The following is a 115,098-nucleotide window of genomic DNA, read 5'->3' on the forward strand; positions in this document are numbered from 1 at the left end:
GGCAACACTTCATCAACCCCGTTCCCAGGGCCCCAAGTGCGCCGATCTGTCGTGACTGCATCGGTCAGTCGTTGCGACCACCGCTGCGGTGAAACCCCTCTAGGCTCACCCTCACATGCGGTCAACACCTATTTTCACACCAATGTCTTTTTTGCGGGTCGCCAGTTCCGGTGGCCGATTATCGCAAGGCCGATCATCACCGCATACAGGCCTGCGGTCAGCGCCAATCCCTTGAACAGGAACATGCCGACATACACGACGTCCACCACGATCCAGAGCAGCCAGCTTTCACGATAACGGCGCGCCGTCCAGAATTGCGCGACCAGACTGAAGCTGCTGAGCGTTGCGTCCATCCAGGGTAATGCCGCGTTGGTGTGATGGCTGGTAAACCATCCGATCAGCAGAGCACCCGAGGCACCGACGGCCAAACCCGCAACAGCTCGCAGTGGGGAAAGCCGAATCACGGCTACGGCCCCTTCGTCGCGTTTTCCACGGCTCCAGACGATCCAGCCATATAGAATGCCAACGCCGAACACCGCCTGCAGCGCCATATCCGCATAAAGCCGAACGTCGAGGAAGAGCTTAAAGTACAAGGCGCAGGCGACGAGGTTGAGTGGCCAGCAGAACACATTCCGACGGGCGGTCAGCCAGATCGCCAGGAAGCTGATCGCCACGGCCGCGATCTCGAGCGCCGACATCAGTCGTTCCGGCCCTGGCTGATCTGATGCAGGAAATCCCGGCCCGCCAGCGACAAAAACCATTCGGCGTGACCCAGCAGATACCCCTCCCAAGCGAGTGATGCTCCATGGGTATCGCCGACCACAGCGGTGAAATAATCGATCTCGGATAGGGCGAACTCGATATGCACCAATGGTAGCAGCCTGATGGCCGCCATGATGACGTCGGCACTTCGAGGCGCTACCGCCTCATATCCCGCGATCAGCGATCGCGCCGCTGCCGGGTCCGCGATGTCGTCGCCTCCCCGAGTCCCCAATTCCAGCCAAGCAAAGCCCGTTCGTTCGATCGCGATTGCCAGATCATGGGCGGCACAGCTCCGATCAGCCAGTCCGAAGTCGAACATGCATTCCACCGCCCCATCCGCTGCCCATAGGAGATTCGACGGATGCCAGTCATTATGGGTCCATAAGCCCGCCTGACGTGAGACGATCTGCGCGAGCCCACCCGCGGACGCAGCAAACAGCCGCGAAAGCTCCGCCCGCCAAGGCCGCCTCGCAAAGAAAGCGGCCAATGCGGGATGGGACCGGATATAGGCATCGACAGCCGCGATCGGATCCGTGGCCGACAGAATTCCGAAGCTGGCGACCAAGGGCTGGCCCATCCGTGGCGGGGCACCATAGTCGCGCGATGCGTGATGCAGCCGGGCAAGGGCAGCCCCGGCTGCATAAGCGTGATCATAGGACAGGAACGGGGTCCAGGAGGGGCGGTCGCAATACAGATCTTCCCCCGGCGCCTGACGATGGAGTTCGTACGTCCACTCCCCCATCGCGACCGCGCTCGTCCCCTGCCCCGTACGCAATATTCCGGGCACCGGCATCCCGGCAGCCGCGAGATGGGCGATGAAAGCATGTTCCTCGGCCAGCCCCGCGATAGACCGCACGCGACGATCATGACGCTTGAGCAGAAGTGCGTCGCCCGTCGTATCGATCAGCGTCGCGGCGGAAAAGGGACGCGGCGAGTGCCAGCGCAAAGCTTCGATCCGACCCGCGTCCGGATAGCACGCCAGCACCGCCGCCGCTTCGTCCGGCGTGATCGCGGGCCAGACAGGGGCTTCCAGAGCGAGCCCCATGCCATGAACCTGGTGGCTGACATGCGCATCCCTGGAAACGGTCACCGTCAAAACCCGCGCGAGACGGTTGCCACGACAGCCGCGCCGCCGCCGATATAATAAGCGGGGGCACTGCCCGTGACGATCGTGCCACCGCGTCCGACGACGTCGCGGGCGTTGGTGCTGACCGACTGCACGCCTGAGAGGACATGCGGGTCGGTCACGTTGATCGCGTTGAGGCGCAGATCGGTACGCTTGCCGTCCAGCAAAGCCGCAAGGTGAACGCCGATCGCCAGATCGAGCGTCGCATAGCCCTTGATGCTCTCGTCATTCATGAAGGTCGCATATTGGCGGCCGACATATTTGCCCGCGATGCTGCCGAAGACCAGTCCATCGTCATAGGTGCCACCGCCGCCGAGTTGCAGCGTCGGGCTCGATACCGCGCGCTTGCCCCGCGTCGGCAGATAATCCGCGCCGACGGGCAGATCGTCATCAATCCGCGCCCGCAGATACTCGCCCGAGACATAGACACTGACGCCCTTGGCGGGACGATAGTCGATCTCGGCGTCGAGGCCGTAAGAGGTCTGCCCCCCCGGCGTTCAGCGTCGAATTGACCTGCGCACCGCCAATGTCGACGACCGTCGCGAGTTGCCGGTTGCGGAACTTATAGTGAAAGCCGGTCACCGAGGCCGACAGGCTGGGGCCGATATAGCGATAGCCCAATTCCTGAGAGACCGAATATTCGTTTTTCAGCGCGTCGCTCCCGCGCGTCGAGACCATGCCGCCATCATAAAGGTCATAAAGCGTGAATTCATTGGGCGTTCGGAAGTTCGTCGTGACGTTGGCAAACAACTGCTGCCGGTCGTCGATCGCATAATGGACGGCGGCGCGCGGCAAAGCGGCAAAGCTGTCGCTGCGAACGCGGGTCTGCGGCCCAGGCAGATAATTACGACCATTGCGAAGCAGATTGACGCCCTTGAAGCCCATGTCGAGCGTGAGACGCGGCGTAAGTGCGATGCTGTCGGCCAGGAAAAAGCTCTTCGTGACAGTGACGGTGCGCTGGTTTTCATAGGCGAGCAGCCGGCCGTCGGCGGTGCGGATCGCCTTGCTGCGATATCCCCATTGGTCGATGGGATGCCCGTCCGCGCCGACCGACGTATAGGTCTGGGTAACGCGGTCCGTTCCATAGTCGAACCACAGGCCCGCTGTGAGCCGGTGGATGCCGGCCTGCAATGTCAGCTTGCTGACATTGCCAATCCGCATCTGATCGCCGGTGTAATTGCCCAGGACCGTGGCGACGCCGTCCACCGCCCCCGGCAGTGAAATAGGTGCGCCAAGCTCTTCATCGCCAAGGAAGTTGCCGGTGGTCGAAAGCTGCGTGCCGTAAGGCGAATTGCCGTATCCGAATTGCAGATAGGTCGTGCTGTCGAGCGTCAGGCGATCGTTCAGCGTCACATGCACCGGTGCCGAGGCGTAAAGATTGCGGAACGGCGCCCGGTATAGTCGCCAGTAACCGGTGTTTCCCGGGCTGTAGCGCGCATCATAGTTGAACCCGCGCCCCTTTGCCTCCCACTCGGCCAAGGTCGGGCTGGGATAGGTCGAGGAATTGGCGTTATTATACGACAGGGCCAGACTGGCACGGTTGCCGTCACCCCATTCCCGAAGCAGCTTGGCATCCACATGCTGCCGCGTGTCAAACCCCGCACCCCGCCAATTGTCCGCGCGCGTGTTGGAATAGGACAAAAACGCCTTCCATCCGGTGCTGCCGATCGTCCCCGTATCAAGCCGGACGAACAGGCGGCGCAGCGCATAGGCACCGAGCGACAGATCGGCAAGCGCCTGGCGCGTGTCCTTGGGATCGTCGAGCGTCAGCGACAACAAGCCCCCCGCCCCGCCGACCGTCGGCGAGTCGATATCCACCGACCCTTGGGCCAGCGCGATCTTCCGCAGATTTTCCGGATCTGCGAATTGCGACGGATAGGCGTAGTAATAGCCGATGTCATTTTGCGGCGCGCCCTCCATCAGCACCCCGATCTCATCCTGGCCCAGCCCGCGAAGGGTCAGGCTGGAGCTGGTCGAAAGACCGTAAGGATCGCTGGAGGCGACGTTCGCACCGGGCAACAGCGTCACGAGCTGAAACGCGTTGAGGGTCGGGGCCTGCTTGACGATGAAGTCGCTGGAAATCGCGCTTACCGCCTTGGGCTCGGTCTGATCGGGGAGCAGCCCCTCGGGATCGCGGTGACCGATCACGCGAATGTCGCTTCGGGCCTCGGCCGCCTGCTGTGCCGAAGCGGTGCCGGGAAGCATCAGCCATGCCGAGCACAGCACAACCGTACTGCACCGAGACATCATTCGACCGCGCACATTCATAATCGGCATCGCCTCAGGTCCACTTCACATGAAGGGACGACGGAGGAGCCGTCACCCCTCCCTACGCCGGTATGATCCGGATCAGGTTCTACGGGTCACGGGCTGCTGCCCATCTCTCAACCGCGCATCAGCGGTCCCCCGGGGATGCCGCCGTCTAGGCCGTTCCGGCGTCCATGCAAACGGTTATTGCCGACCTATTTGAGAAGCGTGATAAGCCCATCCATCGAATAGGGCTTGCGCAGCAGTCGAAAGCCATGGTTCGCCTGTTCGACAAGAACATGGCTATAGCCGCTGGTCAGAACCGTTTCGAGATCGGGCCAGCGCGTCGCCACGGCCTTGGCCAGTTCCAGCCCGCTCATACCGGGCATCACGACATCACTGAAGACGAGGTCGAATTTCTCGGCCGATGTCTCCAACAACGCCAATGCCGCCTCACCGCTTTTCACCCAGGTCACCACCTGTCCGATTTCCTGCAGCAGATCGCGGGCGAACTGACCCACCACGTCATTGTCTTCGACCAACAGCACGCGGTGGGTCGTCAGCTTCGCCCGTCTTTTCTGCAGGGCCGAAGCTCTGGCAGAAATCTCTTCCGGCTTTGCGAGCGGCAGATAGAGCGTGAAGGCGGTGCCCATTCCGATCCGACTATCCACATCGACCTCGCCGTTCGACTGCTTGGCGAAACCATGCACCTGGCTGAGACCCAACCCGGTCCCCTTCTCAAGACCCTTTGTGGTGAAAAAGGGTTCGAAGATATGGCCGAGCGTCTCGGGCGCGATGCCGGCACCATTGTCCGCAACGCGCACCGCGACAAACCGCCCTGCCCCCGGCCCATGTCCACGGACGGCGGGCACTCCTTCGACGAGTGAGGCGGCAATGTCGAGCGTCCCGCCCGATGGCATCGCATCGCGCGCATTGATGACGAGGTTCAACAGCGCCGTCTCAAACTGGTTGGGGTCCGCGCTGACGATCGCATCCTCACTCACGCCGATCGTCACCGTGATGGCCGCCCCCACACTCGTTTCGATGATCGGTCGCATCGCCGCGATCCGCGCCGCGACATCGAAAATCTCAGGCTTGAGCGGTTGTCGCCGAGCAAATGCCAGCAACTGCGATGTCAGGGCCGCCGCACGGTCGGCCGTGTCGGAAATCGCATCGAGATAGCGTTGCCGCTTTTCCGGTGCCAGACTAGGCATTTTGAGCAGGTCGACCGAAGAGCGGATGACGGTCAGCAAATTGTTAAAATCGTGCGCGACGCCGCCGGTAAGCCGACCCACCGCCTCCATCTTCTGCGCCTGCGCCATCGCTTCGCGGGCGCGCTCGACCTCCTTTTGCGCCGCCCAGCGCTCGGTCAGGTCGCGGGTGATCTTGGCGAAGCCGATCAACCTGCCGCTCTCGTCGTGGATCGGATCAATCAACACGCCGGCACGAAAGCGGGTACCGTCCTTGCGGACCCGCCAGGCCTCGGTCTCGAACTTGCCAGCCTCGCGCGCGATACGGAGAGCACGTTCGGGTTCGCCCGCCTGCCGATCCTCCTCGGTATAGAAGCGCGAGAAATGTTCGCCGACAATCTCCACTGCGCCATAGCCCTTGATCGCGGCCGCGCCCGGATTCCAGTTCGTGACCCGCCCATCCGCATCGAGCATATAGACGGCATAGTCCTTCACCCCCTCGACGAGCAGGCGGAAACGCTGTTCGCTCTGTTCCAGCGCGCGCCGCGCCTCCAGCTTGTCGGTGATGTCGCGGGTGACCTTGGCGAAACCGATCAGGCCCCCTTCGTCATCGATGACGGGATCGATGACGACGCTGGTCCAGAAGCGTGTGCCGTCCTTGCGGACCCGCCAGCCCTCCGCCTCGAAGGTCCCGGTCGATGCGGCGGTGGCCAGGGCCCGCTCCGGCAGGTTAACCGCACGGTCCTCTTCGGTATAGAAACGCGAGAAATGCTGGCCGATAATTTCGTCGGCGGAATAGCCCTTGAACCGCTCCGCCCCGGCATTCCAGCTCGCGACATAGCCGTCGCGGTCAAGCAGATAGATTGCGTAATCCTTCACGGCGTTGACGAGCAATTCGGCACGGCGATGGGAATTCAGCCGGGTAAGGCCCTGGTGATCCAAGTCGTTCGTCTCAGCTTTCATCGTTTCGATCATGGCCCGGCGCGATCGTGTCGAACCTGCGCCGGGGCGATGGAAGCTAATCCTAAGTTACTGCAAAAGGTATGATTTTCTAATTGCTCTAGATTTAGATGCGGGGGCATGCCCCAGATGTCATTGGCGCGGGCCACGCTTTCGCCACGCCGTAACCGCAGCGATCGCAATCGGTACGACACCCATTGGACGCCCCCGACGAAGCAACGCAAAACCGATCGTTGCGATCGTCCCATTGCCTGCCAGAGCTATCAGCGTGCCGGGCAGTGCAGGGCGTGACGACGTCGGCCGCTGGGGGAGCGCCCCATGTTCGGGTTCGCCCAACGACGAAGGGCCATCGTCCGGCTCGGCCTTTGTATCGCCCCCCTCACCTTCGACCTGGCGTTCCAGTTCGGCATTCAACTCGGCGCCCATCAGAAAGACATAGGCGGTGAGCCATAGCCAAGTCAGCGTCACGATGACCGCGCTCAACGAGCCATAGGTCGCACCGTAATTGCCAAAATGCGATACGTAGAACCCAAAGCCCGCCGTGCCGGCCAGCCATAACAGGGTCGCCCCAACCGATCCCGGTGACAGCCATACCCAATGCGGCTGGCGATGATCGGGCCCGAAGCGGAACAGTACCGCCGCCGCCGTCACGACGAGCAACGCCAGGAGCAGATAGCCCCCGAGCCGAATGGCAACCAGTATGGCCGTCGGCGCATTCGGGATCAAACCGCTGAGGAAAGCCAACAACATGGTGGTGCCGATGGCGACGAAGATCAGCAGGACTCCGCCCGCGACGACCGCGAATTGTAGCAGGTTCAGTCGGACGAAGCCGCGCGTCTCGTTCGTGTCATAGGCAACGTTCAAGCCCGTGATGATGGCCGACGACCCCTTGGTGGCGCCATACCAGGCTAGGATCAGGGCCACGACCAGCCCGATACCCTGCTTGTCCTTAGAACTCTCCACCACGGTCAGAAGCTGGTCCGTGATGATCGACGCGGCGTCGTGCGGCAAGGAGGCGAAGACCCCTTCGACATTTCGCCGTACCGTCTCGGCATCGGCGAACAGGCCGTAGCTCAGGACGACGGCGCCCAGCGTGGGGACGATCGCGGCAAAGACATAGAAGGCAATGCCCGCCGCGATGATGCCGACATTGTCGTCCCCCATTTCCTTCCAGGTGCGCTGGAGGATGGCGAACCATCCCCTTGCCGGAACCTGCAAGGGCGATGGCGCGCCTTCGCCCGCGCGGTGATCGACGACGCTCATGCTGCCTGCTCCCGGTCTTCATCGGCATAGTCCAGGCAGGCCTCAACCGCCGCGCCCAGGCTGCCGACATACAGGTTCGCGCCCAGCGTCCGCTGTATCTCGCGATCCGTCAGCGCCGCCTCGCCCTCCGGCCACAGGCCGACCAGGATCGGGATATTGCCGACGCGCGACCGGATGCGGCGGACCAGATAGCGAAGATGCGATGGCGAGCCGCCGATCTCCAGATAGGAGATGCACACCATCCGCGCGCCAGTCGCATCCAGCCGGTCGATATTCGCCCGCGATCCCGCCTCGTGCGAGACGCGGTTCACGCCAAATCCCCGCTTCGACAGCAACTGCTCCAGCATGGCGGTCACGGCATCGTCCAGGACCCCGCGTCCGGCAAGGCACAACACGCTCCCAGCAGTTTGCCAGCCGGCCGGCGCAGACGGAAGCGTGACCGGAGCCGTTTCCTCGAACCCGACCCTATTGTCGGGAAGCGGCTTCAGCAGGCCTTCGCGCGCTTTCGCGGGGCTGGCCGTATCCTCCTGCAGCCTGAGTTCGTCGACCAGCACGAGCATCGAATGGACGACCCGCCCCGCGCGCTCCCGTGTGATCGCCCCCCGCTCGACATCTGCGGCGGCCAGTTTCAAGGCGGCCAACGCCACCTCGTCATAATAGGCGGTCAGCGACCGCGCGGCGAGTTGGCTCTCCGCCTGTTCCAGCGCCTCGTCGGGATCCTCCGCCAACATACGCTGGTAAAAGCTTTCCACCGGGGTCAGCGCCGGCCGATCACCGAGCAGCACGTCCAGAAACTCCAGGCTTGGGATATGCCGCCCCAGCACGACCAGCAGAAGCGTCAACGGCATCGACAGGACAAGGCCCACCGGCCCCCAGATCCATGTCCAGAAGACCGCCGCCAGCACGACCGACAGCGGCGAGAGCCCCGTCGAATGGCCGTACAGCAATGGCTCTATGACATAGCCGATCAACGGCTCCAGGATGAGGAACAGCGCCGCCACCATCCAGACCGTCGACCAGCCCGGATCGGCTCCGGCGGCTACCAGCAGGGGCAATGCCGCGCCCAGCAACGCACCGATATAGGGCACGAAGCGCAACACCCCCGCCAATATGCCCCATAATGCAGGGACTGGCAGCCCGATAAGCCACAGGCCCACTCCGACCGTCAGACCGAAACTGGCATTCACCGCGAGTTGCGACAGAAAGTAGCGGCTGAGCCGTGCCCCGGCATCGTCCATGGCCGCCGTCGTGCGATGAAGATCGGACGAACCAAACAGACGGATCAGGCGATCGCGCAAATCCTCCTTTTGGAGTAGAATGAAGATCGCGACGACCAGCACGATAACGAATGTCTCGAACGGAGCGACGACGGGGCCCAGATAGCCGCCGATCTCCTCAAGAACAGGGGTCTGCTTCTCGACGATCCGGACGTTCAAGGGGTGGGCTCGCGTGCCACGCTCGGCATTGGGGTCCGCAATTACGACCGGGGGGGGCGTGTCGGGGCCAAGGAACGGCAATCGCCTGGTCAGAAAACCGGTCGCGCCGTCGATCTTGGATTGGACGGCCGTGACATAGCCTGGCGCCCTATCCGACAAGGACGCGGCCTGGGTGCCGACCAGCGTGCCGATGCCGCCAAGCACGCCCAGCGCGCACAACACCGCCACGAAGATCGCAAAGCCCTTCGGCAACCGAAAACGCCGCAGCAACAGGACGATCGGCGACAGGACGAAGGACAGTAGAACCGCCAATGTAATGGGGATCAGCACATCCTTGGCGAGAAAGAGCCCGGCGATCACCACCACCGCCACAGCGAGTCCGAGCAAACCGTCTCGTCCCGGCACCTTGGCCGCCGCCACGCCCGTTGCCGACGCTGGCCGCCCCATCCCGTCACCCATTCGCTTTCCCTTCGAAAAGGGCAAACTCACGCTGACCGACTTCGGTCCACGATCATATCGGGGTTATGGACATGTGTTGGCATCATCGGATGGAGCGCGATGGGCGGGTCGATCCGCGCCCTGAACAAGCCGACCCTGGCGAGCAGTCAGGCCCGGTCTGCTCCCTCATTCAAATGGGTGGAGCGCGACCGTCATTTGGTCGAAAATTTCGAACCGAGAAGCACCAGTCGGTCACCCGTCACACCGAACCAGTGCGGCAGCAGGTTCGGCGGGATGGTTCCATGACCGTCCCGCCGCTCCGACCGTCCGTCCAGAGGGGCAGCGGATCAGCCGGGCAGGATACGCCCCGTCCGGGCGGCATGAGCAAAGGCCGGAAAACCGAAAGCCTCCGCCTGACACGCCGCGATCTCATAGTCATAGGGCACACCGTGCAGTTGGGCCGCCCATCCGGCGTTGCGACGCTCGACGATGGCATAGCGCGCCAGCGGGCTGCCCGCCTCCATGATATGCGGGGTCGCGCCCCGATCCCGGTAGCACGGCATCCCGACGCTGCCGGGATTGACGATCAGCACGCCATCGACCGCCACGATCCGCGGCGTATGCGTATGCCCGCACAGCACCAGACTGGCCGACCCGATGCCTTTCAGGCGCGGCCGGATGGCGGTGTCGGTATCCAGTGTCGCGCGGCCGGACGTCACGTTCTCGAGCAGATATTCCAGATCGCCGCCAGCCGGGCTGCCATGGCAGGCGAAGACGTCGCCATCGCAAAGGGTGAGCGTCGCGGGCAGACCCTCGATCCATGCCCAATGCTCCCGCGTGAGGAGAGGTCGTGCCAGAACGTCGAACGCCCCGTCGCTGCCGTCCTGCAACTGCCGCTCGTGATTGCCGGCGATGGTGAGATAGCCGGCACACATCTGAAGCTCGGCGCTTGCCCCAGGATCGAACGGGCCGGACACGAGGTCGCCCAGATTGACGACCAGGTCGGGCGCGGCGGCGGTCATCGCATCGTGGACAGCCTCCAATGCGGCCAGATTTCTATGGGCGTCGGCAATGACCCCGATCTTCAATGCTTCCCCCTTGGCCGAAACGCAGCGACATCCCTGATGAGCATGGCAGGTGCTTCCTCGAAATGCCATGCACGACCAGCGGTCATCAGCGATCGGCGCTATCCTGTACCCTCGGGGATCAGGACGATCTTGCCCGCGAAGTTGCGATCCTCGAGCAGGCGATGAGCGGCGGCACCCTCGCTCAGCGGGAGAGCAGTGATCGCGGGCGCGGTAATCGTGCCGGCCCGCAGGGCCGCAAAGAGCCGGTCGGCGCGGCTCTGTCGGCTTTCCGCGCGGTTCAGATAGGTCCAAAGATCGCCGCCGACGACACCCTTGGACTGCTCCATCAGCGACAGCGGATCGATCGCGGGCGGTGTACCACCCGCCTTGCCGAAGATCACCACGCGGCCACCGGGACGCAAGGCGGCGAGGCTGTCGTGGAGCGTGGTGCCGATCGAATCAAAGACCAGGTCGACGCCGTCTCCGGTTGCCCGCCGCACCTGTGCCACCCAATCGTCATAGCCATAGACCGTGCTCGCGCCATTTGACCGCGCCTGTTCTCGCTTGGGCGGAGTCGAGGCCAGTGCGTGGACCTCGGCGCCGAGCGCTACCGCCATTTGGGTGAGCAGCCGCCCGACGCCGCCCGATGCGGCCTGGACCAGCACCCGGTCGCCCGCAGATAGCCTGCCGCTATCCTCGACCAGATATTGCGCCGTCACGCCTTGCAGCAACAGCGCGGCGGCCGTGCGGTCGTCGACATCGTCCGGCAGCGCGACCAGACGATCGGCGGGCGCGTACACCCGTTCGGCATGGGCGCGCGGCACGTCGAGAAAGCCGACCCGATGTCCGACCCGCCAGCGATCGACGCCGGTCCCGACCGCGACGATGCGCCCGGCACCCTCATAGCCGCCGATCCATGGCGTTTGGCCGTCCAACACATAGACGCCCTGACGGCGATAGATGTCGGCGAAGTTCAAGCCGACCGCGCGGGTTTCCACCAGCACCGAGCCGGCGTCCAGCTCGTGATCCGGAAAAGCGCCATAGCGCAGGACCTCGGGGTCCCCGAATCGATCGAAGAACAACGCCTTCACCGCACTATCCTCGACACAGCCATTACAGATCATCCTTGTTCTGGTTGCTAATGTCCGGAGGATGCCCGCTGGACAGTAGCAGAAACAGCCGCATAGGATGCGACGACTTCGAACCAAGGGTTTGCAATGGACCGATTGACCAGCATGGCGATCTTCGTATCGGTCGTCGATCTGGGCAGCTTCACCGCCGCGGCCAAGGCGCACGACATCTCGGCAACGATGGTGGCCAAGCATGTCAACGCGTTGGAAGCGCGGCTCGACACCCGCCTGCTGCACCGGACGACCCGGCGGTTGTCGCCGACCGAGGCCGGTCGACGCTTCACCGAATCCTGCCGTCGCGTGCTGGCGGATGTCACGATCGCAGAGGCGGTAGGTGCCGAGGTGGCGCAGACGCCGGTCGGTCGGCTTCGCATCGCCGCGCCGGTCGCCTTCGGCACCGAACGGGTCGCGCCCCTGCTGGCCACCTATCTCGACCGCTTCCCTGAGATGCAGGCGGAACTGGTGCTGGGCGACCGCAAGGTCGATCTGATCGAGGAAGGCTTCGACCTGGCGTTTCGGATCGGCGCGCTGGAGGACGACTGGCTGGTCGCCCATCCGCTTGCTCCCTATCGAATGATGCTGGCCGCCGCGCCGGGCTATCTCGAACGCCATGGTCACCCAGAGACGCCTGACGACTTGCACGAACATCGACTGATCGGCTTCGCGCAATTCAGTGCGGACGACCGCTGGACACTGGTCGGTCCGGGCGGCGAGCATGTCGTACCGCTGCCCCCGCCGCGCCTGCGCATCAACCACGCGGCCGCCCTGCGGCAAGCGGCGGTCGCGGGCTATGGCATCATCTTGCAATCCCGCGTGACGCTGGACGGTGATCTGGCGTCAGGGCGCCTGATCCCGGTCTTGGAGGATTACGCGCCCGAACCCAAACCGCTGACGCTCGTCCGCCTGCCCGATCGTCGCATGACGGCAGGCCTCCGCGCCTTTATCGAGATGGCGGTTTCGGCATTTGGCGACGAAGCATAGGGTGATGCTGCGAGGTTCACTGCCGACCTTTGTAAGGTGAGTGCACCACCGGCCTATGTTGGCAAAGAACAGAGCGTTCTCTCACTCGGTCACCTATCACAGCGAGTCACAATTGCGGCTTACGCTATGGCAGCCGACGTCCTTGCAACGCGCAGCAGCGTGAACACCCTACAATCTAGCGACGAACTCCAGCCAGCAGTTTGTCACCATGCGCCTTAAAAAACTTTCCAGTGTTATGTCGCTGATGCGACCACCCGAGAACAAGATTAGCACGGGGCCTTCAATGCGGTCGGGATTTCGGCAACGGCTTGAAACGGGCTTGACGCCTTGTCCGGGTCTATTCAGTAAGTTCGAATTACCATGATTTCCACCCGTCACCGATCTATTCCGGTTTTAGATGACAGCAGCGGTTTTGAACTGCGCAAAAATGTCGGAAAATAGACATTCATGGTCAGGGAGACAGGATTCCTGACCTATTATTTCCGCGTACTAAGCCATTGATTTTGCGTCGCCGCACAACCCGTCTGTCAGCGCATTGCACAGTGAAGGGTACAAGAAGGGGTACAACGACGCAAGGAAATCGAGCGGCGTTTGCTAATTCGACTGCAGCGCATTTCATAGGGTGATGGGATGCCTATAAATATCGCCTTAGGTGCATCACACCGGGGATACGCGCGGCTGCACCATCACCTTCTCTAATCCCGATACGCGGAGGTTGCGTCTTTGAGCCGGGTCCGTCTGGGGATAGTCGCTTCGCCGATGCAAACCGCGCGTTTCCTTCCGCTGGTCGGCGGACCGATATATCCACCGAGCGGTCAGCGTCATGGCGGCAGCTTCTCGCGCCCGCATGGCGTCTCGCCCACTAGTGCCCCGGGCTAGGCACCTCGCTGCATCTGACCATAATGGATCAAGTGCCGCAAGCGACGCTGTAATAGCTTTTCCGGATCTATAAAGCGTCTTTTCCAAGGGCAGTATTTCGTCCCGAACCACCTGTTCCACCTGCGACGGCAGAAGCGCCTCGTGTCCGTTCCAGTTTTTCGTCGCACGGACTCCGACACCGCCAATGCCCTGTGCCGGACGCGCGGCGTGCGCCGATCCCAGTTCTCGCGCGAACCGAGCGGCGCCGGCACCGGCCCATTGTCCCGACGCGACGCACCATGCGATTGCAGCGCCTGCCCCGCTCATCTGCGCGCCGGTCAGTCGGGTCTTGTCCGCGACATCGCCGACCGCGAATAATCCGTGCACCCCCGTCGCCCCTTCATCGTCCACTTCCAGACCACCGGCAGCCCGCACCGTTCCTTCATACAACAGCCCCACCGGCCATCGCGCGTTGAGTGCTTCCACACCGTTGCGTTCGAAATAAGCAAAGAAATTGGGCATCATGCCACGGACCGAGGGCTCGCTGCCCGCCGGCACATCGATCTGCGCATAGACACGCTTTCCCGCCAGCATCGCCTGTCCCGCGGCGGGCACCGCCGCCCAACCGGGCTGCGGATCCAGCTTGACCCCGTCCTCATCGAAAATCTGACCGTAAAGATGGTACATGCCGCCTTTCGTGCAACTGCTACCCTCGGCAACGAAAGCATAATGGCCGGAAAATTCCATGCCGACCGCACTGGCGCCAGCCTCCGCGGCGAACAGATAACCATCGCCCGTTGACCCGCCCGTGCCCATCGCCCCTGACCGAAAGGCGTTACCGCCGGTCGCCAGGATGACCGCCGCAGCACGGACACGCCATGACACGCCCGTCTTGCGAGGCACGCCGGCCGCCCCGGCAATCGCTCCGGTCGCGTCGGCCAGCAGTTCCAGCGCCGGGCTGTGATCTAGGATGTGTACGCCTGCCTTGCGCAAAAGACGGCGGAGGAACAGCATCGAATCCGGTCCGCGAAAGCCGCCCATCCGGTCGAACCGAAAGCCCCAGTCTTCCAGCGCCCGGTAGCAGCGATAGCTCTGCTCATAGACCTTCTCGCAAAAGGCCAGATCGTCCAGCCCATCGGCCTGGTCGTGTCGGATGCGGATGGTACGGGCGCGCTGCTCAGGATCGTCGGGCAGAAGGAAATAGCCGCCGCCGGTCGCCGCCGCTACGATACCCGCGGTGCCGATCCACCCTTTGTCGACGATCACCACCTCGGCTCCCGCCTTGCGCGCGGTCAACGCGGCCCAGGCACCGGCAAGACTGCCGCCGATCACCAGTACATCGGCGTCTCGGTGCAGCGGTTCGCTCATGCGCCACCTCTGGCTTCGGCGCTGCGGTCGATGCCCCAGGCGGTCTGTTGAGGCGGGGGCGGCGGTGGGAAAGCGGGGGCGGGCTCGACCGGCATCGAACCCGGCTGCCGACGGTCCCAGCCCAGCGCACGGCGATAACTGCCCAAGATGCCGGACGCGACCAACGCGGCTTCGTCGACCGGTTCGGGGTGTGCATTCGGCGCGACGTACATTGCGTCGACAGGGCAAAATGCCTCACAGATGAAGCAGGTCACGCAATCCGCCTGCCTTGCGATCACCGGCTGCTTGCCGGGCTCCTTGTCGAACACGTCATTCGGACAGACGTTGGAGCATAGGTTGCAGGCGATGCAGCGATCCGCGACGATCAGCTCGATCATGCCGCCGCCCCCACCGCATGCGACGGTTCCACGGCAGGCGGAAGATTGGTCGGCTCCGTTTCCGGCAGCGGTGACCGCACCGCGTCATAAGGCGGCAGAGTGAACAACAAACCGACACTGACGGCAATCAGTCCGCCGAATACGAGTAGCCCTATGCCATAACCACCGGTTGCATCCCGCAACAGGCCCATGCTTGCGGGGCCGATCGCGGCAGACAGGCCAATGAACAGGAATTGCAGGCCAAAGACTTCACCGAAGGCGCGATTGCCGAAATATCGGGAATGGAGAAACTTCGCCAGGCTCATCTCGGCACCCACCGTCGCGCCCAGCAGGACACCACCTACAACCGCGAAGACGGGGGTCGCGGCAAGGTGCAGCAATACCATGCCAACCACCGAGAGCAGCAAGAACGGGACGACCTTTCGCGGCGACGTCGAACCGTCGAGTGCGCCGCCCATGGCAAGTTGCGCCGCGATCGACGCCAGCGCATAGAGCGATAGGGCGTTGGTCGCGGTGGCGCGGGTCAGCCCCTCCGCCACCAGCAACGGCGCCATATGGGCATAGATCGCCTGCACGCCGATGCTGCACAGAGTGATCGCGAGGATGATACGCCAGTAAATCGGGCTGCTCCGAACCGCGCCGGCCGTCATGCCCACCGCCAGCGGCGGCGGGGCCGCCTGCGCGCGCGACGCCCCCGAGGCGGGTTCGCGCAGCAGCAGCGCAAGTACCGGCAAGCCGATCGCCACCACGCCAAACCCCAATCCTAGATAGGCACCTCGCCAACCATAGGCATCGATCAGCCTCCGCGCGGCCTGCGGCACCGCCGATCCCAGGATCGCCGCTCCTACGCCATAAACCGACAGCATGAGGCCGCGACGCGCCGAGAATCAGGCGGACACCGCCTTGCTGTAAGGAAGCATCGTCACGAGCGACGAGGTCGCGCCCACCAGTAGAAACAATACATAGAGCTGGACCGGCGAGCGCCCGGCGAGCGACAGCGCCATGATACTGGCACCGTACAGGACAATCCCGGGCAGTACCACGCGCCGTACGCCGATCCGGTCGATGAACCGCCCGACGAGCGGCGACAGCGGCGCCTGCGCCAGCGCCGCCACGCTCAACAAGCTGGCGGCCCGGCCCATCCCCCAGCCGAATTCCTGGTTCATCGCGATCAGGAACAGGCCGAAGGTCGCGATGATCACCGTGCCGAAGGCGAGCGCAAGCCCGATTGCGGATGCCGCAACCGTGCCCAGTGCATGGCGGTTAAATTCGGACATGAGGGGTTCCTTCAATGGCCGTATGGACTGTCTCTGGGATTGTGCGGCCGTGGCGGGCCAGCAGGGTCCGCGCATTGTCGAAGCGGACGGCGCGTCGCGAGGCGATGTCAGGTGTTGCCTGCTCGACCCGTGCGAGTACCGCGCCGATGTCGTCCGCAGGGGCATAGTCCGACCCGAACACCACCCGATCGGTCCCCAAAAGGCCCAAGGTCGCGCGGATTGCGATCGGCCCTTGCCCGATCGCGCCGGTATCGAGCCACAGCCGATCGAGGCGTGCCGGATTAACGCTCCCGAACCGCGCGGGTGCGATCAGCGCTTGTTCGTAGAGCAACGCTCCGGCACCCGCACCGGCCAGCATCGCGATCTGGACGGTAAGATCGGGATAGTCGTCCAGCGCATCGCTGAGCGCGACCGTTGCGAAGGCACTGGCGAAATGATGCAGACCGGCCAGCGTCCAGGCGAGACCGGGGGCCTCGGGCCTGTCGACGGGTGTGGGTTGTCCCGGCACCGTCGCGGCGGCATAGCCGGTGTGGAGATAGACATGGCTGCCGAGCCGATTGGCTTCGCGCAGCAGCGGCGCGAGGTGGTGCACCCCCGCCGTGCTGCCAAAGGCATTGATCGGCAGCACGAACCCGATCAAACCCAATGACTCGTGCGCACGGCGCAGTTCGGTGATCGACCAGTCGAGGTCTGCGGTCGACAGCACCGCCAGCCCGCTGAACCGCGCCGGGTGCGCGGCTACGATCGCCCCGAAGCCGTCGTTGATCGACCGCCACAGCGGCAGCGCCTCGTCCAGCCCGATCACCGGCTCGAGATTGAGCGTCGTCGGCCAGGACAATAGCTGGTGGACCACATTGTGCCGATCCAGATGCGCAAGGCGGTACGCGATATCGAACCACTGCGGGTCCAGGGACAGGGCACCGATCGCGGTTTCGATCAGCGCTCTGCCCTCGCCACGCCGCGCGATCCGGGGAGGATCGGAGCGGCGGGCGAGATGCTCGACGACAGCCGGCGCAAGCCAATGACTGTGAAGGTCGATGACGGGATCGCGCGCGGTCACAATTTGTGGCTCAGCGTGGCATAAATAAACCGGCCGTTCGATCCGTCCGGATGGATGAAGCCGTACCGGTTGATGCCATTGACCTGATTGGCGCGGATATATTGTGCCGGATAGGTGTCGAACAGGTTCTGCGTCCCGATCGCAAACCGCGTTGCATCACTGATGCGGTATCCGGCCTCCAGATCCGTGACCCATTGCGGATCATATCGCTGATCGTTGGCCGCAATGGTGGGATGGGTATAGGTATAAGGGCCGTAAACCACCTGGTTGAGCGATAGGTCGAACCGCCCGCGCGTCCCGCGCGCGCCGCCGACGAGCTTCCAGCGTGGCACGCCCTTGTCGATATCGGCGAGCCGTGACCGGGAGAAATAGGTAAGTCCCGACCCGGCGGGTGCCTGCCTTATGTTGTAAAGGCGCGTCTTGCCTGTTGAGAAAGCAAGCGACAGGTCGATGTCGCTGTCCGACGCGAGATCGAAACGGTAGCGCGCAACGGCATCGATGCCGCGCGTGCGGGTGTCGAGTCCGTTGACAAAGAAACTGACGGTCTTGACCGAAGGCAGCCCCGCCGCAGCCGTGACGCTCTGGACGAAAGCGCCGGTCAGGCCGTTCGCATTCGCACCGTCGGTCAGCAGGATGAAGCCGTCGATCTCGATCTGATAGGCATCGATGGTAAGCGATGCGCCATCGAAGGGCCGCACCACGACCCCACCCGAAAAGTTGCGTGCCTTTTCAGGGCGCAGGGATCGCGCGCCGAGCGGGGCCACGGCCGGATCACCGGGCCGGAACTGGCGCGTCCGCGACGCCAGGCTTTCATCCAGCTTGCCCGAGAACGAGAAGATCGTCGTCGATGCCGTCACCTGCGTTCCCAGCGCGGCGATCGCCGGAGCGTGGAACCCCGTGCTCCAGCCGCCACGGATTGCGAACCAGTCGGTGACGTCCCATCGCGCATCGATCTTTCCCGTCGCGGTATCGCCAAAATCGGAATAACGTTCATATCGCAACGCGCCCCCGATCGTGATGCCCTTCACGGGGAACAAATCCGCCCCGACGAAGCCGCCCCAGACATGGCGGGAAATTGCGTAGAGGTCGCCTGGCGTCAGTCCCTGCACGTCCGCGCCGTATCGCGCCGCCTTTCCCGCATTGGATCCGTCCAGGATGGGAACGCCGCCATTGTTCCAGGACTGCTCGTCACCCGCCTCGGCCGCTCGCCAGCGTTCGGTGCGATAGGTCAGCCCCGCGCTCAGGCTGGCCGGCCGCGCCAATCCCAGTTCGATATCCCGCTGATAACCAAGGTTCGCCGCCACTTGGCTACCGGTATAGCGCCCGAGATAGAAACTGCGCTGGCTTGCCAGGCCATAGCTGGGGGAAGCGCTGTCCTTCAAATAGCTGCGGATCACGTTGCGCCCGGCGTTGACGCTGAGATCGAACTGCCCCGCCGCGCCACCATCGAAACGCACGCCGGCGACCGCAGACAAATCCTGGAGTTTGCCGCGTATTTCCGGCTGTGTCCCGTCGGGATTGAAGGCGCGAAGATTGCCGTCATTCTTGGGTTCGGTTGGATTGACCCGATTACGCGTGTCGGTGATCGCGTAATTACCCGTTCCGTAAAACCGAAGCGTGTCGGTCAGGCCGATCTCGAAATTGGCAAGCAACGCCAGATTGTCCGTGTCGGCATTCCCCCAGCGGCCGACGCTGTTGCGGTCGACGGACTGTTCGCGCGCATCGCCCGCGAAATAGCGCTGCCGCCAGTCGGGACCGCTTCGGTCGGTATGACGACGGGTCGACCCGTTGGCACTGACATCGAGAAAGCCGTCGCCAGGTAGGGCCGTGGCTATCGTAAAGCCCAGCGAGTTCATGAAGCCGTCGCCGCGGGTATATTCGCCGACCTGCGCGGTCGCATCATTTCCCTCGGTACGCTTCTTAAGAATCAGATTGACGACACCCGCGATCGCGTCGGACCCATATTGTGCGGAGGCGCCATCGCGTAGCACTTCGACCCGGTCGATAGCATTGACCGGGATGGCCGACAGATCGACGAACTGTCCGACGCGGTAAGGATCGACGGCGAACAGGCGGCTTGAGGGATTGCGGCGTTGCCCGTCAACGAGCACCAGAGTCAGATCCGGCGGCAGGCGCCGCAACGACGCCGAACGAGTGCCATATGTGCCCTTCACGGCGTTCTGCGTCTGGGGAAAGTTGAAGGAAGGCAGCAGACGCTGAAGCGACTGGTTGAGATTCACCGTTCCGGTACGCCCGAGCGTATCCTGAGAAATGACATCGACTGGCACCGGACTGTCGAGCGCAACGGTAGTTCGCTGGTTGCCGACCACGACGATTTCGCGGTCACCGCTTTGGTCTGCCGATAGCAGCCCGGCATTCACCGGCGCCCGGTCATCCGCCGTTCTCGCGGCCTCTGGTCCTCGCGCCATTGCTGGCCCGGCCAGCATCAGGACCGACGTTGCCCCGCACAGGAAAAGTCGCTTCCGCTTCACCCCAATCCCCCTAATCAATTCATATCAGATTAGTAGGCATTGCACCGATATGGAGCGAGATTTGATTGGCCCCAGCGAAGGCCGTCTATTCAGCAGGTCTCCGGCAAAGAACGTTCGCAATCGTCCAGACAGGGCTGGCCTCGGGCAGCGAAGCGGGTATTCGGGGCGCCAGAAGACTATCCCGAACACGCGATCGAGATGGCGTATTTTGGTCGACTTCTGGCGAAAGCGGGATCGACGTGTCTTGGGACATACCTGCCGACCGTACCCCAACGATTCAACGGCAGGTATTGCCGAAAGCCGAAGTTGACCATCGACGTTGGGAATGACCACGATGTTGGACGTTTCCGAAAGTCCGCTATTGGTGCCGATCAGGCAACAGCAGACGTTCGGATGCGGCAAGGCAATGATTGTCTTCGACCCACGTACGCCACGCAGAAAGGAGCTGCAGAACTACGCCGGTGCCGAAGCGACCTCGTCGGGCGTGATACCGTGGAAGAAAAACCGAAGAATGTAGCGGTCAAACGCCGTCAAGGTTTCGATCCCGAGAGCAGCTTCGAGACCGTTGCGGCGGAAAAGGTTCAACGCGTTCCGCAGATCAAGGTCCGCCTGTGAAAAATCTATATAGCGTGCCATGTGCAGCTTGCGCGAGATCATTCGCGGAAGGCCGTATTCTTCCAAGTTGTGCACTGCTGGTGGCAGAAATGCGTGACTAACCTTACCAATGAAACCGCCAATATCGACAGATGAGTTGACAATCATCTTATGAAGCTCATTAATGTCGCTCAGAAGTGCCGAGAGCTTGAACGTAATCGTCCTCTCCAACTGGAAAAAGTCCTCGATATCAATTCCGTTGCCAGAGAGCTGCCGCAACATCCTCGGTATGTCGGTCGTCCAGTTCGCCGCTAGCGCTTTAACCACCCCCACCACCCGGCTGTACGGGGCATCCCATCCGGAAGGCTTAAGAGTGATTACTTTGTAGAGCATTCGCTCCCAGTCAGAAGGATTGCTCGAGTTCAGATAGCCGAAACCCTTCCAATCTTCAGGATTGTCTTTCATATCGCCAGCAATCCGAAGCAAAAAATCCGCGTCGCTGTCTTGCAGTAGGTTATCTCTTTTGATTCGTGCGAAGTTTTCGACCCCAACAATATCCGACATTTGCCGCTTATACTCGATAATTCTCTCGATCTGGCGTTCATTCAAACTTTCACGATCTTGGGTTTCATCTAGACCGCCAAGGACAGTGTCAGGGAACTCGATCTGAAGCTGCGTATCTTCATCTTTTGGCGGTGAGTCCAAAAGATATATATGGCCTACAAAATGCTTGAACATGCGGCCACCTCGGCCGATTATGTTTTTGTATGTGAAATCCTTAAGGTTGTTCTGTCCTAACTTACTTTTCCATATGACGACGTTTTGCGCGGATGTGTTCACGCCCTCAATGATTGAAGACGTCGAAACGATGCTGTCGAAGCCTTTCTCATGCTCGAAAAGCACGACTTGAATCTGGCTGAGGCACCTGTGCATCCGCCCGTTGTGCACGCCAACGCCGCGCTCCACGAGGTCGGCTAGTACCCAGTTCTCTTGATAATTCTCGCGAAGCCACCTAGCGAAATGGTTTGTATGAACTCGGTCGACTTTGCTCATTCGAGCCACAACGAGATCAGCTATCCTCTTTATCTCGGCATATGTTCCGGCATAGACGAGAGATTTCTCGTTTCGCGGAGATATGATCGACAGAAGCGCTTCAGATTTCTTTTTCGCGTCTCCGCCAATTTCCTTGTAAACCTCATGTTTTTCGAGGAATACGGTGTTGAAATCGAGAAGTTCTAGAAACTCCATGTCGCGCGTGAAGACGTTATCAGCCAGTCTTTTGATGTTCGGAGCCAGATAGTAACGCTGCTCAGCCCGGCGAGATAGCTGGACAATTGCCTTGATGAGTGACGGAGCCCGCTCCTTATCGTGGGCAATACTTGCCTTGTAGAACTCATCAATGACCAAAAGATCGATTTTCTTAAGCTTCTTAATGTAACCGAACGCTCGCTCTTGCGGAAAGATCAAAATATTCCGAGTTTCTAGAGGTGCGTCAGGCGCAGTGATAATGCCGTAATCGCGCGAAAACTTCTTGTACAGGCGGCGGCGAGTTTCATCCATCAAGGCGATAGTGGGCACAATGATCACCACCGTGTCCGGTCGCTTCGAAGCGATAAACGCGTCTATGATGAAGCTCTTTCCGAAGCTCGTCGGTGCGCTCACGGCGATACTTTTGCCGCTGAGAAGCTTCGACAAAACGGTGGCCTGCTCTCGATGCAATGTGGCGGTTCGGTTACCGACATCCACAGCGAACGCCTCATGGACGAATTTCTGATCCCACGACGCATTCTCAAGCTGCAGATACGGGAAAAGCCCCGCTGCTCGAACCAACTGATTCAAGACCTGAGGATATGGCGTTTTGCTGCGGTCTAGATCACCCAACAGCCTTATCAGTATATTTCGCGCAGCTAGGTCGTTGCCGCCTTCGATGAGGTCATTGACCTCGGAGCATGCAGCAAACACCTCCATCACTTCGCCCCCTTGTAGAAAGAGACTGCTCCCAAGAAGGTGTCGACAATCGCCTTCTTATCCGGAACCGGGAAGAGGATCAGGTGGAATTGAATGTCGCCATATTTATGGACCTTGGACGATCCGGAAATCTGCTTCGAGAAATAGGCCTCGGCTCTTTCTTTGTGATGAGCAGAGATCGCCTTACGATATTCTTGGGAAAGCTCAGCACATTTCGCCGTCTCGGCGCACTGATGAATAATGAGGATCGGAACGTGAATCTTCGGCTTTAGATGATCGATTGAAACTTGGCTGCTCAAGGCTGCCTTGATTTTTGATCTTAGCGCCGGAGCCAGAACCAACTGGTCAAGGTCAGACACGTTGGTGATGATTGCGTTTTCTTTTTTCAGCTTGCCAGTGTCTAGACTTGCGTAAACCGAATTTACCACCGCGTCCAAGCGCGCATCGGCGATGGAATTATAAAATTTCGCTTCGCCGAACCACAGAGTGAAGTCTTCGCTATCTTTGCTGACCACGATATGAACGCTATCGGCACCCTTAGCATTATCCTGTACATTCTGTTTATAAAATATCTTGGGTACAACTGGCAGCGCCTTGTAGTGGTTTTTCATGATTCCATAGAGAAAAACTTCAGCGATTTCACTTCCCTGGCCGACCTCATCCTTGTCAGTAAGCCTGAGATTCCGAGCCGCAGCTACCAAGGCCGAATGGCTCTGATCAACCAGCGCCAATCGCTCCCGCTCAGAAAGGGCAGTTTGAGCGATATTGTCCCAAAGATAACTTTGGAATCGACTGCTGAGCCATTTCCCATCTTCGAAGTCATTCACTAAGCTCAAGACACGCTTGTTCAATAGCGCCTTCAACTGGGTGACATTCGTGATATTCGATAATGAATCGTCTATAAGCGTCTCGAAGGCGATATTGATCATACGACAGACCGCCTTCGCGGAAACCGAAAACAGACTACGGATCGTACTCTCAAAAGCTCGAGCGCTCTCTGCATCAAAAAAAATGCCCTCTCCCCACCACCTTCTCTTGGGCTCCCAAGAAAAGAGCAGGGTGTCAAGCATGTCGTGTACAGGGATCAGGATAGCTCTCGTCATAAGTTTCGCCCCGGGTTCGAGGATGCACTTCAAATGAGAACAAACATGGAACTTTATAGGGGTCAAGGCTTCATTGATGTACGGACGAGGATTTCAGGGCAAACGATAATGATTAAACGCTGGCCGGCTGCAACGAGGCGGCGCTTGCTGGCGATCACCGGCCTGATTCGCGGAAAAGAAACAGAAATGGAACAGGCTAGACTACGTCTGCGGTACTCTGGCAGAATACGCCGCTGACTTTGGAGATATGCTCTTGGCGAACGACATCATCAATCTTACGGTTCATGAACATCGCAGGATCGACGGCGGGTTCGAAGTCCGGCTTCGAGGGGCGCCGCTTCCGGTCAGTGGTCTTACGCAGAAGGTCGTCGACGATTTGCATGAACTTTATCGCCGACGCAGTTCTAAAGCTCATGGGCGCTTCGCCGCCGACGTCGTACAGTTTCCGACGCAGACCTTCATTCAAACATACATTGACGAGGGCACGACGGCGGAGGCGTTCGCCGCGCTAACCGGCGACATGATGACGACGCTGGACGTGCGGGCGAGGACCCGACCGAATGCCGGCGGGGGACATGTCCTGTTCGCTCACTTCGAGACCGAGGGTCGCCAGTTCCTGCTCGTCGCCATCGTCAACGAGAAGTGGGGCGCCCGTCTGACCCAGGATCTTGACATGCACGAAGCACCGCACATCGACATGGAAGGCTTCCGCTTCGCCGGTCGGATCGGCATCTCAGGATGGCAAGCAGGCGAGGCGCGCTATATCGGCTTCCTGAAGGGGCGCGGCAACGTGGCCGAGTATTTCAAGGAGGTGCTCGGCTGCGAGGAGACGGTTCTCGAAAAGGCCGACACGCAAGGCCTCGTCGATATCTTCCGTGATTTTGCCGACAGCCGGGGTCTAACCGGGGAGGGGCGCGAGGACTTTATGCGTCGGGCACGGTCGATCTGCGAACGGTCGGCTCGCACTCGAACCGAACTCGACTTCACGGCACTGGCCAACGAACTCGTGCCAGACGCTCCGGATGATTTGCTCGAGCGTCTCAACGATCCGGAGCGGAACCTGACCGACGGTTTCGTGCCGAACGTGTCCGTGTTGACTACGCTGGTGCGGTTCAAGGCGCGAACCGATGATTGGACGATTGAGTTTGACCGCAATGCCATCACCAGTGAGTCGATCACCTTCAACGAGGATGATGAGACGCTCGTGATCCGCAATCTGCCTGAGCAGCTTGTGGCCCGCCTGCACCAAGAGTTCGGTCTCGATGCCGAGGCTTAGCTTCGGCGATCTCATTCCGGTCTATCGCGCTACGGTATTCGATGGACCCGGACGGGACGGCCACGTCGTCGTGGGCGACGCTGTGATGGCGCAACTGCTTCTTAGGATTGACGGCGACCCCGAGGAAGGCGCGGAGACTGGCCTAGTGCTGCGATCGGAGCGGAACGAGGTTGCGCCCGGGGCCGACGTGCTTGTGCGCATTGATGCTCCGCGCGTCGGCCTCGGCCTGTTCGCTCGCACGACGGATGATCTACTAAAGGGACCCAGGGTCTGCATCGCAGAGCCGCAGGCCTACTACGTCAAAGATGTCGACTTCGCCCGAGGGGACGCACCCGTTCCGGATCTTATCGTGCGCTATCGGACGATGCTCAAGCTGGTGACCTTGTTTGGCGAGGCGGCATCCTACTTTGACGAGACGCGTGCCGAACTCGTGTTCGTCAAGGACGGCAAGTTCGTCGTGCCCGTGACGTACGGCGTGCACGAGTTGACGATGATGGCCATCGACAATGCTAACGCCCTGCTTGATCTCTTCGACCGAGACGAACACCGGGAACAAAAGCTCGAGATTCTTGGCGGGGCGCTCATGGACATAGCGCATGCGCATCCGCATAAGCTCCGCTTTTCCTATCTGGTCGCCAATCTCAACGCGGTCCTCAAGGCCGTGCAGGACGGCTATCGCCTGTTCGCCTCGAGCTTCTCCTACGCTAAGATCCGCAGTCAGCTGGAAGATGCTCGGATCGATTTTGCCACCAAGATCCATAAAACGATCGTGGACATACAGGCTCAATTGCTCGGCTTGCCCGTGGCGAGCGTGATCGTTGCGTCACAACTGAAGGTCGCCAAGGCCTGTAGCTTGGACCTCTGGACGGACGTTGCCGTGCTGGCCGGCGCTTGGATCTTCGTCGGACTACTCATGTTCGGGGTGATCAACCAATGGCTCACCCTAAGCGTGCTCTCGACAGAGATTTCGCGCCAGAAAGCCAAGCTGAAGAGCGATTATGCCGCTATTTCAGAACAGTTCGACGACGTCTTTAAATCGCTCGGTTGGCGGGTGTGCTGGCACCGCATCGTTCTCGCGATCATTGCATTGGTGGCTGTCATAGGTGCGCTGTTCGCGACGTTCGCTTTCTACAATGTGGTGCAGACGGATGTCGCGGCATGCCTCACGGGACGATCGGCTATCGGCAACGCCATGTAGCCGGCGGCGAGGTTCGCGGACGCCTGGCATGCGGCCAAGATAGGACGTCGATCGAGGAGGCCCCGCTCACAGCCGGCGCTCGCTATTGCGAAAGGCTGATCGGCTGTCTCAAGCGGCAGGTCAGTTATGACGGCCTTTAGTCCACAAGCTGTCGGTCAGGGCATCCGGCTTGAAGGACCGGAATATCCCAAAGCCGGTCGATTGCAATGCCGCGATAACCGGAGAAACGAATGGCGGATTTCAACGAGCAGCTTCGGGTTGGCAATGTCTCCTTTGTCAGCGGTTGCGACCGAGATAACCGGTCTCAAGCCAACGGCAAGTTTCGGCACAACCGGACGCTGAGCGTGTGGGGGCTGAACGACCGACTCTGGTCGACAACCGCCGAAGGCGGATTCCAGAAAACTTCGCGGGGTCTTGGGCTGGTACAGTCAACCAATACCGCTGATCATCGGTCATTAGGATGGCGCCAGTAAACCCTTTCCAGTTGATCACCGATGCTCCGCCAGACTGCGAAAGGTGATCGACCAGCGCGGGCGTTCCATCGGCGCGATGCTGTGTTCCCATTCGTGACGGGCAGGCCCGCTCATGTGATAGCCGCCCTGCGGATCGAGTGGCACTGACACTCGGTCGAAACCGTCGGCGCGCGGTCGCCGGAAGCGCATCATCGCCGGTGCGCCGAGAGAGATGCCGAGGACATGACCATAAATTGGCCGATCGCGATGCCAGCCGATCCCGGCACCCGGATCGTAGCGGATAAGCAGCGCTTGGATCAGCCCCTCGCGCGCGAGTCCGGCGAAATTGGCCGCCCGGTCGCGAATGGGGAGAAGCCAGTCCGGCATCGGCGGCGCGTCCTTCGGCCGCCCTACCTCAAAGTCGTAGCTCCACCCGAAGGACGTCGTCAGGCGTTTCCCCGTCCAGCCCTGGAAGCGGAACGGCTCGGGATTGGTCGCGTCGATCCGCTCGATCAGCATGTGCTCCTCGTCCGCCGTGATCAGGTCCGCACGGGTCGCGAGCCCCGACAGGAGCGGCGCGTCGAAGAGGTCAAGCATCACGCCGCCGCCTCTGCAAAGATCGGCAATTCGGCCGCCACCGCAGCCTCGGCTTCGACGAAGTTTGACACCGTTACGCCGACCAGTCGTATCCCCTTCTGGGTTGGCAGAACCGACCGGATCAGGTCGAGCGCCGCGCAGCGCAGGCCTTCGCGATTGGTGACCGCCACGGGCTGGCTGCGGCGTCGGGTGATCTGATGGAAGTCGGCGTATTTGACCTTCACCGTGACGGTACGGCCGAAGGCCTGCCGTCCCTCGCACCAATCCCAGACGTCGTCCGCCATCTTGAGCACGCCCGCCTCGATCTGTTCGGGTTCGGTCAGGTCGCGGTTGAACGTCGTTTCCGACCCCGATGACTTGCGCACGCGGTTCGGATTGACCGGACGGTCGTCTTCCCCGCGCGCGATGGCGTGATACCATTCGGCGGAACTGCCGAAATGCTGCTGCAGGAACGCCAGCGACTTGGCGCGCAGGTCGGCCCCGGTCTCGATCCCCAGCCGCTTCATCTTTTCCGCCGTCACCGGTCCGACGCCGTGGAAGCGGCTCACGGGCAGCGTCTCGACCCAGGCGGCGCCCATGTCCGGCGTGACTGCAAATTGGCCGTTGGGCTTGCGGTGATCCGAGGCGAGCTTGGCCAGGAACTTATTGTACGAGATGCCCGCTGATGCGGTCAGCCCGGTTTCCGCCAAAATGTCGGCGCGGATCGCCTTGGCGGTCAGCCATGCGGTTTCAAGGCCACGTTTGTTCGCGGTGACGTCGAGATAGGCTTCGTCGAGCGACAAGGGCTGGATCAGGTCGGTATAGCGCGCGAACACGTCATGGATCTGGCGTGAGGCGTCGCGGTACACTTCGAAGCGGGGCGGCACGAAGATCAGGTCGGGACAGCGGCGCAGCGCGGTGACTGAGGGCAAAGCGGAGCGAACGCCGAACGTGCGCGCCTCGTAGCTGGCCGCCGCCACCACGCCCCGTGCGGCGGCATGACCGACCGCAACCGGCTTGCCGCGAAGCGACGGATCGTCACGCTGCTCCACCGACGCAAAGAAGGCGTCCATGTCGACGTGAATGATCTTGCGCACCGCCATGCGCACCTTTTAACGCATGCAGAACAGGATGTGAACATATTGTGTAAAAACGGCGGAAACCCGTCGCTTATCCCACCTGCCCATCTCTTGGCGTAGATCCGAGCACGACGCCGTTCGAACGATGCCGCGAACGTCGCCGCCGCATCTGCCGGATGATCACCGCCGCGCGAAGAGGTCCATATTCGCATCGCCCCAAGCCTTTAGCGCCGCGATGATCGGCGACAGGGATCGGCCGCGATCGGACAGGCTATATTCTACCCGCGGCGGCACCTGAGCGAATACCTCCCGCTCGATCAGGCCATCGGCTTCCAACTCGCGCAGCTGGTTGGTCAGCATGCGCGGCGTCACGTCCCCGGCACGGCGGCGCAACTCGTTGAAGCGCGTGCGTCCGTCTTGCAAATGGTAGAGGATCACCGCCTTCCACTTGCCGTCGATCAGGCTCACCGCCGCCTCGACGGCGCAGCCCGGAGTACAATCGAGGCGGGAGTGACGGGCTTTCGCCATCGGTACGGTATCCTTTTCGACACTATGAGCGTTTTTTGTGCCTACGACAGAAGCTGACACCGTCCCTATCTCGCGTGCGACAGCAGAAGGAGCAAGACCCATGCGCGCCATAGCCTATCGCCAGCCCGGCCCAATCGATCGAGCCGATGCCCTGATCGACGTAGAACTGCCACGGCCCGTTCCGACCGGGCGCGATATCCTGGTCGCGGTCCGGGCTATCTCGGTGAACCCGGTCGACGCGAAGGTTCGCGCCGGCGCCGCGCCGTTCAACGGACGTGACGAACGCGTCCTTGGTTGGGATGCGGCGGGCGTCGTCGAGGCGGTCGGCCCGGAAGTCACCCGCTTCAAGGTGGGTGACGAGGTCTTCTATGCGGGCGCCCTGATGCGCGACGGCAGCAATGCGGAATATCAGCTGGTCGACGAGTGGATCGTCGGCCATCGCCCCCGCAGCATCGGCTTCGCCGAGGCGGCGGCGTTGCCGCTGACCGCGATCACGGCGTGGGAAACCCTGTTCGACCGGTTGAAGGTCGACGACCAGCCGGCAGGCGGCGCCCGTGCCATCCTGATTATCGGCGGCGCGGGTGGTGTCGGTTCCGCGGCGATCCAGATCGCGCGGACCCGCATCGACCTGACCGTGATCGCCACCGCCTCGCGCGCCGAGACGAAGGACTGGGTGCGAGACCTCGGTGCGCATCATGTCATCGATCATTCCCGGCCGATGGCACCGCAGATCGCCGCACTGGAGATCGGTGCGCCCGCCTTCGTCTTCTCGACCACCCACACCGATCGCCATCTAACCGACATCGCCGAACTGATCGCGCCGCAGGGGCGCTTCGCGCTGATCGACGATCCCGCCAGCCTCGACATCGTCGCCTTCAAGCGCAAGGCGGTGTCGGTCCATTGGGAATTGATGTTCACCCGGTCGCTCTTCGACACACCGGACGTCGGCGAGCAGGGTCGACTGTTGGACGCCGTGGCCGAACTGGTGGACGAAGGGCGCATTCGCACCACGGCGACCGACACGCTCTCGCCGATCAATGCCGCCAACCTTATCGAGGCGCACCGCCGGATCGAGAGTGCCACCACGCGGGGCAAGATCGTCCTGGAAGGCTGGGACAGCTGGCAGGCGTAAGCTCGACGCGGGTTCCTACGAAATGCGCGCGCGGGCGGGTCAGGCGAATGCCAACTCGCCCGCGACGATCGCCATGGCATGATCGACGAAGCGCGCCTTCTCGCCGACCGGCGCGACGTAACGAAGTGCCTCGCGCGCCAGTTCAGGCTCGCCTCCGCGCGCGATCATCCATGCGGCAAGATAGGGCGCCGCCAGACAACCGCCTGCCGTCGCGACATTGCCATGAGCGGCGAACGGTGCGTCGATAACCGTCACACCGGCCTCCACCACCCATGGCTTGGTGGTGAGGTCGGTGCACGCGGGCAAATCGCCGATCAGGCCGAGCTTGGCCAGCAGCAGCGTCCCTGAACATTGCGCCGCGATCAACTGCCGCGCCGGATCGAGGCGAAGCCGGGCGAGCATCGCCGGATCGGTGGCAATCCCCCGCGTGCGGACACCGCTGCCGACCAGCACCGCATCCGCGTCCTCGAGGAATGCGAGCGGCCGTTGGCGGTGGATCGTGACGCCGTTCAACGACGTCACCGTTTCGGTCGGTGCGGTGATGTGCGCGGCCCAGCCATGCGGGCGCAGCCGGTTGATGATCGCGGCGGCCACGAACGAGTCGAGTTCGTTGAAGCCGTCGAAGGTCAGGACCGCGACCTGCATCACCCTTGCGTCCGCCCGGAGAACAGCGTCCGCGTCGCTCCGGCGACCCAGACCTGGCCGGTCTCGTCCTGCGAGACATGGATACGCCCGCTCCGCCCGAGGCGCGTGCCCTGCGCGGCGAGATAGCTGCCACTGGCCCGACCGCTGGCGAACAGCCACTGGCCGACCGAGGCGTTGAGGCTGCCGGTCACCGGGTCCTCGATCAGCCCGCCATGCGCGTCGGTGAAGAGAGCGCGCAGTTCGAACGCGACCTCGCTACCGGGCGCATGCGGTCCGACGATGCCGATGTCGATATGCTCGGGGTGGTGCCGCGACGGCTCGACCGCCAGCACCGCCTCCGCCGACTCCAGCATGACCGCGATCCAGCCGGGGCCATTGTCTGCCCAGGCGGCATCGACGATTGCCGCGCGGTCGATCCGCAGCAACTCTGCGACCTGAGCGATCTCAGCCTCGGTCAGGGTGCCGCCGCGCAGCAGCGGTGGGGCGGCAAAGGCAAGCCGATCGCCATCCCGCCGGATCGTCACCAGTCCCACGCCGCATTCCTGCACGATCACGCCGTTCCGCTTCGGCTGTCCGCCCGCTTCGAGCCAGGCATGGGCGCTCCCCAAGGTCGGGTGCCCGGCGAAGGGCAGTTCATGTGCCATGGTGAAAATGCGCACGCGATAATCGGCGGACGGATCGGCCGGCGGCAGCAGGAAGGTCGTCTCCGAAAAATTCAGCCAGCTTGCGATCGCCTGCATCTCGTCCGTCGTCAGGCCATCGGCATCGGCGATGACGGCCAGCGGGTTGCCGGTCAGCGGATCGGTGCCGAATACGTCGACGAGGCGGAATGGGCGGCTCACGGGCATCTCCTGTTGATGATGGGTCGTTCTATCGAGCTACGACTGGCGCTGACAGATACACATCGGTACGATCATGCCGAACTGTATTGGTAAGAACGGCAGTACGATGGCGAGCGCCCCAGACGAAACCCGCACCGGCATGGTTGTCCGCGCAATCCGAGACCGGATCGACGCCCGCACGCTGACGCCGGGCGCCCGGCTGCCGTCGATCCGCGCCATGGCCGAGACGAGCGGCGTTGCGCGCTCGACGGTGGTCGAAGCCTATGATCGCCTCACGGCGGAAGGCGTCATTCGCTCGAGACCGGGATCGGGCTTTTATGTCGCGGCGCCCCTGGCCCCGCTGGCGCTGGATCGGCTGGTCAGTACGAAGGAGCGCGAGGTCGATCCGCTCTGGATGCTGCGCCAGTCGCTGGGCGAGAGGCGCCACGAATTGATGCCGGGATGCGGCTGGCTGCCCGATGATTGGCTAGCGGGCGATCCCCTCCGCAAAGCGATGCGCGGGGCGGCGCGATCCGACAAGAACAGCACGCTGGCGGGCTACGCTTCCCCCATGGGTTCGCTCCCGCTCAGGGCGTTGTTGGCGAGGCGGATGGCGGATCAGGGGATCGAAGCCGTCCCCGACCATATCCTGCTGACCGACAGCGGTACCCATTCGCTCGATCTGGTGTGCCGCTTCCTGCTTCAGCCGGGCGATACCGTGCTGGTCGACGACCCGTGCTACTTCAACTTCCTGGCGCTTCTGCGGGCGCACCGGGCAACGGTTGTCGGCGTGCCGATGACAGCGACGGGTCCAGAAGTCGCCGCCTTCGCTGAAGCCGCTGCAAAGCATCGACCACGCTTCTATCTGACGAATTCGGGCGTCCATAATCCAACCGGCGCATCGCTAGCCGCCGCCAGCGCACATCGATTGCTCAAGATCGCGGACGCGCATGACATGGTCGTCGTCGAGGACGATATCTTCGCCGACTTCGAGCACGCGCCGTCGCCGCGGCTGGCGGCGTTCGACGGGCTCGACCGGACGATCCGCATCGGCAGCTTCTCCAAATCGCTGTCGGCGGCGGTGCGCTGCGGCCATATCGCGGCCCGACCCGACTGGATCGAAGGGCTGGCCGACCTGCGCATCGCGACGTCGATGGCGGGCAGTCCACTCGCCACCAACCTGCTGCACGCGGTGCTGACCGATGGCAGCTATCGGCGTCACGTCGACGGCGTTCGAACCCGGCTGGCCCGAGCGACTGCCCGTGTGGCGAAACGCCTTAGGGCCATTGGTATCGAGCCATGGACTGATCCGGCGGCGGGCATCTTCCTGTGGGCGCGATTGCCCAATGGCGTCGACGCCGTGGAACTCGCACGCAGGGCGATCGATGCAGGGATCGTCCTGGCGCCGGGGCCGGTGTTCAGCACCAGCGGCGGGTGGCGCGATCACATGCGCTTCAACGTCGCGATGAGCGATGACGACCGGCTGTACGCTTTCCTGGAAAAGGCCGTGTCGCGCCCGCTATTCGCACCGGCTGGCTAGGCGTTCGACCAGGAAATCGACGAACACCCTCACCCGCGCGGGCGTGGTGGAGCCCCCGACGAAGACCGCGTGGATCAGCTCGACGTCGCCCGGATTATATTCCTCCAGCAATGGCACGAGCCGCCCGTCCGCGATCTCAGCCGCGACGCTGAAGCGGCCGACCCGGGTGACGCCAACCCCGGCAGCGGCGAGATGACCCAGCGTCTCGCCATTGTTGGCGACGATGCCGCCCTCGACGGACAGCGCGAAATCCCGGCCGTCGCGGCGGAACGGCCAGGTCGGCTCGGCGCGGCGGAAGTTGAAGTTGAGGCAGTTATGGGCGTGCAGGTCCTCCGGGACCCGGGGCGTACCTGCCCGGGCGAGATAGTCCGGTGAGGCGACAATCACCCGCCCGCCTTCGGACAATTTGCGCGCGGTAAGCCCGCTGTCCGCGAGCGGGCCGAACCGGACGGCGACATCGGCCTGCCCGCCGGCCACATCGACCAGCGTGTCGGTCAGCGCCACGTCGATCAGGATATGCGGATAGGCGCGCGCGAAGTCGCCGAGCAGCGGCACGACGCACAACCGGCCGTGCGCCAGCGCCGCACTGATCCGCAGCCGTCCACGCGGTGCGCCCTGGTCGGCGATCTGCTGCTCGGCGTCGTCGAGGTCGGCGAGGATGCGCCGGGCTGCGAGCAGATAGGCCTGCCCCTCGGCGGTGAGCGTCAGCGCACGAGTGGAGCGTAGTAGCAGCCGGACGCCGAGCCGCGCCTCGATCCGGTCGATCGCGCGCGCCACCGCCGAGGGCGTCAGCCCGAGCGTGCGACCGGCCGCCGAGAAGCTGCCTTCCTCCACCACGCTCGCGAACAGGGCGAGTGACCGGGCGCGATCGCCATTGCCGATTATCTTTGCGTCCAAGGCACAGATCCTTTGCACCGGCGGGCGGTTCCGCCACGCTCCTTCACCGTCCATCTATGCGCCTGACAATGACATTCGCAAAGGAGGTGTCATGGAATATCGGCAATTGGGATCGTCCGGCCTGCGCGTTCCGGCCCTGTCGTTCGGCGCGGGTACCTTCGGCGGCAAGGGACCGCTGTTCAGCGCCTGGGGCACAAGCGACGCCGCCGAGGCGCGGCGGCTGGTCGACATCTGCCTCGACGCCGGCGTGACGCTGTTCGACACCGCCGACGTCTATTCGGATGGAGCGTCCGAACAGGTCCTGGGCGAAGCGATCAAGGGGCGGCGTGATGCCGTCCTGATCTCGACCAAGACCGGGCTGCCGATGGGTGACGGTCCGCAGGACTGGGGCGCGTCACGGTCGCGGCTGATCGGCGCGGTGGAAGCGGCGTTGCGGCGGCTCGGCACCGACCGGATCGACCTGCTCCAGCTTCACGCCTTCGACGCCTCCACGCCTGCCGAGGAGGTGATGGGCACGCTCGACCGGCTGATCGCCGACGGCAAGGTCCGCTATGCGGGCGTCTCCAACTATCCCGGCTGGCAGATCATGAAGGCGCAAGGCTTGGCCGATCGTCATGGCTGGCCCCGCCTCGTCGCGCATCAGGTCTATTACTCGCTGATCGGCCGAGCGTACGAATGGGATCTGATGCCGCTGGCAGCGGATCAGGGTGTCGGTGCGCTGGTCTGGAGCCCGCTCGGCTGGGGGCGGTTGACTGGCAAGATCGGGCGGGGACGGCCTATCCCGGCAGGGAGCCGGTTGCACGAAACCGCGCAGTTCGCGCCGCCGGTCGAGGACGAGCATCTCTACCGCGTCGTCGATGCGCTGGAAGCGGTGGCGGCGGAGACGGGCAAGACCGTGCCTCAGGTCGCGATCAATTGGCTGCTGCGGCGACCGACCGTGTCGTCGGTCATCATCGGCGCGCGGGACGAGGCGCAGCTGCGCGACAATCTGGGTGCGGTCGGCTGGGCGCTGTCGCCCGAGCAGGTGGCGGCGCTCGACGCGGCAAGCGACGTGCTGCCGCCCTATCCGCACACCCCCTACCGGCAGCAGGAGGGTTTCGCCCGCCTCGCGCCGCCGATGGTTTGAGGGAGCCAGGATTATGAAGTTCAACCTCGGATTGCTCGCACTGGCGGTCGGCGCCTTCGGCATCGGTGTGACCGAGTTCGCGCCGATGGGCATGTTGCCGGTGATCGCGGCCGACCTGCACGTGTCGATCCCCGCCGCCGGGCTGCTGGTCAGCGCCTATGCGATGGGCGTGCTGATCGGCGCACCGCTGATGACGCTCACCACCGGGCGGATCGACCGGCGGACATTGCTGATCGCGTTGATGGGCATCTTCACGCTTGGCAACGCGCTGTCGGCGTTGGCGGATGGATATTGGATGCTAATGGCAGCGCGAATCGTCACCTCGTTCAACCATGGCGCCTTCTTCGGCGTCGGATCGGTGGTCGCCGCCAACCTCGTGCCGCCGGACAAGCGCGCGGGCGCGGTGGCGGCGATGTTCACCGGGCTGACCGTCGCCACAATCGGCGGCGTGCCGGCGGCGACCTGGGTCAGCGAGGCGATCGGCTGGCGCAACGCCTTTGCCGGGATCGCGGGTGTGGGGGCGATCGCGATGCTGTCGCTTCGTCTCGCGCTGCCGCCGCTGCCCGCTGCCGAAGGCGGCGACATGCGCGCCGAACTGCGGGTGCTGACGCGCAAGCCGGTGCTGGCGGCGCTGGCGCTGACGGTGGTCGGGGCGAGCGCCATGTTCACCGTCTTCACCTATATCGTCCCGATCCTGCGCGAGGAAACGCACGCATCGACCGGCTTCGTGACGGCGATGCTGATGCTCTACGGCATCGGTCTGACGATCGGGAACACGCTCGGCGGCCGGCTGGCCGATCGGTCGATCGAGCGGACGCTGATCGGCAGCTTCGCGGTGCTGGCCACGGTGCTCATCGTGTTTGCGGGCGTGATGCAATGGCCATGGCCCGCCGCCATCGCGATCCTGGTCTGGGGCATCGCCAGCTTCGCGATCGTCCCGCCCTTGCAGATGCGGGTGATGGATGCGGCCTCCGACGCGCCGAACCTCGCTTCCGCAATGAATATCGGTGCGTTTAATCTCGGCAACGCGATCGGCGCGGCGCTGGGCGGCGGCGTGATCGGTGTTGGCCTGGGACTGCCCATGGTGGCGCTGGCGGGCGCGGCGATGGCAGCGGCGGCGCTCGTGATGCTGCTGGCGCTCCGGCGTCAGCCCCGTGCGGCGGCCTGCCCGGCCTGAAGAGCGGCCACGACATGGGCCAGCTTGTCCGGATTGCGGACGATGTAGATCGCCGCGATCCGGCCGTCACGGATGTCGAGCGCGGTAGTCTGGAGCATGCCGCCGCCCCCACGACTGACATAGCCGGGCAGCCCGTCGATCGTGGCGAAGCGGATCACTTCGACGGGCGCGTCGGGGTATTTGCGACGTAGCCCCATGAACAAGCGTTGCGCCTTTGCCAGACCCCGGATGATGTTGTGGAATGCCCGGACGCGCCCACCGCCATCAGAATGGATCGCAACGTCCTCCGCCAGCAGGTCCGACAGGGCACGCGCGTCACCGTCCCGCGCCGCCGCGAAGAAAGCGCGGGTGATCCGGGCCGCTTTCCTGCGCATCGACCGGATAGCGCGGCCGCGCCTCCGCGACATGCCGCCGGGCGCGGGAGGCGAGTTGCCGCACGGTGGCCGGTGCGCGGTCCAGCGTTCTGGCCACCTCGAGCAACCCGACGTCGAACACATCGTGGAGCAGGAAGGCGGCCCGTTCCAACGGCGACAGCCGCTCCATGGCCAGCATGAGCGTGACGGTCAGATCGTCGGCAACCTCGTCCGGATCGGTTGTGCCGAGCAGCGGCTCGGGCAACCATGTGCCGACATAGGTCTCCCGCCGCACCCGCGCCGACTTCAGGTGATCGAGGCAGAGCCGCGTGACGACACGCGTCAGCCATGCGGCGGGTGCCTCGACCTCTTCCACCTGCGACCAGCGCAACCAGGCGTCCTGCACCAGATCCTCCGCCTCGACGAGCGAGCCGGTCATGCGATAGGCCAGCCGGACGAGCCGCGGCCGCTCCGCCTCGAACAACGCGGCGTCAGGCATCGTCCACCGGATGCGCGACGCGAAAAGCCACCTGCAGGCGGTTCCAGATATTGATCGCCCCGATCGCCATGGTCAGCCAGACCTGCTCCGCATCGGAAAATGCCGCCTTGAGCGCATCATAGTCCGCATCGGGCGCACCCGTCTTGGGCAACAGCGTCAACGCCTCCGCCCAGCCAAGTGCGGCCCGCTCGCGATCCGAATAGAGCGTCGATTCCCGCCATGCGCTTAGCATGTAAAGCCGCATCTCGCTTTCGCCATGATGACGCAGATCGGTCGCATGCATATGCAGGCAGAAGGCGCAGCCGTTGATCTGCGACACGCGGAATTTCACCAGTTCGAGCAGATTGTGGTTGAGGCCGCTTTTCGTGAAGCTCTGTTCCAGCGCCATCATGGCTGTGATCGCTTCGGGAACCAGAGCGTGTGGGTTCAGGATACGGGGTGTCATGGTCGGTCTCCTTGGGTTCCGACACCATGACGAGACAGCGGCGACTGATGTGACATGCCGGTCCAAAATCTTCGCCCGCTGCCCCGCTACGCCGGACCGCGCAGCCGCTTCCGCATCCGGGTCAGCGGTACGACGACTCCGTCGACATGGGTATCGGCGCGCTCAACCGGCTCGTAACCGCAGGCCGCGTAGAGCGGCACGCCGCCGGCCGTGCCCATCAGTTCAACGGCGGCGAACCCTTCCGCCCGTGCCGCCTGTTCGCAGTGGTCGAGGATCATCCGGCCGATCCCGCGCCGGACATGGTCCGGCTGGGTGTACATAGCGCGGATACGGGCGGCGTCCTTCGCCGGATCGAGCAGTGCCGGGTCGCGCAGGTCGGTGCTATGGTCGCCGCCATAGAGCGTCGCACGGCGGCTCCATCCGCCGCAGCCGACCGGCACGCCATGGTCCTCGACGACGAAGTACGTGCCGTCGCGCACCAATTGCGTGTCGAGTCCCATCACCGAGCGGCTGGCGACGATCTGCGCCGGGGTCAGCACCGCAGCCTGGCCGCGATCGATCGACAACGTCATCAAGTTGCGCAGCGCCCCGAGGTCGGCTTCGGTCGCGAGGCGGATCGTCAGGCTGCCGGTCATGCCGCCAGCTCCAGCCGCCATGTCTCTCCCTGAAGTGGAATGCCGAACCGCTCATGCATCGCCGTCTCGACACACACGAAACCATGCGCGGCATAGAGGCGGCGCGCGGATTCCAGCATGGTGTGGGTCCATAGCGTCACCGCGCGATAGCCCGTTTCCCGTGCGAAGGTGACGCAAGCGCCGATCAGAGCATCGCCGATGCCCCGGCGGCGGGCGAAGGGCTCGACATGCAACAACCGCAGCCGGGCGATGCCGTCGCCCTCGTCGGTGACGAACACCGCGCCCGCCATCACCCCGTCGATCTCGGCGACCCAGCATTGCTCGCGCTTGGGATTGAAGTCGCGCAGGAACGCCGCGGTCGCCTCGCTTTCGATCACCTCCAGTTCGCGACCCCAGCCGTGACTTTCGGCATAGAGGAGCGCCTGGCGCGCGGCGATCAGCGCGGGCTCGCCGGTGCGGAAGGGTCGGATTACGAACGGCCCACCCGAGGCCGGATCCAGCAGTAGCCGCGCGCGTGTCAGTGCCTCGACCAGATCGCGCCGCCCCTGCCCTTCCACCGTGCCGAGCAGATCGCCGACGGCATGGCTCTGGCGGTGGTCGAGCGTGCCGAAGGCCTCACGTCCCGCCTCGGTCAGCCGCAGGTCACGCGCACGGGCGTCATTGTCGCGGCGCACGCGCACGATCCAGCCCCGCTTCTCGAAGCGTGCGACCAGGCGACTGAGATAGCCCGCATCCATGCCCAGCGCGTGCTGCAATACGCTGGCGGTAACCGGCTCGCGCGTGGCGATCTCGAACAGCAAGCGCGCTTCGGGCAGGCTCGCCTCGGTGCCGAGGAAGCGCGCGTCGAGCGCGCCGATCGTCTGGGTGTAGAAGCGGTTGAACCGGCGGATGGCGGTGACGTCTGCATCTTCCATGTCGGCCATGCTGGATCAGTTTACTTGACTGAGTCAAGTATCAGGGCAGTGCAGGCTCCGGCACCAGTTGCGCGCGCATCGCTGCTGCATCCCGCCCCGGCGGTGCCCCGAACAGACGGCGATAGTCGCGGCTGAATTGCGACAGGCTTTCGTAACCAATCGCGAAGCCGACCCGCGCGACATCCTCGGCGGCGACCAGGCGGCGGCGTGCTTCCTGCAAGCGGACCTGCTTCTGGAACTGCACCGGCGTCATCGTCGTCACCGCCTTGAAATGGCGGTGGAAGCCGGGGACGCTCATGCCCGCCAGGGCCGCTAGGTCGGCCACGCGCAGCGTCTCGGCATAATGGTTGCGGATGAACCCCGTGGCACGCCCGATCCGCGCGGCATGAGTGTCGACAAGACCCATCTGGCGAAGCGCCGGTCCAAGCGTGCCGCCAAGCAGCCGCCAGACGATCTCGCGCCGGATCAGCGGGGCGAGCACCGCCTGGTCGGCCGGATGGTCGAGCAGCTCAAGCAACCGCCTGAGAGGATCGCGCAACGCCGGGTCATGGTCGCTGGTCGCCAGCGCGTTGAAGGTCGCGGCCGGCCCCTGCCCGCTGGCCTGCTCCGCCACCAGTTCGGCCACCGTTACGGGCTCGATCGCAAGCGACAGCGCCAGATAGGGCTCCTCCGCGCTCGCCCGGACGATGCGTGACGTGACCGGCAGGTCGACCGAGGCGAGCAGGCATTGGCCCTCGGCATAATGATAGGGCGTCGGCCCCAGCATCGACATCTTCGCGCCCTGCACGACGAGGCAGAAGGACGGCCGATAGACCGTGCGGATGATGCCGGTCGGCTCCTCCGCGCGGGTAATGAGCAGGCCCGGGATCGGCGTTTCGCGACCATGGGCGAACCAATGGCGCTCGATCAGTCGGGCAAGGTCGGACAATGTCGTCATGGCAGAGATCGTAGCCTCGCCGCGCGCCGAAAACACCGTCTACGCATTACTTTGATAGGATCGGGCAGGACTTTGATCGGATCGGCGTCGCGGGGCCGAGCGTTCGCGGCGTACCTCCGGCTGATCCATTCCAACAGGAGAACCATCCCATGCGTATGCGCCAACTCGGCCATAGCGGCCTGTTCGTGTCCGAACTCTGCCTCGGCACCATGACCTTCGGCGGCAGCGAGGGCATCTGGGGCCAGATCGGTCAGCTTCGTCAGGACGAGGCCGATACGCTCGTGAAGACCGCGCTCGATGCCGGGGTCAACTTCATCGACACCGCCAATGTCTATGCCGGAGGCGAGAGCGAGCGAATCCTCGGCCAGTCGCTCAAGAATTTGGGCGTTGCCCGCGACGACGTCGTGATCGCGACCAAGGTGCTGGGCGTGATGGGCGACGGTCCCAATGCGCGCGGCGCCTCGCGCGGCCATATCCTCAGCCAGTGCAAGCAGAGCCTCCAGCGGCTCGGCCTCGACCATATCGACCTCTACCAGATCCACGGCTTCGACCCCGCTACGCCGATCGAGGAGACATTGGAGGCGCTCGACACGCTCGTCCGCCATGGTCACGTCCGCTATCTCGGCCTGTCGAACTGGGCGGCGTGGCAGGTGGTGAAGGCGGTCGGCATCACGGAGGCCCGGCGGCTCGCACCCATCCTGTCGCTCCAGGCCTATTACACGCTGGTCGGCCGCGACCTGGAACGCGAGATCGTGCCGATGCTGCGGTTCGAGAAGATCGGGCTGATGGTGTGGAGCCCGCTCGCTGGCGGGTATCTGTCGGGCAAATATGATGGCGAGGGCCAGGCGGCGGACGGGCGGCGCGCGAATTTCGACTTTCCGCCGGTCGATCGCACCCGTGGTTCGGTGGCGATCCCGGAAATGCGCCGCATCGCCGAGGCGAAGGGCTGCACCGTCGCGCAGGTCGCGCTCGCCTGGCTGCTCCACCAGCCGGTGGTTACGAGCGTGATCGTCGGGGCCAAGCGGGCCGATCAGCTTACCGACAATATCGCCGCGACCCAAGTGTCGCTCGACGCGGACGATCTCGCCACGCTCGATGCGGTGACCAAGCTGCCAGCGGAGTATCCCGGCTGGATGCTGGAGCGCCAAGGCGGCTATCGCGCCTGACGGTCGCAGGTTCGGCGGGATGGTTCCATGACCGTCCCGCCGCTCCGACCGTCCGTCCATAGGGGCAGCGGATCACCCGGGCAGGATACGGCCTGTCCGGGCGGCATGGGCAAAGGCCGGGAAACCGAAAGCCTCCGCCTGACGCGCCGCGATCTCATAGTCATAAGGCACGCCGTGCAGTTGGGCCGCCCATCCGGCGTTGCGACGCTCAACGATGGCATAGCGCGCCAGCGGGCTGCCCGCCTCCATGACATGCGGGGTCGCGCCCCGATCCCGGTAGCACGGCATCCCGACGCTACCGGGATTAACGATCAGCACGCCATCGACCGCCACGATGCGCGGCGTGTGCGTATGTCCGCACAGCACCAGACTGGCCGTCCCGATCCCCTTCAGGCGCGGCCGGATGGCGACATCGGCATCCAGCGTCGCGCGGCCGGAGGTCACGTCTTCGAGCAGATACTCCAGATCCCCGCCGGCCGGGCTGCCATGGCAGGCGAAGACGTCGCCATCGCAAAGGGTGAGCGTCGCGGGCAGGCTCTCGATCCATGCCCAGTGCTCCCGCGTGAGGAGCGGCCGCGCCAGAACGTCGAACGCCCCGCCGCTGCCGTCCTGCAACTGGCGCTCGTGATTGCCGGCGATGGTGTGATAGCCGGAGCGCATCTGAAGCTCGGCGCTTCCCGCAGGATCGAACGGGCCGGACACGAGGTCACCCAAATTGACGATCAGGTCGGGTGCGGCGGCGGTCATCGCGTCGCGCACAGCCTCCAGCGCGGCCAGATTTCCATGGACGTCGGCAATAATCCCGATCTTCAATGCTTCCTCCTCGGCGGACACACGCAGCGTCCGGGCGGTACTTGGCAGACGCTCCTTCAAAACGCCATGCAGGGCAGCGGCCCACACGCTGCCAGCCCGCCGGATTGACGCCCGCCCAATTAAAGTCCTTCTCCCCCACTATGAACGTTTCCCTCCGTGAAGCCCGTAGGATCGTCCTGGCAGCCCAGGGCTTTGGTCGCGCGCGTCCCGACAGCCCGTCCGTTCGCCATCTGCGCAGCACCGCCGAGCGGCTTAACCTGTTCCAGATCGATAGCGTCAACGTGCTGACGCGGGCGCATTATCTGCCCGCCTTCTCACGTCTCGGTGGCTATGACCGCGCCATACTGGAGGGCGATGCGTGGGGGCCGACACGTCAGCGGCGCATGTTCGAATTTTGGGCGCACGAGGCATCGTTGCTGCCGCTCGACCTCCACCCACTGCTCCGCTGGCGCATGGCGCGGGCGGAGCGAGGTGAGATCGGCTATCAGGCACTGCGGCGGTTCGCGACCGAGCGCCGCGCCGAGGCGGACTCCGTGCTCGAACGGATTACCACCGAAGGCCCGCTGGCGGCGGCCGACTTCGAGAACGGGGCCAGCCGCAGTGGCTGGTGGGAATGGAGCCACGTCAAGCATGCGCTCGAATGGCTGTTCTGGTCCGGGCAGATCACCACCGCGACCCGGCGGGGCAGCTTCGCGCGCCTGTACGACCTGACCGAGCGGGTCATCCCGCCGGCGATGCTGGCGCTCCCCACGCCGTCGGTCGAGGCGGCGCAACGTGCGCTGATCGAACGCAGCGCCCGTGCCTTAGGCATCGCCACCGCAAGCGACCTGCGCGACTATTTCCGGTTGAAGCCCGTCGAAGCCGATCACGCCATCGCCGATCTGGCGGAGGACGGCGTGCTCGTGCCGGTGCGGGTCGAGGGCTGGAGCCAGAAGGCATGGATGCATCGCGACGCGACCATGCCGCGCCGGGTGCGCAGCGCTGCCTTGCTCGCGCCGTTCGATCCTTTGATCTGGGAGCGGGCCCGCGCCGAACGCCTGTTCGGGTTCCACTATCGCATCGAAATCTATGTCCCGCAGGATCGGCGGACGCATGGCTATTACGTGCTGCCCTTCCTGATGGACGAGGCGCTGGTTGCCCGAGTAGATCTGAAAGCAGATCGGCAGGCGGGGATGCTGCTCGCGCACCGCATCACGCTGGAACCGGGAGCGCCCGTCGATACGCTGCCTCGGCTTCAGGTCGAGTTGGACCAGATGGCGGCATGGCTCGGTTTGGACGCAGTCCGTATTGGCGCGGTCGTGCATCGCGGTTGAGCGTCTTCGCCCGTCACGTTGCTCCACCCCGCTCGGCGGCGGGCACGATGCCGTCGTCGAGCAATGCATGGAGCGCGGCGATATGGCCATTGTCGCGCGCGCCGCTGGGATCGGAGGTCATGACGACCGTCAGCTTCAGGTCTGGCACGATGAACAGCATCTGTCCGCCATAGCCCCAGGCGAAGCGCAACGGATGGCCACGACTGGCGCCAACGAACCAGCCATAGCCATATTGCCCGCCGCTCCATGGCGATACGGTGCGCGGGGTCCAACTTTCGTCGATCCAGCGCGCAGGCACGACCCGTCGTCCATCGATCACGCCACCCAGGCGATAGAGTTCGCCGAACCGCGCCAGACTGCGCGGCGACATCATCATGTCGTTGCCGCCGAAATAGATGCCCTGCGGATCGCGCGACCATGGCGGGATGGTGATGCCGAGCGGCTCCGCCAGCCAGTCGCGCATCAGCGTGTGGGTGTCGCGTCCCGACGCGCGGGTCAGCATCGCCGACAGCAGATGCGTGTTGCCGGTCGAGTAGAGCATCGCGCCGCCCGGCTGATCGACGAACGGGCGCGCGAGGGCGAAGCGGACCCAGTTGCGACTGGACACCCAGCGCCCGTAATTCTCACCCGACGTCCGCTCCACTCCGGCGCGCATCGTCAGCAGATCCTCAACAGTTAGGCGGGCAAGACGCGGGTCGGGATTGGGCGGCGCATCGCTGCCGAGCACCGACAGCACGGGCTGGTCGACGCCGGTCAGCACGCCCCGCGCGATCGCAATGCCGACCAGCGCGGACAGGACCGACTTGGACGCGGACTTGATATTGACCGGTCGGTCGAGCGGTGGCCCGCCGTTGAAGCGCTGCTCGGCCAGCACCTGCCCGTCGCGGAGGACCAGCAGCGAGCGGAGCCGGGGAAGACGGCTGGCATGGGCAACGGTGTCGGCAAGGATGGCGCTGTCTAGGCCACGCGTTTCGACCGGGCTGGATACGGCTGCTTGCCGTGGTGCAGGCGCAGCATCGCAACCGCTGGCGAGCAGGAATGACAGCGCGCAGGCATATCTCTTCACGGAGTGATGGCCGAACGAAGCGTTTGCAGGAACTTGGCGGGTGCTTCGACCTGCGGTGAGTGGCCGAGATCGTCCAGGCGGATCAGGCTGGCACCTGGGATGCGCTTCACCGCCTCTTCGGCCGCCTGCGGCACGGTGCGGATGCGCGCCCGCCGGTCTTCGGGCACACTGTTGGCCCGAAAGGCCGTCAAGTCGCGCTGGCCGATGATGAGCGTGGTTGGGACCGCTAGGCGCGGCAGCTCTGCCGCGACCGGCTGGGTTTGGATCATATCGGACAGACGGGCCTGTGCGTCGCGCACCGCGTCGCCATCGGGGCTGGCATATTGCCCAGCCAGCATGGCGACCCAGCGATCATAGGCTGGACGCCAGACCCCATGATAATAGTTGCGGAGCTGATAGGCCTTGATCGACGCCGCATCCGTCTTCGCCTCTTCGGCGCGCAGCTTGCCGAGGTCGGTATAGGGCACGCCCTCGCTCAGCGTGTCGTTGAGGCCGAGCGGATTGACCAGCACCAGCTTCGCGACCCGCTCAGGGTACAGGAGCGCGAAGCGCGTGGCGAGGATGCCGCCGGTCGAATGGCCGACCAGCACGACCTTGCCGGTGCCGGCCCGGTCGAGCAGCGCTGCGGTCAGCGCGGCCATGGCGTGGAAACTGTATTGATAGCCACTCGGCTTGGACGATTTACAGAAGCCGATTTGATCCGGCGTGATGACACGATAGCCTGCGGCCGCCAGCCCGCGCGCGGTGTCACCCCAAGTCGCGGCGCAGAAGTTCTTGCCGTGGAGCAGGACGATCGTCGTGCCGTTGGGCTTTGCGGTCGCCGGCCAGTCGAGAAAAGCCATGCGAACCGAATAGCCCTGCGAATTGGCCTCGAACCAGTGCACGGGGGCCGGATAGGCGAACCGCTCCAGATCGGCGCCGAGCGGCACCATTTGGGCAGCCGCAGTGGTCGAAAGCAGGGCTGAGCAGGCTGCGGCATCAAGAAAGCGGAAAGGCATCAATAGGTAACACCGGCCGCGACGCCAATATCCCTGGCACCGCGACGACGTCGTCAGATCGTTCCCTTTGTCTGAGCGCGACTGGTGGGCACAGTTGCCGGATGGTGTGGATGCCGTTGATCTCGCTCGCCGCGCCATCGGCGAAGGGATCGTACTGGCGCCTGGGCCGGTATTCAGCACCAGCGGCGGGTGGCGCAACCACGTATGCTTCGACGTCGCGATGAGCGACGATGATCGGCTATCCGCCTTCTTGCAAAGGGCACGAACATGACTTGATGTCCCTCGACCAATGGCATTTGGTCAGCCTTGTGGCAGAGCGATCAACAGATATGACGTGCGACCTGACGTAACGGCGGGTGGCGTCAGGTCTCTGTCGTTAGGCGGCCAGCGGGTGCATTCTGATCGAGGCACGATCGGCGAAGGTAGTGCCGCGAGCGACAAGCCTGGCGAGCCGCGCCTCGGCGCGGGCGATGCCCTCGTCACGGTCGGCCGGCTGGTGGGCCAGCTGGATCAGCTCGCCCGGCGCCAGCCGGTACGCTTTGCGGATGCCGGGCTGCGGCAGAATGATCGCCCGTGATCCATTGCGGCTCAGATACAGGCGGCAATCGGTCTGCAGGTGGCAGATGCCGTCACGTACCGCGCACAGCGTGATGCCGGTCAGCTGATACCCGGCCTCGCCATCGGCAAAATCCAGATATACCAGATCGTTGCCGCTGCTGTGCGCGATGGCACCGATACGCAGCCGCCCTTCGGCTCCGCCCATTTCGCCGGCGAGGATCGCCGCTCCGGGCTTCATCGCACGGCTGCCGACCAGCATCTGGGCGACGGCCTCAGTGTGGCGGCGGATGATAGTGCTCTTCTCAGTCGTCATGGTCTTCTCCATTTTCATCCCCGGATCGGGGAGCATCCTCCTTCCTTCGTATCTTGCCCCCGGCAGGCGGGCGGGACCGCTGCGGATCCCGCCCTTAAAGGGTCAGCCGTCGCGGTAGCGAGGCACCCAGATGTCGTAGAATTGCTCCCACTCCTGCTGGAATTGTGTCTGCGCGGTTTTGGCGACAAGATCAGGATGCACCTCGCCCCAGCCAGAAGAGCGTTGGACGCGCGACAGACACAGGACATGTGCGTGAGGCCGGCGCGCCGATAATTCGTCGCCAGGCATATGGACCACCGTCATGCTGGTCAGTCGACGTTGCAGAGCCAGCTTTTCCAGCGCGTACATGCCGACCAGCGACAGGATGTCGGCGGGTTGCCAGCTATGCGGGAAGCGGTACGTCAGCACGACCGCCAGCAATTTCTGATGCGCTTTGGCTTTGGCGTCGTAGTCGTGGAAGATGCTTTCCAGCGCGCCGGGTTCGACCGCGACACCGGGCGCCGTGAAGATGCGGTGTGATGCGCAGGTGATAGGCCATAGGCCATCCGCTAGCCAGTCGCGGTCATTGGGTTTGCTGGGTTGGAGTTTCGCGCGGGCAAGATCGGCGACTGAATTGGTCTTTCCCTTTGCCGTTTTGCGCAGCAGTGCGTAGCCGAAATCCGGCATCGACCCCATCGGATCATCGTAGAGCATGTCGTCAGCATCGGACGGGCTGATCCACGGCAGCGGCGTGCTCATCAGCGATCCCCCCAGACGGCGGCAAGAAAAGCATCGGCCCTCGCCAGCCCCGGCGCCAGATCGCAACCTCCGTCCGTTGCGGACAGCCGGGCCGGCCTCATCGGGCGCAAACGACCAGGGGAAAGGCGGAAAATCGCGTCGCTCTCATCCGGTTCTGCAGGGTCGGGCACCAGCCACGCCTCGTTGCTGCGCGAAAGCCAGAGCCGGCGGGCATGATGCCAGACGGTGCCATGGCGCTGCCACTCGCCGACCGCACAGTAGACGGTTCGATGTCCGGCACTCGACGCTTTCACCACCAGCGCGTCGCACCGGGCGATGCGGGTGCCGCGCCCGACGGTGTCGAGATCCCCGCGTGACGGCTCGATCGACGGCACCAAAAGCAATTCAGCGGCCGCGATGTGCAGGTAATTGCGGAAAGGCGGCGGGATGATCAGCACCGACCGGTCGATCCGCCAACCGGCGCGCTCGGCGATGGCGAGCGCGCCAGACAGGGCGCGCGCCTTTGCGAGCTCTCGCTCGCGTGTCACGATGTACATCAAAGTTCCTGATTTTGCGCGGGAACGGCGGGCTGCTCGCCGGCTCCGCACCATCATTTCGCCTCTACGGCACAGCCGCAGGCATCTTCCAAACCATCATACCGGCCGGCCCGGCCGGTCTATCCTTCGCCTTCGCGATGAAGGCGAAGCGCCTGGAGGGCGTAGCAGATTGCCGAGCGTTCCCGCTTCACCGCAGCAGGTGATAGACCGGCGTGATCAGCGTTCGTGCGATCCCTTGCCCCTGATATCCGGAATCGTTGGTTCCGCTTTGCCTTTCGACTTCGCATCATCAGTATGTGGCCCAAGCGTTTTGGCCAATCGACCAAGCTGACCGGATACGCCACGGGGGGATTGCGGCTTTTCCTGATTTGGCGGCGATGCGTTCGGTATCTGCCGTTCAGCGCCTTCAATCCGGTTGCGCCGACGGACCACACCGACAGGCGACGCAGGCGCAGCTCTCTCGCTAGCCCGCAAGACAGGGGCTTTCCCAAGGCGTCCGGTATCACGCAACGCAGGTACGGCCCGCAGCCCGATAGGCGGTTCCAGCGGCATCTTCACGACATGAGGTATGGGTAGAATAGGCTTGCGCGGGCCTCCATGCCGCGGCGGCGTAATGGATGGCAGATCGGATTGCCGCTGCTGTCGTTCAGCGTGCCATTCGGCTAGGCGCGCTTGGAATTCCGCGTAATAATCAGGATGCATCAGCACCCTTTGATCCTCCGCGCTCAGTCCCGTCATGTCGACTTGGTATCGATCGCCAACCGCGGTGACGGCCGCGTTCTTCCGGCCCAAAAGCTCCCATGCCTGTTCGCGAAGCAGGGCTTGTTGACGGCGGGCCGCTTTTCGCCGAGCTTCCCTGTTCGCTTCTGCAATGGTCGGCTGAACGACAGCGGCTTCCATCTCTTCTGGATCTGGCTGATGCCTCACGGATGCCGGAGGGGACTGCTCAGCAACTTCCTTTATGGGCGTGGCTTGCCGATCGCCCGTTTTCTCAGACGTTACAATCGCAGCAACGATTGGTTCGATGCCGAGATCGGCTGGCATCATTAGCGGAAGCTCGAGCGTCCAGGCCTCATGGTTTGACGCGGCGGCCAAATTCGCCGCCGATCGCCGGTCGCGCTCGGCAAGCAGGATACGTTGGACCGGACGCTCGGCAGCAAATTGCCGCATCAGCGTGTCGATGGCGACCGGGACGCGTTGCCCGAGCCGCACCGCGTCACCCTCGATCACCAACAGCGCCGGGTCCGCCGCGTGTTTGACGAGCCACGCGCGCAGCCGATCGCATTTGCGGTCGTCGTAGCGCGACGGCATCGGTGTGGCGAGCTTCTTCACCCGGACAGGCGGATGGTATGTCATGGCGGATCTGCGGGCCTGGTCCTGTGACGCCTGCTGCGTCGCGGCCTGCACGACACGCCATTCGGCAGCCACGCGGGCCTCTGCCTGTGCCAGCGCCCGGCGTTCGGCATCACGCTCCGCTGGTGAAGGGCTGTGCCGGTCGACCCAGGCGAGGTGCTCCAGCGCTGCGGCGCGCAGATCGTCGTCACCGGCTCTCTTCTTCACTGGTCGACCCGGTTCAGGCGTCAAGGTGCGGATCACCGCATCGGCGCGGGATCGCGCCATCGCGACAACGACATCGGCCAGTTCCGCCTGCAGACGTCGCCGGATCAGCCGGCGTTCAAGCCTCTCGCAGCGATCAAGGGCTGCCAACGCATCGCGATCATGTGCGAAGGCCGAACGAGAAAACGCGACTTCCTTCTCCAGCGCTGCTTCGGCGGCCGTCGCCCGCGCTTCGCAAGCAGCGGCCTCGTCGGCGACGATTTTGCGGGCGTTGCGCGACCCCACCTCGGTTACGATACCCCGGTGCTCGAGCCCAGTGGCGCGGTTGCCCATATGCTCGAGCGGGGTCATGGCGATGCCGTAATCGGCATAGGTGCCGTGCAGGTACCGGACGATGTCGGGCCGACCGCCGACGACCTCGTTGACGGTGCTGATGAATCGCCGCCGCATGAGGGCTGCTACATTCGGCCGCCCCATGCCATCCGTACCGATGTCGGCACCATAGCGGACCTTGGACTGAGCAAAGGGTCGAACGTTCTTGCCGTTTCGACGTTCGACATATTCGAAGTCCCAACACCCATGCTCGTCCAGCCATCGGCAGGGCCGGTCATAGCCATCGACATGGATGTGGAAATTGCGGCGGTCGTTATGCCGGTCGGGCTGGTGAATCGCGCCGATCACCATCCACCCGTCATCGCCAAGCTCGCCGCAGAAGCGAGATAGGATTTCGTACCGATCATGGACCGACAGTCCGTCGGGGAGTTCACCGACAAAGCGGTGCTGCACCCGTCCGGTGCGGCCCTGCTTCCATTGGAACAGGCCCTCGCCCGCCGGATGTGCGTCGAGCCAGGCAAGCCGGTCAAACGCCTCTTCTTCGGTTACCTCCGCCACCGGGATTTCACGATCCCTGAACAGCTTGGCTGTTTTTGCAGCCTTTTCTTTCAGCTCATCGCGTCCATCACGGAGACGACGGCTCATCGCGCGCAGCCAGTCCGGGGCGATCCCCATTCGCTCGAATATTCTGAATCCGTCGACCTGCGCCGTCGATGCCATCAGATAATGCGTGCGCGGCGAGGACTCGGAGCGTTCCGCCGCCTCGAACAGGCTACGCTGCCGACCCCGGTCGCCCGGGATGTTGGTGAACATCGCCAGCCGATTAGTCTCGGCGCGCAGATCCTGCGCGTCGAGCAGGTCGATCGCCAGATCTCCGACCGGATTCTGCAGGCCGGTTTCCCGGCGGATATAGTCGATATGCGCCGCGACCCCGATCGTGGCACCGCTGGTGACATAGTCGAAATGGTCCCCTGCCGTCATGGCCGCAGTCTTGTGGCCGTGCCGGACGTGGCCGTCCTTGCGGGTCGGCGCGAACGTCCGCGTGATCGGCTTGACGTCGAAATGCGGTATGCGGAAGCCGCACGTCTGGCGGTCGCGACCGGTCAGCGGGCTGGCGGTAAAAAAGTCGACGACGCGCTGATTGGTCGGCGCTTTGGCTCGCCGTTTCTTCCCCTTGCCGGTCTGCTCGGTCACCCCCTGAACGCGGAAGCGGGCACGGGACAGCGTCGCACCGATCGCGTCGCGATCGTCCTGCTGCTGACGCCGCAGCAATGCCCGCACGTGATGGGCATAGACCGCGCGTTCGCCGCTATCTGTGCCGGGTGACGCCATATGTCATATTGTCCCGGACCGGCCGGGATAGGGCAACCCCCTCGACGAACACGTCGCCTCCGCCTTCCGGAAGCCGACAGGCTGGAGGACACCGCCCGCCGCCGATGGTCACGGCGGCGGGCGGCGCACGGCAGATTGGCCCGCCAATCTGCGTAGTCGCGCCTCCAGCTTTCTCTCTTGTCCTTCTCCTATCCTTGCCCGGGCTCTTTCTTGTGCTTTCCTGCCCCTCCGGCGGCATAGCCGCCGGCCGCTCATCGCCGCCGTGCGGCCGGCGGCTATGACCCGCAGATCATCGACCCGCGCAGCCGGATCGTGGCGTCGCGGCGGGTGACGATCAGCGCCGCGTCGGTGGTGACCGTCTCGTAGCCCATCGCCCGAATCCGGGCGGTATCGACGACCCGGATGGTCAGGTCGCCGGACCGCCAGGCGTCATGGGTGAACGGGAAAAGGGCCTTCGCATCACGTCGCGGTTTCAGGACAACGATGCGACCGCGGACTTTGATCATCGCCGTGTTACCGGCAGCGACGAAGTGGATCGATCCGCCCCGGCGGGGCGACCAGTAGCAGCCGGTACCGTCAAGGCCAGCCGCCTGCCAGTCCGCCTTCGTCGTTGCCTCCAGCACCGCAGGGCGAGGTGCCGCATCCACTGTGGCTATGGACGTCAGCACCGGCACCAGCGCCGCAACGATCCGAAGCGTCAGCGCGCCCCTCATGCGCCGACCTCGATGACGCTGCGCTCGCCCATGATCCGGTGGGAGCGGGCGACCTGCGCGCCCAGTGCACGCTGCACTAGCCAGAAGAACCCGGCGGTTGCCGCCTGCGGCCATTCCCCCGCCAGCCATCTGTCGATACGGAACTGGGCTGCGACGAGGCCGATGACGAATGCGGCTGCAGCCCACCACATCGCCAGCCTGGCGGCAAGATAGACGCCGTCGACGATCCATAGCCGCAGTCGCGACGCCGCCGGTTGCCAGATCGCCCAGCCGAACAAGGTCAGTGGCGCAGCCACCGCAGCGCCGTAGGCCACCGTTGGGTCGAGATTGGCCGCCACCAGATGATAGGCGAGGAACCCGACTCCGCTCAACAACAGCGCGGCACCGGCGGCGCGGAAAACACCGATCCGGCCGAGCACATCGCCTAGGATCATACCGATGAGGTAGGGCATATACCGCTCCTGTCAGAAGGATTTGCCGACCGCGCCGATCCGGGCGCTTACCGCCCGGTCGACTAGTGCGCGCGCCTCGCGGTCCGCAGCGCTACCGGGCAGCAGCATAAGGTGCATGCCGGTCGAGTCGACTTCGAGCGATATGGTCGCGCCGTCCTTGCCTTGCGGAGCGATCAGAACCCCTTGGCGTGGGCCATAGATCGATGGGCCGTAGCGGGCGATGACCTCGGCTCGGATCTCGGCATAGCTGCGACCAGCTTCCGGCGCGCGGTACCCCACCACGCCGACCCTCCCACCGTCCGGCGTAGGGACGATGTTGATCCGGATAGTCTCTTCGCCCTTAACCCCGTTGTAATTGTAAACGCCGGAACGGGCGGACGTCGGCGGTATTTGATTGCGCCGTCTGGCAACCGCTTCCTCCACGACTTCTGCCCAGCTGTTGCCGGGATCAGCAGTCACCGTCCAATCGGTCCTTCGCAAAAGCGCCACCGCGTCGGCCGCCTTCATGCCGGGACGGATGCCAGCAATGTCGAGCAGTTTGGTCGGTTTGGGTGCCGTCTTCACCGACTGTGCTTCGCATGGTGCGCTGACCGTACCGCTAATCGTCAGCAGCATAACGGTGGCAATCGGCATCGTTCTGAAAATCGTCATCGTCGTCTTCCTCGGCAGTTGGACGCGCGACGTCGCTCGCCGGAAAGCCATCCCGACGTCGCAGGTCTTGGTGCATTGAGCTTCGTCGCCGACTGGCGGCGTCAGTTGAGAGGTGGTGCCCGTGCGGCGAAGTGGCAGGTCATCGCAGCACCAGCGTCACGAAGCCCGCCGTGTCGGTCGCACCTGCGACATGGCCGGCATCCAAAGCGTGGGCGATGCCGAAGCGCAGCGAGGACATCGGCGACAGTGCCGCCGACCAGCCCAGCTCCACATCCAGTTCACGTGCTGATGGGGCCAGATCGACCACCGCCATTCGCGTCGCCAGCGCGCCCGACATCAAGTCGTAGGTTACCGGCATCAGCATCGCGACCCGTGCGCGTTCGACGCGGAGCGGCGAGGACAGACCGAGCGTCGCGACGCCGCCGAGCAGGCCGCGTGAGCCTTCGATCGCAAAGGCGGTGCCCAGCACCGGTTGGTTGAAGCGTATCAGCGCGGACCCGCCGCGCACGTGAGTGGTGGCAGCCGTCGCTCGTGCAGACAGTGCCATCCCAGCGACGGTACGTCGCATCGTCAGCGTCGCCATCGTCGTCGATGCCCCCTCCAGACCGAGGTCTGGACCGCCTCAACCCCAGCACACGGCCACGCTCGGCGAGGTCGGTTAGCTCCAGCCCAATTCCCAGCGGCGTCGTTATTGCGACGGTGCGCTGCCCGGTCCGACGATCACGCGACGTGCCGGAAGCGACCGACGCCGACCAGCCCGATCCGGTCCAGCTCGACGACATACCAACCGGCGTCGCGCCAATCCCGCGCAGCGGCGATCCGGCAAGGCTGCCGCCTTGGCCGATCGCGACTTTCGCGCCGAGCGTCACCGTCTGCCCTCTTGCCGGGGAGAAGGACATAAATGCCGGGCGGTTCGATCGCGCCCCTTGCCAATAACCTGTCGTCGTAGCCGACGAAGCAAAGCCGAAGCGCGTATCAGCGGCGCTTGCCACCATCCATGGCGGATCGAGCGGTGTCAGCATCGCGTTCGCCAGCAGACCTGATCCCCGCGACAAGATGCCTGCAGCTCGGGTCATGCGGAAGTCGCGGCCATAGCGGTCGACCACTGTCATGCCACCGATCTTGTCAGCGACGGTCACGGCCCCGCCGAAGGGGGCCGACATGGTCAGCGAAGAAAAGCGCGCCAACGCCGTCTGTGCTCCAGCGAATGCGCTGGCAGGTGCCTGCGCTTGCATGGCTTTTTCAACATTGAGCAGGCCAGCGCCAAATTTTTCGTCGACACCTGCCGCACCAAGGTCGGTAGCGGTGTCGAGCAGGATGCGGCTGATTACCTTGCCGCCGAGTTGCGGCCAGTATTGCTTGAGCAAAGCCGCCGCGCCGGCGATCGCAGGTGCCGCGAAGCTGTTTCCCGTGACGGTCGTGATGGAGCCGTCCTTGTCCACGACGTCGATGTTCGATGCGACGACCGCGAGGGTGCGATCCGCCAGCGCGCCGGGAGTCCCGTTGCCGCTGGGGGCCTGCAGGCTCCGGTCGACGCGGATGCCGAACAGGAACCATTCCTTGTTGATCATGTCGGCGCCGACCATGTTCTCGGTAACCTGACCCGCGAAGCTGTCCAGGCCGACGTCGTTCGAGACCGATTGGATGACCAGACGGTCGTTGGTCCGCACGAGATCCATCGCCTTTCGCTGTTCGGCGGCGATCTGGCCGCCTGCGAAGCCGTTCAGGCTCATGCTGATGACGAACGCCCCCTTCTCTACCGCGTAGGTGATCGCGGGAGCGATGAGCGCCGAGTTCGGACCACCGCCCTCGGGCACCGGGCCGGACGTCGGACTGACGTTCGACATGTCCGGACCCGCGATCTTGAGCGCGAGAAGGGTCGCCTCCGGCGCCACGCCCTGGATACCCTTGGTGTCGCGGGCCGCCAGCGCGACCGATGCCGTCCCGCTGCCGTGACCGTTGTTATCCTTCAGGTCGTAGCGGACGATCTCGGCGGCGCAGGTGGCGCAGCGGGCGATCTTCTGGTCGAACGAGGTGCTGTCCGCCGAAATCCGGCCCTTGAACTCCGGCTCGTCGACATTGATGCCGGTGTCGATGACGGCGATGGTGACGCCCTTGCCGGTGATCCCGCGATCATAGGTATAGGCTGCCTTCATGCCGACCACGGCACCCGACGCCTTGTATTCCGCACTGTCGGCTGCCGTCGGCGGTGGAGTGGGTGTCGGCGACGGTGTTGGACTGGGTGCCGGGATCGACCCGGACGAATTGATGCCGCCGCCTCCACCACATGCGGCGAGAAGCACCGCCACGGAAGCGGTCGTCGAATTCTTGATGATGGCAAGCCGTCAATTGCGGCTTCCAATAAGTGCACCCACGCCCGAACCCCCGTCCGCGTGGTGCCGATCGGCTTCCCCAGCCGGCGGCACCGCCCTGTAGAAACGAGGCGGTGCCGGCCCAAAAGCCGGGGATTGGAAACCTGCGATAAGACAGGCGCGAGCGTCTTTGGGCTTGCGCCTTGGACATACACGCCCGCTCCCCGGCCGAATAGAATTCGGGCCGGGCGTACGGCTACTTATCGACGAGGTTTCCACGCCTCGGTCCGCCTACCGGCGAACGTCTCGACTCTAAGCCGGATGCGTTAACAATCTCAAGCGACGATTAGTGCGGAAGCAAAAACCCTGTGCAAAACGCGGTTCACTTCGTCTTGTCCGCTTTCGGTCGTCCCAGTCGACTGGGCGTACGCGCTCCGAACTTCAGGCGGTCCGCCGGGCGAATGCGGATCGGCAGACTCCGCTGGATATGGGCGGTCAGCGGCGTCAGGTGTTTCAACGCCTCCAGTTTGATCGATAGTTCCGCCTCGTCGTCATAGGTGCGCGCAGTTTCGGTTTCCCCTTCATGGCCGAAGATGTCGCAGCGGACGCTATCCGGCACGACGCCCTTCAGGATCGAAGTGGCCGTGCCGCGGAAGCTGTGGACATCCTTGTCCTTCCAGGCGCCGCCCACCTGATGCCGCCAGGGCGTTCCGTTGGGGAACGCCCATTTTCTCCACGGATTGAAGATGCTCTTGTAGAAGGTGCTGGCGAAGCTGGAACTGCCCGGCGATGCCATGTCTGGAAACAGCATGGTGCAGCCCGCCGCACGGATCGCGTGGACATACTCGATGAAGCCCAGCCGGATGAGTTCGGGATGGATGGGCAGCTTCCGGACGGACTGAACATTTTTCAGCCCACGGTCTTCGGTGAAGTCGATCTGAAAATACGGGATCGGCTCATCTTCATGCATATCGCTGAGCGATAACCCGGCCAGTTCCGAACTGCGACCGCCGTAGAGCGGAAGCATCAGCGGCAGCCAGTACCAGGCATCGTGCAGAATCTCGCTGCCGGGCGTCAGGCGGCGATCGATCCCAGCCGCCCCGGTCCAGATCGGGGCCGACAGCAACCGTCGGACTTCCTGCTTCGTCCAGTTGGCGCGCTTCTCCCGGTCACGCTTGCGTTGTTGACGAGCCTTTTTGCCGACGCCTTTCCGCGCCTTCTTGAAGCTGATCGGCTCGGCAGGACGATGACCCTCCTCGTCGTTCGCACCCTCGGCATGATCAAGAACGGCCATGATCCACGTGATGTGCTTGTTGACCGTGATTTGGGAAACGCCGAGCATGTTGGGCGCCATGGTCTTGGCCCGTTCCAGGCTCGCCGCGATACCCCCCGCGCGTTCCTCGGTCGTGCGGCCCCAGCGGTTGGGCAGGGCGCGGCACAGGTGGGTGAAAGCGGTCACATGCTCCTGCGTGATATCTTCAATGAAGACGTCGCCGCCGCAGGCATAGTCGAACAGGCGAATGGCGGTCCGAACCTGCTGGATCGTGACAGCGTCCCATGCGCGCTGGCGTTCATGGACCGCGATGCAGGCGTCGGCGGCGTCGACGAGGCGTTGCTTCGCCTTGGCCGGCACCGGCTGGACTGCCACCTGCTCGACCGAGCTGGTCGATTGCGGCTTGGACGGCTGAGGTGGCGTGACCGACGTCGTTTCCCATGCGAATGGCGTATCGTCCGCAAGCGCGTCGTCGATCCATTCGGCGGGCACATCCTCGTCCAGGGACAGGTTCGCCGTCGCCTTCCGGCACGCAATGGCCTTGGCGGCGCAGATGGTGCGGCGCATCTTATCCAGGTTTGCCGCCGTCGGCGCGATACCGAAATTTTCGACATAAGTGCCGATCTGCTCCCCGGAGACGGGGCTTCCGCCCTGAAGGTCGAAGACCGTATCGGCGACGGCCCTGGCCTCGGCGAGGTTCCAGCCGTTGGCGGTCAGGCGATCATGGTCGTCGGGCGTCCATTTCGCGTCCACTCCGCGAGTGGACAGGAAGGTCCACGCCTCGGCATAGCGGGAGTTGAGGCTGGCATGATCGACGGCGGGAGTGCTGCTGGCGACCTGATCCTCGAGAATGCGCTGCAACTGCCAGCGCAGTGCGTCGCTGAACACCTTCTTGAGTTGATCCGGGCTGACACCCGTCGACCGCTCGCCATATCCCATGCGCAATGTTTCCGCCGCTGAACCGAGACGCAAGGCGATAACCCGCGCGTCTGCAAAGCTCATTGCACCGATGGGTAACGCCAGCGTTAACCGAACGCCAGCAACCGTCATTTTCTTCCGCCACCAATAGCGACTGCCACGCAGCGCCACGTTCGAAAAGCCCATTCCGCCACCCCAAGGGGTACAGCGAGGGGTACAGTCGTGGGTACAACCGTCCCTGATCGCCGCCGTTAAGACGCGAAATCAAAGACTTGCAAGCGGATGGTCGGGGAGACAGGATTCGAACCTGCGACATCCTGCTCCCAAAGCAGGCGCGCTACCAGACTGCGCCACTCCCCGACAGGCGGTTGCCCTTAGGGGAAGCGGGCGGCCGGACGCAAGGGCTATTTCAGTCCGATCACAGGTTCGCCTGCTCTTCGATGGGCAGGTCGGCATCGGGCGGGTAATAGAGCCCGGCGCATTCTTCACGCAGGCATCCGCCCTCGATCTCGATGTCATCGCGATAGGCATCGGCGATGAAGCTCAGCGTATCGACATGCCGCGCCTCGAAATACATGGCGTGGACGTCCTCGCGTCCGGCTCCATAAACGACGCGGCCGACCTTCGACCAGATCGACGCCATGGTGCACATGCCGCAGGGCTGCAGCGTCGAGTAGAGCGTCGCGCCGCGCAACTCCATTTCCCCCTCCCCTTCGCAGCCACGGCGGATCGCCATCATTTCGGCATGGGCGGTGGCGTCGGGCAGTTCGTGCGTCTGGTTCCGCTCGGCCGCCAGAACGCGACCGTCCAGCACGATCACCGATCCAAGTGGTGAGGTGGATGGGTCGGAGCCCTTGGAACGTGCGACCTCGATCGCCATCCGCATCCAGTGTTCGTCTTCCGAAGTCATAGGCACCGAACGCCGGATCGACACTTATGCTCCCGCTTCGTCAGGCGGTTTCCCCAAAGCCCTAAACGCTTCACGGCAGGGACAAGAATCACACCTCTCGATAGTGGAAATAGTGGAAGTCGGCATGGCGTCCCGTCCCCGCCATATCCTGACACGCCATCCCGACAAAGCTGCCCGTAAAATTGGGCAGGCCGGCCAGCGTCGCTTCGTCCGACAACAGGCTGGCATCGAAGGTCTCGGCCAGCCACTGCCAATCCCCCGCCCCCACCGCGCGAAAGGCGAAGCGCAGCGTCTCGTGATTGACGGCGGCATGCAGTTCGATAGGCCCCTCCGGCGCGGCGATCGGCGCCGTGAGCAAACTCTGCCCGTCGCCCGTCGGCAGAACCGACAGCACCTGGATCACTCTTTGGCCCACATCGTCGGCGGTGATGTGCAGATAATGGAATTTGGTGCTGTTATAATAGCAGACGAGCCCCGCCGCTTGCTGGAAATGCTCCGGCTCGAACTCCACCAAGGTCGTCGCACCATAGCGGAATGCGCTCGGACGGCGCGCGACCAGGGCCTGCTCGAAATGGCTGCCGATCGTATCGCGACCGTAGAGCCGCAAATGGCCCGGCCGTTCGGTCAGGTTGAACAGTCGCTCCGACCGAGGAGTACGAAGCCATTGGAACGCGGCGGGCAATATCGGCCCATCGAACATATCGCGTTCGTCCTCCGCCGGAACGGGGCCTGCTTCCGCGTCCGGCTCGGCACAGCGCAACCAGCCGTCCTCGCCCCAGCGCATCCGCCGGATCGCCGTTTCGCGGCCCAGCACGCACCGGTCCCTGACCGGGAGCGGCCGCCCGCAGAGATAGGCCATCCAGGTCTCACCCTCTGGCGTCTCGACCAGATCGCCATGGCCGGTGCGTTGCAGCGGCGCGGACGGGTCGTGGCGCGCGGTTAGGACGGGGCCATCCGGATGAAGCTCATAGGGGCCGAACAGATGGCGCGACCGGGCCATCACCACCGCGTGGGCCCGCTCCGTCCCCCCCTCCGCCACCAATAGATGATACCAGCCGTCCCGCTTGTAGAGGTGCGGCCCCTCGGTAAAGCCGAGTTCGGTGCCTTCGAAGATGCAGCGACGCGTACCCAGCAACCGGCCGGTCGACAGGTCGATCTGCTGGATGACGATCCCGGCAAAGCGCTTGCGGTCCGGGCGGTGGTCCCACAGCATGTTGAGCAACCAGCTCCGCCCATCGTCATCGTGGAACAGCGCGGGGTCGAAACCGCTGCTGTTAAGATGTACGGCATCACTCCATTCGCCGTCGATCCGGTCGCACGACACCCAGTAATTGTGGAAATCGCGCAAAGATGCTCCGCGCGCGCCATCGACGGTGGTGCGGCCATAGCGTTTCACATCGGTGAAGATCAGGTGGAACCGTCCGTCCTTGTAGCTGAGGTCGGGGGCCCAGACGCCGCAGCCATCGGGATCGCCGCGCATGTCAAGTTGCGCGGCCCGGTTCAGCGGACGCGCGACCAGCGTCCAGTTCGCCAGGTCGCGGCTGTGATGGATCTGGACGCCGGGATACCATTCGAAGGTGGAGGTCGCGATATAGTAATCCTCGCCCACCCGCACGATCGAGGGGTCGGGGTTGAAGCCACGCAAAATGGGATTGTTGATCGTCATGCGGGTTTTCGCACCAGGGTCCAGAGGAGGGCCGCACCTGCCAGATCAAGCAGGCCGAGCAGGATGAAAAAGGGTTGGTAGCCGACCTGATCGACCAGCGAACCGAGCGTCAGCGTGAAGAGCAGCACGCCCAAATTGGCCGCCGTTCCCGACACGCCGGTCGCAGTCGCCACCTGATCCTGCGGGAACAGGTCTGAGCACAAGGTGATGACGGTAACCGACAGCGTCTGATGCGCGAACCCGCCCAGGCACAGGAGCGCGACGGCGGCGACGGGGCTGTTCACGCTGCCCACGAACATCATGCCCGTCATCAGCACCGCCCCGAGCGTGAAGGCCCCTCGCCGCGCATCGATCAGATTGATCCCGCGCCGTTGGAGAAAGGCCACCACGGCGGGGCCGAACAGGCAACCGAGATCGGCTGCCAGAAAGGGCAGCCAGGCGAACAGAGCGATCTGGGTCAGATCGAAATGCCGCGCCTGAACGAGATAGAGCGGCATCCAGAGCGACAGCATCCCCCAGACCGGATCGGCCAGGAACCGCGCCGCCGCGATCGCCCACAGGTTGCGACGGCGAAGCAGTTCGCCCAGCGGCGGGCGGCGGCGATGCTTCGCCAGCGACGCCTCCTGCCCCTCGACGATCAACTGGCGTTCGCCTTCGGAAAGCGAGCGGTGCCGGGCAGGCGGTGCGTACCAAAACAGCCAGGCCAGTACCCAGAGCAGCCCCAACCCGCCCGCGACGAAGAACGCCGCACGCCAGCTATGGTGAAACACCGCCCAGGCGACCAGCGGCGGCGCGAAGACCGCGCCGAACGACGCCCCGATCTGGTAGATACCGCCCGCCACGCCACGCTCACGCGCCGGAAACCATTCAGCGACCACCTTCATGCCCGCGGGTTGGGCTGATCCCTCGACCAGCCCCAGCGCGCCGCGAAGCCCGGCAAAGCCTAACCAACCATTCGCAAAGCCATGCCCCAGCGTGATCAGCGACCAGACCGCGACGAACAGGCTGAACCCGAACTTCAATCCGAACAGGTCGAGCAGATAGCCCGCCACCGGCTGGAACATGATGCCGAACTGAAAGGCGCCGGTGATCCAGCTATATTGCGCGGACGAAATATGCTGCTCGGTCATGATCGCGGGCGCAGCGACGCCCAGGATGCTTCGGGTCAGATAGTTGATGACCATTGCCGCGACGAACAGGCCGATGATCGTCCAGCGGATATAGGGAAAGCGCTTCATATCCGATCCCCGCCCATTCCTGGCGTCATTGCCCGCGCTGCATCGCATGTCGATCCATGCAACCGCTGGCTTTGCCCCTTCACCCCGTCCGATCCCGCCGCTATCCGCATGCATTGGCGCGGTGCAAGCGCCGACGACAGGACAGGATGCCCTTGACGCGTAGCAAAGGACGCCCGCGCGGCGTGACGATCATCGACGTGGCCAAACAGGCCGGTGTCTCGCCCATGACCGTGTCGCGCGTCATCAACGGCGACGCGGGCGTGCGCGACGAGGTTCGTGCGCATGTCCGCGACGTGATCGCCCAACTCAACTACACGCCCAATCTGATGGCGCGCAGCCTGGTGACGTCGCGCGAAATTCGGATCGGCGTCATCTACTCCAACCCTAGCGCCGCCTTCATGAGCGAGTTGCTGGTCGGCGTGTTCGAGGAAGCCTCGACCCGCGCGGCGCAGCTTTTCCTGTTGAAGGGCGAGCAGGGCCGTCCGCCGACGCGCGAAGCGATCCAGGGGCTGATCGCACAGCGGATCGCCGGGCTGATCCTGGCGCCGCCGCTGGGCGAATCGAGCTTCGTGCGCGAGATCATTCGCGAGGCCGGCTTGCCGCTGGCCATCGTCGGCGGCGTCGCGCCCGATGCCATCTGCGTGTGGATCGACAATGCCCGCGCCGCCTATGACATGACGCGCCATCTGATCGGGCTGGGACATCGGCGCATCGGCTTTGTCCATGGCAATCCCGACCAGACCGCCAGTATCGAGCGTCTCACCGGTTTCCAGCGTGCCATCGCCGAGGAGGATGAGCTGGAGACGCAGGTCGTCCAGGGCGATTATAGCTATGCCTCCGGTCTGCGCGCGGGCGAGGAACTGCTGGGCAGCGAAAGGCCGCCGACCGCCATCTTCGCCAGCAACGACGATATGGCGGCGGCGGTCGTCTCGGTCGCGCACCGCCGCCACCTCGACGTGCCGGGCGATCTGACCGTGGCCGGATTCGACGACAGCACCGCAGCGACGACATTGTGGCCGCCGCTGACCACCATTCACCAGCCGGTCCGGCAATTGGCGACGGTGGCGTTGCATATGCTGATCCAGGAAATTCGCGGCAGCGTTCCGGCTTCCGAAGGCCGGAACCGCGTGACGGTGCTGGACCATCAGTTGATCGAACGCGACTCCACCGCCCCGCCCCGGCCTTGAACGATCAGTCCGCCCCCGACACGGGCCGGGGCGGAGCGCGAAGACGTGGTCCACGATCTAGCGCGCCGAGGCCGTCACACCGGCTTCGGTCTGAACCACCGGCTTCATCGCCCCATCCGGATTATAATGGAGCCGTTCCACCGTCACCGCGCGCCGCCCGATCGCCCCGCTCTGATCGCCGATCGCGAGATTGGCGTTATGCAAAAACAGGTAGGACTTGCCTTTGAAGTCGGCGATACCGGGATGGATGGTGAAGCTGTACTTGCCCGATCCGGTCAATAGTCCGCGATAGGTCCATGGCCCTTTCAGCGATGGCGCGGTGGCGTAGGAGATATGCTCGTCACGCTGCGTCGTCCGGTCGAGCGAGGCATAGGTCAGGTAATAAAGCTTCCCCCGCTTGTGGAGCCAGGGCCCCTCCTCGAAATGCGGCGGGGTGATCTCGGTGATCGGGCCATCGATCTCGATCATATTGGGCTTCAGCTTGGCGATGTAGCATTGCCGGTTGCCCCAGGCGATCCATGTCGTGCCGTCATCATCGGTCAACACGGTCGGGTCGATGTCTTCCCAGCTATGCGTCCCCTTGGGCGTCATCTCGTTGGTGATCAGCGCGGAGCCCTTGGCATCGACAAAGGGGCCTGTCGGCGTGTCGGACACGGCGACCGCGATCGCCTTGCCCGGATGACTGTCGTCATGCTCAACCGCGGCGTAGAACCAGTATCTGCCGCTCTTGTGGATGGTCTGGCTGGCCCAGGCGTCCTTCTTCGCCCATTTGAAGTCACGCACGTTCATGATGGGCCCGTGCCGCGTCCAGTTCCGCATGTCGGTGGTCGAATAGACCAGCCATTCCTTCATGTTGAACATCTCGTCCCGCTGCGCCTCGTCATGCCCGACATAGAGGTACAGCCGCCCCCCCACGACCAGGGGCGCGGGGTCGGCGGTGAACGCGTCGCGGATGATCGGATTCGACCCCGGCACGGCGGATGGGGTATCAGCCGCCATGCCCATCACCGGCAAGGCGGCCAGCAGTACCGCTCCGATCATCCGTTCCATCATCACCACATCCCCCCTCAAAAGTTGAACCGCACGCCGGCCCGGTACACGCGACCGAGCACGTCATAGAGCGCCGGGTTCACGAAATAGGGCGACCGCGCCGGATCGCGATTGAACACATTATCGACCTTGAAATAAGCGGTTACCGCCTTGGTCACGTTATAGGTGCCGCCCACGTCGAAATAGAAGGCGCCGGGGATGAAATTATTGTCGATCGTCGGCCGATTGGCGGTCGAGGCGGGGCAGCCGGTGGTGCACTCGATATACTGATTGCCCAGCTTGCCGTCGCTGAACCAGCGCTCCTGCAGCAGCAATGACCAGTCGTCGGTGGCATAGGTCTGCACCGCCAGCCACTTCCACTTCGGCGTGCTGCCGATATTCACGCCCGCCGTGTCGTTGGGGATCGTATTGGGCAGGCCGGTATCGGTGATGAAGCGCCGGATATTGGTCGCCAGCGCCCGCAGCGTCAGGCTGCCCGGCAGGCCCAGCGGATTGCGCCAGCGATAGCTCGCCTCGATGTCGAAACCATCGGTCAGGATCGACGCCAGGTTGAAAGACTGGACGTTGATATAATTTGGCCCATTGGGGTTGTTCAGGTTGAACACACCGCAGGTCTCCGGCGCGATGTTCAGATAGCACAGGTTGACGATGTCCTGCGCGCCCAGGCTGGAGATGACGTCGGTGATCTTGATCTTGTAATAGTCGACCGACAGGCTGAGCCCCGGGATCGCCTGCGAGTTGGAGAAGGCGATGCCCAGCGTCGTGTTGCGCGCGATTTCGGGCGTCAGGTTGACGTTGCCGATGGTGTTCTGAAGCGCCAGCACGTTGACGTTGTTGAAGGGGTCGAAAAAGCCCGGCAGCGTGGTCGTGACCGGCGCCGCGAACAGTTCCGACAGATTGGGCGCGCGCACGTCGCGAGAGGTCACGCCGCGAATGCGCAGGCCGTCGACCGGCAGGTCCCAGGTGCCGCCGATCTTCCAGGCCCACACGGTGCCCGACGTACTGTAATCGGTAACGCGCACCGCGCCGTTAATGTTGGCGCGCCCGCCGGCCTCCGAGTTGATGATCGGCAGGTCGGCCTCGATAAAGGCCTCCTTCACGCTATAGGCACCGCTGCCATTCTTGTAGTTGCCCGCATACCAGTTGTTGCCATCGGCCAGCAGGACCGGGTCGGCGGGATAGGCAGCGTTGGCGGGCGTATTCGCAAAGCCCGCGCCATATGGGTCGGCCCGCACGCGGTAATATTCGTGGCGGAACTCGCCGCCGAACGCGATCGACACCGGTCCTGCCCAGGACGAGAAGGGCGAGCCCGAGAAGTTCAGGCTGATCACGTCCTGCGTCTGGCGCGTCTGCTGATAGGGTCCGTATTGCGGCATGATATAACTCATTGCCGCGGCCGACGGATTACCGCCGAAGATATTGAGCGGCTGACACCCGTTGGCGCGCGCAGTCGCATCGGCGCAGACGATCGCCCCGTTCAGCGTGGTCGCGTTGATCGCCTGGTTGAAGCGGCGCGACAGCATGATGTTGCTGACGTCCACATCCGTATAGTTGGTGCCGTGCTCGTAATACATGTCATAGGACCAGTCGGAACCGAGCACCGGTTCCCGCCCCTTGGCCCCCGCGACGAAACGGTACTGGCGACGGTCGGTATAGACCTGGGTATTGCCCAGCGCGGCGTTGCTGGTGCCGTATTGGAAATTGGTGATGCCCGCCGTGGCGCAAGCCGCCTTGACCAGCGCGGGGACATAAGGATTGGCGCACTGGATGGTCAGGTTGGGGCGGTTCTGCCCGCCGACCGGCTGGTTGTTGGTCTTGACCTGGCCGATATTGATCGTGCCGTAAATCTCGCCGTTGGGCGCGAAGTCATAGCCGATCCGGCCATAGCCGTTCACGCGCTGAATCTTGGATTGCAACGAGCGACCCGCATCCACATTACCCGACAGGTCACCACCCTGGCAAAAACCGGGGAGACATCCGCTGACATTGCCCGCCGCGTCCCGCGCGGGCACGCCGTTCGATCCGTACTGGAACTGGAACGGATTGCCCGACTGGTCAAAGGCGATGCCCTGAAGCGGCCCGGCGGTGATCAGGCCATATTTGGTGTAGTTGTACGCCTGCGCATAGTCGCGAAACAGATATTGCGGCGATCCGTCGTTCAGCACGTTGCGGTTGATCAGCGTGGACTGGCGGAACCAGTCGCGCCCGCCCGCCAGGCCGATGCCGAACTGCCCCCCGCCGACGCCTTCCTCATGCGCATATTCGGTGCTGGCGATCACATGCAGGCTGTCGTTGAGCAGGCTGGTACCGCCCGCCAGCTGGACCAGCACTTGTTCATCGTCGCCATAGGTGGTCAGACCACCCTGGACATTGCCCTTGATCCCCTTGAACCGGGTATCGGTGATGAAGTTGACGACGCCGCCGACCGCGTCCGAACCATAGGAGGCCGAGGCACCGCCATTGACCACGTCGACCCGCTTGATCAGCAGTTGCGGAAACAGGCTGATGTCGGGAACGCCGGTGACGTTCGCACCGACCACCCGCTGGCCATCGAGCAGCGTCAGGGTTCGGATCGCGCCCACACCCCGGAGCGAGAAAGAGCTGAGCCCCTGCTGACCGCTCGACGTACTGAAGGTGTTGGTCGCGGTGCCGGTCGAGCCCTGAAGCGAGGGCAATTGCGCGACCGTGGTGAAGATATTCGGTTGCGCATTGGCGGCGATCTGCTCCTCGCCGATCACGGTCGTCGGGGTCGGCGCGGTAAAGCCGCCGGTCGTGATTCGCGAGCCCGTGACGATGATGTCGCGCGCATTGGTATCGCCGACCTGGTCGTCCGGCGCAGCCGTGTCGACCGATGCCGCCGGAGCGTCTGCCTGATCGGTCTGAGCCGCCTGGTTCGGTGGCACCTGAGCCCAGGCCGGCGTCGCGACCGTCGCCGCCGCCAGAACCACCAAGCTTGCCGCGCCAAGAGTGCGCCGACGCACGGTGCGGCTATGCGATCCCGTCATCATCTCAAACCTCTCCCTTTTCGTCCCGTTTTATCTGGTAACGTTACCAACGTCATTTCGCGTTTCGGCGCGCAAGTCAATGCCTTGTGTCGATTGCAAAACTTGTGTCGCGGCGATGGCGTGCCGAAATGCGCCGGATCGAGCCTATGGGGCGGGACCAGCGATCGCTACGTCAAAGGGTGAAATATAGCGCCGTGACGATGACGGCGATCATCGGGAGGCCGGTACGCAAATACGGAGAGTCTATATGGCCCGATCAACCGAGGGACGGAGTCCCCCAAAACCGGTTAATCTCCGGCGCAATCCGCGCAACGTCCCCGAACCTCGATCACCGGACGCTCGGGGCTGAACCCCGCCCCGCGTGCCGCATCGCGCACCGCACCGGTCAGCCGGTCGTCGTCGATATGGGTGGTCTGCCCGCATTTGTCGCAGACCAGGAAGATGCAGTCGTGCATGCAGTCTGGATGCGCATTGGCGACATAGGCATTGGCGCTCTCGACCCGGCGCGCAAGATTGGCACCGACAAACAGGTCGAGGATGCGATAGACGCTGTTTGCGGCGACGCGCCGACCTTGCGTCTTCGACATGGCATCGGCGATGTCATAGGCGGAGGCGGGCTTTTCGAAGCCGGCCAGCGCTGTGAAGACGCTGGCGCGCATGGCCGTCCATTGTTCGCCAGCCCGCTCCAGCGTCGCCTTCGCCGCGTCGGCAAGATCGGCCCCGACGGGCTCGTGATGGTTATGCATGTGCGCCATGATCGAGATTTAGGCTTTGCCGGTCGGTGGAGCAAGGTCCCCGGCGCGTCGCGACGGGGCATTCGGTCCACTATCGCCGCGACGCTCAGGCCATTATGACGATGCGATGCTGCAACCGAGCCCCGCTTTCATGATCACCGCCCGTCCCCGAGCCCTCGCCCGCTGGCTGTTCGCGGTGGCCGGTCTGATCGTTGCCATGGTCGTGGTCGGCGGGATCACCCGCCTGACCAATAGCGGCCTGTCGATCACCGAGTGGAAGCCGATCACCGGCATCGTGCCCCCGCTGACCGAGGCGCAGTGGCAGGCCGAGTTCGACAATTACAAGCGCATCCCCGAATATTGGACCTTCAACCGCGACATGACGCTGGGCGGGTTCAAGGCGATCTTCTTCTGGGAGTATCTCCACCGGGTGCTGGGACGGGTGATCGGCATGGCCTTCGCCCTGCCCCTGATCTGGTTCTGGGCCCGAAAGGCCATTCCCGTCGGCTACAAGCCGCGCCTCGTCGCGCTGCTCGCGCTGGGCGGACTACAAGGAGCGATCGGCTGGTGGATGGTCGCCTCCGGCCTCGTCGAGCGTACCGATGTCAGCCATATCCGCCTGACGGTCCATCTGCTGACCGCGTTGCTCATCCTTGCCGGGATCATATGGACCGGGCTGGACCTGAAGGCCCTTCACCGCGATCGGCTGTCGGCCCCCGCCAGGTTGACCGCACCGGGGTCCTCCGCGCTCCTGCTGCTGTTCGTGCAGTTGATGTTCGGCGCGCTGACCGCCGGACTGGACGCGGGCTATGCCTTTTCGAGCTGGCCGCTGATGGGGGACGCCTGGTTCCCGGCGGGCACGCCGATGATGAGCCCCGCCATCGCCAACGCTTTCGACAATCCCGTGGTCGTGCAGTTCATTCATCGCTGGTTCGCCTTCGCGGCGGCGGCGGGACTGTTGTGGCTGGCCGTCCGCGCGATCCGGGCGGGGGGCTTGCGCGCGGGTTGGCTGGTAATCGCGCTGGTGGTCACCCAGATCGGATTGGGCATCGCGACCTTGCTCAGCGGCGTGCAGATCGACATCGCGGTCGCGCACCAGGCCAATGCCGCCCTGCTGCTGATCGCCGCGACCGCCGCCGCACACCGGCTCGGAAGCAGCACGCGCGCCCTTAAGGTATCATAATACCCGTCAGCAAAGCCGCACTTTGCTTGACATTTTGGGCCACCTTCCGCATTGGACCCTCGTTCGCGCCGCCCCGGTTCAAAGGGCGGCGTGTTGCATTTCAAACCGAAAGGTCTCACGCCCATGAAGGCGCTCATGAAGACCACCAAGGCGGCCAAGCCGCACGAGGTGGAGAAGAAGTGGCATATCGTCGACGCCGACGGCCTGGTTGTCGGCCGCGCCGCCACCATCATCGCGAACATCCTGCGCGGCAAGCACAAGCCGTCATTCACCCCGCACGTCGATTGCGGTGACAATGTCATCGTCATCAACGCGGACAAGGTGCGCTTCACCGGCAACAAGCTGGGCCAGAAGGTGTACTACAAGCACACCGGTTATGCCGGTGGTATCAAGGGCATCACCGCCGCCAAGGTCCTGGAAGGCCGCTTCCCCGAGCGCGTCCTGGAAAAGGCCGTCGAGCGCATGATCCCCCGTGGTCCGCTGGGCCGTCAGCAGATGCGCAACCTGCGCATCTTCGCCGGCACCGAGCATCCGCATGCCGCGCAGAACCCCGAAGTGCTCGACATTGCGAGCATGAACCGCAAGAACAAGGTGGGCGCATAATGTCCGATAACCGCCAGTCGCTCGCCGATCTCGGCGCCGCCCTGAACCAGCAGGCCGCTGCCGCTCCGGCGCAGACCGCCGCCGCCGGTGAAGCCCCCGCCGCTCCCGCCGAGCGCGTCAGCACCACCCCGCTGCGTCAGCAGGAACTGGACAAGTTTGGCCGCGCCTATGCGACCGGCCGTCGTAAGGACGCCGTCGCTCGCGTCTGGCTGAAGCCGGGTTCGGGCAAGATCACGATCAACGGTCGTGACCAGGAAGTCTATTTCGCGCGTCCGACGCTGCGTCTCGTCATCAACCAGGTGTTCGGCATCACCGAGCGCGAAGGTCAGTATGACGTGATCTGCACCGTCAAGGGCGGCGGTCTGTCGGGCCAGGCCGGTGCGGTCAAGCACGGCATCAGCCAAGCGCTGACCAAGTACGAGCCCGTTCTGCGCGCTCCGGTCAAGGCCGCTGGCTTCCTGACCCGCGACAGCCGCGCCGTCGAGCGTAAGAAGTATGGCCGCGCCAAGGCGCGTCGCAGCTTCCAGTTCTCGAAGCGCTAAGATGCGGGCGTGCTGGGATGGCCACGGCCTTCCCAGCATTCGCCACGTCGGGCGGCAGGAACGGCAACGCCGTTCACCTCCGACGGCGTGGCGCTCGGCCTTTTGCCGAAAGGGCGGCCCGGCAACGGGCCGCCCTTTTCGTTTGAGCGTCCCACGCTCCACCCCAGGCCCGGTCAACTGATAAGCGAGAGCTGCCATGTCCAACCCGCTATGGATCCCCGCCACGGTGGCAGCCGCAACCTTCCAGGTTGGCCGCAATGCCCTGCAGCGTGGGGTCATGTCGTCATCGGGACCATGGGGTGCGACGCTGGTCCGTTTCCTGTTCGGCCTGCCCTTCTCCCTAATGTTCGTCGCCATCGCCCATATCTTCACGCCGGGCGCCGGGCTTCGATGGACCGGCATGTTCTGGCTGTCGGCGATCGTGGGCGCAACGGCGCAGGTATTGGCGACGGCGGCGCTGCTCGATGCCATGCGGCGGTCGGGCTTCGCGGTCGGCACGGCGCTCCAGCAAAGTTCCTTGCCGCTCGCCGCGTTGCTCGGCCTGATCGTCTACCACGACCGGATCAGCGCGATGGCATGGGTCGGCGTCGTCATCACCACCATCGGACTGGTCGCGTTATCCTGGCCCCCGGCCGATCAGCGTCGCGCCTCGCTGGTCGGTGCGGCGATGGGGTTGACCTCCGGTCTGTTCTTCGGCTTCTCACTCAACGCGTTCCGCCACGCGGCGTTGGCGCTGGAGCCCGCACATCCGGTCTTCGCCGCGCTCGTTTGCGTCGCCGTCGTGCAGGCGATGCAGACCGTGGGACTCAGCTTGATCCTCGCCTGGCGTGACCCGGCTACGCTGGTCGAGGTGCTGCGCCGCTGGCGGCCCTCGCTCGGGGCGGGGCTGTGCGGGGCCTGTGCCTCGGCAGGCTGGTTCGTGGCGCTCGCCCTCTCCCCGGCCGCGCCGGTCAGGGCACTGGGAATCATCGAGGCCCCGATCGCCGCCATGGCGGGACATCGGCTTTTCCGCGAGGCCTTGGGCGTTCGGCAAATCCTGTCGGGTCTGGCGATCGTCGGGGGCGTGTTGCTGACGACGCTTCTCTGACGCTAAGCGACCGGCATTTGGTTTGGCCGGGATGTCACGCGCCCTTCACGGCCAAGCCATCCAGACTATCGCAAGCTACGCTTCGCATTCGCCGAACCCTGTCAGTCCCCGAGACGGTAACGGCGTACGTCGGAGGAGTTTCGCGCCATGCCCGGTCGTCGGCTAATCTGCTTGCTCCCTTTGTGGGCTGCGACCGCCGCCGCTTCGCCCCCGCGGCCCATCGCTCTGTCTCGCCCGTTCGGCCTCAAGCCGGGATGGCAACTTCTGGTGGCACAGGGGCCGGACGTTCCAGACCCATTCGGCGATGCGACCGCCAAGGCACCGGGCAAGATCCATCTCTGCATCACCCGCGATGACGGGAAAAGCTGCCGCCCTTCGCTCGACGCGATACTGGTCCGGCCGGGGCGAAATGCGCTTTACGAAACCATTCATTATCTCGACGACGCACGCATCGTACGTCCGCGCGCCGATCACCCCCTGCTGTGGGTGCAGGCCGCAAGCCTGCGCGGCGGCAATGGCGATCAGGTGATCGGGACGATGGCACTGGCCTATGACCGTGCGGGCCAGCGGTTTGTGCCCGTCTATGCCATCAACACCGGCCGCAACAACAATCAGGAAGTCCGCTACATCGAAAGCGGGCCCTTGCGCGGTGCGATCATTTCCGCCCAGCCGACGTCCAACGCGCCCTTCGGCTTCTGGATCACGGTGAACCGCCGGGCCCGTTCGGGCCGCTATGCTCCGATACTACGGTATCGCAGCGCGACCCGTTATGGCGACGGTAATCCATTGCCCGTGATCGATTCGGATATGCCCGAGCTCTTGCGTCGGCTGAACCTTTGGAAGCCCGGCACACCGCCTCCCCACCCCGACCATTGCCGCACGCCTCACTTGGTCAAGGGAGCGCTTTGGTGCGGCGCCACTTGACCTTACCCCGTCCGCGTCTCGACAGTAGCGAAGCGACAAAGCCACCTATCGCAGGGGAGCGCGCCATGCCCCCAACGTCGATCGTCGCCAATGACTGCAAGGCCGGTGGGACGTTCCCCTGGGCGGACGGGCATGGACCGACCGGGGCTTCGAACTCGCCTGACCGATCAGAGCCGGACGATGGCGGTGGCGATCCGTTCGGCTTCTTCGGGATCGTGCGTGACCATCAGGATCGGGATGCCGGTCCGGTCACGCACCGCCACCAGCGCATCGAGTATTTCGCCCCGCCGCGCGCGGTCGAGCGACGATAGAGGCTCGTCGAGTAGCAGGACGCGGGGGTTGCTGAGCAGGGCCCGTCCTATCGCCACGCGCCGCGCTTCGCCTCCCGACAGGCTGCGCGGCCAGCGATCGAGCAGATGGCCGATGCCCAGCATCGCGATGATGTCTTCCCAGTCCCCGCCGCCCCCCTGCATGCCGTAACGCAGATTGGCCGCAACCCGCATATGCGGAAACAGGCGCGGCTCCTGAAAGACATAGCCGATACGGCGGCGCTCGGGCTTGACGTCGATACGGGCATCAGCGTCGAACAGCGTCTCGCCAGCGACGCGGACATGACCCGCCTCGGGGCGCAGCAACCCCGCGACCATTTGAAGAATGCTCGTCTTGCCCACGCCCGACGGCCCGAACAATATCGTCGCACCGGGGCCGGTGACGAAACTGCCCCCGATCCGGCTGTCCCCACGCCGTACCGTGACATCGACGTCAAAGGACATGCAGCCCCCGCCCCATCCGACGTGCCAGCCATTCGGATATCACCAGCGCGATCAGCGACAGCAGGACCGATACGGTGGCCAGACGCCAGACCATCGCCTCTCCGCCGGGGCGCTGCAGCGCGGAGTAGATGGCGAGCGGCAGTGTGGCCGTTTCGCCGGGCACGTTGGACACGAAGGTGATCGTCGCGCCAAACTCGCCGATCGACCGGGCGAAACCCAGGATCAGTCCCGCCAACAGGCCTGGCGCACAGAGCGGCAGCGTGATGGTGGCAAAGACACGGGCACGCCCCGCCCCCAGCGTCCGTGCGGCCTGCTCCAGACGGGGATCGACCGCTTCGATCGATAGCCGTATCGCGCGCACGACCAGCGGCAGCGCCATCACCGCGGCAGCGATCACGGCCCCCGTCCAGCGGAACAACACGCTGACCCCGAACCACTCGCTCAGCCAATGGCCGATCGGCCCGTCCGGGCCAAAGGCGAGCAGCAACACCCAGCCCGTGACGACCGGTGGCACGACCAGGGGAAGATGGACGATCCCGTCGAGAAGAACGCGCCCCGGAAACCGTCCCCGCGCCAGCAGCCACGCCAGGGCAAAGGCGATCGGCAGGGTAACCAGCATCGCGGTGCCGCCGACCAGCAGCGACAACCGAACGATCCCCCATTCCTCCGCCGACAGCATCAAGCCGTCATCGCGTGGAAAAGCCATAGCGGCGGAAGATCGCCTTGCCGTTCGCCGATAGCAGGAACCGGCGAAACCCCTCGGCTTCGGGGTTACTCGACGCCTTCAACCGGGCGAGTGGATAGGTAATCGGAGGATGGCTGGCCGCCGGGAACAGACCGACGACATGGACGCGCGGCGACGCCTTGGCATCGGTCGAATAGACGATGCCGTGCGGGGCTGCCCCCCGCTCGACCAGCGCGAGCGCGGCACGGACGTTTTCCGCGCGCACGACATGCGGGGCGACCGCATTCCACGCGCCAAGCTTTTCGAGGGCGGCCTTGCCATATTTGCCTGCCGGAACGCTGTCGGTGTCGGCCATGGCCACCGGTCCAGCGGACAAGGTCCTGCCCAGAGTCCGGGTCGTCACCTGCCCGCCCTTGCCGACCGGCGCGATGACGACGAGGCGATTGCCCAGAAATGCGCTGCGGGTCCTGTCCGCAAGCAGACCGTCCTTCTGGAGGACGTCCATCCACTCTTCGTCGGCGGAGGCGAACAGATCGGCCTTGCCGCCCGCCTGCACTTGTCGCGCGAGCGCGGAGGAGGCGGCGAAGGAGATGACCGGACGCGGGTGGCCGCGCTGCGCCCAGGCATTGGCGGCGGCAGTCATCGATTCCTGCAAGCTGGCCGCGGCGAGAACCAGCGGAGCGCGAGTCTGAGCGGCGGCTGACGCCGACACGAGCAAAGCGCCGACCAGCGCGACGGATCGAAATACCATCATTGGCGTCCCCTTATTGTGCCTTGATGGCCATATAAGGCTGTAACGCACAAGGAACGATTCTTTCCCGTCGCGCGAAGCCGAAAGCCGGCTTTCTTCGATCCTCCCCAGCCAAGCCTGGGGAGGATTTGAGGTCAGGCCTCATCGCCCATGCGCAGCGCTGCGATAAAGGCTTCCTGCGGGATGCTGACCGAGCCGTACTCGCGCATCTTCGCCTTACCCTTCTTCTGCTTTTCCAGCAGCTTACGCTTACGAGTTGCGTCGCCGCCGTAGCATTTCGCGGTCACGTCCTTGCGCATGGCGGAAATCGTCTCGCGCGCGATCACCTTGCCGCCGATCGCGGCCTGGATCGGGATCTTGAACAGATGGCGCGGGATGAGTTCCTTCAGCCGCTCGCACATGCCGCGTCCGCGTGTCTCGGCGGTCCCACGGTGGACGATCATCGACAGCGCATCGACCGGCTCCTCGTTGACGAGGATGCTCATCTTGACGAGGTCGCCCTCCCGATAGCCGATCTGGTGATAGTCGAAGCTGGCATAGCCCTTCGACAGCGACTTCAAGCGGTCGTAGAAATCGAACACGACTTCATTGAGCGGCAGTTCATAGGTCGCCTGCGCACGGCCGCCGACATAGGTCAGATTCTTCTGGATACCACGCCGGTCCTGGCACAGCTTCAGGATCGAACCCAGATATTCATCGGGGACATAGATGGTTGCCTCGATCCACGGCTCGCTGATCGACTCGATCTTGTTCGGATCGGGCATATCGGCGGGGTTGTGCAGATCGATCTGCCCGCCGCCATGCGTCAGCTCGATCTGGTACACCACCGACGGCGCGGTGGTGATCAGGTCGAGGTCATATTCACGCGTCAGACGCTCCTGGATGATCTCCAGATGCAGCAGCCCCAGGAAGCCGCAGCGGAAGCCGAAGCCGAGCGCCGCCGACGTCTCCATCTCGAAGCTGAACGAAGCATCGTTTAGCCGCAGCTTGCTGATCGACTCGCGCAGCTTCTCAAAGTCGTTGGCGTCGACCGGGAAAAGTCCGCAGAACACGACCGGCTGGACTTCCTTGAAGCCCGGCAGCGCCTGTTCGGTCGGCTTCTTGGCGTCGGTCAGCGTGTCGCCGACGCGCGCCTGCGCCACGTCCTTGATCTGCGCGGTAATGAAGCCGATCTCGCCGACGCCCAGCTCGGTCAGTTGCTCGATCTTCGGGCGGAAACAACCGACGCGGTCGATCAGGTGGGTGGTCCCAGCCTGCATGAACTTGATCTGCTGCCCCTTCTTCAGCGTGCCTTCCATCACGCGGACCAGGATGACGACGCCCAGATAGGGGTCGTACCAGCTGTCGACCAGCATCGCCTTCAACGGCGCGGTCGCGTCGCCCTTGGGCGCAGGGATGTTCTTGACGATCGCTTCCAGAATGTCGCCGATGCCGATGCCAGACTTTGCACTGGCCAGCACCGCACCCGACGCGTCGATGCCGATCACATCCTCGATCTCCGCGCGGACCTTTTCAGGTTCGGCGGCGGGTAGGTCGATCTTGTTGATGACGGGCACGATCTCATGGTCATGCTCGATCGACTGATAGACGTTGGCCAGCGTCTGCGCCTCGACACCCTGAGCGGCGTCGACGACCAGCAGCGCGCCTTCGCACGCCGCCAGCGACCGGCTGACCTCATAGGCGAAGTCGACATGCCCCGGCGTGTCCATCAGGTTCAGCGTATAGGTTTCGCCATCCTGCGCCTTGTACGCCAATCGCACGGTCTGCGCCTTGATGGTGATGCCGCGTTCCTTCTCGATCTCCATATTGTCGAGAACCTGTTCGCTCATCTCGCGGTCGGTCAGGCCGCCGGTGAACTGGATCAGGCGATCGGCAAGGGTCGACTTGCCATGGTCGATATGCGCGATGATGGAAAAATTGCGAATCTTGTCGAGCGGCGTGGTCATAGTTCCGCAGCGCCTAGCCTGTCCTGAGCCGGAGTGCTAGCCGCCAGCGGCGAGGATGCAGATGCATCAAGCACGCATCCCGCAGAACATATGGTTTGTCGGGGAGCATACCATGTCCAAATTCGTCTTTGTCGCCACCGTCGCGAGCCCCAGCCCAATCGCCGCGAACCCTGTCGGCGCCCAGAATGTCGCGAAGCCAATCAGCGGCCAGCGCCTTGAGGAAGCCACCGCCAGTGACGTACCCGATTGCGTCCGCAAACCGGGTACGCTTTTGATCGTCGATGGTGACACGTCCAGCGTGACCGGTGCGTGGAACCTCGCGCCACCATCGAAGCTGCTCAAGGTTCCTATGCAACGTTCGGGCTGCGGGGGCTTCTTTGCGGTCGCTGGCGCGGTGGGTGGCAGCTATGACAACACCGATATCAGCCGGATCGTGACCCTGTCGCTCATCCAGGCTTATTCGAAGCTGGTGAGCGGTCTGGGTCTCGGCACACCGGGTGCCGCGGGTACGGCAGAGGCAGCGCCGGACAAGACGTTTGCAACAGAGGGAGAGGTCGCCCACTATTGGGGCGCCCCTCTTCTAAGAGGGGATAACGATGTGATGAAATGGTCGGGGAGAGAGGATTCGAACCTCCGGCCCCTGCCTCCCGAAGGCAGTGCTCTACCAGGCTGAGCTACTCCCCGACTAGAGAGTACGGACCGTTTTCGAAGCCTTTCGGGAAGGCCGATCCGTGCTGGAGGCGCGCCAATAGCCAGCGGTTCGGACAGGCGCAAGCGGTTTTTTATCTGTCAGGTAAATTATTACAGATTGCGCCCGATCCGCCCCGCCAGATCGACCACATATTGCCACGCAACCCGCCCCGAACGGCTGCCCCGCCGCGTCGCCCAGTTGACCGCCTCCGCGCCATCGAACGGCAGGTCATAGCGTTCGGCATAGGCCCGCACGATCGCCAGATAGCCGTCCTGGTCCAGCGTATGGAAACCCAGGCTCAGACCAAAGCGATCGGACAGCGCCATCTGATCGTCGATAACATCGCGCGGATTGATCGCGCTGTCCTGCTCGCTGAGGTCGCGGGGCAGGAGATGGCGACGGTTCGACGTGACCAGCAGACGGACATGCGCGGGCCGCGCCTCCGCCCCGCCATCGAGCAATGAGCGCAGCGTCCGCGCCTCGCCCGCCCCATCGAAGCCCAGATCGTCGATGAAGACGGCGAAGGCGCGCTTCACCCGCTCCAGCATGGCGAACAGGTCCGGCAGGCTGTCGAGCATGTCGACCGATACCAGCGCGAGCCTTCCGGCCCTCTGCTCCTGAACGGCCGCCACGCTGGCCTTGACCAGCGCCGATTTGCCGGTGCCCCTCGCACCCCAGAGCAGCACGTCCTGCGCCGCGTGACCATCGGCCAGCCGCTCCAGATTGGCGATCAGGGACTCTCGCTGCCGGTCCAGTCCCTGAAGCAGCGCCAAGGGCACCGGCGAAAAGCTGCGCGCGGCGTGCAGCACCCCGCCCCGCCACAAATAGGCCGGGTGCGCGAGCGGATCGGCAGAGGGCTGCGGCGGGGGAGCAAGGCGTTCGAGCGCGGCGGCGATGCGCTCCAGCGCATGGGGGGCGGGGTCGGTCATGGCGTGGCTGTAGGGCGCGCCCCAGCGCCTGCCAAGCACCACCGGTCGGTAGCATTTCCAGCCCAAATTGCGTCGCCGTCTTTCCCCGGCGGAAAGCGGTTTAAAGCGCGGCGCGGTGCCTCAGGATCACGGGATCGCCGGGTGCCAAGGCCAGCGCCTTGTCGAACAACTGTCGCGCCCCCGCCCCTTCGCCATCCGCGGCCAACGCCATGCCATAGGCATCCGCCACCGCCGCGTTCATCGGAGCCAACCGATAGGCGGCCATCGCGTAACGCCGCGCCACCACACCGTCCCCACTTTCGGCATAGGCGATGGCCAGATCGTGCAGCAGCGCGACGTCGGCCGGACCAAGCCGGGTCCGCAGCGCTTCCAGCGTTTCGATCGCATCGTCCCACTGTCCCGCCGCCATCTGCCACGTGGCCAACAAGCGTCTGGCGGGTAGACTTTGCGGATTCTGCGAAAGGTACAAGCCCAAGGCCGTGGCCGCCGCGCGCGGCTGACCGATCCGCTGATAGCCGTCGATCAGTCGGAGCATTGCGGGTTCGTCGAAGGTGAGATTGGCCGCACGGGCATAGGAACCGACCGCTTCGGTCCTACGTCCCGTCACGGCGAGCATGTCACCATAGGCGATCTGCGCAACCGGTGCACCGGGGCTGGCGCGGACAAGGGCCTGCGCCGTTCGGATGGCTGCGGCCCGATCGCCCTGGCTGGCCAGTCCACGGATCAGGCCGAGCGCATAGGTCGGATCGGTCGGAGACTCGGCGGCTGCCAGCGCGAGGTCGCCGACGGGGCGATCGGCGCGGAAGATGGCAGCATCGCCCCGCTGGGCGCTGGTGACGCGATCGTTCAGTGCTGTGGCCTCCCCCGGCTGCGCGATGGCGGCGAGGCGGAGCGCATAACCGTCCGCATCAGTCCGTGACAATATAGGGCGCAGCGTCGCCAGCGCCGCAGCCCGGTCGCCGGATCCGATCTGCGCCAAAGCCAGCAAACGCCGCGCGGTGACGTTCATCGGTTGCATGGCGACCAGCCGCGCCCAGGCGCGAACGGCTCGCTGTGGTCGGCCCTGAGCATAGGCCAATGCGCCCTCCAGCAGCACGACCGACGGCCGGGCCGCCAGCGCTCCGTCGGTGAGTTGCAGCGCCAGTTGCGCCAGGGCGTAGCGGCCCGCTCGAGCGGCGATTACCGCCTGGAAATAGAGTGCTTCCGGACTGCCGGGCTCCGAGACCAAGGCCATCCGCGTCGCGGCCAGCGCGTCCGAGGCGCGGCCCAGATCACCCAGCGTCGCGGCATATTGGATCAAAGCGGGGTGATAATAGGCGTCACGCGCCAAGGCCGCCTCGAACCATGGCAATGCCGCCGCCAGGCCATACCGAGCCCGGACGACCTCCCCTTGCAGGGTCAGCGCGGCGGGATCGGCCGGGGCCAGCGCCACCGCCCGAGTTGCTGCCTGCGTCGCGCCCTCCATATCGCCCGCTCCGAAGCGGCTACGCCCCAAATCGGTCCAGCCTCGGGCATCCCGAGGAAAGCGAGCAACCAGTTGCTCCAGGCTGGAGCGCAGCGCGCCGCCTCCACTGCCCTGGACCGCACGAAGTTGCGCGGCAACCCGCGACATTGCGGCGTCGCGTTCGCGCGGCATATGGCCAATCGCATCCTGCGCACCCGCCACATTACCGAGCAGCAGCCGCGCCTCGGCGCGATAGGCCAGCGTATCAACCTGTGGCACGCCATCGGCCAGCGCACGGTCGAGCGCGACCTCAGCCGTCACCCCCTGACCCAGCAACAGGCTGGTCCTGGCGAGCATCATCTGCGCCTGACCCGATTGCGGGGCGGCCTTGGCGGCTTCCCGCGCCTGGTCATGCGCGGCGTGATAATTCCCCGCCTCCAGCGCGATCGTCGCACGTCGCAGCGCCAGAACGGGGTCGACGCTCGGGCTGCCGCTATACAATAGGGTCAGCAGCCCCGCGATCGCCAATGCGATAACCGCCAGCACCGCCACGATCCTGATCCGCCGCCGAATCGAGCGCCGACGCCAGATACGACGTTTGCGGCGCAGCATCGGATAGGGATGCGATCGCCGCCGTTCGCGCCCGGTATAGGGCTCCTTCGCGCTATCCGGCACGCCTAGCGCGCACCCGTCGGCCAGAGGATCACGCGCAGCGTCTGCAACAGGATCAACGCGTCCAGAAAGGGCGAGTAATTCTTGGCGTAATAAAGGTCATATTCCAGCTTGTGCCGCGCATCGTCGATGGATGCGCCATAGGGATAGTTGAGCTGCGCCCAGCCGGTGATCCCCGGCTTCACCATATGCCGTTCTGCGTAAAAGGGAATGTCCCGCTCCAATTGCTCGACGAACTGGGGGCGCTCGGGGCGGGGGCCGACGAAGCTCATCTCCCCCATCAGCACCGACCAGATCTGCGGCAATTCATCGATCCGCACCTTTCGGATGAACCGGCCGATCCGGGTGATGCGGGGATCATCCTTTTCCGCCCAGACGGCATGTCCCGCCACTTCCGCATCCTGCCGCATCGAGCGAAGCTTTAGAATGTCGAACGGCTCGTTGAAAAGGCCGATCCGGCGCTGCCGGTAAAAGGCCGGCCCGCGCGATTCGAGCCGGATCGCAATCGCGGTGATCAGGATAACGGGCAGCGCAAAGACCAGCAGAATCAGGCTGACCGAGATGTCGAAGGCGCGCTTGAACATCGCCGACCACATCCGGCCCGAGGCAAAGCCTTCGGAAAAGATGAGCCAGCTATGGCTGACCGAGGCGAGATCGATCCGCCCCGTCTGCCGCTCGAGAAAGCTTGATAGCTCACAGACTTGCACGCCGGTCGTGCGAACGCGCAGCAAATCTTGATAGGGCAAGGCGTTGCGCCGCTCCTGCAAAGCGAGCACGACCTCGCTTGCTTCCCGGTCGAGGACAAACTGTCGCAGGTTGGGAATGTCGGCGCGGGGAATGGCACCCGCGACCGCCGTCTCCGCCGCGTTCATCGCGATAGCCCCCGCCACCAGGAAGTTCGTCCCCGGCTGCCCCGCCAAGGTCATGATCGCAGCGGCACGCTCGCCCGCGCCCATCAGGATCACCCGACGCTTAAACCGATCCCCCCCCAGGATCCGCCCCATCAGCGCCCGCTCCGAGACCAGCATGACGACCGCTAGGATCATCGAAAAGAACAGGCTGGACCGCCAATAGGACAGGCTGGGGAAGAAAAAGAATATGAGCGACAGGAAGATGACCCCCATCGACACCGCGACCATCAGCCGGGCCGCGGCGAAACGCAGGGACAGGAAGGACGCCGCCGCATAGCCCCCCACCGCCAGCAACGCGATCTGCAAAGGGATGGCGAAGCTCAACACCTGAGGCAACCGTTCGGACAGCGATCCCGGAGGATATCCGATCTGTCGTGCCCGGATCAGCCAACCCAGTTCCGCCGCCGCCATCAGCAGCACGAAATCGACCAGCCCGAGCAACAGCGCCGCATGGGGAACATAGTGTTTGAACAGGCGGATCATCTATCTGGCGATCGTCCCCATGCGTCGCTTCGCGCAACCGTCCATAATTTTTGCAACAAATGACAAACGAAACGTGAAGAAACACGTTGTGGCATGTGACGAGGCGACCGTACGACCCGCTTGCGGGGGTCTTACGGCATTTTGAAGGGGCATTCATGAATAATCAGATCGTGCCGGTGATCCTGTCTGGCGGGTCCGGCACCCGTCTCTGGCCGATGTCCAAACCGGAGATGCCCAAGCAACTGCTCCCCATCACGTCCGACGAAACCATGTTGCAGCTGACGGCGCAGCGGACCAACTCCAATGACTTCGCCGCGCCCATCGTCGTCGCCGGACAGCGTCATGCCGATCTGGTCGAGCAGCAACTGGTGGACGCCGGAACCGCCCCGCAAGTGCTGATCCTGGAGCCCATGGCCCGGAACACTGCACCCGCCATCGCCCTCGCCGCATTGGCCGCGAAGCCCGAAGAGGTGCTGCTGGTCATGCCCTCGGACCATGTGATCGCCGATCTCGACGCCTTCCATGCCGCGATCCGATCGGCCCTGCCCATGGTGTCGCAAGGCTGGCTTGCGACGTTCGGCATCGCGCCGGACAAGCCCGAGACCGGCTATGGCTATATCCAGGTGGGTCGGGAAATCGCAAAGGGCGTGCACCAAGTCGCCCGCTTCGTCGAAAAGCCCCGGCTGGAGCGGGCCGAAGCCATGCTGGCGCGTGGCGATTATGCCTGGAATGGCGGAATCTTCCTGTTTCGCGCCGATCGCTATCTGGAAGAACTGGGTCAGCATGCGCCGGAAATGCTGGTCGCCGCCGAAAAGGCGATGCGCGCCGCGCGCCGTGAGGGCAAGCGCCTGTTCCCCGACGAGGGCGAATTCGCCGCCTGCCCGTCGGACTCGATCGACTATGCGGTGATGGAGCGGGCGGAGCGCGTAGCGGTCGTCCCCGTCGCCATGGGGTGGAACGATGTCGGAAGCTGGGATGCGCTTCACGCGATCAGCGAACTCGACATGTTCGGCAACACCCATCGCGGGGAGGTTCTGGCGATCGACACGCGCAACTGCCTGATCCGCACCGACCGCGTCCGGGTGGCGGCCGTCGATGTCGAGGACCTGATCGTGGTGGCGAGCGGCGACGATGTGCTGATCCTGCCGCGCGGTCGCAGCCAGGACGTAAAGAAGCTGATCGAGGCGATGAAACGCTGAGCCGGACAAGAGCCGGGCGGGCCCGATCCCGCCCGGCTCAGCCGATTTGCTGGTCGAGCAGCGCGAGGATTTCGGCGATCATGGTCGGCTCTATGCCATGCCGGGCCAGCCGCTCGAACACCGAATCCCACCAGCGGTCGAACATCGCTCTATCGCGCGCATCGCGAACATAGGGCGTGTGCCCCGGCTCCAGCGTCGGCGAATGAAAGGAAAAGGTTAGCAGGCGTACGCCATCCTCCACCGCCCGGTCGATCGCCGCCAGGGCATCCCTGATCCCCACGCCTTCAGGCGTCAGGGGGATGCGAGACAGCAGCCCCAGCCGGGCCAACACCCCCCGTCCATGCGCTACCCGACCCGCTTTCGGATACAACATTGCACCCCGACGACGGAGAAGCCCGGCATAGACGCTGGTCAGCGGCAATTCGATCATTCCGTCGCGGCGAAAGCCATGCGAGTCGATGGCGCTGAAATCCATGCCGCCGCCCTCGCCATAATTGTGCAGGGCACGCATCGAACTGTCGACACGATAACCCCGTGCGGCCAACAGCGACAATGACGACGGGCCCAGTCCATAACGCCCCGACCGGAACATGCGCGGTCGCTGTCCGAACGCCTCGGCGATGGCATCGGTCAGGCAATCGAGCTTCGCCGCCTCCAGCGTGCAGGGCAGATTGCCCGCATGGCTGGTGAAGGGATCCACCACTTCCTGATGCGGGGGCGTAACCCAGGCGTGCAGTTGCGCCCCAATCTCTGACCGCCCGTCCTCGAGACATTCGGACAGGATGGCGACCGCCGCCGGATCGACCACCACCGGATAATCGACCAGGCAATGGAGCCCGACCCCGGCGGCGGCAAAGCGTCGGTGCGCGGGGCCGAAGGCACGCATCGCGCTTGTCGAACGATGACGGGGATCGAGCGGGGCGGACCAGTCGAACTCCTCCTCGACGTCGACCGAGACAAGAAAGCGGCGACCGAAGCTCTCGGGCCAGTCGATCCGCTCGGCCGCGTCGACCGGGTCGGGCCGCCAGGGACGAGCGGCCACCCCCATGCTCACCGGGTCGCCGCCTGCCCCGATCGCTGATCGTCGCCCAGCGGCAACGCCAGGACGACCCGGTGCAAGCCGATGGTCAGGCCACCGCCCATTTCGGCCCCCAGCTTGTCGATCAGTCGTAGCGAAAAGCCCGTGCCCAACAACGGCGCGCCGTCCCGCTGTTCGTCATCGCCCGCCTCGCTGAGCAGGGCCGCCTCAGTCTCCACCGTCAACGAGAGCGGGCGATCGATCCGCAGAGTCGCCATGCCCTGTTCCACCGACAGGCTGGCGGCCAGACGCTCACCGACCACGCAGTTGGACAGCAGAACGGAAAAGAGCCGCGTGACCAAGCGTTCGCTGGCCCGGTCGTCCGCCATGGCGACGATGGAAATGGCGGGCGGTTCAAAGCGGATTTCGGCACGACGAAGCTCGGCCAGCGGCCGAAGCTCGGCCAGTACGCGCTGGATCAGTGGAGCAAGCGGTACCGATGTAGCGCGCAGTTCCAGAACCCGCCCCTCGATCCGTGCCGCCGTATCAAGATCCTCGACCGAGGCGAGAAGATCGGCCGCCATCGACCGGATCGCACTCGCACGGTCGCGATAGACGGGCGCGACCGGACCCAGCAACTCGCTTTCGATCAGTTCGGCAAAGCCCGCCACCGCATTGGCCGGGGTCCGCAGTTCATGGACCAGTTGGCGCAGCGAATCCGAAGAAGAGGCCTCCGCTTCGCTCGCCGCCTCGCGAACATTGGCGATCTCATCGCGGCGTGGCCGTCGCCCACTTCCGCGATAGCCGAGGAAAACGCCCGATGCCGGATCGAAATAGGGCATGGCCGACACCCGCCATGATCCCGATGCTTCGGAGATGCCGCCAATCTCCAGTCGCGCGTCTCGGAACGGCGAACGTCGACGAAACGCCCCCATCGCCACGCCATCGAAGCGGGCCAGCCCCTGCATAGCGGTATCCGCGATACTGACCCCCACCAGCGGGCCCCGCGCGACACCGGCCACGCCCAGGATCAGGCCATGGGCATCGGTCTCGAAATCGAAATGTGCTGGCCCTGCGTCGCCACGGGGGGCACCGGAGGCTTCTTCGCGCCGCTGGTTGAAGGCATCGATCCGGGCGACCAGATCGGCGATTTCGTAACGCGGCGGGGCGGTGGGCACCTCGGCATGGCGGAGCGCCTCCGCCATGAACGGCAATCCACGCGCCACCTGGCCCAGTGCGACGAAGGGCGTGGCCGCCTGGGTCGGCACCGGATCGAGCAGGACGGAAACCGGTAAAGCCTCATCCTCTTCGAACGCGTCATCAGCAAACTGCTCGGGCACCCGATCTTCGGGCGCCACCCGCCCCTGCTGCGTCGGCTCGGGCGGAAGGAGCGAGTGATCGTCTCGGGCATCGAATTCGATCGCCGGAGCAGACACCGGCTCGGTGAGATCGGGGAGAACGAAATCGACCGCGCCGAAATTGACCAGCCCGCGCTGCACCGTATCGGACAGATCGCGACGGTGACGCAGCACCGACCGGGCGCCCGGCGACAGCAGCGGCAGGATCGCCAGCCATTCATCATCGGTCAGCGCCACGCTGCGCAAAACGGGGGCCGCGACGGACAATTCGTCCTGCACGAAAAAGGATACCAGTGCGGCGGGCGGACGCCCGGCGATCAGGGCGCGCGCGCTGGCGGCACGGACGTCATCAGGTACCGACTCGCGCAACTGGAGCAACCGGGACAGCATCGGTGGATCGGCCGGAACGCGGCCACGCGCCATCAGGTCGACAAGCTGCCGCCAAGCCGTCTGCGCGCCAAAAGGCGAGCCCATGTCGGCCGACAGAATCGTCGCCAGGCTATCGTCGAACCGCACTTAGCTCCCTTCACACATGGCTGCACCGCCCCGATCAACCTGACGTAACGTCCATATCCTTCCAACTGGTAACCTGCAAATATCCATATGCGTGCCGTTGCAATATGGGAGAATTGCGATAGTGCGTAATTTTCTTATAGTCCGCCGTATCAGAGCATAGGGAATCGGCATTTTATGTGGAGTATCGTGTAATGGCGCTCGATCGCATCGATCGGCAAATCTTGGCGCTGTTGCAGGCCGATGGCCGTATGACCAACGTCGAACTGGCAGAACGGGTGGGATTGACCGCCCCCCCCTGTCTTCGGCGCGTTCGCGCGTTAGAAGAAGCGGGCGCGATCCGGGGCTATCACGCCGATCTGGACGCCGCGCGCCTGGGCTTTCCGATCACCGTCTTTGCCATGGTATCGCTCCGCAGCCAGGCCGAGCATGATCTGGCGACGTTCGAACAGCATGTCGCGGGCATCCCCGAAGTTCGCGAATGCCATATGCTGAACGGCGAGATCGATTTCATCCTGAAGATCGTCGCGTCGGATCTCAAGAGCTTCCAGGAAATCCTGACCACCCACCTGACGCCCGCTCCCAATGTCGCGAGCGTCAAGACCTCGCTGACGATCCGTACCGCCAAGCAGGTGTCGGGTATTCCGATCGAAGCGGACTAAACCAACCCGTCATTCCGGCGAATCGAAAAGCCGACCATCCACCAGGATGGTCGGCTTTTTAATGGACTACTCAGCCGGAATTCACCGCCCGGACCCCGCCACCGCTTCGCTTCGAGCGAATTCGGGCAAAATATCCAGGGACTCTGGCTGAAACCAGGTGGGAATGACGGACACGTCGCGGACAAAGCAGCCCGCCTGGTTACCCCCGCGCCAGTAGGGCGCGGGGGCATTGGCATCAGGCCTGGGCGTCCAGGTAGGTCTTCCAGAAGCCAGCCAGATCGGCGCGCGGCTGGCCCTGAACCGCGTCGAATGCGGCCTTCGCGCCGGCCTTGTCGCCCTGCGCTGCGAGCGCGATGCCGAGACGGGTGTTCACCTCATTGGCATCGACCCCGCCCTTTTGCAGCGCGGCGCGGTACAGTTCGGCGGCCTTGGCGTAATTGCCCTGACCATAATAGGCCTCGGCGGTCAGCGCGGCGAGCTTGCCGTCGGCGGCCGACTTGGCGCGGGCCTCGGTCGGCGCCAGCGAGCCTTCCTGGCGGCTCTTGGCGGCGGCGGCGGCCAGCATGGCCTTTGCCGTCGCGTTACCCGCCGGGATCTTGCCGGTGGCGATGCCTTCCTTCAGCACCGTCTCCGCTTCGGCGGGCAGGCCCTTGTCGGTCGCATATTGCGCATATTCCATATAGTCATTCTGATCGGCGAGCGACTTGGTGGCGCGCATCAGGCGGAACAGATCGAGCCGCTGGTTCTTGTCCAGCGTCGCCAGCGAACCCGGCTGCAGACCATAAATCACCAGCGAGTTACGCCAGTTCTGCGCGGTCGGATAGGCCGTGATCCACTTGCGCATCCAGCTCAGCGTTTCCGGAACCATCTTCGCCTTGTTGGCCCGGCCGATCGCGTACTTGTAATAGTCCTCAGGCGCCTTCTGGCCCGAGGCGGTCATCTGGTCGATCGCGCTCGACAGTTCGGCATTGGCACCGGCAACGTCGCCCGAATCCATCTTCGCCTTGACGATCAGCATCGGCAGGTTCGGATCGTTGTAACCGAGCTGCTTCGCCTGATTGAAATATTGCAGCGCGATCGGATACTGCTTGCCGTTATAGGCCAGCGCACCACGACGGAAGACGTAGCGCGGCTTGTCCGCGGCCGGGGTCGACGGGCTGGCGATCAGCGCGTCGAGCGGCTTGGCCAATGACGCTTCGTCGACCGGCGCATTCGGATTGGCCTGCTGCGCCGCATAGAGCTTGCCCGATTCGAGTTCGTAGCGCAGCGCCGCCGCGATATATTTGTCGTCCTCGGTCTTCGCCGCAGCCTCTACCGCCGCGACCAGCGGATCGGCCGCAGCGTAATTCTTCTGCTGCAACACGGGCTGTGCCGCCTGCGCCGCCTTCAGCGCCTCGGGGCTCAGCTTCAGGCCGCCGGCCTCCTCGGCCTTCTTTTTCTGCGCCACGGCCGGGACCGTCAGGGCAACCCCACTCACACTCGTCGCCAGCACGGCCGCAAGCGCGAGCTTCGGAATGATCTTCATGCGAATTTTCTCCAAGAATAGAGCCTGTCGGGTCCAGAACCGTATCTGACGGGCTTGATAGGGACAGCGCGCGTCCCGTTCAAGCAATGCGATGATGCGATCCTCCCTTACCCCTCAACCGCTGAACGCGGATTGAACGCGAACGCTCCGAGCGCTAGCGCGGCAGGATCATGATTGCCGTCATCTCCCCCGCCAAAACGCTCGATTACAAGAGCCCCCTCCCCGACCTTGCCCCGACCGAGCCGCATTTCGCCGCCGAAGCCTGCACCCTGGCGCAGGCCGCTGCCGGTCTGGGCGAGGACAAGCTTTCCTCGCTGATGCGCATCTCGCCCGCGCTCGCCAAACTCAACGCCGAACGCTTTCGCGACTTCGCAACCGCGACGGAGCGGCCCGCGATGTTCGCCTTTGCGGGCGACGTCTATACCGGGCTGGAGGCCAAGACGCTGGACGAACCGGCGGTGCTGTTCGCGCAGGACCATCTGCGGATGCTGTCGGGGCTTTACGGCCTGCTCCGCCCGCTCGACGCGATGCGTCCTTATCGGCTGGAAATGGGCACGCGCTGGGCGCCGCGCGGCGACAAGTTGACCGACTGGTGGGGCGACCGCATCGCCAAGCGGCTGTCCGACGAGGTCGAGGCGGAGGGCTCGGGCACGATCCTGAACCTCGCCAGCCAGGAATATTGGCACGCGGTCGACGGCAAGCTTCCCGCCGCGGTCCGGGTGATCGCGGTCGATTTCCGGGAGGGCGATCGCTTCATCAGCTTCCATGCGAAAAAGGCGCGCGGGGCGATGGCGCGCTGGATGGTCGAACATGCCATCACCGATAACGATGCGATGCGTGGCTTCGACAGCGACGGCTATGGCTTCGATGCGGCGAACAGCACGCCGACACAGTGGAGATTCGTGCGATGAGCGAATGGAAGCAGGCGAGCGTCATCGGCGCTTCCGGCGGTATTGGCGGCGCTATCGCCGATGCGCTTGAGGAGGAGGGCGTATGTGTCGCCCGCTTCGGCCGTTCGATGAGCGGCGATGCGCATATCGACATCGAGGACGAAGCGAGCATTGCGGCAGCGGCGTACCGGATCGCAAAGGGCCCCGCCCCCGATCTGGTGATCGTCGCCACCGGCCTGCTGCATGACGGTGCCCAGGGGCCCGAAAAGGCGATCGACCAGCTTTCGCCCGAATGGCTTGCGCGCAATTTCGCGGTGAATGCGATCGGCCCGGCGCTGGTCGCCAAGCATCTGTTGCCCCTGATGCCGCGGACCGGCAAGACGATCTTCGCGGCCCTGTCCGCGCGCGTCGGGTCGATCTCCGACAATCGCATGGGCGGCTGGTATGGCTATCGCGCGTCCAAGGCCGCCCTCAACCAGTTCATCCGCACGCTCGCCATCGAGCATAAGCGGCGCAACGATCGTTCGATCGTGGTCGCGCTTCATCCCGGCACGGTCGATACGGTTTTGTCCAAGCCGTTCCAGGGCAATGTCAGGCCCGGCGGCTTGTTCGATCCGTCACGCGCCGCCGTCCAGCTTCTCGACGTGCTCGACGGACTCCGCGCGCCGGACAGTGGCAAGCTGTTCGATTGGGAGGGCAAGGAGGTCCAGCCTTGACCACCCCCCTGATTATCACTTGCATTACAGCATCGTAACGTCGGCGACATTCGCGCGAAACCACCCGTCCCCGATAAGGAGCGGGCTGGTCGCCGTTCCACTCCCGTCGGCGGCCAGCGCCTACCAAGTCCCGTGATCCGCTGCCGAGGGGGTAGCATTGCCGCAGGGCCCGTCCCCGCGCCCGGTTTTCACGCATCGGTCGCTTCCCGAACCGCTCATGCGAATGCCGGTGCGCGGGGATGGCGAAGGGGTGGTCAGGCGGCTTCTGCTGGGCTAGGAACGACGCTTCCCATCTGACAACCAACCCGGAAAGCAACAGACTTTGGCCGACGAGACGACCCTCGCGGAACCTTCCGATATTTCGACGATCTCCATCGTCGACGAGATGAAGTCGAGCTATCTCGACTATGCGATGAGCGTGATCGTGGCGCGTGCGCTGCCCGACGTGCGTGACGGCCTGAAGCCCGTCCATCGCCGTATCCTCTATTCGGCCGCCGAGAGCGGCTTCGTCGCAGGCAAACCGTACCGCAAGTCGGCGCGCATCGTCGGCGACGTGATGGGTAAGTATCACCCGCACGGCGACATCGCGATTTACGACGCACTGGCCCGCATGGCGCAGGACTGGTCGATGCGCGTGCCGCTCATCGACGGTCAGGGCAATTTCGGCTCGATGGATCCCGATCCGCCCGCCGCGATGCGTTACACCGAAGCGCGTCTGGCCAAGGTCGCCAACTCGCTGCTCGACGATCTCGACAAGGACACGGTCGACTTCCAGCCGAACTATGACGGCTCGGAGCGCGAACCCTCGGTCCTGCCCGCCCAGTACCCGAACCTGCTGGTCAATGGCGCCGGCGGTATCGCGGTCGGCATGGCGACCAACATCCCGCCGCACAATCTGGGCGAGGTGGTCAATGCCTGCCTCGCCTATATGGAAAACGGCGCGATCACGGTCGAGGAACTGAACGAGATCGTTCCCGCCCCCGATTTCCCCACCGGCGCGCTAATCCTCGGTCGCTCGGGCGCGCGGTCGGCCTATCAGACCGGGCGCGGTTCGATCATCGTGCGCTCGCGCCACGAGATCGAGGAGATGCGCGGCGACCGTCGGGCGATCGTCCTCACCGAAATCCCCTTCCAGCAGGGCAAGAATGCGCTGGTCGAAAAGATTGCCGAGGCCGCCAAGGAAAAGCGGATCGAGGGGATCAGCGACATTCGCGACGAATCGAACCGCGAAGGCGTTCGCATCGTCATCGACCTGAAGCGCGACGCGACCCCGGAAGTCGTGCTCAACCAGCTGTGGCGGCACACCCCCGCCCAGACCAGCTTCCCGGCCAACATGCTCGCCATTCGCGGCGGTCGGCCCGAGTTGCTGAACCTGCGCGACATCATCCAGGCGTTCGTCCAGTTCCGCGAGCAGGTGATCACCCGCCGTTCCAAGTTCGAGCTGGCCAAGGCGCGCGAGCGGGCGCACATTTTGCTGGGCCTCGTCATCGCGGTGACGAACCTGGACGAAGTGGTGCGGATCATTCGCGGTTCGGCCTCGCCGGTCGCCGCGCGGGAGGCGTTGCTCGCCCGCGAATGGCCGATCGCCGAGATCGCGCCGTACATTCGTCTGGTCGAAGCGGTCGAGAGCGAAGGTTTCGGCGACACCTATCGCCTGTCCGAGACCCAGGTTCGCGCGATCCTGGACCTGCGCCTGCATCGCCTGACGGCGCTGGGCCGTGACGAGATCGGCGACGAGCTGAAGGGTCTGGCGGACTCGATCACCGAGTTGCTCGAAATCCTCGCCAACCGCGTCAAGCTGTACGAGGTGATGCGTGGGGAATTGGTGGCGATCCGCGACCAGTTCGCCACCCCGCGCCGCTCCGAGATCGCCGCCGCCGCCGATGGGATCGATGACGAGGACCTGATCGAGCGCGAGGACATGGTCGTCACCGTGACCATGCAGGGCTATATCAAGCGCACCCCGCTCGATGCCTTCCGCGCGCAGAACCGGGGCGGCAAGGGCCGCTCGGGCATGGCGACCAAGGACGAGGACGTCGTCACCGAGCTGTTCGTGACCAGCACGCACACGCCGGTCCTGTTCTTCTCCAACCATGGCAAGGTCTATCGCTACAAGGTCTGGCGCCTGCCCGAGGGCGGCCCGGCCACGCGCGGGCGGCCGATGGTCAACCTGCTGCCGCTGGCACCCGGCGAGGTCATCTCGACCGTGTTGCCGCTGCCGGAGGACGAGGCGGAGTGGGGTAAGCTCCACGTCATGTTCGCCACGGCCAAGGGTGCCGTGCGCCGCAACTCGATGGACGCGTTCACCAACGTCCCCTCGAACGGCAAGATCGCGATGCGCTTCGAAGAGGGCAGCGAGGACCGGTTGATCGGCGTCGCGCTGCTCGGCGCGGAGGACGACGTGCTGCTCGCCACCCGTTGCGGCCGGGCGATCCGCTTTGCCGCCGACGATGTGCGCGAGTTCCAGAGCCGCACCTCGACCGGCGTGCGCGGTATCGCGCTCAAGGGCGAGGACGAGGTCATCTCGCTCTCGGTCCTGCACCGAGTCGGCACCACCCAGGAGGAGCGCGAGGCTTATTTGCGCTTTGCCCCCTGGAAGGGCGAGAAGGAAGGCGAGCCCGAGCTGTCGGTCGAGCGGTACGAGGAACTGCGCGAGAACGAGCAGTTCATCCTCACCGTCTGCGCCAACGGTTATGGCAAGCTGTCTTCGGCCTATGAATATCGCCGTACGGGTCGCGGTGGTCAGGGCATCACAAATATCGACAATATCGCGCGCAATGGTGATGTCGTCGCCAGCTTCCCTGCATCCAAGGGGCATCAGCTGATGCTGGTGACCGATCAGGCCAAGCTGATCCGCATGTCGCTGGCGTCGCTGCGTGTCATCGGGCGAGGCTCGGCGGGGCTGCGGCTCTTCAACGTCGCGGCGGGCGAACATGTCGTCTCGGCCGCACGCATCGAGGAGACCGAGGAGGATGCCGAGATGAACCTGGCCGACGGCACTCCCGAGATCGCGCCCGAACCGGATGCGGAGGTGGGCGAGAATCTGGCCGCCGGGCCGGAGGATGGCGAGTGAGCCACCCCGCCACCGCCTATAAGGTGCTGACCGCCGACCAAATGGCTGCACTGGAACAGGAGGGCGTCTTCAGTGGCGCGCCGGTGGATATGGCCGATGGCTATATCCACCTCTCTACCGCCGCCCAGCTCACCGAGACGGTGGACAAGCATTTCGCCGGCCAGACCGACCTGCACATTGCGGCGGTCGATCTGGAGGCGATGGGCGAGGCGGTGAAGTGGGAGGAGAGCCGGGGCGGCCAGCTCTTCCCGCATCTCTATGCCCCGTTGAGCTTGACGGCGGTCGTCGCCTATGGCCCGATGCAGCGCGATGACGACGGCAGCGTTCGGTTGCCCATCACCGGTTGAAACTCATAGTGATGACGTTTCGTCATTGAAACGTCATCAAATCCTAACGCCACCTTTACCGGTCACGCATAGCAAAGACGGCGATGAAGCCGTCTGTCTTCTCTAATGGCCCACCAGTGGCCGATGACCCGGTGATCGGGGCCGACGCTTCGCTGGCTGAGGCCATCGGCCTGTTCCGCCAGCACCCCGACATGCGCCTGCTGCCCGTCCTCGACGCCGGGCAGCGCCCCGTCGGCGCGGTCCGTGAACGGGACTTGCGCGGATTGCTGTTCAATCCCTTTGGCCATGCCCTGCTTCAAAATCCCGATTTCGGCACCACGCTGAACGCCTATGTCCGCGCCCATGCCATTTGCGAGGTGGAAGCACCACTAGCCGAAAAGCTGTTGCTCCATGCCAACTGGGGAGCGCCGGACATGCTGATCCTGACCCGCGAGGGCATTTTCGCCGGGACACTCGACGCCGCGACGCTGGCCCGGCAGGCCGCCGATGTGCAGATTTCGCTCGCCAAGGAGAGGATCGCACGAGCGCACCAGATCGACGAGGCCGCGCGCGACTTCATGGTAGACATCGGCGCCTCGTCCGAACAATCGCTGGCGGCGACCCGCGAGATGGACCAGATGGCTGATGCCCTTGCCCGCTATGCCGCGCAAACGCATGGTGGTGCGGATCGCATGACCGGCGCAATGGGCGACGCGGGCAGCGCGCTCGGCGACATCGCCAAGCAGGGGCATGGCCTGACCGAGGCCTTTGGCGCGATTACGCGCGATATGGATCAGGCGCGAAAGATCCGCGAGGAAGTGCGCCACCGGATCGCCAGCACCGGCCGCCATGCCTATGCCCTGGCGAACGGCGCCACCACCATCGACGCGCTGCTGGCCGTAATCGAGGGCGTGGCGACCCGCACCAATTTGCTGGCACTGAATGCCGCCATCGAAGCCGCCCGTGCGGGCGAGACCGGGCGGGGCTTCGCGGTCGTCGCGCATGAGGTGAAGGCGCTTGCCCGCCAGACGCGCGAGGCGGCGCAGGATGCGACCCGCAACGTCGCACAGGTCAAGTCGGACCTTCACGCGCTGGTCGCCGAACAAAAGCATCTCGATGAAGCGGTCGAGGCGATCAGCGGCATCTCCCACTCGATCGACACGGCTGTCGCCGCGCAGGGCATGGCGACCGCCTCCATCGCCGCCAATGTCGACCAGACCGCTTCGGCCGCTCGCCAGATCGGCGCGCAGGTCCGTCAAATACAGGAAGACGCCACGCGGATCGACCGCGATGCCGGATCGCTGCTGACCTTGGCCCGGACATTGGGCCACACCGTCACCCGGTTGCGCGATCGCACCGCCGGTTTCGTCGATACGGTCGCCGCCTGATCGTCAGACGTAGAGGTCGACCACCTTTACCCCCTCGCCCACCGCCTCCAGCAACAAGGTCCGGTGGCAGTGACAGGGATCGCGCTCGAAACAGAGCAAGGCGCTGGGCTTTTCCCGCGACAGATCGAGCATCCGCGCCGCTGCGGCCTGCGCCTCGGGCAGGGCAAGCTGGTCGTCATAGACCTCGCGCAGGGTCGTGACGTCGCCCTTCTTCGCCGCGTCGCGCCCGCGTTTCGGCGTGCCCAGGTCCTTCAGATGGACATAATCGATCCCAACCTCCCGCAACGCCGCTGCGAGCGGGGATTTGGAAAAGCCCGGACGTCGCGACAACGGCAGCGCGCGAACGTCGATCAACCGCTCGACCCCGGCCTGCTTCAACGTCGCCAGAAAACCGTCGACGGTCGCGCCTTCGTAACCGATGGTGAAGATGGTGGTCATGAACAGCAGGTGGGGGTTGGCCGGCAGGCTGCCAAGTGCTTCCACCTGACGGCTTACGGGTCTAAAGCCGGGCGATGACTTATGACATTCATGTGATTGGCGGCGGGCTGGCGGGTTCCGAAGCGGCGTGGCAGTTGGCCGAAGCGGGGCTGAAGGTGCGCCTGTCCGAAATGCGCGGCGGCGCGGACACCACGCCCGCCCATCATGGCGGGGACCTGGCCGAGCTGGTCTGTTCCAACTCCTTCCGCTCGGACGATGCCACGTCGAACGCGGTCGGCCTGCTCCATCAGGAGATGCGCACGCTCGGCTCGATCATCATGGCGAAGGGCGACGTTCATGCCGTGCCCGCCGGTTCGGCGCTGGCGGTGGACCGCGACGGCTTTTCGGCCGGGGTCACGGCCGCGCTCGCGGCGCATCCCAACATCACCATCGTTCGCGAGCGGATCGATGCGCTGCCGGAGGGGCCCGCGATCATCGCCACCGGCCCACTGACGGCGCCGTCGCTGGCGGGCGGCATCGGCGAGGCGACCGGCGCGGAGGCGCTGGCTTTCTTCGACGCGATCGCCCCCATCGTCCACCGCGAATCGATCGACATGGACGTCGCCTGGTTCCAGAGCCGCTGGAACAAGGGCACGGGCAAGGATTACATCAACTGCCCGATGGACAAGGACCAGTATCTGGCCTTCCATCAGGCGCTGCTCGACGGCGAGAAGACCGAGTTCCGCGAGTGGGAGAAGAACACGCCCTATTTCGACGGCTGTATGCCGGTCGAGGTGATGGCCGAACGCGGCGTCGACACGCTGCGCTTCGGGCCGATGAAGGGCGTCGGACTGGACGATCCGCGGACTGGACGCTGGCCCTATGCCGTCGTCCAGCTCCGCCAGGACAATGCAGCGGGCACGCTGTGGAACATCGTCGGCTTTCAGACCAAGCTGAAATATGCCGAGCAGATCCGCATCTTCCGCACCATTCCCGGTTTGGAAAAGGCCGAGTTCGCGCGGCTGGGCGGATTGCACCGCAACACCTTCATCCGCTCGCCCGAACTGCTCGACGCGACGCTGCGGCTGAAGTCGCGGCCCAATCTGCGCTTCGCGGGCCAGATTACGGGGTGCGAGGGCTATATCGAGAGCGCCGCGATCGGTCTGCTCGCCGGGCGTTTCGCGGCGGCCGAGCTGGCCGGCAAGACCATCGCCCCGCCGCCGGTCGAAACGGCGCTGGGCGCGCTGCTGGGCCACATCACCGGGCTGGCCGAGGCCGAGACCTATCAGCCGATGAACGTCAATTTCGGCCTGTTCCCGCCCATCCCCGGCCGGACCAAGAAGGCCGATCGCAAGAAGATGTACACCGACCGCGCGCGCGAGGCGCTGCCCGGCTGGCTCAACTCTCTTCCGCCTGGGCCGCCTGCGGTGCCTCAGCCGGTCCCGTTCGTGCCGGAGGACAGTCCCGCCGAGCCGGTCGACGCTTAACGGCGGTGGTGGCGAATTCGGCCGCGTTCATCGTGCCTGACTTGTCATGGTCTGCGGTGGCGAATTTGGTCGTGGCCTTGATCGCCCATTCGTCGAAGCTCAGCTTGCCATCGCCGTCGCGGTCCAGCTTGGCATAGGCCTTGCGCCGCGCGGCGAGATATTCCTCACGGGTGATCGTGCCGTTGCGGTCCTTATCGTAGCGGTCGAAGCGCTTCTGCTCGCGGGTGCGGGTGGACGCTTCGGGAAGCGGCCCATCGTCCTCGGCAGTTTGCGGGGGCGAGGCGGTCGCCGCGCTCGCGGCTGGGAGCGGGGATGGCGTGTCGGGTCGGCTGCCCCACAGGAACAGCCCCGCCCCCACCAGCACGAGCGTGCGCAACCCACCGGCCAGATAGCGCCACATCGGTTCCGTCTCCCCCCAGTCAGACGGGGTTATGGTTAACCGGGGTCATATGGGAGCGGCAAGGTGATTCCCTTAGCCTTCGACTTCGCTCAGGCTGAACGGTGGGGGAAGCCATTCCCAATACTGGGCCTACCCCGGCGAAGGCCGGGGTCCAGTTTCTCCGCAGCCTGTGGAGCGCCGCGGATCGGCGGGGGAGGCAAAGGTCCCGCGCCGTCGATAGAGCATTACAACTGGACCCCGGCCTTTGCCGGGGTACGGCTCCGTCTTGATACGAACGGCTTCAGCGCCCCGTCAAACCATGCCACGCCAGCCGCGCCGCGCGGAGGGGATGGCCCGGCAGGCGGTCCGGGTGGCGCATACCCTCTCGGGCCAGAATGCCCAGCCCGCTCAATCCCCGCGTCCCTCGTGCCCACTTCGGCGATAGCGCGGTGTCCAACTCACCTAGGGCCTGGGCGCCGATTCGATCCGCCAGCGGCTTGTCGCTGATATGCCCGGCCAGGTCGGCCTTGGCCCAGGCGATCCCGAGAGGCTCCCATCCCTCACCACTTAGCAGCCGCCCGATCGAGGCGAACAACGCACCGCCCCGCGCACGTGCATGTAGCGCGACCCGTTCGTCGTCCAGCGGCTCGCCATCATCGAGCAGCGCCTCCCACCCCTCGATCATCGGCGCCAGCTCCGCCCCCCGCACGCCACCGGGCAGCACCGACGCCGCCAGCCGCTGCAACACGGGATGCGCAGGGGCATGCTCGCGATCGAGCTTCTCCAGCGCCTCATACCACCAGGTGAGCCGCATCTGACCGATCATCGGCTCGGTCGTGCTTTGCAAGATGGAGGCGAGCTGATGGTCGAGATCGAGCAGCGCCGCGAACCCCTCGCGCGCCGATGCGGGCGAATAGCCCACCGCCAGTGCCTGTTCGCGCATCACCGCCTCGATGGCGGTCGGGGGCGTCGAGGTAGCGGGAGCGTCGGTCATTCCCTGCCCTTCGCACGAATGACCCCCATGAAAAAGGGCCTCCCGGTTTCCCGGAAGGCCCCCTTCAAATCATAAGATAACCCGCCGCTTAGCCGCGATAGGTGACCTTCTTGACCGCCGCGACGACCTTGTCCGCATCGACCAACGCCAGCTTTTCGAGGTTGGCGGCGTAAGGCAGCGGCACGTCCTCGTTGGTCACGCGCAGCACGGGCGCGTCGAGGTCGTCGAACCCTTCTTCCATCACGACGGCGGTGATTTCCGACGCGATCGAGCAGGTGGGCCAGCCTTCCTCGACCACGACCAAGCGGTTGGTCTTGGCGAGCGACTTCAGCACCGTCTTGGTGTCGAGCGGACGCAGCGTGCGCAGGTCGATGACCTCCGCATCGATGCCCTCGGCGGCCAGCTTCTCGGCGGCTTCGAGCGCGACGCCCACGCCGATCGAGTAAGAGACGAGCGTGACGTCCTTGCCCTCGCGCATGATCCGCGCCTTGCCGATCGGCAGGACGAAATCGTCGAGCTTGGGCACGTCGAACGAACGACCGTACATCAGCTCGTTCTCAAGGAACACGACCGGGTCTTCCGAACGGATCGCCGCCTTCAGCAGGCCCTTGGCATCGGCGGCGTCATAGGGCGCGATCACGATCAGGCCGGGGACCGACGCATACCAGGGGCCGTAATTCTGTGAGTGCTGCGCGCCGACGCGGCTGGCGGCACCGTTGGGACCACGGAACACAATCGGGCAGCGCATCTGGCCACCGGACATATAGTTGGTCTTGGCGGCCGAGTTGATGATGTGGTCGATCGCCTGCATGGCGAAGTTGAACGTCATGAACTCGATGACCGGACGCAGGCCGCCCATGGCGGCACCGGTGCCGACACCGGCGAAGCCATATTCGGTGATCGGCGTGTCGATCACGCGACGGTCGCCGAACTCGTCCAGCAGGCCCTGCGTCACCTTGTACGCGCCCTGATACTGGGCGACTTCCTCGCCCATCACGAAGACACGGTCGTCGGCGCGCATTTCCTCGGCCATCGCATCGCGCAGCGCTTCGCGGACGGTCAGCTTGACCATCTCGGTGCCTTCCGGGATTTCCGGCGAGGCGGGCGCTTCCTGCTCGGCGGCAGCGACCAGCTTCTGCGTGCCGCTCTCCTGCTCGGCGGCAGCCGCGCCCTCAGGCATCGGCGGTGCGTTCGAATCGGTCGCCTCGTTCTTCGGCGCGGCATTGGCGGCCTCGCCCGAACGGCTGCCCGACGCGGCGGCGGACGCGACGTCCTCGCCCTCTTCGGCCAGCAGCGCGATGGCGGTGCCGACCTTCACATTGTCGGTGCCCTCGGCGACGATGATCTTGGCGATCACGCCCTCATCGACGGCCTCGAACTCCATCGTCGCCTTGTCGGTCTCGATCTCGGCCATGATGTCGCCGGACTTGACCGTATCGCCTTCCTTCACGAGCCACTTGGCGAGCGTGCCCTCTTCCATGGTCGGCGAAAGGGCCGGCATCTTGATCTCGATCGCCATCTTAGTAACGCTCCACCAGCACTTCAGTGTAGAGTTCAGCCACATCGGGCTCGGGGGTCTGTTCGGCGAAATCGGCCGCTTCGTTGACCTGCTTGCGAATGTCCTGCTCCAGGACCTTCAGATCGGCCTCGGTGACGCCCTGCTCTTCGAGCAGCCGCTTCACATGATCGATCGGATCGGACTTGTCGCGCACGCCCTGCACTTCCTCGCGGCTGCGATACTTGGCGGGGTCGGACATGGAGTGACCGCGATAGCGATAGGTCTTCATCTCGAGGATGACCGGACCCTTGCCCGCACGGACCCAGGCCAGCGCCTCTTCGGCGGCACCGCGGCATGCCAGCACGTCCATGCCGTCGACCTGGATGCCGGGGATGCGGAAGCTCTCGCCACGGCGATAGAGCTGGTCCTCGGACGAGGCGCGGTTGACCGCCGTGCCCATGGCATATTGGTTGTTCTCGATCACGAAGATGATCGGGAGCTTCCACAGCTCCGCCATGTTGAAGCTCTCGTACACCTGGCCCTGATTGGCAGCACCATCGCCGAAATAGGCGAGGCAGACGCCGCCGTCATTGCTGTACTTGTGCCCGAACGCCAGGCCGGTGCCCAGCGACACCTGCGCGCCCACGATACCGTGGCCGCCGTAGAACTTATGCTCGGTCGAGAACATGTGCATCGACCCGCCCTTGCCCTTGGAGATGCCGGCGGCACGCCCCGTCAGCTCGGCCATGATGACCTTGGGATCGATGCCGTAGGCGAGCATGTGGCCATGGTCGCGGTAACCGGTGATGACCGAATCCTTGTCGCCGTCGAGCGCCGACTGGAGACCCACCGCCACGGCCTCCTGGCCGATATACAGGTGGCAGAAACCGCCGATCAGGCCGAGGCCATAAAGCTGGCCCGCCTTTTCTTCGAAGCGGCGGATCAGGAGCATCTGCTTGTAGAAATCCAGCAACTGTTCCTTGGTAGCCTGGAACGGTTGCGGTTCGGCGGGACGCTCCCGATTGGGAATGGGGGGCTCGCTGGTACGGCTTGGAGCTTTTGCCACAGTCGGGAACACCTTTGTTTCCGTTAGGGAAGGATGGACGCCTATTGGCGTGCTTTGTCACGAAACTCAATTCCCCCTCTTAATTCCCATTCGGACAGGTGGAATTTAGGGGTGAATAGCTTTGTATCGGTTGCCTTGTCGGCGCACCGCAGCCTACAACGCCCGTCGATTATGGATAGACCCAAACACCCGTTTCGCATCGCCAATTTCCGCAGTCACTGGCTGTCGCGGTTCACCGGGACCATCGCGGTATCCGCCATGTCGATCGTCATCGGGTGGCAGGTTTACAATCTGGCGCGCGAAACGATGGACGTGCGGCAGGCCGCCTTCATGCTCGGCATGATCGGTTTCGCGCAGTTCGTGCCGCTGTTCCTGCTGACCCCGATCACCGGTCTGGTCGCCGACAGCGTCGACCGGCGGTGGATCGTGCGGGCGACGACGGCGCTATTGGTCCTGGCCGCTGCAAGCCTCTGGTTCCTGACTTGGTCCGGGCATCTGACCCTGGGGGCGCTGTTCACCGCCGCCGTGGCCTTCGGCATCGCGCGTGCCTTTTCGGGGCCCGCCTATTCGGCGCTCGCCCCCAATCTGGTGCCGCGCGAAAGCCTGCCGACCGCCATCGCGGTCAGCTCGATCGCGTGGCAGGTGGGCACCATCGCCGGTCCGAGCGTCGGCGGGCTTCTCTATGCGATCCATCCCGAATTTGCTTATGGCATCGCCACCTTGCTGTTCGGGGTCGCGCTGTTTTGCATCTTCCTGATCGGCCCTGTTCCGCAGCCGCCCGCGCAAACCGACCGCCGACCGCTGACCCGAATCGTCGAGGGGTTCAGCTATGTCCGCCGCAACCGGCTTGTGCAGGCGGCGATCACGCTCGACCTGTTCGCGGTACTGCTGGCGGGTGCGACATCGCTGCTGCCGGTCTATGCGCGCGACATATTGCATGTCGGATCGCAGGGCTTGGGCGTGCTGGCGGCGGGCATGGGCATCGGGGCGGCGACCACGGCGATCTGGTTTTCGTTCAAGCCGATGACCAGCAATGTCGGGGTCAAGATGCTGGTTGCGGTCGTGGTCTTCGGCCTGTCGATCCTGACCTTCGGCATCGCCAGCAATGTGACCGGCGCCCTGGGGCTCCAGAGCGGAACGGTGGCGCTGGGCGGGCTGAACCTGTTCGTCCACCCCGCCTTCCTGCTCAGCCTCGCCGCGCTGATCTGCGCGGGCGGCGCGGACATGGTGTCGGTCTATGTCCGCCAGTCGCTGATCCAGCTCCATACCCCCGACGCGATGCGCGGGCGGGTGAGCGCGGTGTCGCAACTCACCATTTCCGCCTCCAACGAATTGGGCGAGTTCGAGAGTGGGGTGATGGCCTCGATCCTCGGCCCCGTCGGCGCGGTGGTGTTCGGCGGACTGGGGGCGATCGGCGTCACGCTGCTCTGGTCGCGGCTGTTCCCGGAACTCCGACGCGCGCGAACCTTTGATCCGCCTGAAATCCTTGCAACCGAACCAACCCACGGAGAAGCCAAGCCATGAAGGCCAACACCATCCTGGAAACGATCGGCAACACGCCACATATCAAGCTCCAGCGGCTGTTCCCTGGATCGGAAGTCTGGATCAAGTCCGAACGCTCCAACCCCGGCGGATCGATCAAGGACCGAATCGCCCTCGCGATGATCGAGGCGGCCGAGGCCAAGGGCGAATTGAAGCCCGGCGGGACCATCGTCGAGCCGACCAGCGGCAATACGGGCGTAGGCCTGGCGATGGTCGCGGCGGTAAAGGGCTATAAGCTGATCCTCGTCATGCCCGAATCCATGTCGATCGAGCGCCGCCGCCTGATGCTGGCCTATGGCGCGACCTTCGACCTGACCCCGCGTGAGAAAGGCATGAAGGGCGCGATCGAGCGGGCGCTGGAACTGGTGCGCGACACGCCCGGCGCGTGGATGCCCCAGCAGTTCGAGAACCCCGCGAACATCGACGTGCACGTCCGCACCACAGCGCAGGAAATCCTGAACGACTTTCGCGATTTGCCGATCGACGTCATCATCACTGGGGTCGGCACCGGCGGCCACATCACCGGCGTCGCCGAAACGCTGAAGAAGGAATGGCCGCAACTGAAGGTCTATGCGGTCGAGCCCGCCGCCTCGCCGGTCATCCAGGGTGGCGCCCCCGGCCCGCACCCGATCCAGGGGATCGGCGCAGGCTTCATCCCCGCCAATCTCCACACCCAGGCGATCGACGGTGTGATCGAGGTCGATGCCAATGTCGCCAAGGACATGGCGCGTCGTTCCGCCACCGAGGAAGGCATCCTCGTCGGCATCTCGTCCGGCGCGACGCTTGCCGCGATCCTGCAGAAGCTGCCCGACCTGCCCGAAGGTGTCCGCGTGCTCGGCTTCAACTATGACACGGGCGAGCGTTATCTGTCGGTGCCGGACTTCCTGCCCGAACAGTGAGCGATCTCGCCAAGCCGCGCGGCGGCATCCGCGCGGCCCTGTTCGCCATCGCCGGTACGGCCAGCGTCGTACCGGCTTTGCTCGTGGCGAACGCGCCCGCCATTCCCCAAGCCTCTCGCGTGTCGTCCCACCGGGCGGCACACGCGCAGCGCGTGGTCCCGCCCGCCGAGCTTCCCCCGGTCGAGCCCGTCGCCTTTGTCGACATGCCCCCGGACGAGGCGCGCGCCTATAACGAAGGCGTCCCCTTTTCGACCGACCCCAATCCGGCGGCGCGTCCTTTCGTCTTTCGCGGAACGGCGGAAGACAAGGCGCGCGCGCTAGATTGCCTCGCGGCCGGGGTGCTGTACGAGGCGGGTGATGATGCGAAGGGCGAACAGGCGGTGGCCCAGGTCATCCTGAACCGACTGCGCCATCCCGCCTTCCCCAAGACGGTTTGCGGCGTGGTGTTCGAGGGACAGGAACGCTCGACCGGGTGCCAGTTCACCTTCAGTTGCGATGGCGCGCTGACCAAGTGGCAACCGCCCGAAGCCGCCTGGGCCCGCGCGCGCGAAATCGCCGCCATGGCCTTGAATGGCAAGGTCTTCCGGCCGGTCGGACACGCCACCCATTACCATACCGATTGGGTCGTTCCCTATTGGCAGGCGAGCCTGGACAAGGTGGCGCGGGTCGGCAGCCATTTGTTCTTCCGCTGGTCAGGCTGGTGGGGAACGCCGCCGGCCTTTAACCGCCATCAACTGGCCGACGAGCCGATCATCTCTTCGATCGCCCCCTTCTCGCCGGCGCACAGGGCCGGAGCAGAGGCCAGCGACGAGGCTGGCGCAGCGCTTGCCGAAGGCGCCGTGGCGGCGGGCACGACCGGACCGCTGGCAAGCGACCCGGACATGTTCCTCGTGACGCTTCCTGCCGGACTGTTGCCCGAGGGGTTTGCCGCTTTCGCGCTGAAATTGTGCGCGGAGCGCAAGCATTGCACCGTCATGGCCTGGCGAGAAGGAGGCGCGAAGCCCAACTCGGTGCCGCTGACGACGGGGCAGATGGACATGATGGCCTTCAGCTATCTGCGCGATACGGCGGCTGGTCTCGAACGCACGCTGTGGAATTGTACGCTCTATCCCGCGATGCGCGGGCCGCGTTGCATGAAGCGGCAGGTGATGACGGTCATGCCGCCCAATCCCCTGCCCACCCCCACGCCACAGGCAACTGCCACCCCCACCGCCCCGGGTGAACTGGGCGGCGTCCGCCGGGCCAGCGCGCCGCCCGCCGAGTCCAAACAGCCCTGATTCGCGGTTCGTCAGTCGCGGTGCGATTCGACGACCGCGACGAACTCGGTCAACTCAGCGATTGCCGCGTCGATGTCCCGCTTCTGCGCCTGCAAGGCCTCGATCTTGGCGGTGCAGCGAGCGATCGTGACTTCACGCTGCTGGCGGCGGTCATCGCCCAGGTCATAGAGGTCGATCATCTCGCGAATATCCGCCAGACTGAACCCCACCCGCTTGCCCCGCAATATCCAGGCAAGCCGGGCGCGATCGCGCTGCGAATAGATACGCTGCGTCCCCCGCCGCTCGGGCGCGATCAGCCCTTCATCCTCATAAAAGCGAAGCGCCCGCGCCGTGACGCCGAATTCCGTGCAGAGCTGTGTAATGGAATAATCGTCGCGATCGCCACGGGGGGGAATGGCTGCAGGAGCAACGGGGGTCGACATGGCGCGACGCTATATGCCGTTTACGTGAACGTCAATCGACCCGCTCAGCTATCGCACAGACGGTCGCCGTCCACGCCGTGAAGCGCCTGCGCTTCGGCCATCGAGGCGCTGATCCGTTCGACGGCGAGGGCCGACAGGCTGGCCCTGCCGGTGCACAAGGCATTGCACGCATTGGGCAAAGCCGCCGGGAACTGAATGGTTTCGCCATCGAAGCGGGCGGTGAAGCGGCACGCTCCCAGGGCGATCTCCAAGGCAGGGCCGGACCGGTGGAGCGTACCACGCGCGGTACACCCCTGCCCCTCGCCATAATCGAGCATCACGCCGATCTGTCGATCCGCCGCCGCCCCGCCGGACTTGGGCAGGATGCACATCCGGTCTGTGTCGCGCGACCAGATGCCGTCGAGCGGTGCGGCAGCGGGGTCGGCGACGAGACCGGCAGCAATGCCCGCCGCCTCCAACCGTTCGCCCGCCGCATTGTCGCCGCTTCCCACGCCCTGACTGCAGGCCGCCGTCCATCCCGCCAGCAGGACGATCCCCCAGCGTCTGATCACGCCACCGGGGCCAGGCCGTCGCCGTCGATCCGCCGATAAAAGCAACTGCGCCGCCCGGTATGACAAGCCGGGCCCGCCGGCTCGCAGATCAGCCAGATCGCATCCTGATCGCAATCGATCCGCATCTCCACGACGCGCAGGACATTGTTCGAGCTTTCGCCCTTCTTCCATAAACGCCCGCGACTGCGCGACCAAAAATGCGCTTCTCCGGTGTCCCGTGTCGCCGACAGCGCTTCTTGGTTCATATGCGCGACCATGAGAATTTCGCCGCTCGCCCTGTCGGTGGCGATGGCGGTGAGCAAGCCATTTGCATCGAATTTCGGGTCGAGCGTCAGCCCGGTGTCGCGGTGATCTGCCATAGCCCCGCCTTTAACCGGCTATCGGGCGCGAGTCATCTTTGCGCACGGTGCAAGCCGCCAATCACCCGTGATCGCGAATCGCCTTGATAAGATCGTCCTTGCTCATCTTCGATCGGCCTTCGATACCGATCTTTCGAGCTTCCTTCATCAGGTCGTCCTTGGTGCGATCTTCGAGATGGGTGGCTCGGTGATCCAGACTGCCCTTCGCTTTCGCGTTGGCGATGCGAGCGGCCTTTTCCTTGGATTGGCCCTGCTTGCGCAGTTCCTCGTACAGCCCGTCATCCTTGATCTGGGCCCCATGATCGCGCGCCATATGGCTTCTCCTATATCGGGGCCCGAAACGCAGGGTCTGCGAAAATGATCCCGTGGATGATGACAAACAGGCGACAAACGCAGATCACATTCCTATATGCGCCCCGTCTGCCCCTTAGTTGCGAACGTTGCGAGCGCCTCTCCCATGCTGACCACCAACCCCTTCGACGACGACAAACTCCGCGAGGAATGCGGTATTTTCGGCGTGTCCGGCGCCACCGGCGCGGCGGCACTGACCGCGCTGGGCCTTCACGCGCTCCAGCATCGCGGGCAGGAAGCCGCGGGCATCACCAGCTTCGATGGCACGCTGTTCCATACGCACCGCGCCATGGGGCATGTCGCGGGCAATTTCGATCGTGACGATGTGATCCGCGGCCTGCCGGGCGATGTCGCCTGCGGCCATGTCCGCTACTCGACCACGGGCGAAACCGCGCTGCGCAACGTCCAGCCGCTTTATGCCGATCTGTCGACCGGCGGCTTCGCCATCGCGCATAACGGCAATATCTCCAATGCGATGAAGCTGCGTCGCGAGCTCGTGCGTCGCGGTTCGATCTTCCAGTCGACCAGCGATACCGAGACGATCATCCATTTGGTCGCGACTTCCAACTATCGCACCCTGCTCGATCGGTTCATCGACGCGCTGAAGCAGGTCGAGGGCGCCTATTCGCTGATCGTGATGACGCCGGAGGGCATGATCGCCTGCCGCGATCCGTTGGGCATCCGGCCGCTGGTCATGGGTCGCCTGGACGGCTCGGTGATCTTCGCATCCGAGACCGTGGCGTTGGACGTGTGCGGCGCGACCTTCGAGCGTGCGGTCGAGCCGGGCGAGTTGGTCATCGTGCAGGGCACCGAAATTCGCTCGATCCACCCCTTCCAGTCGGTGGCGCCGCGCCCCTGCATCTTCGAATGGGTCTATTTCAGCCGCCCCGATTCGATCGCGGGCGATCAGTCGGTCTATTCGGTCCGCAAGGAAATCGGCGCGCAGCTGGCGATCGAGGCACCGGTCGATGCCGACCTGGTCATCCCGGTTCCCGATTCGGGCGTGCCCGCCGCGATCGGCTATGCCCAGCAGTCGGGCATTCCGTTCGAGTTGGGCATCATCCGCTCGCACTATGTCGGCCGAACCTTCATCCAGCCAGGGGACAAGGTCCGTCACCTGGGCGTCAAGTTGAAGCACAACGCGAACCGCGCGCTGATCCAGGGCAAGAAGGTCGTGCTGATCGACGATTCGATCGTGCGCGGCACCACCAGCCTCAAGATCGTGCAGATGATGCGCGAAGCGGGCGCGGCCGAAGTGCATATGCGCATCGCCAGCCCGCCCACCCGGCATAGCTGCTTCTACGGCGTCGACACGCCCGAGCGCGCCAAGCTGCTCGCGGCCAAGCTGGACCTGGGCGGGATGACCGACTTCATCCATGCCGACAGCCTGTCCTTCGTGTCGATCGAGGGACTCTACAAGGCGCTGAACGCCGCGCGCGGTGAAACCCCTAGCTATTGCGACGCCTGTTTCACTGGCGACTACCCCACCACCCTGACCGACCACGACGAAACCGCGCCGGTCGATCAGTTTCAGCTGCTGGCCGAGCGGGTCGCCTGATGGCCGGTGCGCTGTCGGGTAAGTTGGCCCTGGTCACCGGGGCCAGCCGGGGCATCGGTGCGGCCACCGCCATCGCGCTGGCGGCGGAAGGAGCCCATGTCGTCCTGACCGCGCGAACGCCCAAGGGATTGGAGGAGGTCGAGGAGAGGATCTTCGACGCCGGTGGTTCGGCAACGATCGCCCCGCTCGACCTGGCGGAAAATGACTCGATCGGACGCCTAGCCGCCGCGATTGGCGAGCGCTGGCAGGCGCTGGACGTGATGGTCCTGAATGCTGCGATGCTGGGCTCACTGGCCGCCGTGCCCGCGATCGATCCCAAGGAGTTCGCACGCGTCCTGACCCTGAACGTCAGCGCGCAGGCAGCGATGATTTCCGCCTTCGACCCGATGCTGCGCCGCTCGAGCGGCGCGCGGGTCATCGGCGTCACCTCCTCGGTCGGGCGCAAGCCGCGCGCATATTGGGGCGCTTATGGCGCGTCCAAGGCGGCGTTCGAAACGCTGCTCGGCGCCTATGGCGACGAAACGTCCGAGATTAGCGCGATCCGTGCCGCCATCGTCGACCCCGGCGCGACCCGGACTCAGATGCGCGCTAAGGCTTATCCGGGTGAGGACCCTGCCTCGGTGAAAACGCCGGAAGTGGTGGCCGAAAGGATTGCCGCCCTGGCGATCGACGGCTTCGCGCCCGGGCATTTCGAGCGGGTGGGTCTGTAAGGGGCTGTTTGGTTGGCGGTGGGGCGTGGCCTTCGACTTCGCTCAGGCTGAGCGGGGTTAGGGAATCCTGCTCCACCCAGGCCGTTCAGGCTTGGCGAAGTCGAAGCCCACGCCCCGCCATCGCCCAAAGCCCTCACCGCAACGTCGCGACGATCCCCGCCATTTCGAACACCGTGCCCTGCGCATCCAGTGACAGGCCCCGCGCCGCACCTGCAAGATCCTGCGCGGCGGCATAGGCGTCCAGCGCCACCTTCAACCCCGGCCCCGACCGCCCGCGTGCGCGCTCTGCGATGAAGGCGGGCACCCGGTCAAGAAACGCCTCATAGCGGGCCTGCGCAGCTTTGCCCGCCAATGCCTTGGCCAGCTTCACCCGCTCCGCATTGCCGGGATCACCCGTTTCCGCGATCCGTGCGATCGCGCTGTCCAGCCCGGCGATATTCAACCCGGCAAAGCGCAGCGCCCGCCCCGGCGCACCATCCGCCACCGCGACCAGGGCGGCGATCTCGCCCTCATCCGCCTCGGGGAGCTGCATCCGCAACACCCGCGCGACGTCCGCATCGCTCAGCCGTTCGAAGCGCAGCAAACGACAGCGCGACCGGATGGTGGGGAGCAACCGCCCCGGCGCATGGCTGACCAGCAGGAACACCGTGCCCGCGGGCGGCTCCTCCAGATTCTTGAGCAGCGCATTGGCCCCGCCACGTTCCAGATCGTCGATCGCATCGATCAGGACGACACGCGCCGGGCCCATGGCGGGCGCGGTCGCGAACATGGGTTGTAGCGTGCGGACCTGCGCGATGCTGATCGAGCGCGCGAGATCTTGATCGGGCTTGTCCGCATCCTTGGGCAGCCGCGACAGGACGCGAAAGTCGGGATGCGAGCCCGCCGCGATCAACTTGGCCGTGGGGTGATCCTCGGGCACGGCCAGGCCGGGGGGCAAGTCCCCCGCCCCGCCGCCCCGCGCGAGCAGACGCGCCGCCGCCGCCCGCGCGAAGCTCGCCTTACCGACACCTTCCGGCCCGGCGATCAGCCAGGCATGGTGAAGCTTGGCGCCGCCCAGCGCGGCGGCAAAGGCGGCCTGGCCCGCGTCATTGCCGACCGGCAGGGTCATCGGCTCAGCCGAAGATCGAGGTCAGCCCGGCCCAGGCGCGACCGAAAAAGCCCGCTTCGCTGACATCCTTGTCCGCAACCAGCGCCAGCCGCTGCGCCGGCATGTCGGGCGAACTGATGACGAGGTCGGCGATATGCTGGCCCGCCTTGATCGGCGCCTTGATCGGGCCTTGATAGACGACCTTCGCGCTCAATTGCGGATCGAGGCCAGCAGGCAGCGTCACGGTCAGCTGCTGCGGCGCGATCAGGCCGACGCTGCTCGACGATCCCATCTGAACCTCGGCATCGGCGACCTTCTTGCCCTTTGCCACGACCGGCTTGGCCTGCCATGCGCGGAAGCCCCAGTTCATGAACTTGACCGACTCTTCCGACCGCGCGTTGAAGCTGTTCAGTCCCGCAACGACCATCACCAGTCGGCGGCCATTCTGCTCGGCGGAGCCGGTGAAGCCGAACCCGGCCTCCTCGGTATGGCCCGTCTTCAGGCCATCGGCCCCGGCGACGCGGCCCAGCAACGGATCGCGATTGGCCTGGGTGATGGCATTCCCGCCCATCGTCTTGCCCCAGGTGAAATCCCGGCGCGAGTAGAATTGCTTGTAGAGCTGCGGGAAGTCCTGGATCGTATGCTCGGCCAGATCGGCCAGGTCGCGCGCGGTGACATAGGTGACGCCGCCGTCCGGCCAGCCGTTCGACGTGCCGAAATGGCTGTTGTTCAGGCCGATCTGCTTGGCGGTGCGGTTCATCCGCTCGACGAAGTTCGGCTCGGTTCCCGCAATGTGCTCGGCCAGAACGACACAGGCGTCATTGCCCGACAGGGTGACGATGCCGTACAACAGGTTGGCGACGCTGACCTGCTCGCCGGGCGACAGGAACATGGTCGACCCCGCCTGGGGCCCATGCCACTTGGCCCAGGTCTCCGGCTGGACGGTGACCATGTCGTTCAGCTTCAACTGGCCCTTCTTCACCAGGTCGAAGGCGACATAGACCGTCATCATCTTCGCCATCGATGCGGGCGGCATCCGGCGGTCTGCATCACGCTGAAACAGGATCGCACCCGAGGACAGGTCCTTCATGAAGGCGACGGGGGCGGTCGTCTCGAACTGCGGAGCGGCCGCGATCGAGGGGTGGGCCAGCGCGACGAGAGCGAGCGGGGCGGCGAAGGATACGAACAGGGTCTTCATGCGTGTTCCGTGACCAAAGGGCGGGGAGAGGTCAATCCTGAAGCAGGATGCGGGCGTCGTCATAACCCGCCCGGGCCGCCGCGTCACGCAGCGCTTTGGCGGATTCAGGCGTCATTCCACTGCGTTCCACCCGCCATACCCGCCCAGCCGGGCGGAGTTGCGCGTCGAAGCGCCGCGCCAGGGCCTGGGCACGGTCATGACTGGCGAAGCTGGCAATCTGTACGCGATATTGGGCATGCGGATCGAGCGCGATCGGGCGAGCGACCGGCGCCACCGCACTGGCCCCGGCCAGGATCAGGCCGGGGGCGTCGCCGCCGGGCGTCAGGGCCCGCAGCCTGATATGCGCCACCGCCCGCTTATTGGTACCCAGCAGCCGGGCCGCGCCCAGCGACAGGTCGGCCACCCGATCGGCTCGGCCCGGGCCACGATCCCCGACCCGTGCGACGATGGTGCGCCCGGTATCCACATCGGTCACCTCGACCATCGATTCGAGCGGCAGGGTGCGATGCGCGATCATCACGTCGTCGGGATCGAAACGCCGCCCCGTCGCGGTCCGCCGCCCCGCCAGTTCATGCCCATACCAGCTCGCCCGCCCGGTGGCGTCATAACGGCCATAACGCGGCGCGGTCGGCTCTTCGGTCTTCGCCGCTACCGGGGTCGCGGTCAGGGCCGCGACGATCAGGACGATCGCCTCAACCCGCAATCGCATCGGCCAGCAACCCCACCGACAAAGCGTAGAAGTTGGAGCAGTTGTAATCCAGGATGACCCGGTAATTGCCGGTCAGCAGATAGGCGGTCGCCCCCTGCCCGTCCGGCTCCATCAGCGTCGCAAGCACCCGGTCGTCGGGCCAGGCGGCACCCTGCGGTACGATGCCCATCGCGCGCCACTCCGCCATGGTCCGCCATCCGCTATGCCGTTCGAACACGCGCGGGCAGCGTGGGCTGACCAGCCGGTTGCGTACCATCGACTGGTCGAACCCGGCCGGAACGGTGACCGCAAAGCCCCAGGGCTGCCCCGCACGCCATCCGGCATTGACGAAGTAATTGCCAATCGAGGCCAGCGTATCCGCCTCGCTATTCCATATGTCCACGCGACCATCACCGTCGCCATCGCGGCCCAGGCGCAGATAGATGGAGGGCAGGAATTGGGGATTGCCGGTCGCCCCGGCCCAGCTGCCCTTCAACTGATCGCGGGTGACGCCCCGGTCCATCATCTTGAGCGCAGCGATGAATTCGCCCTCGAACAGCGGACGACGGCGACCCTCATAGGCCAGGCTCGCCAGCGAGCGGATCAGATCGAAATTGCCGGTATAGGAACCGTAATTGGTCTCATGCCCCCAGATCGCGACCATGATCGATTCGGGCACGCCCGTCTCGCGCTCGATCCGCGACAGGCGGGGCCGCTGCGCGAGATACTTGCTTCGACCGCGACCGATCCGCGCCGCATCGACATGCACGGCCTTATAGGGGGCAAAGGGACTAAAGCCGCTATTGGCCGGGCCGCCCGGCTGTCGCCGATCCAGTTCGATCACACGCGAATTGAGCGTCAGCGTGGGCAGCACCGAGTCCAGCGTGGCGCGGCTGACCCCCTGCCCTAACGCGGTACCGCGAAACTGTTGAAGATAGCTTTGAAAGCCGGCTTCATCCTGCGCCTGCGCGCCGGTGCCACCGAGCGTCAGCAGCGCCAGACCCGAGAATAAGCCGAGGCGCATCACACGCCGGGTAATCGTCCCCCACATGACGCCTGTTTGCCATAGCGGGGCGTTTGCAGGAACCTCGCATCACCGCAGCCATGGCACGATCAACCGCGCGGAGCCGCCGGCTGCATTCCGCAGAAACTCGCACAATCCATGGTGGATTTGCCGGCGCGCTTGACGTACACGCACCTCCCGCGCCGATCCCGGAAGAGTGGCCGAGCGGTTTAAGGCACCGGTCTTGAAAACCGGCGATGGTGCAAGCCATCCGTGGGTTCGAATCCCACCTCTTCCGCCAGAACCCTGCATCAATACGCCTCACAACGTCTCAATCCCCTCGTAAACGCGGGGAAATTTTGATATTCGATGTCTCAGGTTGTCTCGGTTTGTTCCGCAAAAGCGCGGGGGTATCGGGGGTATCGGACGGGGTATCGCCGTCGACGCGTCCCGCGATACCCCGACCGGCAGGCCGATAGCGGGGTATGGACATGCTGACCGACACGGCGGTGAAAAAGGCGGAGCGACGGGACAAGCCGTACAAGATGGCCGATTCCGGAGGCCTATATCTGCATGTTGCACCTACCGGGTCGAAGTCCTGGCGGATGAAATTCCGCTTCGACGGCAAGGAAAAGCTGCTGACGTTTGGGCCGTACCCCGAGGTCAAGCTATCCGAGGCGCGCGAACGCCGCGATGAAGCGCGCCGACAGATCCGTGATCATATCGACCCGTCCGGTGCGCGGCGGCGGTCGCGTGAGGAGCGCGACCGGAAGGCGCTCGACGAGGCACGGGCGGTGTCCTTTGAGACGGCGGCGCGGGCCTGGTTCGGTCTGCAAAAAGGGCGATGGGCGCCGGTCCACGCGGACGACGTCATCACCAGCTTGGAGCGTGACGTCTTTCCGGCCTTCGGTGCCCGCGCGTTGACCGAGATTGACGCCCCGACCGTGCTGAAGGCGCTTCGCGCGGTGGAGGATCGCGGCTCGATCGAGACGGCGAAGCGACTGCGCCAGCGAATCTCGGCGGTCTTCGCGATGTATATCTCTGAGGGGGTCGTCGCAGTCGATCCGGCGGCGGCGGTCGGAAAGGCGCTGCGTCCGCTGCCGAAGAAAGGTCGGCAGCCCGCGCTGACCGATGTCGACGAAGCGCGCGGCGTGCTGATCGCGGCCGAGGCTTCCGGGGCATCGCCGGTGACCAAGCTGGCTTCGCGCCTGCTAGCGCTGACCCAATCGCGGCCTGGCATGATCCGTGGGGCCGAATGGGAGGAATTCGAGGGTATTGACTGGACCGGGGAGCAGTATGGCCCATTCATGCCGCTGTGGCGCGTCCCGGCGGCGCGCATGAAGCTGGTCAGCGACCTGAAGGCCGAGGAAGCTTTCGAGCACCTGATCCCGCTGCCCTGGCAAGCGGTCGACACTCTGCTCGCGGTGCGGCGACTGTCCGGCCGTGGCCGCTTGGTCTTTCCAAGCCAGCGGCATAGCCACCGCCCGCTGTCCGAGAATGCGATCGGCTATCTGTATAACCGCGTCGGGTATCACGGGCGCCACGTCCCGCACGGCTGGCGCGCCGCATTCTCGACGACGATGAACGCGATCGCCAAGCGCCAGCGCCGAGTCGGCGATGATGACGTGATCGAGCTGATGCTGGCCCATGTCCCGGCCAATAAAGTGAAGGCGGCCTATGACCGGGCGGGACACATGGAGCGGCGGCGCGAGCTATCCCAAGAGTGGGCCGACATGCTCATGAAGGGGCTGGCTCCAGCCAATGATGTGCTCGGCGGGCGACGGCGGGGCGGCTGAGCGCCCCGCCTATCGTTCAGGCCGCGGCCCGCCAGCCGATCGGATTGGCGACCCACGCGTTGATGTCCGCCTCATACCACGCGACCATGCGCGTGCTGATTGGTGTGGCGGGCGGGAACGCTCCGGCGGCCATCTTGCGGTAAATCGTCGCCCGCGACAGCTTCGTCCGAGCGCGGACGTCGGGCAGCCGCAGCAGAGTATCATGCTGACGGTCAGGCATTGCTCTTTACCTCCTCAGGAACATATCGCCGCCAGAGCGCCCTAAGAGCGTCGAGCCATGCCGTGGCATCTTGGCGCTTCGCCTGGGTCGCGCCCTTGCGCGCGAAGAATTTATGGTGATCGACCTGGTCGAGGATCCAGCACCGCGCGAACGGCGGCGGCGGCTCGCCGTGAACGTCCAGCCGGCTGTCGATCGCGAAGTGGACCGCATCGGACTTCTCGGGCGTCCAATCCTCCCGGTCCCGCTTCCGCAGGATCGACAACCGACCGATCAGGATCACGCACCACGCCCCGAACGACGCCGCACGCCCCTCCTCCATCAGCTTCCACACCTCCGGCTGATTTTGCCAGCTGTAGGCGCTCTCGCTCATCGCGAAGCCGGTCCCGGTCATGACGCAATGCTCACTGGCGCCGCGGCGCGCGCGGGGGCACCATCCCCTGGCCGACACGCGAGTCGGCCCATGGAGAGGTTCGACATGAAGATCTTCGCTGCTGCACTGACCGCTGCCGCCCTGTTCGCCACGCCCGCGCTGGCCGCCCCGTGCCGAGATGCGAAGGGAAAATTCATCAAATGCCCCGAGAAGGCCGCCTCAGCGTCGACCCGCTGCAAGGCAGCGAACGGCAAGTTCGCAAAGTGCGGGACGCCAGGCGCGAAGCCGATCAAGTGACCCGCGCGCCCCGGCCGCCCAATGGCCGGGGCACCGACCCGCGCCCGCTCGCTCATCGCGAAACCGGAGGCGGTCATGCTGCGGCCCTCCCATAGATGGCAGCCAGCGCGGCTTCCGTGCGCAGGATCGCCTTGCCTATGGCTTCGGGGATTTGGGGGATGACCGCGTCGCCGAACGCCTCGACCTGCCTACTGGCGAACAGTCTCAGCCGTCGCTCTGCCCGCTGGTGAACGGCCCACAAGTCTTGCTCGCATATGGTGACTGGAATGGCAGGGTGAGCAGAGGGTCTGGAGGTTGGTGGGGTCGCCGTTGGTCCAGTCTTCGTCAATGTGATGGATCGCGAGGCGGTCTGTGCCTTGGCAGACTTCGCAGGCTTCTCCCAAGTGGCGTCGGGCGCGATGGTTATGCTGCAACCGTCCAACATCGTCTCGGCTATTGGCGCAAGCCTGCGAGCAGTGGTCGCGCTGTAGGAAGCGAGAACGATCCTCAAGGCGCTGGCCAAATCGCTGTCGAGTGAAGGCTGCTCCACATGCTCGGCAGATTTTACTGCCGCAATCAATCGCTCGCCTTCCCATCGCATACCCCCTTCTTCAAGCAAGATAGCCAGAAACGCCCAGGCCTGTAACCTAGCATCCAGCCATACGTGACTGGTAAGGTCTCTGAGGGACCAATCAGCCCAGCCTCCGTCAGGATCGCCGCGATCTGGCGCGCATAGGCCCATTTGTCCGGCGCCCTGCCCGTCTGCGCACCGTCCAGCACAGCGTCCATCGTCGGCGATTTCCGCTTGTCGTATGCCGGGGACCATGCATCCATCCGCTTGTCCCGCTTGGTCGGGGTCGGAAGTGTCTCGGGCATCAGGAAATGCACGACTTCCCCCATGTTCGGGGTCCGATCGAAGTCGTCCTGATCCGTGGTCATACGACCCTTCTGCCGTCTCAGCACTGATCCCCGTGGGGCAGGATTCGCTGTTGGCGTACCCAGCATCCCCGCATGGCGCGATGGATAGCCGTTCAGCTGGCTCAGCACGTCCCCACGGAAGCCCCGATCGGCATCCGTCTTGCGCGGTGTCGCCAGCATGGCTTGCTGCAACTGGTGACGCGCCGATCCCATCCGGCCCGTGTCCCCGTGCCCACCCGCCTTCATATCCGACGCGCGCGGCGTGCTCAGCGGTGGATTGCCGATCAGATCCCAGCCCTCGCACGATGGCCATTTCTGCATGGACGGGTGATGCAAATTCCCGGTTGCTGTTGGGGTGTGCAACCTGTGCAAGGTCGCACCCGATGAGCCAGCAGCGGGGTCGCTCGTGGTTGGCTCCGACGTCGCCAGCACGAACCACGACCGGCCAGCAGGCGTAGCCGATTGCCTCCAGCGCAGCGATGACGGCGTCAGCGCCCCGAGTTCGGAGATTAGCGCTGTTCTCAAGAGCGAACCAACGAGGGCGGCACTCTCCGATGATACGGATGGCTTCGAAGTAGAGGCCCGAGCGCTCCCCTTCGACGCCTTTGCCCTTGGTGTTGGCGCTGCTGATATCTTGGCAGGGAGGGGAGCCGACGACGATGGACGGAAGTCGTCCAAGATCAGCGAGAAGTCGGTCTGCCGTAAGGGTGCGGACATCGTCGTAAACCTTCACGCCTGGATTGTTTTCAGAATAGAGCGCGCGCCGCCAGGCTTCGACCTCGCAGGCGGCTATCGTCGTGAAGCCCGCGCGGTGCATACCAAGGGACCAGCCCCCGGCGGCCGCGCTGAACAGGTCCAGCGCCTGCATCACTTCCGCCCCTCCCCGTGCGAGAGGGCGGCGTCGTATGCGTCCCACCACTTGCGAGCCGCTGCGAAGGCTGCGGTAGCCTTCGGGCCAGGATCAGCCGCGATCACATCGGC

Annotated in this window: 104 protein-coding genes, 3 tRNA genes, 2 pseudogenes and 1 riboswitch (1 of these 110 only partly in view); of the genes and pseudogenes, 31 read left to right on the forward strand and 78 right to left on the reverse strand. The window is 64.6% G+C overall.

Annotated elements, in window-relative coordinates:
• Nucleotides 1-134 precede the first annotated feature (134 nt).
• From pnuC to NZL82_RS14900, 8 genes and pseudogenes are all read right to left on the reverse strand, one after another.
• Nucleotides 135-698 carry a nicotinamide riboside transporter PnuC gene (gene pnuC / locus NZL82_RS14865; protein ID WP_261270539.1) on the reverse strand — a complete coding sequence of 188 codons (564 nt, stop codon included), beginning with the start codon at nt 696-698 and terminating at the stop codon, nt 135-137.
• On the reverse strand, nt 698-1,807 hold the full coding sequence (locus NZL82_RS14870) for a phosphotransferase enzyme family protein (protein WP_261270697.1): 1,110 nt from the start codon (nt 1,805-1,807) through the stop codon (nt 698-700). The genes pnuC and NZL82_RS14870 overlap by 1 nt, the downstream gene beginning before the upstream one ends.
• 47 nt (nt 1,808-1,854) lie before the next feature.
• A pseudogene (locus NZL82_RS14875) lies at nt 1,855-4,093 on the reverse strand (TonB-dependent receptor).
• 116 nt (nt 4,094-4,209) lie between these two features.
• Nucleotides 4,210-4,302, reverse strand: a riboswitch (TPP riboswitch).
• A 48-nt stretch (nt 4,303-4,350) separates the two neighbouring features.
• Complete coding sequence (locus tag NZL82_RS14880) at nt 4,351-6,288, reverse strand: PAS domain-containing sensor histidine kinase (protein ID WP_261270540.1); 1,938 nt, start codon at nt 6,286-6,288, stop codon at nt 4,351-4,353.
• Between the two features lie 129 nt (nt 6,289-6,417).
• Nucleotides 6,418-7,548, reverse strand: coding sequence for a YihY/virulence factor BrkB family protein (locus tag NZL82_RS14885; RefSeq protein ID WP_261270541.1), 1,131 nt, complete (start codon nt 7,546-7,548; stop codon nt 6,418-6,420).
• On the reverse strand, nt 7,545-9,443 hold the full coding sequence (locus NZL82_RS14890) for an AI-2E family transporter (RefSeq protein ID WP_261270542.1): 1,899 nt from the start codon (nt 9,441-9,443) through the stop codon (nt 7,545-7,547). The genes NZL82_RS14885 and NZL82_RS14890 overlap by 4 nt, the downstream gene beginning before the upstream one ends.
• 326 nt (nt 9,444-9,769) lie before the next feature.
• On the reverse strand, nt 9,770-10,510 hold the full coding sequence (locus tag NZL82_RS14895) for a metallophosphoesterase (protein ID WP_261270543.1): 741 nt from the start codon (nt 10,508-10,510) through the stop codon (nt 9,770-9,772).
• Between the two features lie 98 nt (nt 10,511-10,608).
• Entirely contained in the window at nt 10,609-11,580 is a 972-nt protein-coding gene (locus tag NZL82_RS14900; protein WP_261270544.1) for a quinone oxidoreductase, read from the reverse strand.
• Nucleotides 11,581-11,706: 126 nt separating this feature from the next.
• Between NZL82_RS14900 and NZL82_RS14905 the strand changes: the two genes are divergently transcribed.
• A complete protein-coding gene (locus NZL82_RS14905; RefSeq protein WP_261270545.1) occupies nt 11,707-12,600 on the forward strand; it encodes a LysR family transcriptional regulator in 894 nt (297 codons plus the stop codon).
• Between the two features lie 657 nt (nt 12,601-13,257).
• Here the strand turns inward: NZL82_RS14905 and NZL82_RS14910 are convergent.
• From NZL82_RS14910 to NZL82_RS14945, 8 genes are all read right to left on the reverse strand, one after another.
• Nucleotides 13,258-14,826, reverse strand: coding sequence for an FAD-binding protein (locus NZL82_RS14910; protein WP_261270546.1), 1,569 nt, complete (start codon nt 14,824-14,826; stop codon nt 13,258-13,260).
• Complete coding sequence (locus NZL82_RS14915) at nt 14,823-15,203, reverse strand: 4Fe-4S dicluster domain-containing protein (protein WP_261270547.1); 381 nt, start codon at nt 15,201-15,203, stop codon at nt 14,823-14,825. Before NZL82_RS14915 ends, NZL82_RS14910 begins: the two co-directional genes overlap by 4 nt.
• A complete protein-coding gene (locus tag NZL82_RS14920) occupies nt 15,200-16,069 on the reverse strand; it encodes an MFS transporter (protein WP_261270548.1) in 870 nt (289 codons plus the stop codon). The genes NZL82_RS14915 and NZL82_RS14920 overlap by 4 nt, the downstream gene beginning before the upstream one ends.
• Before the next feature lie 21 nt (nt 16,070-16,090).
• Nucleotides 16,091-16,480, reverse strand: a complete 390-nt coding sequence (locus tag NZL82_RS14925; protein WP_261270549.1) for an MFS transporter — start codon at nt 16,478-16,480, stop codon at nt 16,091-16,093.
• Nucleotides 16,467-17,540 (reverse strand): amidohydrolase family protein, encoded by a 1,074-nt coding sequence (locus tag NZL82_RS14930; protein WP_261270550.1) that lies wholly within the window; start codon nt 17,538-17,540, stop codon nt 16,467-16,469. Before NZL82_RS14930 ends, NZL82_RS14925 begins: the two co-directional genes overlap by 14 nt.
• Nucleotides 17,537-20,032 (reverse strand): TonB-dependent siderophore receptor, encoded by a 2,496-nt coding sequence (locus tag NZL82_RS14935; protein ID WP_261270551.1) that lies wholly within the window; start codon nt 20,030-20,032, stop codon nt 17,537-17,539. Before NZL82_RS14935 ends, NZL82_RS14930 begins: the two co-directional genes overlap by 4 nt.
• 453 nt (nt 20,033-20,485) lie before the next feature.
• On the reverse strand, nt 20,486-22,594 hold the full coding sequence (locus NZL82_RS14940) for a DEAD/DEAH box helicase (RefSeq protein ID WP_261270552.1): 2,109 nt from the start codon (nt 22,592-22,594) through the stop codon (nt 20,486-20,488).
• A complete protein-coding gene (locus NZL82_RS14945; RefSeq protein ID WP_261270553.1) occupies nt 22,594-23,523 on the reverse strand; it encodes a DUF1837 domain-containing protein in 930 nt (309 codons plus the stop codon). The genes NZL82_RS14940 and NZL82_RS14945 overlap by 1 nt, the downstream gene beginning before the upstream one ends.
• Before the next feature lie 427 nt (nt 23,524-23,950).
• Here NZL82_RS14945 and NZL82_RS14950 point away from each other — a divergent pair, with 427 nt between their 5' ends.
• Together NZL82_RS14950 and NZL82_RS14955 are read left to right on the forward strand one after the other, a co-directional pair.
• Complete coding sequence (locus NZL82_RS14950; protein WP_261270554.1) at nt 23,951-24,973, forward strand: nucleoid-associated protein; 1,023 nt, start codon at nt 23,951-23,953, stop codon at nt 24,971-24,973.
• Nucleotides 24,960-26,171, forward strand: coding sequence for a hypothetical protein (locus NZL82_RS14955; RefSeq protein ID WP_261270555.1), 1,212 nt, complete (start codon nt 24,960-24,962; stop codon nt 26,169-26,171). Before NZL82_RS14950 ends, NZL82_RS14955 begins: the two co-directional genes overlap by 14 nt.
• A 488-nt stretch (nt 26,172-26,659) precedes the next feature.
• Here NZL82_RS14955 and NZL82_RS14960 read toward each other — a convergent pair whose 3' ends face one another.
• From NZL82_RS14960 to NZL82_RS14970, 3 genes are all read right to left on the reverse strand, one after another.
• Complete coding sequence (locus tag NZL82_RS14960; protein WP_261270556.1) at nt 26,660-27,220, reverse strand: alpha-ketoglutarate-dependent dioxygenase AlkB; 561 nt, start codon at nt 27,218-27,220, stop codon at nt 26,660-26,662.
• Nucleotides 27,220-28,302, reverse strand: coding sequence for a DNA polymerase IV (dinB, locus tag NZL82_RS14965; protein WP_261270557.1), 1,083 nt, complete (start codon nt 28,300-28,302; stop codon nt 27,220-27,222). The genes NZL82_RS14960 and dinB overlap by 1 nt, the downstream gene beginning before the upstream one ends.
• A 156-nt stretch (nt 28,303-28,458) precedes the next feature.
• Nucleotides 28,459-28,806: a helix-turn-helix domain-containing protein gene (locus tag NZL82_RS14970; RefSeq protein WP_058751874.1), complete on the reverse strand. Its 348-nt coding sequence runs from the start codon at nt 28,804-28,806 to the stop codon at nt 28,459-28,461.
• A 100-nt stretch (nt 28,807-28,906) separates the two neighbouring features.
• On the opposite strand from NZL82_RS14970, the gene NZL82_RS14975 reads away from it, so the two are divergent.
• A complete protein-coding gene (locus tag NZL82_RS14975) occupies nt 28,907-29,938 on the forward strand; it encodes a zinc-binding alcohol dehydrogenase family protein (RefSeq protein WP_261270558.1) in 1,032 nt (343 codons plus the stop codon).
• Between the two features lie 39 nt (nt 29,939-29,977).
• Here the strand turns inward: NZL82_RS14975 and NZL82_RS14980 are convergent, their stop codons facing one another.
• Both NZL82_RS14980 and NZL82_RS14985 read right to left on the reverse strand, forming a co-directional pair.
• A complete protein-coding gene (locus NZL82_RS14980) occupies nt 29,978-30,583 on the reverse strand; it encodes a DJ-1/PfpI family protein (protein ID WP_261270559.1) in 606 nt (201 codons plus the stop codon).
• Nucleotides 30,583-31,425 (reverse strand): PhzF family phenazine biosynthesis protein, encoded by an 843-nt coding sequence (locus tag NZL82_RS14985; protein WP_261270560.1) that lies wholly within the window; start codon nt 31,423-31,425, stop codon nt 30,583-30,585. The genes NZL82_RS14980 and NZL82_RS14985 overlap by 1 nt, the downstream gene beginning before the upstream one ends.
• Nucleotides 31,426-31,531: 106 nt before the next feature.
• On the opposite strand from NZL82_RS14985, the gene NZL82_RS14990 reads away from it, so the two are divergent.
• Nucleotides 31,532-32,944 (forward strand): PLP-dependent aminotransferase family protein, encoded by a 1,413-nt coding sequence (locus NZL82_RS14990; protein ID WP_261270561.1) that lies wholly within the window; start codon nt 31,532-31,534, stop codon nt 32,942-32,944.
• Here NZL82_RS14990 and NZL82_RS14995 read toward each other — a convergent pair.
• Nucleotides 32,924-33,841, reverse strand: a complete 918-nt coding sequence (locus tag NZL82_RS14995) for a LysR family transcriptional regulator (protein WP_261270562.1) — start codon at nt 33,839-33,841, stop codon at nt 32,924-32,926. The genes NZL82_RS14990 and NZL82_RS14995 overlap by 21 nt on opposite strands.
• Nucleotides 33,842-33,932: 91 nt before the next feature.
• Here NZL82_RS14995 and NZL82_RS15000 point away from each other — a divergent pair, with 91 nt between their 5' ends.
• Entirely contained in the window at nt 33,933-34,967 is a 1,035-nt protein-coding gene (locus NZL82_RS15000; protein ID WP_261270563.1) for an aldo/keto reductase, read from the forward strand.
• Nucleotides 34,968-34,980: 13 nt separating this feature from the next.
• Nucleotides 34,981-36,144 (forward strand): MFS transporter, encoded by a 1,164-nt coding sequence (locus NZL82_RS15005; protein ID WP_261270564.1) that lies wholly within the window; start codon nt 34,981-34,983, stop codon nt 36,142-36,144.
• Here NZL82_RS15005 and NZL82_RS19795 read toward each other — a convergent pair.
• The 6 genes from NZL82_RS19795 to NZL82_RS15030 all read right to left on the reverse strand — a co-directional run bounded on the left by NZL82_RS19795 (nt 36,114) and on the right by NZL82_RS15030 (nt 39,927).
• Complete coding sequence (locus NZL82_RS19795; protein WP_314732894.1) at nt 36,114-36,518, reverse strand: hypothetical protein; 405 nt, start codon at nt 36,516-36,518, stop codon at nt 36,114-36,116. The two genes, NZL82_RS15005 and NZL82_RS19795, sit on opposite strands and share 31 nt — an antisense overlap.
• Entirely contained in the window at nt 36,460-36,996 is a 537-nt protein-coding gene (locus NZL82_RS19800; protein WP_314732895.1) for a sigma-70 family RNA polymerase sigma factor, read from the reverse strand. The genes NZL82_RS19795 and NZL82_RS19800 overlap by 59 nt, the downstream gene beginning before the upstream one ends.
• A complete protein-coding gene (locus NZL82_RS15015; RefSeq protein ID WP_261270565.1) occupies nt 36,989-37,441 on the reverse strand; it encodes a carboxymuconolactone decarboxylase family protein in 453 nt (150 codons plus the stop codon). The genes NZL82_RS19800 and NZL82_RS15015 overlap by 8 nt, the downstream gene beginning before the upstream one ends.
• 86 nt (nt 37,442-37,527) lie before the next feature.
• A complete protein-coding gene (locus NZL82_RS15020) occupies nt 37,528-38,076 on the reverse strand; it encodes a GNAT family N-acetyltransferase (protein WP_261270566.1) in 549 nt (182 codons plus the stop codon).
• Nucleotides 38,073-38,990, reverse strand: a complete 918-nt coding sequence (locus NZL82_RS15025) for a helix-turn-helix domain-containing GNAT family N-acetyltransferase (RefSeq protein WP_261270698.1) — start codon at nt 38,988-38,990, stop codon at nt 38,073-38,075. The genes NZL82_RS15020 and NZL82_RS15025 overlap by 4 nt, the downstream gene beginning before the upstream one ends.
• Before the next feature lie 40 nt (nt 38,991-39,030).
• Nucleotides 39,031-39,927: an AraC family transcriptional regulator gene (locus NZL82_RS15030; protein ID WP_261270567.1), complete on the reverse strand. Its 897-nt coding sequence runs from the start codon at nt 39,925-39,927 to the stop codon at nt 39,031-39,033.
• Nucleotides 39,928-40,076: 149 nt separating this feature from the next.
• Here NZL82_RS15030 and NZL82_RS15035 point away from each other — a divergent pair, with 149 nt between their 5' ends.
• Entirely contained in the window at nt 40,077-41,093 is a 1,017-nt protein-coding gene (locus NZL82_RS15035) for an aldo/keto reductase (RefSeq protein WP_261270568.1), read from the forward strand.
• A gap of 72 nt (nt 41,094-41,165) precedes the next feature.
• Here NZL82_RS15035 and NZL82_RS15040 read toward each other — a convergent pair whose 3' ends face one another.
• Complete coding sequence (locus NZL82_RS15040; RefSeq protein WP_261270569.1) at nt 41,166-41,906, reverse strand: metallophosphoesterase; 741 nt, start codon at nt 41,904-41,906, stop codon at nt 41,166-41,168.
• 140 nt (nt 41,907-42,046) lie between these two features.
• Between NZL82_RS15040 and NZL82_RS15045 the strand changes: the two genes are divergently transcribed.
• Complete coding sequence (locus NZL82_RS15045) at nt 42,047-43,219, forward strand: winged helix-turn-helix domain-containing protein (protein ID WP_261270570.1); 1,173 nt, start codon at nt 42,047-42,049, stop codon at nt 43,217-43,219.
• Nucleotides 43,220-43,232: 13 nt separating this feature from the next.
• Here the strand turns inward: NZL82_RS15045 and NZL82_RS15050 are convergent, their stop codons facing one another.
• From NZL82_RS15050 to NZL82_RS15125, 16 genes are all read right to left on the reverse strand, one after another.
• Nucleotides 43,233-44,285: a serine hydrolase gene (locus NZL82_RS15050; RefSeq protein ID WP_261270571.1), complete on the reverse strand. Its 1,053-nt coding sequence runs from the start codon at nt 44,283-44,285 to the stop codon at nt 43,233-43,235.
• A complete protein-coding gene (locus NZL82_RS15055) occupies nt 44,282-45,217 on the reverse strand; it encodes an alpha/beta fold hydrolase (protein WP_261270572.1) in 936 nt (311 codons plus the stop codon). The genes NZL82_RS15050 and NZL82_RS15055 overlap by 4 nt, the downstream gene beginning before the upstream one ends.
• A 442-nt stretch (nt 45,218-45,659) precedes the next feature.
• Nucleotides 45,660-46,190 carry a hypothetical protein gene (locus tag NZL82_RS15060; RefSeq protein ID WP_261270573.1) on the reverse strand — a complete coding sequence of 177 codons (531 nt, stop codon included), beginning with the start codon at nt 46,188-46,190 and terminating at the stop codon, nt 45,660-45,662.
• Between the two features lie 66 nt (nt 46,191-46,256).
• The gene (locus NZL82_RS15065) at nt 46,257-46,892 is read right to left on the reverse strand and encodes a hypothetical protein (protein ID WP_261270574.1); all 636 of its coding nucleotides are present in this window, start codon (nt 46,890-46,892) and stop codon (nt 46,257-46,259) included.
• Entirely contained in the window at nt 46,892-47,428 is a 537-nt protein-coding gene (locus NZL82_RS15070) for a hypothetical protein (RefSeq protein WP_261270575.1), read from the reverse strand. Before NZL82_RS15070 ends, NZL82_RS15065 begins: the two co-directional genes overlap by 1 nt.
• A gap of 216 nt (nt 47,429-47,644) precedes the next feature.
• Nucleotides 47,645-50,650: a MobA/MobL family protein gene (locus tag NZL82_RS15075; RefSeq protein ID WP_261270576.1), complete on the reverse strand. Its 3,006-nt coding sequence runs from the start codon at nt 50,648-50,650 to the stop codon at nt 47,645-47,647.
• Nucleotides 50,651-50,925: 275 nt separating this feature from the next.
• On the reverse strand, nt 50,926-51,363 hold the full coding sequence (locus tag NZL82_RS15080) for a hypothetical protein (RefSeq protein WP_261270577.1): 438 nt from the start codon (nt 51,361-51,363) through the stop codon (nt 50,926-50,928).
• On the reverse strand, nt 51,360-51,815 hold the full coding sequence (locus tag NZL82_RS15085; protein ID WP_261270578.1) for a hypothetical protein: 456 nt from the start codon (nt 51,813-51,815) through the stop codon (nt 51,360-51,362). Before NZL82_RS15085 ends, NZL82_RS15080 begins: the two co-directional genes overlap by 4 nt.
• A gap of 12 nt (nt 51,816-51,827) precedes the next feature.
• A complete protein-coding gene (locus NZL82_RS15090) occupies nt 51,828-52,466 on the reverse strand; it encodes a hypothetical protein (RefSeq protein ID WP_261270579.1) in 639 nt (212 codons plus the stop codon).
• A 139-nt stretch (nt 52,467-52,605) separates the two neighbouring features.
• Nucleotides 52,606-52,779, reverse strand: coding sequence for a hypothetical protein (locus tag NZL82_RS15095; RefSeq protein WP_261270580.1), 174 nt, complete (start codon nt 52,777-52,779; stop codon nt 52,606-52,608).
• Nucleotides 52,745-54,775, reverse strand: coding sequence for a S8 family peptidase (locus tag NZL82_RS15100; protein ID WP_261270581.1), 2,031 nt, complete (start codon nt 54,773-54,775; stop codon nt 52,745-52,747). The genes NZL82_RS15095 and NZL82_RS15100 overlap by 35 nt, the downstream gene beginning before the upstream one ends.
• Before the next feature lie 385 nt (nt 54,776-55,160).
• Nucleotides 55,161-57,053, reverse strand: a complete 1,893-nt coding sequence (locus NZL82_RS15105) for a hypothetical protein (RefSeq protein WP_261270582.1) — start codon at nt 57,051-57,053, stop codon at nt 55,161-55,163.
• Between the two features lie 199 nt (nt 57,054-57,252).
• Nucleotides 57,253-57,329, reverse strand: a tRNA-Pro gene (locus NZL82_RS15110).
• Nucleotides 57,330-57,387: 58 nt separating this feature from the next.
• Nucleotides 57,388-57,879 carry a nucleoside deaminase gene (locus NZL82_RS15115; protein WP_261270699.1) on the reverse strand — a complete coding sequence of 164 codons (492 nt, stop codon included), beginning with the start codon at nt 57,877-57,879 and terminating at the stop codon, nt 57,388-57,390.
• A gap of 88 nt (nt 57,880-57,967) precedes the next feature.
• On the reverse strand, nt 57,968-59,545 hold the full coding sequence (locus NZL82_RS15120; RefSeq protein WP_261270583.1) for a glycoside hydrolase family 43 protein: 1,578 nt from the start codon (nt 59,543-59,545) through the stop codon (nt 57,968-57,970).
• A complete protein-coding gene (locus NZL82_RS15125; protein ID WP_261270584.1) occupies nt 59,542-60,783 on the reverse strand; it encodes an MFS transporter in 1,242 nt (413 codons plus the stop codon). Before NZL82_RS15125 ends, NZL82_RS15120 begins: the two co-directional genes overlap by 4 nt.
• 146 nt (nt 60,784-60,929) lie before the next feature.
• Here NZL82_RS15125 and NZL82_RS15130 point away from each other — a divergent pair, with 146 nt between their 5' ends.
• Nucleotides 60,930-61,970 carry a LacI family DNA-binding transcriptional regulator gene (locus NZL82_RS15130; protein ID WP_261270585.1) on the forward strand — a complete coding sequence of 347 codons (1,041 nt, stop codon included), beginning with the start codon at nt 60,930-60,932 and terminating at the stop codon, nt 61,968-61,970.
• 57 nt (nt 61,971-62,027) lie between these two features.
• Here NZL82_RS15130 and NZL82_RS15135 read toward each other — a convergent pair whose 3' ends face one another.
• The 3 genes from NZL82_RS15135 to NZL82_RS15145 all read right to left on the reverse strand — a co-directional run bounded on the left by NZL82_RS15135 (nt 62,028) and on the right by NZL82_RS15145 (nt 66,780).
• Nucleotides 62,028-63,020: a glycoside hydrolase family 43 protein gene (locus NZL82_RS15135; RefSeq protein WP_261270586.1), complete on the reverse strand. Its 993-nt coding sequence runs from the start codon at nt 63,018-63,020 to the stop codon at nt 62,028-62,030.
• 17 nt (nt 63,021-63,037) lie between these two features.
• Complete coding sequence (locus NZL82_RS15140; RefSeq protein WP_261270587.1) at nt 63,038-66,028, reverse strand: TonB-dependent siderophore receptor; 2,991 nt, start codon at nt 66,026-66,028, stop codon at nt 63,038-63,040.
• A 284-nt stretch (nt 66,029-66,312) separates the two neighbouring features.
• Nucleotides 66,313-66,780: a Fur family transcriptional regulator gene (locus NZL82_RS15145; protein ID WP_261270588.1), complete on the reverse strand. Its 468-nt coding sequence runs from the start codon at nt 66,778-66,780 to the stop codon at nt 66,313-66,315.
• Between the two features lie 130 nt (nt 66,781-66,910).
• On the opposite strand from NZL82_RS15145, the gene NZL82_RS15150 reads away from it, so the two are divergent.
• From NZL82_RS15150 to NZL82_RS15170, 5 genes are all read left to right on the forward strand, one after another.
• Nucleotides 66,911-67,942 carry a COX15/CtaA family protein gene (locus tag NZL82_RS15150; RefSeq protein WP_261270589.1) on the forward strand — a complete coding sequence of 344 codons (1,032 nt, stop codon included), beginning with the start codon at nt 66,911-66,913 and terminating at the stop codon, nt 67,940-67,942.
• A 123-nt stretch (nt 67,943-68,065) separates the two neighbouring features.
• Nucleotides 68,066-68,545, forward strand: coding sequence for a 50S ribosomal protein L13 (gene rplM, locus NZL82_RS15155; RefSeq protein ID WP_037568175.1), 480 nt, complete (start codon nt 68,066-68,068; stop codon nt 68,543-68,545).
• A complete protein-coding gene (rpsI, locus tag NZL82_RS15160; RefSeq protein ID WP_261270590.1) occupies nt 68,545-69,087 on the forward strand; it encodes a 30S ribosomal protein S9 in 543 nt (180 codons plus the stop codon). The genes rplM and rpsI overlap by 1 nt, the downstream gene beginning before the upstream one ends.
• Nucleotides 69,088-69,313: 226 nt before the next feature.
• The gene (locus NZL82_RS15165; RefSeq protein WP_261270591.1) at nt 69,314-70,174 is read left to right on the forward strand and encodes a DMT family transporter; all 861 of its coding nucleotides are present in this window, start codon (nt 69,314-69,316) and stop codon (nt 70,172-70,174) included.
• Nucleotides 70,175-70,441: 267 nt separating this feature from the next.
• A complete protein-coding gene (locus tag NZL82_RS15170; protein ID WP_261270592.1) occupies nt 70,442-71,098 on the forward strand; it encodes a hypothetical protein in 657 nt (218 codons plus the stop codon).
• Nucleotides 71,099-71,265: 167 nt separating this feature from the next.
• Here NZL82_RS15170 and NZL82_RS15175 read toward each other — a convergent pair whose 3' ends face one another.
• From NZL82_RS15175 to NZL82_RS15210, 8 genes are all read right to left on the reverse strand, one after another.
• Entirely contained in the window at nt 71,266-71,871 is a 606-nt protein-coding gene (locus NZL82_RS15175; protein ID WP_261270593.1) for an ATP-binding cassette domain-containing protein, read from the reverse strand.
• On the reverse strand, nt 71,861-72,550 hold the full coding sequence (gene modB / locus NZL82_RS15180) for a molybdate ABC transporter permease subunit (RefSeq protein WP_261270700.1): 690 nt from the start codon (nt 72,548-72,550) through the stop codon (nt 71,861-71,863). Before modB ends, NZL82_RS15175 begins: the two co-directional genes overlap by 11 nt.
• Nucleotides 72,551-72,557: 7 nt before the next feature.
• On the reverse strand, nt 72,558-73,310 hold the full coding sequence (gene modA / locus NZL82_RS15185; protein ID WP_261270594.1) for a molybdate ABC transporter substrate-binding protein: 753 nt from the start codon (nt 73,308-73,310) through the stop codon (nt 72,558-72,560).
• A gap of 131 nt (nt 73,311-73,441) precedes the next feature.
• The gene (gene lepA, locus NZL82_RS15190; RefSeq protein ID WP_058751715.1) at nt 73,442-75,253 is read right to left on the reverse strand and encodes a translation elongation factor 4; all 1,812 of its coding nucleotides are present in this window, start codon (nt 75,251-75,253) and stop codon (nt 73,442-73,444) included.
• A gap of 607 nt (nt 75,254-75,860) precedes the next feature.
• Nucleotides 75,861-75,937, reverse strand: a tRNA-Pro gene (locus NZL82_RS15195).
• 117 nt (nt 75,938-76,054) lie between these two features.
• Nucleotides 76,055-76,873 (reverse strand): ATP-binding protein, encoded by an 819-nt coding sequence (locus NZL82_RS15200; protein WP_261270595.1) that lies wholly within the window; start codon nt 76,871-76,873, stop codon nt 76,055-76,057.
• 100 nt (nt 76,874-76,973) lie between these two features.
• Complete coding sequence (locus tag NZL82_RS15205) at nt 76,974-78,992, reverse strand: tetratricopeptide repeat protein (protein ID WP_261270596.1); 2,019 nt, start codon at nt 78,990-78,992, stop codon at nt 76,974-76,976.
• A gap of 2 nt (nt 78,993-78,994) precedes the next feature.
• Complete coding sequence (locus NZL82_RS15210; protein ID WP_261270597.1) at nt 78,995-80,383, reverse strand: TIGR03013 family XrtA/PEP-CTERM system glycosyltransferase; 1,389 nt, start codon at nt 80,381-80,383, stop codon at nt 78,995-78,997.
• A 155-nt stretch (nt 80,384-80,538) separates the two neighbouring features.
• On the opposite strand from NZL82_RS15210, the gene NZL82_RS15215 reads away from it, so the two are divergent.
• On the forward strand, nt 80,539-81,582 hold the full coding sequence (locus NZL82_RS15215; RefSeq protein WP_261270598.1) for a mannose-1-phosphate guanylyltransferase/mannose-6-phosphate isomerase: 1,044 nt from the start codon (nt 80,539-80,541) through the stop codon (nt 81,580-81,582).
• Between the two features lie 37 nt (nt 81,583-81,619).
• Here NZL82_RS15215 and NZL82_RS15220 read toward each other — a convergent pair whose 3' ends face one another.
• Both NZL82_RS15220 and NZL82_RS15225 read right to left on the reverse strand, forming a co-directional pair.
• Nucleotides 81,620-82,630 (reverse strand): polysaccharide deacetylase family protein, encoded by a 1,011-nt coding sequence (locus NZL82_RS15220; protein ID WP_261270701.1) that lies wholly within the window; start codon nt 82,628-82,630, stop codon nt 81,620-81,622.
• Between the two features lie 2 nt (nt 82,631-82,632).
• Nucleotides 82,633-84,474, reverse strand: coding sequence for a HAMP domain-containing sensor histidine kinase (locus tag NZL82_RS15225; protein WP_261270599.1), 1,842 nt, complete (start codon nt 84,472-84,474; stop codon nt 82,633-82,635).
• Nucleotides 84,475-84,665: 191 nt separating this feature from the next.
• Between NZL82_RS15225 and NZL82_RS15230 the strand changes: the two genes are divergently transcribed.
• Entirely contained in the window at nt 84,666-85,133 is a 468-nt protein-coding gene (locus NZL82_RS15230; protein ID WP_230480815.1) for an Lrp/AsnC family transcriptional regulator, read from the forward strand.
• 235 nt (nt 85,134-85,368) lie between these two features.
• Here the strand turns inward: NZL82_RS15230 and NZL82_RS15235 are convergent, their stop codons facing one another.
• On the reverse strand, nt 85,369-86,658 hold the full coding sequence (locus NZL82_RS15235) for a hypothetical protein (protein ID WP_261270600.1): 1,290 nt from the start codon (nt 86,656-86,658) through the stop codon (nt 85,369-85,371).
• 170 nt (nt 86,659-86,828) lie between these two features.
• Here NZL82_RS15235 and yaaA point away from each other — a divergent pair, with 170 nt between their 5' ends.
• From yaaA to NZL82_RS15260, 5 genes are all read left to right on the forward strand, one after another.
• Nucleotides 86,829-87,569, forward strand: a complete 741-nt coding sequence (gene yaaA, locus NZL82_RS15240) for a peroxide stress protein YaaA (RefSeq protein ID WP_261270601.1) — start codon at nt 86,829-86,831, stop codon at nt 87,567-87,569.
• Complete coding sequence (locus NZL82_RS15245) at nt 87,566-88,264, forward strand: SDR family NAD(P)-dependent oxidoreductase (protein WP_261270602.1); 699 nt, start codon at nt 87,566-87,568, stop codon at nt 88,262-88,264. The genes yaaA and NZL82_RS15245 overlap by 4 nt, the downstream gene beginning before the upstream one ends.
• 322 nt (nt 88,265-88,586) lie before the next feature.
• Nucleotides 88,587-91,337 (forward strand): DNA gyrase subunit A, encoded by a 2,751-nt coding sequence (gyrA, locus tag NZL82_RS15250; protein WP_261270603.1) that lies wholly within the window; start codon nt 88,587-88,589, stop codon nt 91,335-91,337.
• Complete coding sequence (locus tag NZL82_RS15255; RefSeq protein WP_323131672.1) at nt 91,334-91,684, forward strand: DUF952 domain-containing protein; 351 nt, start codon at nt 91,334-91,336, stop codon at nt 91,682-91,684. The genes gyrA and NZL82_RS15255 overlap by 4 nt, the downstream gene beginning before the upstream one ends.
• 116 nt (nt 91,685-91,800) lie before the next feature.
• Nucleotides 91,801-93,051 (forward strand): methyl-accepting chemotaxis protein, encoded by a 1,251-nt coding sequence (locus tag NZL82_RS15260; protein WP_261270604.1) that lies wholly within the window; start codon nt 91,801-91,803, stop codon nt 93,049-93,051.
• Between the two features lie 3 nt (nt 93,052-93,054).
• Here the strand turns inward: NZL82_RS15260 and NZL82_RS15265 are convergent, their stop codons facing one another.
• Complete coding sequence (locus NZL82_RS15265; RefSeq protein ID WP_261270605.1) at nt 93,055-93,489, reverse strand: DUF488 family protein; 435 nt, start codon at nt 93,487-93,489, stop codon at nt 93,055-93,057.
• A gap of 74 nt (nt 93,490-93,563) precedes the next feature.
• Between NZL82_RS15265 and trmFO the strand changes: the two genes are divergently transcribed.
• Nucleotides 93,564-94,955, forward strand: a complete 1,392-nt coding sequence (gene trmFO / locus NZL82_RS15270) for a methylenetetrahydrofolate--tRNA-(uracil(54)-C(5))-methyltransferase (FADH(2)-oxidizing) TrmFO (protein ID WP_261270606.1) — start codon at nt 93,564-93,566, stop codon at nt 94,953-94,955.
• Here the strand turns inward: trmFO and NZL82_RS15275 are convergent.
• The 4 genes from NZL82_RS15275 to pdhA form a co-directional block, all read right to left on the reverse strand.
• A complete protein-coding gene (locus tag NZL82_RS15275; RefSeq protein ID WP_261270607.1) occupies nt 94,867-95,355 on the reverse strand; it encodes an EF-hand domain-containing protein in 489 nt (162 codons plus the stop codon). The two genes, trmFO and NZL82_RS15275, sit on opposite strands and share 89 nt — an antisense overlap.
• 280 nt (nt 95,356-95,635) lie before the next feature.
• Nucleotides 95,636-96,328, reverse strand: coding sequence for a squalene/phytoene synthase family protein (locus NZL82_RS15280; RefSeq protein ID WP_261270608.1), 693 nt, complete (start codon nt 96,326-96,328; stop codon nt 95,636-95,638).
• Between the two features lie 88 nt (nt 96,329-96,416).
• Nucleotides 96,417-97,847, reverse strand: a complete 1,431-nt coding sequence (locus NZL82_RS15285; protein WP_261270609.1) for a pyruvate dehydrogenase complex E1 component subunit beta — start codon at nt 97,845-97,847, stop codon at nt 96,417-96,419.
• A 1-nt stretch (nt 97,848) separates the two neighbouring features.
• Nucleotides 97,849-98,892 carry a pyruvate dehydrogenase (acetyl-transferring) E1 component subunit alpha gene (gene pdhA / locus NZL82_RS15290; RefSeq protein WP_056432896.1) on the reverse strand — a complete coding sequence of 348 codons (1,044 nt, stop codon included), beginning with the start codon at nt 98,890-98,892 and terminating at the stop codon, nt 97,849-97,851.
• Between the two features lie 171 nt (nt 98,893-99,063).
• Between pdhA and NZL82_RS15295 the strand changes: the two genes are divergently transcribed.
• From NZL82_RS15295 to NZL82_RS15305, 3 genes are read left to right on the forward strand one after another with little or no spacing between them, the layout of a single operon-like run.
• Nucleotides 99,064-100,416: an MFS transporter gene (locus tag NZL82_RS15295; RefSeq protein WP_261270610.1), complete on the forward strand. Its 1,353-nt coding sequence runs from the start codon at nt 99,064-99,066 to the stop codon at nt 100,414-100,416.
• Complete coding sequence (gene cysK / locus NZL82_RS15300; protein WP_261270611.1) at nt 100,413-101,333, forward strand: cysteine synthase A; 921 nt, start codon at nt 100,413-100,415, stop codon at nt 101,331-101,333. Before NZL82_RS15295 ends, cysK begins: the two co-directional genes overlap by 4 nt.
• Entirely contained in the window at nt 101,330-102,610 is a 1,281-nt protein-coding gene (locus NZL82_RS15305; protein WP_261270612.1) for a cell wall hydrolase, read from the forward strand. Before cysK ends, NZL82_RS15305 begins: the two co-directional genes overlap by 4 nt.
• A gap of 11 nt (nt 102,611-102,621) precedes the next feature.
• Here the strand turns inward: NZL82_RS15305 and NZL82_RS15310 are convergent, their stop codons facing one another.
• The 4 genes from NZL82_RS15310 to NZL82_RS15325 form a co-directional block, all read right to left on the reverse strand.
• A complete protein-coding gene (locus NZL82_RS15310) occupies nt 102,622-103,032 on the reverse strand; it encodes a MerR family DNA-binding transcriptional regulator (RefSeq protein ID WP_261270613.1) in 411 nt (136 codons plus the stop codon).
• Nucleotides 103,033-103,076: 44 nt separating this feature from the next.
• The gene (locus tag NZL82_RS15315) at nt 103,077-103,583 is read right to left on the reverse strand and encodes a hypothetical protein (protein WP_261270614.1); all 507 of its coding nucleotides are present in this window, start codon (nt 103,581-103,583) and stop codon (nt 103,077-103,079) included.
• On the reverse strand, nt 103,580-103,942 hold the full coding sequence (hisI, locus tag NZL82_RS15320; RefSeq protein WP_261270615.1) for a phosphoribosyl-AMP cyclohydrolase: 363 nt from the start codon (nt 103,940-103,942) through the stop codon (nt 103,580-103,582). The genes NZL82_RS15315 and hisI overlap by 4 nt, the downstream gene beginning before the upstream one ends.
• 61 nt (nt 103,943-104,003) lie before the next feature.
• The gene (locus NZL82_RS15325) at nt 104,004-104,255 is read right to left on the reverse strand and encodes a Rho termination factor N-terminal domain-containing protein (protein WP_261270616.1); all 252 of its coding nucleotides are present in this window, start codon (nt 104,253-104,255) and stop codon (nt 104,004-104,006) included.
• 144 nt (nt 104,256-104,399) lie between these two features.
• On the opposite strand from NZL82_RS15325, the gene purF reads away from it, so the two are divergent.
• Together purF and NZL82_RS15335 are read left to right on the forward strand one after the other, a co-directional pair.
• Nucleotides 104,400-105,851 carry an amidophosphoribosyltransferase gene (gene purF / locus NZL82_RS15330; protein WP_261270617.1) on the forward strand — a complete coding sequence of 484 codons (1,452 nt, stop codon included), beginning with the start codon at nt 104,400-104,402 and terminating at the stop codon, nt 105,849-105,851.
• Nucleotides 105,851-106,561 (forward strand): SDR family NAD(P)-dependent oxidoreductase, encoded by a 711-nt coding sequence (locus NZL82_RS15335; protein WP_261270618.1) that lies wholly within the window; start codon nt 105,851-105,853, stop codon nt 106,559-106,561. Before purF ends, NZL82_RS15335 begins: the two co-directional genes overlap by 1 nt.
• Before the next feature lie 133 nt (nt 106,562-106,694).
• Here NZL82_RS15335 and NZL82_RS15340 read toward each other — a convergent pair whose 3' ends face one another.
• Genes NZL82_RS15340 through NZL82_RS15355 form a run of 4 tightly spaced genes read right to left on the reverse strand, consistent with a single transcriptional unit; the run spans nt 106,695 to nt 110,558 of the window.
• A complete protein-coding gene (locus NZL82_RS15340; protein ID WP_261270619.1) occupies nt 106,695-107,669 on the reverse strand; it encodes an AAA family ATPase in 975 nt (324 codons plus the stop codon).
• Nucleotides 107,670-107,673: 4 nt separating this feature from the next.
• Nucleotides 107,674-108,846 carry a D-alanyl-D-alanine carboxypeptidase family protein gene (locus NZL82_RS15345; protein WP_261270620.1) on the reverse strand — a complete coding sequence of 391 codons (1,173 nt, stop codon included), beginning with the start codon at nt 108,844-108,846 and terminating at the stop codon, nt 107,674-107,676.
• 31 nt (nt 108,847-108,877) lie between these two features.
• Nucleotides 108,878-109,555 carry a septal ring lytic transglycosylase RlpA family protein gene (locus tag NZL82_RS15350; RefSeq protein WP_261270621.1) on the reverse strand — a complete coding sequence of 226 codons (678 nt, stop codon included), beginning with the start codon at nt 109,553-109,555 and terminating at the stop codon, nt 108,878-108,880.
• Complete coding sequence (locus tag NZL82_RS15355; protein ID WP_261270622.1) at nt 109,539-110,558, reverse strand: lytic transglycosylase domain-containing protein; 1,020 nt, start codon at nt 110,556-110,558, stop codon at nt 109,539-109,541. The genes NZL82_RS15350 and NZL82_RS15355 overlap by 17 nt, the downstream gene beginning before the upstream one ends.
• Nucleotides 110,559-110,748: 190 nt before the next feature.
• Here NZL82_RS15355 and NZL82_RS15360 point away from each other — a divergent pair.
• Nucleotides 110,749-110,838 (forward strand) — tRNA-Ser (locus tag NZL82_RS15360).
• A 190-nt stretch (nt 110,839-111,028) separates the two neighbouring features.
• Nucleotides 111,029-112,333, forward strand: coding sequence for a phage integrase central domain-containing protein (locus tag NZL82_RS15365; protein WP_261270623.1), 1,305 nt, complete (start codon nt 111,029-111,031; stop codon nt 112,331-112,333).
• A gap of 16 nt (nt 112,334-112,349) precedes the next feature.
• Here NZL82_RS15365 and NZL82_RS15370 read toward each other — a convergent pair whose 3' ends face one another.
• Nucleotides 112,350-112,553, reverse strand: a complete 204-nt coding sequence (locus tag NZL82_RS15370) for an AlpA family transcriptional regulator (RefSeq protein WP_261270624.1) — start codon at nt 112,551-112,553, stop codon at nt 112,350-112,352.
• Nucleotides 112,546-112,944: a hypothetical protein gene (locus NZL82_RS15375; RefSeq protein ID WP_261270625.1), complete on the reverse strand. Its 399-nt coding sequence runs from the start codon at nt 112,942-112,944 to the stop codon at nt 112,546-112,548. The genes NZL82_RS15370 and NZL82_RS15375 overlap by 8 nt, the downstream gene beginning before the upstream one ends.
• 84 nt (nt 112,945-113,028) lie before the next feature.
• On the opposite strand from NZL82_RS15375, the gene NZL82_RS15380 reads away from it, so the two are divergent.
• On the forward strand, nt 113,029-113,220 hold the full coding sequence (locus NZL82_RS15380; protein ID WP_261270626.1) for a hypothetical protein: 192 nt from the start codon (nt 113,029-113,031) through the stop codon (nt 113,218-113,220).
• 188 nt (nt 113,221-113,408) lie between these two features.
• On the opposite strand, the gene NZL82_RS19845 is transcribed toward NZL82_RS15380, so the two are convergent.
• The 4 genes and pseudogenes from NZL82_RS19845 to NZL82_RS15390 form a co-directional block, all read right to left on the reverse strand.
• Nucleotides 113,409-113,795: an HNH endonuclease signature motif containing protein gene (locus NZL82_RS19845; RefSeq protein WP_353772910.1), complete on the reverse strand. Its 387-nt coding sequence runs from the start codon at nt 113,793-113,795 to the stop codon at nt 113,409-113,411.
• The gene (locus NZL82_RS15385) at nt 113,776-114,438 is read right to left on the reverse strand and encodes a hypothetical protein (protein WP_261270627.1); all 663 of its coding nucleotides are present in this window, start codon (nt 114,436-114,438) and stop codon (nt 113,776-113,778) included. The genes NZL82_RS19845 and NZL82_RS15385 overlap by 20 nt, the downstream gene beginning before the upstream one ends.
• A gap of 37 nt (nt 114,439-114,475) precedes the next feature.
• Nucleotides 114,476-114,985: pseudogene (locus tag NZL82_RS19850) on the reverse strand (DNA cytosine methyltransferase); the annotation flags it as partial.
• A protein-coding gene (locus tag NZL82_RS15390; protein WP_261270628.1) for a hypothetical protein crosses the window boundary here: on the reverse strand, nt 114,985-115,098 show its 3' portion. 378 nt of this gene lie beyond the right edge of the window; 114 of the gene's 492 nt are visible here — the last part of the coding sequence; the start codon falls outside the window, past its right edge; the stop codon is at nt 114,985-114,987. The pseudogene NZL82_RS19850 and the gene NZL82_RS15390, both read right to left, overlap by 1 nt.

Source organism: Sphingomonas sp. LC-1, assembly GCF_025371035.1.
Lineage (GTDB): Bacteria > Pseudomonadota > Alphaproteobacteria > Sphingomonadales > Sphingomonadaceae > Sphingomonas > Sphingomonas sanguinis_E.

Coding starts and splice junctions, on each gene's coding strand:
- pnuC (WP_261270539.1), bottom strand. CDS start 698: ATGTCGGCGCTCGAGATCGCGGCCGTGGCGATCAGCTTCCTGGCGATC.
- NZL82_RS14870 (WP_261270697.1), bottom strand. CDS start 1,807: ATGGGGCTCGCTCTGGAAGCCCCTGTCTGGCCCGCGATCACGCCGGAC.
- NZL82_RS14880 (WP_261270540.1), bottom strand. CDS start 6,288: ATGAAAGCTGAGACGAACGACTTGGATCACCAGGGCCTTACCCGGCTG.
- NZL82_RS14885 (WP_261270541.1), bottom strand. CDS start 7,548: ATGAGCGTCGTCGATCACCGCGCGGGCGAAGGCGCGCCATCGCCCTTG.
- NZL82_RS14890 (WP_261270542.1), bottom strand. CDS start 9,443: ATGGGTGACGGGATGGGGCGGCCAGCGTCGGCAACGGGCGTGGCGGCG.
- NZL82_RS14905 (WP_261270545.1), top strand. CDS start 11,707: ATGGACCGATTGACCAGCATGGCGATCTTCGTATCGGTCGTCGATCTG.
- NZL82_RS14910 (WP_261270546.1), bottom strand. CDS start 14,826: ATGAGCGAACCGCTGCACCGAGACGCCGATGTACTGGTGATCGGCGGC.
- NZL82_RS14915 (WP_261270547.1), bottom strand. CDS start 15,203: ATGATCGAGCTGATCGTCGCGGATCGCTGCATCGCCTGCAACCTATGC.
- NZL82_RS14920 (WP_261270548.1), bottom strand. CDS start 16,069: ATGCTGTCGGTTTATGGCGTAGGAGCGGCGATCCTGGGATCGGCGGTG.
- NZL82_RS14925 (WP_261270549.1), bottom strand. CDS start 16,480: ATGTCCGAATTTAACCGCCATGCACTGGGCACGGTTGCGGCATCCGCA.
- NZL82_RS14940 (WP_261270552.1), bottom strand. CDS start 22,594: ATGGAGGTGTTTGCTGCATGCTCCGAGGTCAATGACCTCATCGAAGGC.
- NZL82_RS14945 (WP_261270553.1), bottom strand. CDS start 23,523: ATGATCAATATCGCCTTCGAGACGCTTATAGACGATTCATTATCGAAT.
- NZL82_RS14955 (WP_261270555.1), top strand. CDS start 24,960: ATGCCGAGGCTTAGCTTCGGCGATCTCATTCCGGTCTATCGCGCTACG.
- NZL82_RS14960 (WP_261270556.1), bottom strand. CDS start 27,220: ATGCTTGACCTCTTCGACGCGCCGCTCCTGTCGGGGCTCGCGACCCGT.
- dinB (WP_261270557.1), bottom strand. CDS start 28,302: ATGGCGGTGCGCAAGATCATTCACGTCGACATGGACGCCTTCTTTGCG.
- NZL82_RS14970 (WP_058751874.1), bottom strand. CDS start 28,806: ATGGCGAAAGCCCGTCACTCCCGCCTCGATTGTACTCCGGGCTGCGCC.
- NZL82_RS14975 (WP_261270558.1), top strand. CDS start 28,907: ATGCGCGCCATAGCCTATCGCCAGCCCGGCCCAATCGATCGAGCCGAT.
- NZL82_RS14980 (WP_261270559.1), bottom strand. CDS start 30,583: ATGCAGGTCGCGGTCCTGACCTTCGACGGCTTCAACGAACTCGACTCG.
- NZL82_RS14990 (WP_261270561.1), top strand. CDS start 31,532: ATGGCGAGCGCCCCAGACGAAACCCGCACCGGCATGGTTGTCCGCGCA.
- NZL82_RS15000 (WP_261270563.1), top strand. CDS start 33,933: ATGGAATATCGGCAATTGGGATCGTCCGGCCTGCGCGTTCCGGCCCTG.
- NZL82_RS15005 (WP_261270564.1), top strand. CDS start 34,981: ATGAAGTTCAACCTCGGATTGCTCGCACTGGCGGTCGGCGCCTTCGGC.
- NZL82_RS19795 (WP_314732894.1), bottom strand. CDS start 36,518: ATGCGCAGGAAAGCGGCCCGGATCACCCGCGCTTTCTTCGCGGCGGCG.
- NZL82_RS19800 (WP_314732895.1), bottom strand. CDS start 36,996: ATGCCTGACGCCGCGTTGTTCGAGGCGGAGCGGCCGCGGCTCGTCCGG.
- NZL82_RS15015 (WP_261270565.1), bottom strand. CDS start 37,441: ATGACACCCCGTATCCTGAACCCACACGCTCTGGTTCCCGAAGCGATC.
- NZL82_RS15020 (WP_261270566.1), bottom strand. CDS start 38,076: ATGACCGGCAGCCTGACGATCCGCCTCGCGACCGAAGCCGACCTCGGG.
- NZL82_RS15025 (WP_261270698.1), bottom strand. CDS start 38,990: ATGGAAGATGCAGACGTCACCGCCATCCGCCGGTTCAACCGCTTCTAC.
- NZL82_RS15030 (WP_261270567.1), bottom strand. CDS start 39,927: ATGACGACATTGTCCGACCTTGCCCGACTGATCGAGCGCCATTGGTTC.
- NZL82_RS15035 (WP_261270568.1), top strand. CDS start 40,077: ATGCGTATGCGCCAACTCGGCCATAGCGGCCTGTTCGTGTCCGAACTC.
- NZL82_RS15045 (WP_261270570.1), top strand. CDS start 42,047: ATGAACGTTTCCCTCCGTGAAGCCCGTAGGATCGTCCTGGCAGCCCAG.
- NZL82_RS15055 (WP_261270572.1), bottom strand. CDS start 45,217: ATGGTGCCGCTCGGCGCCGATCTGGAGCGGTTCGCCTATCCGGCCCCC.
- NZL82_RS15060 (WP_261270573.1), bottom strand. CDS start 46,190: ATGCTCCCCGATCCGGGGATGAAAATGGAGAAGACCATGACGACTGAG.
- NZL82_RS15065 (WP_261270574.1), bottom strand. CDS start 46,892: ATGAGCACGCCGCTGCCGTGGATCAGCCCGTCCGATGCTGACGACATG.
- NZL82_RS15070 (WP_261270575.1), bottom strand. CDS start 47,428: ATGTACATCGTGACACGCGAGCGAGAGCTCGCAAAGGCGCGCGCCCTG.
- NZL82_RS15075 (WP_261270576.1), bottom strand. CDS start 50,650: ATGGCGTCACCCGGCACAGATAGCGGCGAACGCGCGGTCTATGCCCAT.
- NZL82_RS15080 (WP_261270577.1), bottom strand. CDS start 51,363: ATGAGGGGCGCGCTGACGCTTCGGATCGTTGCGGCGCTGGTGCCGGTG.
- NZL82_RS15085 (WP_261270578.1), bottom strand. CDS start 51,815: ATGCCCTACCTCATCGGTATGATCCTAGGCGATGTGCTCGGCCGGATC.
- NZL82_RS15090 (WP_261270579.1), bottom strand. CDS start 52,466: ATGACGATTTTCAGAACGATGCCGATTGCCACCGTTATGCTGCTGACG.
- NZL82_RS15095 (WP_261270580.1), bottom strand. CDS start 52,779: ATGGCGGTGGTCGATCTGGCCCCATCAGCACGTGAACTGGATGTGGAG.
- NZL82_RS15105 (WP_261270582.1), bottom strand. CDS start 57,053: ATGAGCTTTGCAGACGCGCGGGTTATCGCCTTGCGTCTCGGTTCAGCG.
- NZL82_RS15115 (WP_261270699.1), bottom strand. CDS start 57,879: ATGACTTCGGAAGACGAACACTGGATGCGGATGGCGATCGAGGTCGCA.
- NZL82_RS15120 (WP_261270583.1), bottom strand. CDS start 59,545: ATGACGATCAACAATCCCATTTTGCGTGGCTTCAACCCCGACCCCTCG.
- NZL82_RS15125 (WP_261270584.1), bottom strand. CDS start 60,783: ATGAAGCGCTTTCCCTATATCCGCTGGACGATCATCGGCCTGTTCGTC.
- NZL82_RS15130 (WP_261270585.1), top strand. CDS start 60,930: ATGCCCTTGACGCGTAGCAAAGGACGCCCGCGCGGCGTGACGATCATC.
- NZL82_RS15135 (WP_261270586.1), bottom strand. CDS start 63,020: ATGGAACGGATGATCGGAGCGGTACTGCTGGCCGCCTTGCCGGTGATG.
- NZL82_RS15140 (WP_261270587.1), bottom strand. CDS start 66,028: ATGATGACGGGATCGCATAGCCGCACCGTGCGTCGGCGCACTCTTGGC.
- NZL82_RS15145 (WP_261270588.1), bottom strand. CDS start 66,780: ATGGCGCACATGCATAACCATCACGAGCCCGTCGGGGCCGATCTTGCC.
- NZL82_RS15150 (WP_261270589.1), top strand. CDS start 66,911: ATGATCACCGCCCGTCCCCGAGCCCTCGCCCGCTGGCTGTTCGCGGTG.
- rplM (WP_037568175.1), top strand. CDS start 68,066: ATGAAGGCGCTCATGAAGACCACCAAGGCGGCCAAGCCGCACGAGGTG.
- rpsI (WP_261270590.1), top strand. CDS start 68,545: ATGTCCGATAACCGCCAGTCGCTCGCCGATCTCGGCGCCGCCCTGAAC.
- NZL82_RS15175 (WP_261270593.1), bottom strand. CDS start 71,871: ATGTCCTTTGACGTCGATGTCACGGTACGGCGTGGGGACAGCCGGATC.
- modB (WP_261270700.1), bottom strand. CDS start 72,550: ATGCTGTCGGCGGAGGAATGGGGGATCGTTCGGTTGTCGCTGCTGGTC.
- modA (WP_261270594.1), bottom strand. CDS start 73,310: ATGATGGTATTTCGATCCGTCGCGCTGGTCGGCGCTTTGCTCGTGTCG.
- lepA (WP_058751715.1), bottom strand. CDS start 75,253: ATGACCACGCCGCTCGACAAGATTCGCAATTTTTCCATCATCGCGCAT.
- NZL82_RS15200 (WP_261270595.1), bottom strand. CDS start 76,873: ATGACCGACCCCGCCCCCCATGCGCTGGAGCGCATCGCCGCCGCGCTC.
- NZL82_RS15210 (WP_261270597.1), bottom strand. CDS start 80,383: ATGATCCGCCTGTTCAAACACTATGTTCCCCATGCGGCGCTGTTGCTC.
- NZL82_RS15215 (WP_261270598.1), top strand. CDS start 80,539: ATGAATAATCAGATCGTGCCGGTGATCCTGTCTGGCGGGTCCGGCACC.
- NZL82_RS15220 (WP_261270701.1), bottom strand. CDS start 82,630: ATGGGGGTGGCCGCTCGTCCCTGGCGGCCCGACCCGGTCGACGCGGCC.
- NZL82_RS15230 (WP_230480815.1), top strand. CDS start 84,666: ATGGCGCTCGATCGCATCGATCGGCAAATCTTGGCGCTGTTGCAGGCC.
- NZL82_RS15235 (WP_261270600.1), bottom strand. CDS start 86,658: ATGAAGATCATTCCGAAGCTCGCGCTTGCGGCCGTGCTGGCGACGAGT.
- yaaA (WP_261270601.1), top strand. CDS start 86,829: ATGATTGCCGTCATCTCCCCCGCCAAAACGCTCGATTACAAGAGCCCC.
- NZL82_RS15245 (WP_261270602.1), top strand. CDS start 87,566: ATGAGCGAATGGAAGCAGGCGAGCGTCATCGGCGCTTCCGGCGGTATT.
- NZL82_RS15265 (WP_261270605.1), bottom strand. CDS start 93,489: ATGACCACCATCTTCACCATCGGTTACGAAGGCGCGACCGTCGACGGT.
- trmFO (WP_261270606.1), top strand. CDS start 93,564: ATGACTTATGACATTCATGTGATTGGCGGCGGGCTGGCGGGTTCCGAA.
- NZL82_RS15275 (WP_261270607.1), bottom strand. CDS start 95,355: ATGTGGCGCTATCTGGCCGGTGGGTTGCGCACGCTCGTGCTGGTGGGG.
- NZL82_RS15280 (WP_261270608.1), bottom strand. CDS start 96,328: ATGACCGACGCTCCCGCTACCTCGACGCCCCCGACCGCCATCGAGGCG.
- NZL82_RS15285 (WP_261270609.1), bottom strand. CDS start 97,847: ATGGCGATCGAGATCAAGATGCCGGCCCTTTCGCCGACCATGGAAGAG.
- NZL82_RS15295 (WP_261270610.1), top strand. CDS start 99,064: ATGGATAGACCCAAACACCCGTTTCGCATCGCCAATTTCCGCAGTCAC.
- cysK (WP_261270611.1), top strand. CDS start 100,413: ATGAAGGCCAACACCATCCTGGAAACGATCGGCAACACGCCACATATC.
- NZL82_RS15310 (WP_261270613.1), bottom strand. CDS start 103,032: ATGTCGACCCCCGTTGCTCCTGCAGCCATTCCCCCCCGTGGCGATCGC.
- hisI (WP_261270615.1), bottom strand. CDS start 103,942: ATGGCAGATCACCGCGACACCGGGCTGACGCTCGACCCGAAATTCGAT.
- NZL82_RS15325 (WP_261270616.1), bottom strand. CDS start 104,255: ATGGCGCGCGATCATGGGGCCCAGATCAAGGATGACGGGCTGTACGAG.
- purF (WP_261270617.1), top strand. CDS start 104,400: ATGCTGACCACCAACCCCTTCGACGACGACAAACTCCGCGAGGAATGC.
- NZL82_RS15335 (WP_261270618.1), top strand. CDS start 105,851: ATGGCCGGTGCGCTGTCGGGTAAGTTGGCCCTGGTCACCGGGGCCAGC.
- NZL82_RS15340 (WP_261270619.1), bottom strand. CDS start 107,669: ATGACCCTGCCGGTCGGCAATGACGCGGGCCAGGCCGCCTTTGCCGCC.
- NZL82_RS15345 (WP_261270620.1), bottom strand. CDS start 108,846: ATGAAGACCCTGTTCGTATCCTTCGCCGCCCCGCTCGCTCTCGTCGCG.
- NZL82_RS15350 (WP_261270621.1), bottom strand. CDS start 109,555: ATGCGATTGCGGGTTGAGGCGATCGTCCTGATCGTCGCGGCCCTGACC.
- NZL82_RS15355 (WP_261270622.1), bottom strand. CDS start 110,558: ATGCGCCTCGGCTTATTCTCGGGTCTGGCGCTGCTGACGCTCGGTGGC.
- NZL82_RS15365 (WP_261270623.1), top strand. CDS start 111,029: ATGCTGACCGACACGGCGGTGAAAAAGGCGGAGCGACGGGACAAGCCG.
- NZL82_RS15370 (WP_261270624.1), bottom strand. CDS start 112,553: ATGCCTGACCGTCAGCATGATACTCTGCTGCGGCTGCCCGACGTCCGC.
- NZL82_RS15375 (WP_261270625.1), bottom strand. CDS start 112,944: ATGACCGGGACCGGCTTCGCGATGAGCGAGAGCGCCTACAGCTGGCAA.
- NZL82_RS15380 (WP_261270626.1), top strand. CDS start 113,029: ATGAAGATCTTCGCTGCTGCACTGACCGCTGCCGCCCTGTTCGCCACG.
- NZL82_RS19845 (WP_353772910.1), bottom strand. CDS start 113,795: ATGGGAAGGCGAGCGATTGATTGCGGCAGTAAAATCTGCCGAGCATGT.
- NZL82_RS15385 (WP_261270627.1), bottom strand. CDS start 114,438: ATGCAGAAATGGCCATCGTGCGAGGGCTGGGATCTGATCGGCAATCCA.